Here is a 114,117-nt window from a genome sequence, read left to right as displayed (position 1 = left end):
CGATGCGGGTCTGCGGGGGATACTCGACGAAGATCGAGGAGCGCAGCAGCACGTCGCGGTGGATCTCGGTCTTGCCGGGACAGTCGCCGCCGACCGCGTTGATGTGGATGCCGGCGCCGACCATGTTGTCGGTCAGGATCGTCGCATATTGCTTGTCGGCCGTGACGGTGGTGACGATCTCGGCGCCCTCCACCGCTTCCATCGCGGTCGCGCAGCGGGTGATCCTGAAGCCGTGGCGGGCGAGGTTGCGGGCGCATTTCTCGGTCGCGGCCGGGTCGACGTCGTAGAGCCGCAGGTTCTCGATGCCGAGGATCGCGCGGAAGGCGAAGGCCTGGAATTCGGACTGCGCGCCGTTGCCGATGATCGCCATGGTCGCGGCGTGTTTCGGCGCCAGGTGCCTGGCCGCCACCGCCGACATCGCCGCTGTGCGCAAGGCGGTCAGGATGGTCATCTCCGAGAGCAGCACGGGGTAGCCGGTCGCGACGTCCGAGAGCAGGCCGAAGGCGGTGACCGTCTGCAGGCCGGCCTTCATGTTCTTCGGGTGGCCGTTGACGTATTTGAAGCCGTAGAGCTTGCCGTCGCTGGTCGGCATCAATTCGATCACGCCTTCGAGGCTATGCGAGGCGATGCGCGGCGTCTTGTCGAAGATCTCCCAGCGCCGGAAATCATCCTCGATATAGGCGGCGATGTCGGACAGCATCCGCTCGATGCCGATCGCATGGACCAGCTTCATCATGTGGTCGACGCTGACGAAAGGCACGACGTTGAGCTGCTGAATCATGGGTCCCCGCGCTGTTCTCGTTGAAGGAACGATTGTCCCTGTTTTCGGCGGCAGGCGAAAGAAGCCAAAACGACCAGATCGGCGCCGAGATTGATCGATTTGGCAAAGCCGTCTATCCATTTTGGACGATGGATGATCTCGACCGCAAGCTCATCACCCTGCTGCGCCATGACGGGCGCCGGAGCATTTCGGACCTCGCTGCCGATCTCGGCCTGACGCGGGCGACGGTGCGCGCAAGACTGGAGAAGCTGGAGCAATCCGGCGAGATCATCGGCTTCACCGTGATCCTGCGCTCGGACGCGATCGACCTGCCGGTGCGCGGCATCACCATGATCGAGATCGCCGGCCAGGCGGCGGATACGGTGATCGATGCGCTCTCCGGGTTCACCGAGGTCTCCAGCATCCACACCACCAACGGCAACTGGGACCTCGTGGTCGAGCTCGGCACCTCCGACCTGATCGCCTTCGACCAGGTGCTCCGGCGCATCCGCATGATCCCCGGCGTCACCAACAGCGAGACCAGCCTGCTGCTGGCGACACCGCGCAGCGTCAAGGCGCGGCTCTAGCCCCCACAAGAAGCGCTGCTGCATGGCGGCCATCCGCAAACGCGGCGCGGCGCCCCGTGACAGGCGCGCCTCCGCCCCCTAACGTTGTGTCCCGTCAGATACAGCGTTTGTGGCGGCCGGCGATGCATGATCGCACGAGGCCGCCCGTTCGCGTCGGACACCCACAGTTCCCGCCCGGAGCGTGGATCACCGGTTGCTTTCCGGCCGGCTATTCGCGTCTTGGGCAAGACAGGCAGGAGACCAGACCATGGCGCATGAGCTCGAATTCTACATCGACGGCCAGTGGGTGAAGCCCTCGGGCAACCGCACGCTCGGTGTGATCGATCCGTCGAACGAAGAAGTCTTCGCCACGATCGCGCTCGGCGAACAGGCCGATGTCGACAAGGCTGTCGCTGCCGCCCGCGCCGCCTTCCCCGCCTTCGCCGCGACCTCCAAGGCCGAGCGCCTCGCGCTGATGCGCCGCCTCGCCGAGGCCTACAAGAAGCGCTACGACGCCATTGCCGACATCCTGTCGCGCGAGATGGGCGCGCCTAAGGAGCTGGCGCATCGCGCGCAGGCCGCGATGGGCACCGCCCATCTCGCCAAGATGATCGAGACCCTCGAGAACTTCGAGTTCGAGGAGCTGCGCGGCACCACCCTGATCGCCAAGGAGCCGATCGGCGTCGTCGGCATGATCACGCCGTGGAACTGGCCGCTGAACCAGATCATGTGCAAGGTCGCGCCCGCGCTCGCCGCCGGCTGCACCATGGTGCTGAAGCCCTCCGAGATCGCGCCGCTGAACGCCATCATCTTCGCGGAAGCGATGGACGAGGCCGGCGTGCCGAAGGGCGTGTTCAACCTCGTCAACGGCGACGGCCCGACGGTCGGCGAAGCGATCTCGCGTCATCCTGGCGTCGACATGGTCTCCTTCACCGGCTCGACGCGGGCCGGCATCCTCGTCGCCAAGGCGGCGGCAGACACCGTCAAGCGCGTGCATCAGGAACTCGGCGGCAAGTCGGCCAACATCATCCTCGACGATGCCGATCTGAAGAAGTCGGTGAAGCTCGGCGTCGAGAGCGTGATGCGCAACTCGGGCCAGTCCTGCAACGCGCCGACCCGGATGTTCGTGCCGGAGAAGCTGCATGAGGAGGCCCTCGCCATCGCCAAGCAGGTGGCCGAGCCTCTCAAGGTCGGCGCTCCCTCGGCGGACGGCGTCTTCCTCGGCCCCGTCGTCAGCGAAGTCCAGTACGAGAAGATCCAGCGCCTGATCGAGGCCGGCATCAAGGAAGGCGCGACGCTGGTCACCGGCGGCACGGGCCGTCCGGAGGGCCTAAATCGCGGCTACTATGTCCGCCCGACCGTGTTCGGCGGCGTGACCGACGACATGACCATCGCCCGCGAGGAAATCTTCGGCCCGGTGCTGTCGATCCTGCCCTACAAGAGCGACGACGAGGTCGTCTCGCGCGCCAACGACACGCCCTATGGCCTGGCATCCTATGTCCAGTCCGGCTCGCAGGAGCGCGCCCGCAAGATCGCCGCGCAGATGCGCTCGGGCAATGTCTACATCAACTACCCGGCCTGGGACGCCGGCGCGCCCTTCGGCGGCTACAAGCAGTCCGGCAACGGCCGCGAATATGCCGATTTCGGCCTCGAGGAGTTCCTCGAGATCAAGGGCACGGTCGGCTACGCCGCGGCGTGAGGCATCGCACCACTGCCGTCATGCTCGGGGCTTGACCCGAGCATGACGGAAACCAGCGCCTTCTCGTCATGAGCTTCTCGGGTCGCCGCTATGCGGTGCCCGAGAATGACGGGGAACCGGACTGGTCAATCCTCCTCTGGCGCCGCCGCGATCGGCAGGGCGCTGGAGCGCTTCACCTGCCCCAACGCGAAACTCGACTCGATCGAGGCGACGCCGTCGAGGCGGGTGAGCTTGTCCTTGAGGAAGCGCTCATAGGCCGGCAGGTCGCGCACCACGATGCGCATGAGATAGTCGCGCTGGCCGGTCATCAGGTAGCAATCGACCACCTCGGGCCAGCGCGCCACGGCCTGCGAGAAGCGGTCGAGCTCGTCCTCGCGCTGGCGTTCCAGCTTGATCGAGACGAAGACGCTGATCGGCAGGCCGACCTTGGTCTGGTCGATGATCGCGGCATAGCCGGTGATGACGCCGGCTTCCTCCAGGATGCGGATGCGCCGCGCGCAGGGCGAGGCGGAGAGGCCCACGCGCTCGGCCAGATCCTGCACCGAAAGGCGCGAATTGATCTGCAGTTCTCCAATGATCTTGCGGTCGAGCGCATCGAGGCGCAGGCGTGCCATGCCTTGTCTCCGGTCCCGGCTGAACTCGCTCTATGACAGGAGCGATCGTTCGCCACCACCGGCATCTCTGCGAAAGCGCATGGCAGCGACGGCATGGCACTGGCGCGGAGAGCCGAGCCGCGCTATGCGATACCTACAATCCCGTGAATGTATGGAATTGCATTTGGCGATGGTCGACAGCGACGCGGCGCTCACCTGGACCAGCCGGCTCGATCCGGCGGCAGGCCCGCGCTACCTCCAGATCGTCGCGCAGCTCGAACGGGCCGTCGCGACCGGGATGCTGCGGCCGGGTGACCGCCTGCCGCCGCAGCGCCGATTGGCCGAGCATCTCGCGGTCGACCTCACCACCGTGACGCGCGCTTTCGGCGAAGCGCGCGAACGCGGTCTGATCGATGCGGTAACGGGGCGCGGTTCCTTCATCTCGGCGCGGCAGGAGCAGGAAGGCCCGCCGCTCGATCTCAGCATGACCATCCCGCCGGCGCCGAAGGGCTTGCGCCTGGGTGAGCTGATGCAGCGCGGCATCGCGGAAATCCTCGCGCGCAGCGATGCCGACCAGTTGATGAACTATCATGGCGGCGCGGGTTCGCTGGCGGAGCGCGCAGCGGGCGCGGCCTGGCTCGCGCCTCTGATGGGTGCGGTCCAGCCGCAGCGCATCGCCGTGGTGCCCGGCGCCCAGACAGGGCTCAACGCCCTGCTCTCGCTGCTGGCCCGCCCCGGCGACGCGATTCTGACGGAGCCGCTGACCTATCCCGGCCTCATCGGCGCAGCGCGGCAACGTGGGCTTTCGATGGTTCCTGTTGCCAGCGATGCCGACGGCCCGCTGCCCGACGCGCTCGACGAGGCCGCCAACCGCTCTGGAGCGCGACTGTTCGCGCTGACTCCGACGCTGCAGAACCCGACCTGCATCACCATCCCGGAACAACGCCGGCAGGACCTCGTCACCGTCGCCCGACGACGCGACCTCATCCTGATCGAGGACGACCCCTACAGCCTGCTCGCCGGGGATGCGCCCGTGCCGCTGGCCGTGCTGGCGCCGGAGCGGACCTGGCATGTCGCGACCTTGTCGAAGGTGCTGACGCCCGGCCTGCGCACGGCCTTCGTTGTCATGCCGGAGGGAGCCGACAGCGCTCCGTTCCTCGCGGCCCTGCGCGCAACGGCGCTCATGCCCGCTCCCCTGATGACGGCGCTCGCTGCGCACTGGATCAGGATCGGCACGGCAAAAGACCTGCTGGAGGGCGTGCGGCGCGAGGCGGCCGAACGGCAATCGCTGGCGCGGGGCATACTGCCTGCGACCATGCAGGGACATATCCATGCGCTGCATGTCTGGCAGCCCCTGCCCGCGCATTGGGCGCGCGGCCGCTTGATCGAGCGGGCTCGCGAGGCCGGGCTCGGCGTGATGGCGGCCGATGCGTTCAGTACGGGCGGTGCGGCGCCGGACGCGATCCGGATCGCGCTCGGCGCGATCCCCGAACGGGCGCGATTGGCGGAAGCGCTCGGCCTGCTCGCCGGATTGATCCGCGACGGACGCTAGACGCGCCTGACAGCGTCAGTTCGAAGCGACCGGCTTCTCTTGCGGCGTCGGGCGGGCGAGCCGGCCTTCCTCCGCCTTGTGGAAATATTGCGAGGCGACCAGCCAGCCCTTGAGCGGTTGCAAAGGCGGGATGCAGGTCAGCAGGATCAGCGGCAGCGTCGTGACCAGATGCACCCAGGTCGGCGGGTTGTAGCTCAGCTCCAGCCAGAGCGGGAAGGCCGCGGCGGGAATGCAGACGAACATCATCACGAAGAAGGCCGGGCCGTCGGCGGGATCGGCGAAGGAATAATCCAGGCCGCAATTCTCGCATTTCGGCTTCAGCTTCAGGAAGCCCTCGAACATCTTGCCCTGCCCGCAGCGCGGGCAGCGGCCGCGCAGGCCGGTCTTGAGCGGAGAGAGTGGCGGCCAGTGCTCGCCGGACATGGAATGTCTCCTCAGGACGGCGCCGTTCGTTCGGCGTCGCCCTTCAGATCGCGCTCGATGCAGACAATGTCAAGATTGTATGCATCTGAGCCGGCTGCCTGCGCGGATCGGTCGCGGGTGCCTTGCATGACATCCCACGGATGATGCTCGGAACCGCGCCGTCATCCCGGACAAGCGGCAAGCCGCGCCGATCCGGGATCCATCGTAGAGCGCAGAGCTCGACGATGGATCCCGGGGCAAGCCCGGGATGACGCGGTGGTTCCGCAGACTATGAGCGGGCTCGGAATTCTGTGCCGGGCAGCGCTCAGATATGCAGCGCGTGGCCCAGCGCCTTCATCGCGGCTTCCGGGAAGGCTTCGCCCAGCGTCGGATGAGCGTGGATCGTGCCGGCGATGTCCTGCAGCGTCGCGCCCATCTCGATGGCCAGCCCGAAGGCGGCCGACAGCTCGGAAACGCCCTGCCCCACCGCCTGGATCCCGAGCACCAGTTCGCTGCCGGCCTGCGCGACGACCCGGACGAAGCCGGCCTCGGCATGGCGGGTCATGGCGCGGCCATTGGCTGCGAAGGGGAACTGGCCGATCTTGAGCTCATGGCCCGCGCGCTTGGCCTCTTCCGGCGAGAGGCCGACCGAGACGATCTCGGGATCGGTGAAGCAGATCGCCGCGATGCCGCGCTTGTCCCAGGCGCGGGCTAAGCCGGCGACGATCTCCGCCACCATCTCGCCCTGTGCCATGGCGCGATGCGCCAGCATCGGCTCGCCGGTGACGTCGCCGATGGCGTAGATGCCGCGCATCGCGGTCTCGCAGCGCTCGCCGATGCGGATGAAGCGGCCATCCATGTCGAGCACGAGGTTTTCGAGGCTTAAGCCCTCGGTGACAGGCTTGCGGCCGACCGTGACCAGGATCTTGTCTGCCGGCAGCGCCCGCTCCTTGCCGTCCGCCGTCTCGATGCGCAGGCCGTCACCCTTGGGCGTGGGGCCGAGCGCCTTGGCGCCGAGCAGCACCTCGACGCCGAGCGCGGTCAGGCGCTTGGCGATGGGGCCGGTCAATTCCGCATCGTAGAGCGGCAAGATCTTGTCCTGGGCTTCGACGACCGTGACCTTGGCGCCGAGCTTGGCGAAGGCGGTGCCCAGTTCCAGCCCGATATAGCCGCCGCCGACCACGACGAGGCGCTTCGGCACCTCGGTCAGCGCCAGCGCGCCGGTCGAGGAGATGACATTGCCGCCAAAGGGCAGGAAAGGCAGTTCGACCGGGGCCGAGCCTGTCGCGATGACGATGGTCTCGGCCTGGATCGTCTTCGGGCCGGTCTCGGTCTCGACCACGACCGTCTTGCCGTCGCGGAAATGGGCGCGGCCATGGACGATCTTGACCTTGGCCTTGCGCAGCAGCGCCGCGACGCCGTTGTTGAGGCGCTGGACGACGCCGTCCTTCCAGGCCACGGCCTGCTTGAGGTCGAGCTTCGGCTCGGCCGCGGTCAGGCCAAAGGGCGTCTTGCCGGCGGCGGCTTCCGCCGCCTTCTCGAACTCCTCGGCGACATGGATCATCGCCTTGGAGGGGATGCAGCCGACATTGAGGCAGGAGCCGCCGAGCTTGGTGCTCTCGACGATGACGGTGTCGATGCCGAGCTGGCCGGCGCGGATGGCGCAGACATAGCCGCCTGGGCCGGCGCCGATGACGAGGAGCTTGCAGGTGATTTCGGTCATGCGCGGCGCTCCTCAGATGTCCACGAAGAGCGTGGCCGGGTTCTCCAGCAGCTCCTTCAGCCGCTGCACGAAGACGGCGGCGTCCCAGCCGTCGATGACGCGGTGGTCGAAGCTGGAGGAGAGGTTCATCATCTTGCGCGGCACGAAGGTGGTGCCGTCCCAGACCGGGCGCACGACCATCTTGTTGACGCCGACGATCGCGACTTCCGGATAGTTGATCACCGGGGTGGTCGCGATGCCGCCAAGCGCGCCCAGCGACGTGATGGTGATGGTCGAGCCGGTCAGTTCGTCGCGGGTCGCGGTGCCCTGCCGGCCGCGCTCCGCAAGGCGAGCAAGCTCGATGCCGCAGCCCCAGAGATCGCGCGCCTCGGCATGTTTCACCACAGGTACGATCAGGCCGGTCGGGGTCTGCGTGGCGATGCCGATATTGATCGCGGCATGCTGGCGCACGATGCCGGCATCGTCGTCATAGAGCGCGTTGAGCGCCGGCTGCTCGGCGAGCGCCTTGACCATGGCGCGCATCAGGAAGGGCAAAAGCGTCAGCTTCGGCCGCTCCGGCGTCGGCTTCTTGTTCAGCGTCGCGCGCAGGTCTTCCAGCGGCGAGACGTTGATCTCCTCGACGATGGTGATGTGCGGGATGCGCGATTTCGACAGCGCCATCTTCTCGGCGATGCGACGGCGCAGGCCGACGACCTTGACCTCGGTGACGGCGCTCTGCTCGACGAGCCCGCCGCCACGGACCGGCTCCGGACCGCGCAGCAGGAAGGCGTCGATATCCTGATGGGTGATCCGGCCGGCCGGGCCGGTGCCCTGGACCTGACGCAGATCGACCCCGGCCTCGCGGGCCTTGAGGCGCACGGCCGGCGAGGCCAGCGGCTTCTCGCCCGGTGCGCGGCGCTGGATGGGGGTGGCCTCAGCGCGCATGGGCTTGGGAGCCGGCTGAGGCGGTGCTGTCGGCTTGGCGGCGGAACCACCGCCGTCATTCCGGGACTTCGCGCCAGCGGAGGGCCCGGAACCCAGAACCGATGACGTGTCCGCAACAGGCATCCCGTCACCAGCGCCCTTGCGATCAGGCGCATCGGTTCTGGGTTCCGGGCTCAGGCCTTCGGCCTGCCCCGGAATGACGGACTGGTTCCCTGCGAGATCGTCGCCCGACTGGTCGCTCGCCCCCTCCCCAGCAACCTTCAGCTTCACGATGGCCGAGCCGATCGCGACGGTATCGCCAACCTCGGCGCCGACCCAGGTGACCTCGCCCTCGACCGGCGAGGGAATCTCGACCGTCGCCTTGTCGGTCATCACGGCAGCGAGCAGGTCGTCCTCGCGGACGATGTCGCCAACCTTGACGTGCCACTCGACGAGTTCGGCCTCGGCGATGCCCTCGCCGACATCCGGCAGTTTGATGATGCGCTCGGCCATCAGCGTGCCTCCATGATATCGCGCAGCGCTTGTCCGAGGCGGGCGGGGCCGGGAAAATAGTCCCATTCCTGCGCATGCGGATAGGGCGTGTCCCAACCGGTGACGCGCATCACCGGCGCCTCCAGATGGTAGAAGCAGTGTTCCTGCACCAGCGCCGTAAGCTCGCCGCCGAACCCGGAGGTCAGGGTCGCTTCGTGCAGCACGATGCAGCGGCCCGTCTTCTGGACCGAGGCAACGATCGCCTCGAGATCGAGCGGGACGAGGGTGCGCAGGTCGATGATTTCGGCGTCGATGCCGGTGTCCTCTGCCGCGGCCAGCGCGACATGAACCATGGTGCCATAGGCGAGGATGGTGACGGCCGAGCCCTCGCGCCGCGTCACCGCCTTGCCGAGCGGCACGGTGTAATGGCCCTCCGGCACCTCGGCGAGCTCATGCTTCGACCAGGCCGTGACCGGGCGCTCGTGATGGCCGTCGAAGGGGCCGTTATAGAGCCGCTTCGGTTCCAGGAAGATCACCGGGTCCGGGTCCTCGATCGCGGCGATCAGCAGGCCCTTGGCGTCATAGGGGTTGGAGGGGACGATCGTCTTCAGGCCCGAGACATGGGTGAAGAGCGCTTCCGGGCTCTGGCTATGGGTCTGGCCGCCGAAGATGCCGCCGCCGGTCGGCATGCGGATCACCAGCGGGCAAGTGAAGTCCCCGGCCGAGCGGTAGCGCAGGCGCGCAGCCTCCGAGACGATCTGGTCATAGGCCGGGTACATGTAATCCGCGAACTGGATCTCGATGCAGGGCTTGAGGCCATAGGAGGCCATGCCGATCGCCGTGCCGACGATGCCGGCCTCGCTGATCGGCGCGTCAAAGCAACGCGACACCCCGTATTTCTGCTGCAAACCGTGGGTGCAGCGGAAGACGCCGCCGAAGAAGCCGACATCCTCGCCGAAGACCACGACATCGTCGTCGCGGCCCATGGAGACGTCCATGGCGGAGCGGATCGCCTCGATCATCGTCATGCGTGCCATCGGGTCAGACTCCGATCTGCTGGCGCTGGCGGCGCAGATGCGGCGGCAGCTCGGCATAGACGTCCTCGAAGATGTCGCGCGCCGAGGGCTTGCCGCCGGAATGCAGCGTGCCGAAGCTCTCGGCCTCCTTCTGCGCCGCGATGACGGTGGCGAGGATCTCGGCCTCGGCCTGCTTGTGGCGCTCCTCCGACCAGGCGCCGACCGCGATCAGATGCTGCTTCAAGCGGATCAGCGGGTCGCCGAGCGGCCAATCGTCGGATTCGTGCTTGGGGCGATAGGCGGAAGGGTCGTCCGAGGTGGAATGGGCGCCGGCGCGATAGGTGACGTATTCGACCAGCGTCGGCCCGAGATTGCGGCGGGCGCGCTCGACCGCCCATTGCGCGACGGCATAGACCGCAAGGTAGTCGTTGCCGTCGACGCGGAGCGCCGGGATGCCGAAGCCGAGGCCACGCGCCGCGAAGGTGCCGGAGCCGCCGCGCGCGATGCCCTGGAAGGTCGAGATCGCCCACTGGTTGTTGACGACGTTGAGGACGACGGGGGCCTTGTAGGTCGAGGCGAAGACGAGCGCAGCGTGGAAATCCGATTCCGCCGTCGAGCCATCGCCGATCCAGGCGGCGGCGATACGGGTGTCGTTCTTGATCGCCGAGGCCATCGCCCAGCCGACGGCCTGAACATATTGCGTCGCGAGGTTGCCGGAGATCGAGAAGAAGCCGTGCTCCTTGGAGGAGTACATCACCGGCAATTGCCGGCCCTTCATCGGGTCGCGCTCGTTCGAGTAGATCTGGTTCATCATGTCGACGAGCGGATAATCGTTCGCGATCAGCAGGCCCGCCTGGCGATAGGTCGGGAAGTTCATGTCGCCGGGCTGGAGTGCGATGCGGAAAGCGCAGGACACCGCCTCCTCGCCGGTGTGCTGCATATAGAACGAGGTCTTGCCCTGGCGCTGCGCCATCTGCATGCGCCCGTCGAAGGTGCGCAGCGTCATCATGTGGCGCAGGCCGCGGATCAGGTCCTCCTGCGAGAGATCGGGTACCCAGGGGCCGACCGCCTCGCCCTCGCGATCGAGCACGCGGATGATCGAATAGGCGAGGTCGCGGATGTCCTTGGGGTCGACATCGACCGGCGGGCGCGCGACCGAGCCCGCCTTGGGGATCACGACATGGGAGAAGTCCGGCTTCTCGCCGGGGCGGCTCGCCGGTTTGGGGACATGGAACTGCAGTGGCTGGGTTGCTGCCGGCGCCCGGCCTGACTTGTCGCTGCTCATGAGCGCCTCCATCCCTGACGCCGCCAGCATTCCGCCTTCGCGCGCATCCCGCAAGCGCTTGTGGCGCTCTTCAGAGATGCGGGCCAAGACGCACAGCCGGCCGGCGATCGTTCCCCTTGCAACCAACGCTAGCGGGGACGGTTCGGAGGTTCATTCCGAATTTGCCGGAAATGGCGGAATCAGGCAGAAAAAATTACCGTTACAGTCACTATTTGCAGAATGATCGTCCGATGAACAAAAAAGAGCCAGAATGGTCCTGCTCTCGATCTGATCGATCGCAAGATTCTCGCTGCGTTGCGGGATGACGGGCGACTGACGACGCAGGCCCTGGCAGAAAAGGTCGGGCTATCCCCCTCGCCCTGCTGGACGCGGGTGAAGCGGCTGGAGGAATCCGGCGCGATCGAGAAATATGTAGCCCTGCTCGACCACAAGGCGCTGGGCTACAACAACATCGTCTTCGTCGAGATCACCCTCGACAAGCATGACGACAAGGTGCTCGACCAGTGCGGCGAGGCGCTGAGCCGCGCGCCGGAGGTGGTCGAGGCGCATCTGGTCACCGGCGAATACGACTATCTCGCCAAGGTCGTGGTCAGCGGCACCGACCATTACGAGCGCTTCCTGCGCGGAACGATCTACCGCATTCCGGGGGTCAGGCAGACGCGGACGACGTTCGGGTTGCGGGCGTTGAAGCGGACGCTGTCGGTCGATCCGCTGAAGGTGGTGGGGTAAGCATTCAAACGCCGTCATGCTCGGGCTTGACCCGAGAATGACGGCCTCGACGTCATGCTCGCCCTTGTGGCGAGCATCCACGTCTTGAACGCCGCCCGCAATGAAGGAAGGCGTGGATGGCCGGGACAAGCCCGACCATGACGATGCGATTGAAGACTATGCCCTCAGGCCAGCATCTCCCGCACTAGCGGTACGACCGTCTCGCCGTAGAGCCGGATGCACTCCATCGCCTTCTCGTGCTCCAGCGGACCGGCGCTGTACTTGAGCTGGAAGCGGGCGATGCCCAGCCCCTTCGCGGTTGCCGCGATCTTGCGGGCCACCGTCTCGGGCGAGCCGAGATAGAGCGAGCCGCGCGCGACCTCCTGCTCGAACTCGTCGCGGCCCATCGGCGGCCAGCCGCGCTCGGCGCCGATGCGGTCGCGCATCTGCTTGTAGGCCGGGAAGAACTCCTCCTTGGCCTGCTCGTCGGTCGCGGCGACATAGCCCGGCGAATGCACGCCGACGGGCTTCGCCGGCTTGCCGATCTGGCCATAGGCGCGATGGTACAAGTCCACGAACGGCTTGAAGCGCAGCGGATCGCCGCCGATGATGGCGAGCATCAGCGGCAGATCATAGCGCACCGCGCGCACCACCGATTCCGGGCTGCCGCCGACGCCGATCCAGGTCTTGAGCGGACCGTTCTCGACCGGCGGATAGACGAGCTGATCCTTCAGCGGCGGCCGGATCGAGCCCTGCCAGGTCAATGGCTCCTGCGGCAGCAGGCCGGCGAAGAGATCGAGTTTCTCTTCGAACAGCTTCTCGTAATCGCGCAGGTCGAGCCCGAAGAGCGGGAAGGATTCGGTGAAGGAGCCGCGGCCGAGGATGACCTCGGCGCGCCCGTTCGAGAGCGCATCGACCGTCGAAAAGCGCTGGAAGACGCGGATCGGATCGTCCGAGCTCAGCACGGTGACGGCCGAGCCGAGCTTGATCCGGCTGGTGCGCGTGGCCATGCCGGCCAGCACCGCCTCAGGCGAGGAGACCGCGAAATCGGCCCGGTGATGCTCGCCGACACCGATGAAATCGATGCCGACCTGATCGGCCAGGACGGCTTCGTCGACGAGATTGCGGATCACCTGCGCATGCGGCAGCGGCTTGCCGTCCGCCCCGTTGGTGACGTCGCCGAAGGTGTCGAGTTCCGAATTCCAGGTCCTGTGCCATGATCATCCCGAGGCCGCGACGCGACCCTTTGCCTGCCGGCCATCCCGGCCTCCCGCAGTTAGGGTCCAGATTGCCGCAGCGCAATTCTTGGGGCGTTGCCCGGTCAGCAACAACCTGTTTGCAGGATTGCAACCGCCGCGCTTGCATCGCCCGTGCAAGCTGCCGATGCTCGGGCGCGCGGCGTTCTCGGCCGCCTCCGAGCCGACGCCATGATCATTCGCCAACTGGTCTATCTCGACGCGCTCGCGCGCGAAAAACATTTCCGCCGTGCGGCCGAGGCCTGCCATGTCTCGCAGCCGACACTGTCGGCCGCGATCGTGCAGCTCGAGGAAGAGCTCGGCGTGCTGATCGTCGAGCGCGGCCGGCGCTTCCAGGGCTTCACCAAGGAGGGCGAGGTCGTGCTCGCCCATGCCAGGCGCATCCTGGCCGAGGCCGAGGTGATGAAGGATTCGATCGCCGAACTGCGCGAGGGCGTCTCCGGCCGGATCCGGCTCGGTGCGATCCCGACCGCGCTGCCGATGATCGCCCATATCACCGCGCCCTTCTCGGAGCGCTATCCGGCGGTGTCTCTCACCGTGCTGTCGCTGACCTCGCAGGAAATCCAGCAGGGTATCGACGATTTCGAGCTCGATGTCGGGCTGACCTATCTCGACAACGAGCCGCTCGATCGCGTGATCTCGAAGCCGATCTACCAGGAATCCTATGTGCTGCTGACGCGCGAGGACGGGCCGTTCGGCGCGCGCGACACCATCACCTGGGCCGAGGCGGCCGAGCAGAAGCTCTGCCTGCTGACCGGCGACATGCAGAACCGGCGCATCATCGACGGCATCTTCCGCTCGGTCGGCACCGCGCCGCGCCCGATGATCGAGACAAACTCGATCTTCAACCTCTGCTCGCATGCCGGCATCCAGGGCATCGCCAGCATCGTCTCGCTGCAATTGCTGGAGTTCTTCGGCGTGCCGCTCGGCACGCGGGCGCTGTCGCTGGTCGAGCCGGAGGCGCAGCGCACGATCGGGCTGATCGTGGCGGACCGACAGCCTGTGGCGCCGCTCGCGCGCAATCTCCTGATGATGACGAAGCCGGTCACCGATGCCGGGCTGCCTCGCCGCCCCATCGTTCGATAGCCCTCGCCTATCGTCTTAGAAGCAGCGCAGCATTGTGCAGCGCAAAACGGCCTCTCCGGAGAATTTTTGGAGTTTGGCAAACCCGCCGGATGTGGGAAGCACACCCTCATCGCGTATTTTGATAGCTAAAAACTATCATGCATTCGAAAGAAACGATTTGAAATCATTCCAATTTCGACCACCCTCCCCTTAACGAGCGCCCGGCGAACCGGGCCTATGGAGGAAAGATGGCGGGTTATCCGGCCTGGGATCAGGACAGCGCACGCATGATCGTGGCGGGACTGGCGCATCTCGAAGGCGCCACGCTGCCGATGCTGCACGCCCTTCAGGACGAGTTCGGCTATGTCGACCCGCAGGCCGTGCCTTTGATCGCGGAAGTGCTGAACCTGTCGCGCGCCGAGGTCCATGGCGCGATCTCCTTCTATCACGACTTCAAGACCGCCCCGAAGCCGACGCGCGTCATCAAGCTCTGCCGGGCCGAGGCTTGCCAGGCCTTGGGCTGCGAGAGCGTGGTCGACGAGCTTGCTCGCAACCATGGCATCGCGGTCGACGACCACCATGCCGGCGACGCCATCGTCGAAACGGTGTATTGTCTCGGCAATTGCGCGCTCGGGCCCTCGGCCCTGATCGATGGCGAGTTGATCGGGCGCGTTGACGCCGCCCGCATCGCCGGGCTCTGCCAGCACGGAAAGGCGCATTCATGAGCGCCGCACCGGTCCGCATCTTCGTTCCCATCGACGCCGCCGCCCTGTCGGTCGGCGCGGAAGCCGTCGCGCAGGCCATCGCCAGCGAAGCGACGACGCGCGGGCTTTCCGTCGAGATCGTCCGCAACGGCTCGCGCGGCATGCTCTGGCTGGAGCCGCTGGTCGAGGTCGAGACGCCTGAAGGCCGCATCGCCTACGGGCCGGTCGCGGCCAAGGACGTCGCGTCGCTGTTCGATGCCGGCTTCGTCTCGGGCGGCGCTCACGCCTTGCGCCTCGGCAAGACCGAGGAGCTGAACTGGATGAAGCGCCAGCAGCGCCTCACCTTCGAGCGCGTCGGCGTCATCGACCCGCTCTCGATTGCCGAATACCGCGCCCATGGCGGCTTCAAGGGGCTGGAGAAGGCGCTGGCGCACACCGGCGGCGAGATCGTCGAGGCGGTGAAGGCCTCCGGCCTGCGCGGCCGCGGCGGCGCCGGCTTCCCGACCGGCATCAAATGGAAGACCGTCCACGACGCCAGGGCGGACCAGAAAATACATCGTCTGCAATGCCGACGAGGGCGATAGCGGCACCTTCGCCGACCGGATGCTGTTCGAGGGCGACCCCTATATCGTGATCGAGGGCATGACGATCGCCGCGATCGCGGTCGGCGCGACACGCGGCTATATCTACCTGCGCTCGGAATATCCGCACGCCCATCGCACGCTCCAGCGCGCGATCCTGAAGGCGGAAGCCGCCGGGCTGATCGGCGCCTCGGTGATGGGCTCGCAGCACGCCTTCCATCTCGAAGTCCGGCTCGGGGCCGGCGCCTATATCTGCGGCGAAGAGACCTCGCTGCTGGAAAGCCTCGAAGGCAAGCGCGCCATCGTCCGGGCCAAGCCGCCGCTGCCCGCGCTGCAGGGCCTGTTCGGCAAGCCGACCATCGTCAACAACGTGCTCTCCTTCGCCGCCGTGCCGTGGATCATGGACCATGGCGCACAGGCCTATGCCGATTACGGCATGGGCCGCTCGCGCGGCACGCTGCCGATCCAGCTCGGCGGCAATGTCAGGCGCGGCGGGCTGATCGAGCTCGCTTTCGGCATCAGCTTGCGCGAGATCATCGAGGATATGGGCGGCGGCACGCTGTCGGGCCGGCCGATCCGGGCCGTGCAGGTCGGCGGGCCGCTCGGCGCCTATCTCACGGCCGGTCAGCTCGACGTGCAGATGGATTACGAGGCGCTCGCGGCGATGCGGGCGATGCTCGGCCATGGCGGCATCGTCGTGTTCGACGACAGCGTCGACATGGCCAAACAGGCCCGCTTCGCCTTCGAATTCTGCGCCAAGGAAAGCTGCGGCAAGTGCACGCCCTGCCGCATCGGCGCGACACGCGGCGTCGAGGTGATGGACCGCATCATCGCCGGCACCGAGGTTCCAAAGAACATTGCGGTGCTGCGCGATCTCTCGAAGCTGATGACCGACGCTTCACTCTGCGCCATGGGCGGCCTGACCCCGATGCCGGTGCTGAGCGCGCTCAACCATTTCCCCGAGGATTTCGACCGTCCTCCGCTGCCGCTGGCAGCCGAGTGAGGAGGCCACGATGAGCCTGATCAAGGAAATCGACTACGGCACGCCGATCCGCCTCTCCGAGAAGACGGTGACGCTGACCATCGACGGCCAGAGCGTCACGGTCCCGGCGGGCACCTCGGTGATGGCCGCCGCCATGAGCCTCGGCACCAAGATCCCGAAGCTCTGCGCCACCGACTCGCTCGAACCCTTCGGCTCCTGCCGGCTCTGCCTCGTCGAGATCGAAGGACGGCGCGGCACGCCGGCCTCCTGCACGACGCCGGCTGAAGAGGGCATGGTCGTCCGTACCCAGTCGGAGAATCTGTCGGGCCTGCGCAAGGGGGTGATGGAGCTCTACATCTCCGACCATCCGCTGGACTGCCTGACCTGCTCGGCCAATGGCGATTGCGAATTGCAGGACATGGCCGGCGCCGTGGGCCTGCGCGAGGTGCGCTACGGCTACGAGGGCGAGAACCATGTCTTCGCCAAGACCTCCGACGGCCTCGCCAACGAGAACTGGCTCGCGAAGGACACCTCGAATCCGTACTTCACCTACGACCCGTCGAAATGCATCGTCTGCAATCGCTGCGTGCGGGCTTGCGAGGAGGTGCAGGGCACCTTCGCCCTGACGATCACGGGGCGTGGCTTCGACTCGCGCGTCGCGGCAGGGCCGACCGATTTCCTGGGTTCGGAATGCGTCTCCTGCGGCGCCTGCGTGCAGGCCTGCCCGACGGCGACGCTGATGGAAAACAAGGTCATCGAGCACGGCCAGCCCGAGCATTCGGTCGTGACGACCTGCGCCTATTGCGGCGTCGGCTGCTCCTTCAAGGCCGAGATGCAGGGCGACCGCGTCATCCGCATGGTGCCCTACAAGGACGGCAAGGCGAACGAGGGCCATTCCTGCGTGAAGGGCCGCTTCGCCTGGGGCTATGCCACCCATACCGACCGCATCACCAAGCCGATGATCCGGGCGAAGATCACCGACCCGTGGCGCGAAGTCTCCTGGGAAGAGGCGATCAATTACGCGGCTTCCGAGTTCAAGCGCATCCAGGCGCAATATGGCCGTGAATCGGTCGGCGCCATCACCTCCTCGCGCTGCACCAACGAGGAGGTCTTCCTCGTCCAGAAGCTGGTGCGCGCCGCCTTCCGCAACAACAATGTCGATACCTGCGCCCGCGTCTGCCACTCGCCGACCGGCTATGGCCTCAGGACGACGCTCGGCACCTCGGCCGGCACGCAGGATTTCAAGTCGGTCGCCAAATCCGACGTCATCCTGGTCATCGGCGCCAATCCGACCGACGGACACCCGGTCTTTGCCTCGCGCATGAAGAAGCGCATCCGCCAGGGCGCCAAGCTGATCGTCGCCGATCCCCGCCGGATCGACATGGTGCAGTCGCCGCATGTGAAGGCGGACTACCACCTGCCGCTGCGTCCCGGCACCAATGTCGCGCTGCTCAATGCGCTGAGCCATGTCGTCGTCACCGAGGGGCTGATCGACGAGGCCTATGTGCGCGAGCGCTGCGATCTCGGCGATTTCGAGCATTGGGCCCGCTTCGTCGCCCGAGAGGAGAACTCGCCGGAAGCGAGCGAGACCTATACCGGCGTGCCGGCGGCGGATGTGCGCGCCGCGGCGCGGCTCTATGCCACCGGCGGCAATGGCGCGATCTATTACGGGCTCGGCGTCACCGAGCACAGCCAGGGCTCGACCACGGTGATGGCGATGGCGAACCTCGCCATGGCGACCGGCAATATCGGGCGCGACGGCGTCGGCATCAATCCGCTGCGCGGGCAGAACAATGTCCAGGGCTCCTGCGACATGGGCTCCTTCCCGCACGAATTCTCGGGCTATCGCCACGTCTCCGACGATTCGACGCGACAGGTCTTCGAGATGCTCTGGGGCGTGCCGCTCGATCCCGAGCAGGGCCTGCGTATCAACAACATGCTGGACGAGGCGGTCGAGGGCACCTTCAAGGGCCTCTACGTCCAGGGCGAGGACATCGCCCAGTCGGACCCGAACACCAAGCATGTCACGGCGGGCCTCGCCTCGATGGAATGCGTCGTCATCCAGGACATCTTCCTGAACGAGACGGCGAAATACGCCCATGTCTTCCTGCCCGGCGCCTCCTTCCTGGAGAAGGACGGCACCTTCACCAATGCCGAGCGCCGCATCAACCGCGTGCGGCAGGTGATGGCGCCGCTGGCCGGCAAGGACGAGTGGCAGGTGACGATCGATCTGGCCCGCGCGCTGGGCTACGAGATGGCCTATGGCCATCCCAGCGAGATCATGGACGAGATCGCGCGGCTCACCCCGAGCTTCGCCGGCGTCTCCTATGACAAGCTGGACAAGCTCGGCTCGGTGCAGTGGCCCTGCAACGACAAGGCGCCGACCGGCACGCCCTTGATGCATGTCGACCGCTTCGTGCGCGGCAAGGGCAAGTTCATGATCACCGAATATGTCCCCACCGACGAGCGGACGGGGCCGCGCTTCCCGCTGCTGCTCACGACGGGCCGCATCCTCTCGCAATACAATGTCGGCGCGCAGACCCGGCGCACCGAGAACGGCGCCTGGCATGACGAGGACGTGCTGGAAATCCACCCCTTCGACGCCGAAAGCCGCGGCATCCGCGACGGCGATCTCGTCGCGCTCGCCAGCCGCTCGGGCGACATCGCGCTCAGGGCGGTGATCTCCGAGCGGATGCAGCCGGGCGTGGTCTATACGACCTTCCACCACGCCAAGACCGGCGCCAACGTCATCACCACCGATTATTCGGACTGGGCGACGAACTGCCCGGAATACAAGGTCACCGCCGTCGACGTCCGGCGCACGAACGCTTATTCCGCCTGGCAGGAGAAGAATTTCGAAGAGGACGTGACCTTGCGCCGGATCGCGGAGCGCCTGCCCGATGCCGCGGAATAACCCGCACGCCCAGCCGCCGGCCTCGGCCGCCGTCACGGCTCGGCCGCTGCGCTTCGGCGCGGCGCAGGACGATGCGCGCGAGATCGAGGTTGCGGTCGAGACGCCCATCAACATCGTCTACGGCAACATGCCCTATGCGGTGATGATGGCGAGCCCGTCCGATCTCGAGGATTTCGTCACCGGCTTCAGCCTGACCGAGGGCATCGTGCGCGGCGCGGACGAGATCCGCAGCATCGCGGTCGAGCCGAAGGACGAAGGCGTGATCGTCGCCGTCGAGCTCGCGCCGGGCCGCTTCCGCGAGCATCTGGCGCGGCGGCGCAATCTCTCGGGCCGGACCTCCTGCGGGCTCTGCGGGGTCGAGACCATCGAAGAAATTCCGATGGCCGATGCCGCGACGCGGGCTTCACGCGCCGTATCTGCCGCGGCGATCGAGGCTGCGCTATCTGCGCTCGACAAGCACCAGCCGCTGAACCAACTCACCCGCGCCGTCCATGGCGCCGCCTGGTGCGACGCCTCCGGCGCGATCCTGGCGGTGCGCGAGGATGTCGGCCGCCACAACGCGCTCGACAAGCTGATCGGCGCGCGGCTGCGCGCCGGGGCGGATGCCAGCGAGGGCTTCCTGCTCGTCACCAGCCGCGCCTCCTTCGAGATGGTCGAGAAGGCCGCGATCTTCGGCGCGGGAACGCTGGTCGCGATCTCCGCGCCGACCTCGCTCGCGATCGAGCGTGCGCGTCATCTCGGCCTGACGCTCGCCGCGGTCGCACGGCGCGACGGCTGCATCGTCTTCACCGGTGCGCTCGCACCCGAAACCGAGACGATCGCCCGATGACGGAGGCCGGCCTGACCACCGATCACCACGCCGAAAACGTCGAGAAGCTCCGGCGCATGGCCGGGCAGATCGCCGATTTCTTCAAGGCCTATCCGGAGGCGGAGGCCGCCCGCTCCGTTGCCGACCATATCAACCAGTTCTGGACCGGACGCATGCGTGGGGATTTCCTCGCCGCTTTCGCCAACCGGCCGGAGGACCTCACGCCCCTGCTGCGGCATGCCATGCCGCTGATCAGGCCGGGGCGCGGAGGTTAGCAGCCAGACGCCGGCCCTGCCGGCGACAAGAGATGACAACGAGCTGGGACCCTACCCGGCCCGATCGGCGAAGCCATGGGGAAAGGAACTGGGGAATGAGTGTCGCACAGGATATCGGACAGGTCGGCGGCGGCATCGGCCTGCTCGACCGCGAACGGACCATCGCCAAGGCCGGCTTCAACCGCTGGCTCGTGCCACCGGCCGCGCTCTGCATCCATCTCTGCATCGGCATGGCCTATGGCTTCTCGGTGTTCTGGCTGCCGCTGAGCCAGGCGATCGGCATCACCAAGCCCGTCGCCTGCGCTGCGGATGTCGGCCTGATCGGCTCGCTGTTCACCACCGCCTGCGACTGGAAGGTCGCCGATCTCGGCTGGATGTATACGCTGTTCTTCGTCTTCCTCGGTTCCTCCGCCGCGATCTGGGGCGGCTGGTTGGAGCGCGTCGGCCCGCGCAAGGCGGCCTTCGTCTCGACCCTGTGCTGGTGCGGCGGCCTGCTGATCTCGGCGCTCGGCATCTACTGGCACCAGCTCTGGATGATGTGGCTGGGCTCCGGCGTGATCGGCGGCATCGGCCTCGGCCTCGGCTATATCTCCCCCGTCTCGACCCTGGTGAAATGGTTCCCGGACCGGCGCGGCATGGCGACCGGCATGGCGATCATGGGCTTCGGCGGCGGCGCCATGATCGGCTCGCCGCTGGCGGACATGCTGATGAACTATTTCAAGACCCCGGCCTCGGTCGGCGTCTGGCAGACCTTCGTCGCGATGGCCGCGATCTATTTCGTGTTCATGATGGCCGGCACCTTCGGCTATCGCGTGCCGCCGGCGAACTGGCGCCCCGACGGCTGGACCCCGCCGGCGACGCAGAACGCGATGATCACTTCGGGCCATGTCCATCTTCAGAACGCACACAAGACCAAGCAGTTCTGGCTGATCTGGGCCGTGCTCTGCCTCAACGTCTCTGCCGGCATCGGCGTGCTCGGCATGGCCTCGCCGATGCTGCAGGAGATCTTCGCGGGCAAGCTTATCGGCCAGCCGGAAATCGGCTTCGCCGCGCTCGACGCCGGGCAGAAGACGCAGATCGCCACGATCGCGGCGGCCTTCGTCGGCCTGCTCTCGCTGTTCAACATCGTCGGGCGCTTCTTCTGGGCCTCGCTCTCGGACAAGCTCGGCCGCAAGCTGACCTATGCCACCTTCTTCGGGCTCGGCATCCTGCTCTATGCGCTCTCGCCCTGGGCGGCGCATGCCGGATCGCTGGCGCTCTTCGTCGGCTTCTTCTGCATCATCCTGTCGATGTATGGTGGCGGCTTCGCGACGGTGCCGGCCTATCTCGCCGACATGTTCGGGACGCAGTTCGTCGGCGCCATCCATGGCCGCCTGCTGACGGCGTGGTCGACCGCCGGCATCATCGGCCCGGTCGTCGTAAACTACATCCGCGAGGCGCAGATCAATGCCGGCGTGCCGCGCGCGCAGGTCTATGACCGCACGATGTACATCCTCGCCGGCATGCTGGTGCTCGGCTTCCTCTGCAACCTGCTGGTCCGCCCGGTCGCGGCGAAGTGGTTCATGAAGGATGCCGAGGTCGCGGCATTGCAGAAGCGGTCGGCGAGCGTCGATGCGACGGCCCATTACGGCTCCTACGGCATCGGCAAGGGCGGATTCGACGGCACGGCGCTCCTCGCCTGGGCCGTGGTCGGCCTGCCGATCGCCTGGGGTGTCTGGATCACGCTGTCGAAGTCGCTGGCGCTGTTCCGCTAAGCGGCGCGCAAGAGCACCCACGAGGCCCGCGTCGGAAAGCCGGCGCGGGCCTTTCGCTGTCATGAGGTGCTGTTACGCTCCGCCCGGCCATCGCGCGGACGAACCACAAGCGCACTCGGCCGTTACTGCAGGACTGGCTGCGTTCAGGCGCCGCAAGCAACCCAAGCCAACAGGAGACAGCATCATGGCGATCAACAAGACCGGCGCGGCCCATTGGGAAGGCGGCATCAAGGACGGCAAGGGGACGATCTCGACCGAGACCAAGGCGCTCGACGCCTACCCTTACGGCTTCGCCAGCCGCTTCGAAGGCAAGTCCGGCAGCAACCCCGAGGAGTTGATCGGCGCGGCGCATGCGGCCTGCTTCACCATGGCGCTGTCGCTCATCCTGGGAGAAGCCAATCTCAAGGCCGATGCGCTCGACACCACGGCGCGCGTGACGCTCGACAAGCTCGACGACGGCTACGCCATCACCGCGATCCACCTGACGCTGAAGGGCAAGGTGCCCGGCACCGACCAGGCGACCTTCCAGTCCCTGGCCGACAAGGCCAAGGCCGGCTGCCCGGTCTCGAAGCTGTTCAAGGCGCCGATCACGCTCGAGGCGACATTGGTGGGTTGAGACGGGCGCGCCCTTTGTCATTCCGGGGCGCGCTGCAGGCGCGAACCCGGAATGACAAGCCTAGCGCAAGGAACAGCGGTCAGCGGCACCCGGCCCATCAGGCGAAGTGGCAGGACACCTCGACGCCACCCAGCTGGCGCAGCTCCGGCCGCTCGACGCGGCAGCGATCGGCCGCCTGGGCGCAGCGCGGGTTGAAGGTGCAGCCGGCCGGCGGATTGATCGGGCTCGGCACCTCTCCGGACATCGGCCGGCGCTCCCGGTTCGGCCGCTCGACATCGGGGATCGTGTCGAGCAGCAGGCGCGTATAGGGGTGCTGCGGCCGGGTGAAGACCTGCTCGGCCGGACCTGCCTCGACGAAGCGGCCGAGATACATGATCGCGAGATCGTCCGACATGTGGCGGACGACCGAGAGATTGTGGCTGATGAAGAGATAGGTCAGCCCGAATTCCTTCTGCAGCCTGACCATCAGGTTGAGGATCTGCGCCTGAACGGAGACGTCGAGCGCCGAGGTCGGCTCGTCGCAGACGAGGAAATCGGCCTCGGTCGCGAGCGCGCGCGCAATCGAGATGCGCTGGCGCTGGCCACCGGAAAAGGCATGCGGATAGCGGCTGGCATCGGTGCGCGACAGGCCCACCACTTCGAGCAGGTCTCCGACGCGCTGCTGGATCGCCGTCTCGTCGGCGCGCAGGTTCAGCTCGCGGATCGGCTCGGCGATGATATCGCCGACGCGCCAGCGCGGGTTGAGCGAGGCGTAAGGGTCCTGGAAGATCATCTGCACGCGCGGCGGACCGATGGTGCCGTCGGCACGGCGGATGTCGCGGAAACTGAGCTTGCCCTCGGTCGGCCGCTGGAGGCCGACGACCATGCGCGCCAGCGTCGACTTTCCGCAGCCGGATTCACCGACGATGCTGTAGGTCGTGCCGCGGCGGACGGTGAAGGAGACGCTCTCGACCGCGCGCAGGATGCGGCGCGGCTCTTTCGAAAACAGGCGCGACAGGGCTGGCGCCGAGACGTCGAAGCGGCAGCTGGCCGCCTCGACATCGAGAATGATGTCGCCGCCAGCGGTCCGGGCGGGCGCGAGCGTCGAAGCCTGCTCAAGCATGGACCGCCTCCTTCAGGGGGAAATGGCAGGCCGCGGCATGCCCGGTCGGGGGCAGGCCGGGCTTGTGCTCGCGGCAGAAATCCTCCGCCCGGCCGCAGCGCGGATTGAAGGCGCAGCCCGGCGGGATGGCGTTGAGGCGCGGCATGGCGCCGTCGATCTGGTTGAGATGCTCGTGGCGGACATGGACGCTCGGGATCGAGGCCATCAGGCCGGCCGTATAGGGATGGCTCGGTCGGCGCGTCACTTCCTGGACCGGGCCGATCTCGACGATGCGGCCGGCATACATCACCGCGACCCGGTCGGCCGTCTCGGCGATGACGCCCATATCGTGGGTGACCAGCATGATCGCCGTGCCGTGCTCGCGGCAAAGGCGCTTCAGCAAGGTGGTGATCTGGGCCTGGATCGAGACGTCGAGCGCCGTCGTCGGCTCGTCGGCGATGATCAGCGAAGGCTCGGCGCAGAGCGCGAGCGCGATGACGACACGCTGGCGCATGCCGCCCGAAAACTGGTGCGGGTAGGCGTCGATGCGCGACTCGGCGGCGGGGATGCCGACCTCCTTGAGCAGGTCGAGCGCACGCTTGCGGGCTTCCGCGCGGCTGACCGGCAGATGGGTCAGGATGGTCTCGACGAGCTGGTCGCCGACCTTGAGCAAAGGATGCAGCGAGGTCAGCGGGTCCTGGAAGATCGCGCCGATGCGGCGGCCGCGCAGCTTGCGCATCTGCTCGGCCGGCAGATTGTCGATGCGCTGGCCGGAAAGATGGATCTCGCCGCCGGCGATACGGCCCGGCGGATCGAGCAGGCCGATCACCGCGGTGCCGGTCAGGGACTTGCCCGCCCCGGATTCACCGACCACGCCCAAGATCTCGCCGGGCGCAATGTCGAAGGAGACGCCGTCGAGCGCCGTCAACGGGCCATGGCGGCCGTCGAAGACGATGCGCAGGTCGCGCACGGAGAGGAGAGGCGCGGCGGCGGGCGCGGTCATGCAGAGGCCTCGCTGCGTTCGATCGGGTAGCTCGACGAGAAGATCTCGCTCATCGGCGGGTGGCCGAGCGTGCGCTCGGGATAGCGCGCCATCACGCCTTCGAACTGCTTCTGGGCGCGGGCGTTGTCGGCGGCCTCGTCCTGGCCGGGGATCGCCCGGTTCTCCATGACGAAGCGGCCGTCGATCACCACGGTCGCGAAGTCGCGGCCATGGCCGGTCAGCATCATCGTCTGGATGGGGTCGATGACCTGCCCGCTATGCGGCCGGTCGAACTCGAAGACGGTGATATCGGCGCGCGAACCCGGCTGGAGGCGGCCGAGATCGGGCCGCTGCAAAGCGTTGGCGCCGCCGAGGGTCGCCGCGTCGTAATAATCCTCGGAGCGCACGGCGCCGACATTGCCGGCCATGGTGCGGGAGAGGATCATACCGGTCTGCATGTTCAGCACCATGTCCGGCGGGGCGGTGTCGGTGCCCATGGCGATGTTGAGGCCCATCGCGCGGTAGCTGCCGAAATGGTTGATGCTGTTGCCGTGCCGGCCCGAGACCAGCGGGCAATGCACGATGCTGGCGCCGGAATCGCGGATGATCTCGAGGTCGCGCCCGGGACGGTCGATCAGGCGGCTGCCGGAGACGACGGTGCCATGCGGCAGCAAGCAGCGCTCGTTGAGGAAGCCGAGGCTCTCCAGCCATTCCGGCGGGCTCATGCCGTGCTGGGCGAGGACGAGGTCGTACTCGATCTTCGACTGGCAGCAATGCAGCCGGACGGGGATGTCGAGCTCGCGCGAGGCGGCGGCCGTACGGCGCAGCAGCTCGGCCGTCGAGGTCTCGATGCGGTCCGGCGCGAACATCGCGCGGATCAGGCCGCCTGCCTGCCCCTCATGGCGCCTGGCGAAATCGATGGCCGCATCGAGCTCGGCGAGGCCACGCTCCTCCTCGTAATAGGTGACGACGCGCCCGTCGCTTTCGACGACCTGGTTACCGGTGCGATAGGCCGGGCCGAGATAGGCGCGCATGCCGAGATCGGCGGCGGCCACCGCGGCGTCCTCGAATTCCTGCACCGTCTCGCCCCAGGCGCGATAGAACAGCGAGGCGATCGGCAGCGCCGTGGTGATGCCATTGCGGATCAACTGGGAGAAGGCATAGCGCTTCTGGAAGGCCAGCTCCTCGCGGGTATACATCTCGTAGGGACCGGCATCGAGATAGCTGCGCGGCCAGACGCGGCCCTTCTTCCAGGCCGGCTGGTTGTCATAGCCGAGGATGGTGGTGTCGAGGTCGGAGAGCGCGTCGCAATCGACGAAGCCCGGCCCGATCAGGGCATGGCCGTAGTCGATCCGCCTGCTGACCTCGCCCGAGAAACCGTGGCCGACGAACACGACCTCGCCGTTCTCGAACACGACCTCGCCATTCTCATAGAGGCGATGGCGGCCGTCCTTATGGCCGACAACCCAGCGCGCGGTCATCAGGATGCGGCCTTCGGGACGCTTCTTGGCTTGCAGGCTCACAGGCTGGTCCTCATCAAAATGCCATTCCGGGCCATGGTCTCAGCGCAGCTTCGGGTTCAGCGCGTCGCGCAGCCAGTCGCCGAGCAGATTGACCGAGAGCACGATCAGGCCGAGCTGCAGCGAGGGGAAGACGACGAGCCACCACGAGCCGGAGAACAGGTACTGGTTGCCGATGCGGATCAGCGTTCCCAGCGAGGGCTGGGTGATCGGCATGCCGACTCCGAGGAAGGACAGCGTCGCCTCGGAGAGGATGGCGAGGCCGAGACTGAGCGTCGCCGAAACCAGCACCGGCGTCATCGTGTTGGGCAGGATGTGGCGGCCCATGATCCGGGTCGCCGGCACCTTGATGATGCGGGCGGCGAGCACGTATTCCTTGCGGCGCTCGACCATGGTCAGCGCGCGCACGGTGCGGGCATATTGCACCCAGCTCGTCAGCGCGATCGACAGCACCAGCACCACGGCGGAGAAGGGCTCGCGCAGGGCCGGCGGCAGCATCTCGCGGAAGATCGCCGAGACCAGGATCGCCATCAGCAGCGTCGGGATCGAGAGCACGGTGTCGCCCAGCCGCATCAGCAGGTTGTCGACGCGCCCGCCATAGAAGCCGGCGGTGAGGCCGATCGAGACGCCGATCAGCATCGAGACGACGACGGCGGAGAAACCGATGATCAGCGAGATGCGCGAGCCGTAGAGAATGGCCGAGAGCACGTCGCGGCCCTGCGGGTCCGTGCCGAGCAGGAAGGGCCACTCGCCATTCTCCTGCCAGATCGGCGGGATTTCGGCCTTGTCGATGAAGACCTGCGCGAGGTCGTAGGGGTTCTGCGGCGCGATCAGCGGCGCGAAGAGCGCGGTCAGGACAAGCAGCGCGAGCACCAGCGTCGAGAGCCAGGCGACCGGCGTGTGGCAGAAGCTCCAGCCGATGTCGCTGTCGAGGAAGCGGCGCAGGCGGCCGGGCGTTTTCACGGTGTCAGCGGGCATTTGCACCCCCCGTCAGCGCGTCCTCGCGCAGGCGCGGGTCGACCCAGGCATAGGTCAGGTCGACCAGCGTGTTCAGCGTGACGAAGATGAAGGAGACGACGATCAGATAGGCCGCCATCACCGGGATATCGACGAAGGTCACGGCCTGGACGAAGAGCATGCCCATGCCCGGCCACTGGAACACCGTCTCGGTGACGAGCGCGAAGGCGATGAGATTGCCGATCTGCAGGCCGGTGACAGTGATGACCGGCATCAGGCAGTTGCGCAGCGCGTGTCCGAAATGGACAGCGCGGGACGGCAGGCCGCGCGCCCTCGCGAAGCGGATGAAGTCGGTGCGCATGGTCTCCAGCATCTCGGCGCGCACAAGCCGCATCACCAGCGTGATCTGGAAGAGCGAGAGCGTGATGCCGGGCAGGATCAGCGCCTTGCGGCCAGAGGCGGTGAGCAGGCCGGTGCTCCACCAGCCGATCTGCACGACCTCGCCGCGCCCGAAGGCCGGCAGCCATTGCAGCGTCACCGAGAAGATCAGGATGAAGAGGATGCCGAGCGCGAAGCTCGGCAGGGAAACCCCGAGCACCGAGACGAATTGCAAGGTCTTGGCGATGAAACTGTCTCGTCGGATCGCGGTGTAGACACCGAGCGGGACACCGACGGCGAGCGACAGGAAGGTCGCGACCAGCACCAGCTCGAAGGTCGCCGGGAAGCGCTCCGAGATCAGCGTGAAGACGTCCTGCTGGTTGCGGTAGGAGATACCGAAATCGCCGCGCACCGCATTGCCGACGAAGGTCGCGTATTGCAGCACGAAGCCCTTGTCGAGGCCGAGGCGGACGCGCAGTTCATCGCGCTGCTGCTGGCTCGCCTGCTCGTTCAGCATCAGCTCGACGGGGTCGCCGACGAAGCGGAAGATTAGGAAGGCGAGAAAGGCCACCGCCAGCATGACGCCGGCAGAGTTGAGCAGTCGCTTGAAGAGAAAGGCCGGCATGGTCTTGCGACTCCCTGCACTAGGCGGATGCTTTTGTCATTCCGGGGCGCGCCGGAGGCGCGAACCCGGAACCCACGACCGGGTGAGCGGCGCCTCATGTCGTTTTGCGCGTAGAGCCCAGTCGTGGGTTCCGGGTTCTTCGCTACGCGAAGCCCCGGAATGACAATCCGTCACTTCATCATGGTCAGCCAGAGCCGCGGCTTGTTGTCCGAGGCCTGCACCGTCGAGACGACCGTGTTGCGCATCGCCCAGGCCATCGGCTGCTGGTGCAGCGGAATGAAGAGCTGCTCCTGCTTGGCGATCTTGAGCGCTTCCTTCATCATCTCGATGCGCTTGGGCGTATCGAGCTCGACGCCGGCCTTGTCGATCAGCGCGTCGATGCGCGGATCGCCCCAGTTGCCCCAGTTGAAGACGCCGCCCGTGCCGCTCTTGGAACGCAGCACCTGGACCAGCAGCGAGTAGGCGTCGATCATCGGCTCGTTGGCCCAACCGAAGGAGATGACGTCGAACTCGCCCTTGACGCGCTTCGGCGTCTGCTGGCTGCGCGGGGCCATGCTGAGGTTCGGCTTCAGGCCGGCGCGCGACCACATCGCCGCCACCGCCTGGCAGAACTCCTCCTCGTTGACGAGCGAGTCGCTCTGGCAGTTGATCTGGAACGAGAAGCCGTTGGGATAGCCGGCATCCGCCAGCAGCTTCTTGGCGCCGGGCAGGTCGAAGGGCAGGCGCTCGTCCTGGGACGGCTCATAGCCGGGGATCGCCGGGGCGACGAGCGCACCGGTATTGCGCGACAGGCCGCGCATCGCGCGCTTCTGCACGGCATCGATGTCGATCGCGCGATAGAGCGCCTCGCGGACACGGATGTCCTTGAAGGGGTTCTTGTCCTTGACGTCGCTCTCGATCAGCTTGTCGCCGAGATTGAGCGCGAAGAAGACCGAGCGCAATTCGTTGGTCTGCAGCACCTTGACGTCCGGCGAGGCGGAGAGGCGCGGCAGGTCCTGCAGCGGGGCGACATTGGTGAAGTCGATCTCGCCCGACAGCATGGCCGCGACGCGGGTCGAGGAGGAGGTGATCGGCGTGAATTCGATCACGTCGATATTGTGCTGCGGCTTGTCCCACCAGGCGGCGTTCTTGACGAAGACAGTCTTGGAATCGGCGCGCCGGCTCTCGACCTTGAACGGGCCGGTACCGTTGGCATTGTCGGTGGCATAGCCCTTCACGCCCTTGCCGGAATCGGTCGGGAGCAGCGAATTGTTCGCCTCCATCCACTCCTTGTCGAAGATGAAGATGTTGGTGAGGTCGTTCAGCAGCAGCGGATAAGGGCCGTTGACCTCAAGCTCGATCGTGTAGTCGTCGATCTTCTTCGAGCTCTTGTAGGCTGGCAGGTTGCCCTTGAGCGGCGAGGTCTCGTGGGTGACGCGGGCCAGCGAGGCGATGACGTCATCGGCGGTGAAGGGGTTGCCGTTGTGGAACTTGACGCCCTGGCGCAGCTTGAAGCGCCAGACGGTCGGCGACACCGTCTCCCAGGACTCGGCCAGGGCCGGCTCGATCTTGAGATCGCCGGTATAGCGCACCAGCCCTTCATAGACGTGGTTCAGCACGGACAGCGTGAAAGTCTCGCCGTAGGAATAGGGATCGAGCGAAGCGATCTCGCGCGACGCGCCCCATTTCAGCGTCTTGGCTTCCGCCGCACCGGTGAGCGCAAAGGCGGCGACGGCCGCCAGCAACCAGGCCTTCTTCATCGACTTCTCCCCTTTTGCATCGGCGCGCCCGCGGCTGCACCGAGTCTCGATCGCGTTCTGCCGTCCCGTTATGCACCTGGCGCTTTGCGCGCCATTTTCGTGTGCGATTATCAGGCATACTTGCATACGATGTTATGATCGTATTGTATGCGATTATTGAACACAAGCGGAAACTGGCGCGGAGCCCGCTATCGTGACATTGACACCCCCGGACAAGACCGTTCCTGCACGAGGGAAAGCCACGATGGCCGAGAAGCGAGCCCCGGTTCTGCGCGCCGAATCCGTCTATCGGGCACTGCGCCGGGCGATCATCGAGCAGGCGCTGAAGCCCGGCATGAAGCTGCCGGAGGATTCGATCGGCGAGCAGCTCGGCGTCAGCCGCACCCTGGTGCGCGAAGCCTTCGGGCGCCTCGCCGTCGAGGGCCTCGTCGAGCTCAAGCCCAATCGCGGCGCTTCGGTGGCCTATCCGACGCTGGAAGAGGCCCGCGACGTGTTCGAGGTCCGCCGCGGCCTCGAACGGCTCGTGGCCGAAAGCCTGGCCGGCCGCATCACCGCCGCCCAGATCGCGGAGCTGGAAGCCCATGTCCGCCAGGAGGAGAAGGCGCATGAGCAGGACGGCCCGGAATCGATCCGTCTCTCCGGCGAGTTCCACATCAAGCTCGCGAAGATGACCGGCAACGCGCTGCTGCTGCGCTATGTCCAGGAGGCGTCGTCGCGCTGTTCGCTGATCCTGGCGATCTACGGGCGCCCGCACTCGACCGAATGCGCCGTCTCCGAGCATCGCCAGCTGATCGACGCACTCCGCGCCGGCGATGCCGCCCGCGCCGCCGACCTGATGGACCATCACCTGCGGGCCGTGGTCACCCGCGCGCTGCTGACACCGCGCATCGAGCGTGACATTCGCGACGTGCTCGCGCCCTACGCTCTCAGCGAGGGCCTGAACCCGTCCTGAGGTGACAGAGCCTGGCGACATCCCGGCAGCCCGCCGCATCGCGCACAAGGATATGCATCAGACGCAGGCCAATTAGTCTTTGGTCTATTTGATCTGCGTCAAGAACATTGCGCCCCCTGCGCTCAAGCCATGGCGGGGGCGGGATCGATGCGCCATCCTGACACGAAGCGATCCCATCGGCCAATCAAGACCGAGCGATCAGGGCGGGCGACCCACTATTCCAGGGAGGATGGGGCCATGGACGGAATCATGCGCCGGCAGCGCAGCATTCGGCATCGCCATCCGCGAGGTGACGCATGACGGCCACCACCGATATCGTCGATTTCAAGATCGAGACGCCGGACGGCGCAACGTTGCACGCCTTCAAGGAAGGCCACGGCCAGCCGCTGCTGCTCGTCAGCGGGCTCAGCGGCAGCGCCGCCTTCTGGAGCGAGATCGCCGCGACGCTCTCGCGCTCCTTCCAGGTCATCCGCTTCGACCAGCGCGGCATCGGCGCCAGCACGCGCGGCGAGGCGCCCTGTACCATCGAGTTGCTGGCGCAGGACAGCCTCGCCGTCCTCGACGCGGCCGGCATCTCACGGGCCGTGGTGCTTGGCCACTCCACCGGCGGCTGCATCGCGCAGGCCATCGCCAAGCAGGCGCCCGGCCGGCTCGACGGCCTGATCCTGAGCGCGAGCTGGCTCAAGTCCGGCCGCTACCTGAACGCCGTCTTCGGCGCGCGGCGGGCCATCCTGGCCTGCGACCCCCATGCCTATGCCGCCACCTCCGTGCTGAGCGGCTATCAGCCGCGCTGGATCGAAGCGAACTGGCATGTCTACGACGCCGCGATCGAGGCAGCCCCCGTCAGCGAACATGCCCGGACGGTGACGCGCGAACGCCTCGACGCGCTGCTCGCCTTCGACGGCACCGCCGATATCGACTCGCTGATGATGCCGGTTCTCGTCCTCGGCACCCGCGACGACATGGTCGTGCCCGTCTACCATCAGGAAGAGCTCGCGGCCGCCCTGCCCGGCTGCCGCCGGGCGATCATGGAAACCGGCGGGCATCTCTTCCCGATTTCGCGGCCGGATGCCTTCACCGCGACCGTGGCGGAGTGGATCGGCGAGCTCTGAGCCCGGGCAGGCCAGTCCGGCCCGATGGGCCGAGCAGACAGGACGACGCGCGGCGAAATGGCTCATGCCGCCGCCGCGCGACTCGGGCGTAAACAAGAATGCCTCCAAGTCGAAAGACGTGATCATGCGAGCCATTCTCTCCGGCCTTGTTCTCCTGCTTCCGCTCCTTGCCCAGCCTGCCACGGCGCAGGACATCGCGGCCGGCGAGCGCTCCTTCGCCAAATGCCGGGCCTGCCATCAGGTCGGCGAGGGCGCGCGCAACCTTGTCGGCCCGGAGCTCAACGGATTGTTCGGCCGGCATTCCGGCGCCGTCGAAGGCTACAGCTACTCGGCAGCCAACAAGAATTCCGGCCTGACCTGGGACGAGGCGACCTTCGCCGACTACATCAAAGACCCGAAGGCCAAGATCCCCGGCACCAAGATGATCTTCGTCGGCATCAAGAGCGAGAAGGAGATCAAGGACCTGACCGCCTTCCTCAAGCAGTTCGACAAGGACGGCAAGAAGTCCTGAGGCCGCCTGCGGCATCGGCAAACTTGGTCATTGGCGGCCACCTGTCGTATCTCTCCGCGTCTGATCGACGAAGGAGAGCTTGATGGCCGCCCCCGCGACCCGGACGAAACCCCTTTCCGCCCTGCGGGACTTCCTGCACAGCGAGGCGGCGGGCGGCATCGTCCTGATGGTCGTCGCGGCGCTCGCCCTCGTTGTCGCCAACTCGCCGGCGGCGCCGCTCTATTTCAGCGTGCTGAAGAGCTACGTGCTCGGGCTGTCGGTCCTACACTGGATCAACGACGCGCTGATGGCGGTGTTCTTCCTGCTCGTCGGCCTCGAGATCAAGCGCGAGATGCTGGACGGCCAGCTGTCGAGCTGGAGCCGCCGCGTGCTGCCCGGCTTCGCCGCGCTCGGAGGCATGATCGCGCCCGCTCTGGTCTATGTCGGCTTCAATCTCGGCTCGCCCGAGACCTTGCGCGGCTGGGCGATCCCCGCCGCGACCGACATCGCCTTCGCGCTCGGCGTGCTCTCGCTCCTAGGCTCGCGCGTGCCGGCCTCGCTCAAGGTGTTCCTGACGGCGCTGGCGATCCTCGACGATCTCGGCGCGGTCATCATCATCGCGATCTTCTACACGGCCGATCTCTCCGGCCTGCATCTCGGGCTCGCGGCTGCCACGCTCGCCGCACTCGTCGCGCTGAACCGGCTCGGCGTGGTCAGGCTTCTCCCCTATCTCCTGCTCGGCGCGGCGCTCTGGTACTTCACCCTGAAATCCGGCGTGCATGCGACGCTGGCCGGCGTCGCGCTGGCGCTGACCATTCCGCTCACGCCCTCGCCCGCGAAGCCCGACAGCACCGTCTCGCCGCTGCACCGGCTGGAGCACGGCCTGCACCCCTATGTCGCCTTCCTGATCATCCCGATCTTCGGCTTCGCCAATGCCGGCGTCTCCTTCGCGGGTCTTGGACTGGCGACGCTCAGTCAGGCCGTGCCACTCGGCATCATGCTCGGGCTCTTCCTCGGCAAGCAGATCGGCGTCTTCGGCTTCGGCTGGCTGGCGATCCGCGCCGGGCTTGCCGATCTGCCGGCCCGTGCCTCCTGGGCGCAGTTCTACGGCATCGCCCTGCTCTGCGGCATCGGCTTCACGATGAGCCTGTTCATCGGGCTGCTCGCCTTCCCCGACTCCGCCGCCTTGCAGGACCAGACCAAGATCGGCGTGCTCGCGGGATCGCTGCTAGCGGGCGTCTGCGGCTGGCTGTTGCTGAGGCTCGCCAAGCCCGAAGGCATGCGCGACGCGAAAGACTGATGCGATTCTGCGGAACGCCTCTTCCATTTTTCCGGATCAATGCAATATTTATTCGCTCCGGCGAACATCTGTGATTCGAAACAGAACGAATGTGCGGCCGAGAAAGGACGTTCAGCGTCGATGAAGAAGGCCAAGCGGAAACCGGGAGAGAAGCGGTCGCAGATCGCCGCCATGCCGATCCGCCACGCCGCCGACGGCTCGACCGAGATTCTGCTCGTCACGTCGCGCACCACGCGCCGCTGGATCGTGCCCAAGGGCTGGCCGATGAAGGGGCTGAAGGACCGCGACGCCGCCGCGCGCGAGGCCTATGAGGAGGCCGGCGTCGTCGGCCGCGTCAGCGAGAAGCCGGCCGGGCGCTATACCTACTGGAAGCGGATGAGCGACCATTTCGCGCTCTGCGAGGTCAAGCTCTACCTGCTCCAGGTCGAGCGGCAGCTCGATAGCTGGGCCGAGCAGCACCAGCGCGACCTGCACTGGTTCAAGCTGGCCGACGCCGCCGACATCGTCGACGAGCCCGAGCTCAGCACCGCGATCCGCAAGCTCGACACGCGGGTCGCCGTCGCGGCCTGAGCGGGCGGCCACTTCCCGACAAGCGTCTTCGCCGCCCGCGCCATCGCGCGGGCGTTTGCATGTCGAGGGGCGAGCGGAGCGCCGCGAGGCGCGGGTGATCCAAGCCGCTTCCGTTGAGCCAGGATGCGGCGCGGATGGATTGAGCCACCATCCGCACGCCCCGTGGCGCTCCGCTTGCCGGCGATTTTAAAGCCACGGGCCGCGCTTATACGGTGCGGGGTCCTTCGGTACCGGCGCCTTGCGGATCAGCTCGGCTCTTCGCCTCGTCATCCGTTCGTCGCCGAGGCCTGGACGCCCCGAACCTTCCAGCGAGCTCCTCGCACAGGCGCCGTAGTACGCCCAGGGCGGTGCCCCGCAGCCTCCCGAGTCCGGGGTGCAAACCCGGCCGCAGGCGCCGCCCTCACCCCGCCATACGACATGCCTCCGGACGGCCGCCCCTCAGGGTGAGGTGGGCCGAGGATAGGGGCGGGTTGCACGGGCGGGGATAAATTTTCGGGATGCCGTGCCTTCTGTCATTCCGGGGCTCACGCAGCGAGAACCCGGAACCCACGATCAAGCACTACGCCGTCCCCATGGCCGACCTCTCACCCGGTCGTGGGTTCCGGGTTCGGCCTGCGGCCGCCGCGGAATGACAAAGGGCGCCGGCCGGCTCAGTCGATGATCTCCGCGCCCTCCGCCGCGAGCCGTGCGACATTCTCCTTCATCCGGCGCAGCACCTCGGGCGGATGGCCCTCCCAAGCCGTCACCTCGCCGACGACCCGCAGCGGCTGTTGCGAGCGGTAGGAGCGCGTCGGATTGCCGGGGAATTTCTTGTCGGTCAGGTTGGGATCGTCGACGATCGCGCCGGTCGGCTCGACGATGTAGATGCGCTGCCGCCCCTCGCCGCGGGCGAGTTCGGCGCCCCAGATCGCGGCATCGAGCGTGCCCGAGCAATAGACCCACGAGAGCGGCTTGCCCTCCCGGAAGTTGGATTCATGGCCGACAGCGATCAGGTCTCCGGGTTTCAGATCGGCGCGGGTGCCATGGTAGAGGCGCTCGGGCTGGGTGGTGTCGGTGGTCGGCATCGGCTTGCTCCCTTGCGGTGAATCGGGGGCAGCCTTCATGGACCAGGGACCCCGGCTTGCCGCAAGCCCCGGCTCGGGTTAGACAATGATCATGGCAGGGAACGGTACCCTGCATTCCCCCGACAATCCCGACATCCGCTCAGCCCTCACCGCGAGGATCCATTCGCTTGGGAATGGCATCTCGAAGGATGGGCGGGCTTCCGCGCTCGCTGGAGCATCCTTCGAGACGCTGCTTCGCAGCTCCTCAGGATGAGGGCTCACGGTGTCAGACCGCCCAGAACGCCCGCGCGCCCGGCGGCAGCTTGTGCAGCGCGCGCTCGAAGGCTTGCGCCTCGACATGCCGGCGCAGGGCGCGGGCGACATCGGCGATGCCGGTTTCGGGCAGGAGCGTATGGTCGTGGCGATGGCCGATCGCCTCCGGCGTCAATGCTGCGCGGTCGGCGAAGGGCTTTGTCGGCTGCGCTGTGTCCCAGCCCTGCAGAAACATGGCGCCGAGCAGCGGCGGCAGGGCGTTCGCGAAGGCCACGCCTTCCGCCGGCGTCAATCGCGCCCGGAAGGTGACGAGCACGGCCAGCACCGCCGCATAGCTCTGATGCGTGGTGCCGAGCCCAAGCTCATCGCGCGCATCGAGCAGGAAGCGCTCGAAATCGCGCGAGGCGTGGACGAAGGTGGAGGGGACGGTCATGCCTTATAAGGCGCAAATGGGCGTTTCAGCGCCTCCTCAAGCTTAGCCGTCATATCATCCAGTTCTCGCTCGCGACGATCACTGGAAAGCGGATCATTTTCTTTCGGTTCCGCTTTCTCGTTAGGAATATAGTGCGCCGGTGGCCAGCGCGCCTCAGCGGTCCAATAGCCGACGTTCTTCAAGTGCACGATCTTTGCGGCATCACGCATACGCCAGAGCATTGTGCTCAGGACCGTCTCCGGCTCCGCTCCTTCGATTATCAAGCCCCTTTCCCTAAGCATGTTCAACAGAACAGGGCGGAGAACGGGCGCTCCCGTTACAGCTATGATTTCCCGTGTGACGCGGGCAACATCTTCCTTGCTGGAGTTCTTGGTCGAACGCCCAGCCCCAACAGGCTTCGGCAGAACACGAGGCTCAACCCCTTTTCGAGGTCCCTGCGAACCTGTGCCAGTCGGCCACAAACTGATCTATGCGCGCAATTTCGCGCTTCCACTCCTCAACCTGAGCCAAGGCAGCATTCACCTTGGCAGCGAGGTCGTCCCGAGCTTTCTCGGCATTCTGAACAGCCGCATCCGTCATTCTTTGTTCCCCGCTTGTTCAATTCTGTTCATAGCAGAAAAAAAACCATCACGGAATGGCATTTCACGGCTTGAATGAATTCCGACAGCACGGTATGGAATGAGAGTTACCGGCTCGTGAAACGAGTCCGGCCCGAACATGGTCTCGAACACCATGCCGGGCCGGGTTTCGCGGGTTCCATCGAAACGATTAGGAGTCCTGATGGAAGGGCGTGGTCCGCCCGTATTCGCGTCGCGTTTATATAGGACTATGGCTCGCGGTGCAAGGCTCCGGAAAGGAGGAGTCCTGCATGGTGTTTGTTCGGTCGTATATCCGTATTCGCTTTGGCCGCATGGAGAATGTCTGCAGCCATTTTCGGACCTTCCCCCGCTAAAATAGGGGAATAGCCGCACTGCTTAGCCGCCGGGGAGAAATCTCCGGCGGTTTCTTTATCCATTCAACCTCGCCATTCTACACACATTTCGGATATCGTGCAGCGACATTAGGCTCGGCTGCAGACAGGGGTCTGCAGCACCGCTGACACGCCATTCTTGCGAGAGTCGGGGCGACAAGGAAGGGAAGAGGATCCGAATGGATCGATTCCTGTTCTCAATTTGTTCTCACTGAATGAAACTTTCCTAGGAATCTCGGCATAACGGCGCGATCAGTGTGAAGGTGGACGGATTTATCTCCGCCGCCGTCTCTCCGCCGCCCCCTTCGGCCGCGATTCCGGCACCGGTCCCATCTCGTCCAGGGTCGGCTTCCGCACCCGCGAGGTGCCCGTGAGCAGCGGGTTCGGCTTCTCGCCGGCTTTCGGCTTGCCCTCGCCGCCGCCGAGATTATGCGGACCCATATCCGCATCCGTGGGTTTCCGGGCGCGGGTCGGCGGCAGGTTGGCGCTGGAGCCGTAGCTGCGCTCGCCCTTGTACTTGCCGGCGGAGGCCTCGACATCGCCCTGGCGGGCGAGCGGATCGTCCGAGATCGCCAGCTCCGTCGCCTGCAGGCGCTTGATCTCGTCGCGCAGGCGGGCCGCCGTCTCGAATTCGAGATCGGCCGCGGCCTCGCGCATGCGCTTCTCGAGATCGGCGATCGCGGCCTTGAGGTTGTGGCCCGAGGCCGGCGCCACCAGCCCCTTGTCGACCGTGACATGGTCGCGCTCGTAGACCGAGCCGAGGATGTCGCCGATGGCGCGCTTGATCGTCTGCGGCGTGATGCCGTGCTCGGCATTGTAGGCGAGCTGCTTCTCGCGGCGGCGGTTGGTCTCGGCCAGCGCCCGCTCCATCGAGCCGGTGACGTGGTCGGCATAGAGGATGACCTTGCCGTCGACGTTTCGGGCGGCGCGGCCGATCGTCTGGATCAGCGAGGTCTCGGAGCGCAGGAAGCCCTCCTTGTCCGCGTCGAGAATGGCGACGAAGCCGCATTCGGGGATGTCGAGGCCCTCGCGCAGCAGGTTGATGCCGACCAGCACGTCGAAGGTGCCGAGACGGAGATCGCGCAGGATCTCGATGCGCTCGATGGTGTCGATGTCCGAGTGCATGTAGCGCACGCGCACGCCGTTCTCGTGCAGGTATTCGGTCAGGTCCTCAGCCATGCGCTTGGTCAGCACGGTGACGAGGGTGCGATAGCCCTTCTCGGTGACCTCCTTGACCTCGTCCAGCAGGTCCGCGACCTGGTGCTTGGCGGGCCGGATCTCGACCGGCGGGTCGATCAAACCTGTCGGGCGGATGACCTGCTCGGTGAAGACGCCGCCGGTCTGCTCCATCTCCCAGCCGCCGGGCGTGGCCGAGACATGCACCGACTGGGGCCGCATCGCGTCCCATTCCTCGAAGCGCAGCGGCCGGTTGTCCATGCAGGAAGGCAGGCGGAAGCCGTATTCGGCCAGCGTCGCCTTGCGGCGGAAGTCGCCCCGGTACATGCCGCCGATCTGCGGCACGCTGACATGGCTCTCGTCGGTGAAGACCAGGGCGTTATCGGGCAGGTACTCGAACAAAGTCGGCGGCGGCTCGCCCGGCTTGCGGCCGGTGAGATAGCGCGAATAGTTCTCGATGCCGTTGCAGGAGCCGGTGGCCTCGATCATCTCGATGTCGAAGGTGCAGCGCTGGTCGAGCCGCTGTGCCTCCAGGAAGCGGCCCATGCGGTTGAGTTCGTCGAGGCGGGCTTTCAGCTCCTCCTTGATCGACTTCACCGCCTGGTTCAGCGTCGGGCGCGGCGTGGTGTAGTGCGAATTGCCGTAGACCTTGATGAATTCGAGCTCGCCGGTCTTCTGGCCGGTCAGCGGGTCGAACTCGCTGATGCTCTCGACCTCGTCGCCGAACAGGCCGATGCGCCAGGCCCGGTCCTCATAGTGCGCCGGATAGAGCTCGATCACGTCCCCTCTCACGCGAAACGTGCCGCGGGCGAAGTCATGCTGGGTGCGCTTGTACTGGAGCGCGACGAGATCGGCGATGAGCTGGCGCTGCTCGATGCGCTCACCGAGCTTCACCGAGAAGGTCATCGCCGTATAGGTCTCGACCGAGCCGATACCGTAGATGCAGGAGACCGAGGCGACGATGATCACGTCGTCGCGCTCGAGCAGGGAGCGCGTCGCCGAATGGCGCATGCGGTCGATCTGCTCGTTGATCGAGGATTCCTTCTCGATATAGGTGTCCGAGCGCGGGACGTAGGCCTCCGGCTGGTAATAGTCGTAATAGGAGACGAAGTACTCGACCGCGTTGTCGGGGAAGAAGCTCTTGAACTCGCCATAGAGCTGCGCGGCCAGCGTCTTGTTCGGCGCGAGGATCAGCGCCGGGCGCTGCGTCTCCTCGATCACCTTGGCCATGGTGAAGGTCTTGCCCGAGCCGGTGACGCCGAGCAGCACCTGGTCGCGCTCCTGCCGGCGGATGCCGTCGACGAGATCGGCGATCGCGGTCGGCTGGTCGCCCGAGGGGGAGAACTCCGACTTCATCGTGAAGGCGATGCCGCCTTCCGATTTCTCGGGGCGCTCCGGCCGGTGCGGCGTCCAGGGCTTGCCGGGCTGGATGAAGGGGCTGCCGGTCTCCAGCAGGTGCTGAAGCGAGCTGGCCGTCGCGGCGGCCGCGCCTTCGGCGCCGATGAAGGCGGAATCGGCCTTCTTCGTCAGCTTGCGCTTGGGCCTCTCCTCGCCGCCCGGTCGTTCCGTGGCATAGCTCGGCTTCGCCTCGTAGCCGGCCTGCGGCCTGTCGCTGAAGCCGGACGCGCCGCCCGGCACCGCCGTGCCGCGGTTGATCGCGGGGTTCAAGAGATCGGCGAGATAGCCTTCGAGCGGCTTCAGCTCGGGCTTTGTCGCCTTGGAATTCGGCGTGCGGGCCGAAGAGGGCTTCTTCGCCGCCTTGGGCCTGGTCGCGGTGGTGTCGGAGCTTTTCGGCATGGCCGCAATATGGGGCGGAACGCGCTGCGATGCGAGAGGGCGCGGCGCTCTCCGGGCATGATTGGTGACAGGAGTTGACAGGGGGACTCAATGCAATCTTAGATTGCATTTATCTGATTATAACAACCTATGGAGATGGACCATGTCGGGGGGCGGGTCCGAGGCCGAGGCGGCGGCGGTCGAGGCCTTCATCGCCCGCTGGCGCATTTCGGAAGGGGCGGAACGGGCCGCCTATGCGCAGTTCCTCAGCGAGTTCTGCCGGCTGATCGGCGTCGAGCCGCCGCAGCCGCCGACCAGCGATTCCGATGCCGTGACCTATCGCTTCGAGTATCCCGTGCGCTTTGCCGATGGGCAGGGCGGCTCCAGCACCGGGCGCATCGATCTCTACCGCAAGGGCGCCTTCGTCCTCGAAGCCAAGCAGAGCCGCCTGAAGGGACAGGCCAAGGAGGTCCTGCCGGCGCAGGGCGCCCTGTCCTTCGCGGAGCCGGCCGGACCGCGGGGCCGGCGCGGGGCCGATCGCGCCTGGGACGTGCTGATGCTCAATGCGAGGCGCCAGGCGGAGGACTATGCCAAGGCGCTGCCGGCGAGCCATGGCTGGCCGCCCTTCCTGATCGTCTGCGATGTAGGGCATTGCTTCGAGTTCTACGCCGACTTCACCGGGCAGGGTAAGAACTACGTCCAGTTCCCGGACCGGCAGAGCTACCGCGTCTATCTCGACGATCTGCGCGATGCGACCCTGCGCCGACGCCTCGCGACGATCTGGAGCGAGCCGCTCTCGCTCGATCCCGCCCGCCATGCCGCCCGCGTGACCCGCGCCATCGCCGAGCGGCTCGCCGCCGTCTCCCGGGTGCTGGAGCGCGAGCACGACCCCGAGGAGGTGGCCCTCTTCCTGATGCGCTGCCTTTTCACGATGTTCGCCGAGGATGTCGGGCTGATCCGCAAGAATGCCTTCAAGGCCCTGCTGCGCGAATGCCGCGACGCGCCGGATTCCTTCCTGCCGCTGGTTTCCGAGCTGTGGCAGGCGATGGACAAGGGGGCCTATTCCACCTCCGTTCGCGAGCGGATGAAGCGCTTCAACGGCAAGCTCTACGAGGATGCGCAGGTCTTTCCGCTCGGGCGCGAGGAGATCGGCGAGTTGCTGGCGGCGGCAGAACATGACTGGAAGGAGGTCGAGCCCGCGATCTTCGGAACCCTGCTGGAACAGGCGCTCGATCCGCAGGAGCGCGCCCGTCTCGGCGCCCACTACACGCCGCGCGCCTATGTCGAGCGGCTGGTGGTCGAGACCGTGATCGGGCCGCTGCGCGAGGACTGGCGCGCGGTTCTCGGCGCCGCGCAGCAGGCCCGCGATGGCGGGGACGCGCGCAAGGCGCTGGCATTGGTCGAGGGTTTTCGCGAAGCCCTCTGCACCACGCGGATTCTCGATCCGGCGTGTGGGACGGGCAATTTTCTTCACGTCTCGCAAGAGCTGATGAAAAAGCTGGAGGGCGAGGTGTTGGATGCCGCCGGCGAGCTCGGCCGCAACGAAGAGCTCTCCGGCTTCGCCGCCCATCAGGTGGGGCCGCACCAGTTCCTGGGCATGGAGACCAATCGCAGGGCGGTGGCCATCGCCGATCTCGTCCTCTGGATCGGCCATCTGCAATGGCATTTCCGAACCCGCCCACACGCGCCGCGCGAGCCGATCCTCGAAAAGCTCGATCATATCTACAAGCAGGATGCGGTGCTGAGCTGGGACGGCTGGCCGATCCCGGATTGGCGCGATGGCCACGAGTCCCTGCCGAACCCGCACCGGCCGGATTGGCCCGAAGCCGAGTTCATCGTCGGCAACCCGCCCTTCATCGGCGGCAAGGATCTGCGGGCCCGCTTGGGAAACGTCTATGCCGAAGCGCTCCGGGCGGTGCATCCGCAGATGAACGAGAGCGCCGATCTGGTGATGTACTGGTGGGACCACGCAGCCGAATTGCTGACCCAACCGGGCACACAACTGCGCCGCTTCGGCTTCGTCACCACGAACTCGATTACCCAGCTCTTCCAGCGCCGGACGATCGAACGGCATCTCACAGGCAAGCGGCCGCTTTCGATCATCATGGCGATTCCCGACCATCCCTGGACGAAGGCCGGGCGGGACACCGCCGCCGTCCGGATCGCGATGACGGTCGCGCAGGCCGGCCATCACGACGGCAAGCTCTGCACGGTCCTGTCCGAAACCGGGCTCGACAGCGACCAGCCGCAGATTGAGCTCGGCGCCAGAGAAGGGCGGATCAATTCCGACCTGACCATCGGCACCGACATGACGCAGACGGCGCCCTTGCGGAGCAATGACGGGCTGTGTTCCCCAGGTGTGAAGCTGCATGGAGCAGGCTTCATCCTCAAACCAAACGAAGCTGAAGCTCTTGGTCTATCTCGCCGCCCCGATCTGAACCAGCATATCCGGCACTACCGAAACGGCCGCGACCTGACCTCAAGACCTCGCGGTGTTCTCGTCATCGATTTCGACGGCCTCAGCAGCGAAGAGGTCAGGTCGCGCTTTCCCGAGGTTTATCAGCACCTGCTTCTCCGCGTAAAACCGGAGCGCGACAAAAACAATGAAACCTACCGGCGGGAGAACTGGTGGCTCTTTGGGCGCCGGAATACCGAGATGCGTGGCTTTACGGCTGGATTGCAGCGTTACCTCGCCACAGCAGAGACGGCCAAGCACCGCGTCTTCCAATTCCTCGACGCATCCATTTTGCCCGACAACATGCTGGTTGCAGTAGGCATATCGGACGCCTTCCATCTCGGCGTGTTGTCGTCTCGCGTCCATGCCACCTGGTGTCTGGCACAGGGCGCAACCCTCGAAGATAGGCCCCGCTACTCCAAGTCCCGCTGCTTCGACCCCTTCCCCTTCCCCGATGCGACCGAGCAGCAGAAAGAGGCCATCCGCCGCCCCGCGGAGGCGCTCGATGCCCTGCGCAAGCAGGTTCTCGCTGATCATCCCGACCTGACCCTGACAAAGCTCTACAATGTGCGCGAGGCTCTCCTCGCCGGCTACGCGCTGAAGGCCGCCGAAGAGGATATCCGCGACCGTGGCCTCGTCATGATCCTCGACGAACATCACGAGGCGATCGATGCCGCCGTGGCCGGCGCCTATGGCTGGCCGGCGGACCTGGCCGAGGAGGAGATTTTGGCCAGGCTCGTCGCCCTCAATCGGCAGCGCGCCCACGAGGAAGCACAAGGCATGGTGCGCTGGCTCCGGCCGGACTATCAGCGCCCGCGCTTCGGCGCGCCCGGCCGCATGGGCGAGCAGATCGAGGCGGCCTTGCCGGTACCCGTCACGGGAGCAGCAAGCAAGCCGGCTTTCCCGACCGATGCCGTGGGACGCGTCGCGGCCGTGCTCGCGACGCTGGCGGGGATGCCGGCGCCGATCGATGCAGCGGCCATCGCGGGACAGTTTCGCCAAGGCCTCAGGGTGGAGCGGGCGATCCGCGACATCCTGATCTCGCTGGCGCGCGTCGGCGAAATTTCCACGCTCGACGGTGGGCGGCATTTCGCGCGGCGCCTGACCGGCACAGGATGAGCCGTTTCAGATAGAGCCTCGGCCGATCTGGATTATTGCAGACGCTCCAGCTCGGAATGAGATTTGAGTGCGTATCCGCCCTTGGCTTGCGTCACGAGATAGGCGGGTTTTTCCTCGGACGCATTGCGGCGGACGCGGGTTCCCTTGATCGTGCGGCTGACTGGCTTGGTAAAGACCTGCTCGACGCGGCCGTGAGCGCGATGCGCGCCCCAGCGCCATGTCACATCTGTTCCGGGCTTCAGCGGCTCTACCATTCGGCCCTTCGTTCAATGCTCCGGCGGGCTAACGCGGCAGAGCGAGATCGGTTCACGCTCGCTCGGCGAGCCAGGCATCGATGCCGGCGGCGGCGGCCACGCCCGTTGCGAAACTGGCTTGCAGCAGGTAGCCGCCGGTCGGCGCCTCCCAGTCCAGCATCTCGCCCGCCGCGAAGACGCCGGGCAGGCGCTTCAGCATGAATCCGCCATCGCACTCATCCGCCGCGATGCCGCCGGCGGTGGAGATGGCGCGGGCGATCGGCATGGGCGCATCAAGCCGCAGCGACGCTGCCTTGATCAGGGTCGCGAGCGCGCTCGGCTCGTCGGGGAGCGCGGCGCCGGCGGCGTCCCGCAGCAGGGCGATCGCGACCGGAGCAAGGCCTGCCGCTTTGCGCAGATGGTTGCTCAGCGTCTCGCCCTTGCGACGCTTTGCGAGGCGGGCAGCCAATTCCAGGACCGCGAGATCGGGACGCAGGTCGATCTGGAGCGTGGCGCTGCCATCACGCGCGATCGCCTCCCGGATCGGCGCCGACAGCGCATAGATCGCGCCGCCTTCGATACCGTCGGCATCGATCATTGCCTCGCCAGCCGCCATTTCGCCCGCGCACCGGATGACGATGCGCTTCAAGGGCTGGCCGGCAAAGCGCTCCTTCATCTGCGGCGACCAGGCGACCGTGAAGCCACCATTCGCCGGCCGCAGCGGCGAGATCGCGACGCCACGCGCCGCCAGCAACGGCGCCCAGCCGCCATCCGAGCCAAGGCGCGGCCAACTCGCGCCGCCAAGCGCCAGCAGGGCCGCATCCGGGCGAACAAGTTCGGATTCACCGCTCGCGAGGCGAAATGTCAGTGCACCGTCGGCATCCCAGCCGGTCCAGAGCCGGCCCGAGGCCAGCCACACGCCCAGCCCATCGAGCCGGCCGAGCCAGGCGCGCAGCAGCGGCGAGGCCTTCATCGCGCGGGGAAGACGCGGCCGCTGGAGCCGATGAAGGTATCGGCGCCGAGCCCGTCGGCCCAATCGCGCAGGACCTGCGGCGGGAAGGCACGCAGGGCCGGTTCGAGCCAACCGCTCGCCTCTCGATAGCGCGCGAGAAAGCTGTCGAAAGGCTCGGAATGCGTCAGATTCAGGCCGCCGCGTCCAGCGAGCAGGAACTTGCGGGCCGGCGAGGCCATGCGCTCGTAGAGCGTAACGCTATGCCCGGCGCCAGCCAGCCGCTCGGCGGCGATCAGGCCGGCGGGGCCTGCGCCGATGATGGCGATATTGCGTATCGGCTTTTCCACCGCAGCCCTGTTCCCATCTGGGCGCGTCATCCCGGGCGCAGCGCAGCGAAGACCCGGGATCCATGCCTGAACCTTTAACGGAAGCGCTCCGGCATGGATCCCGGATCGGCGCCGCTGACGCGGCCGGCCCGGGGTGACGGCGTGTTTCCGTTCGAAGGCTTACCGCTTTAGACTGGCGCCCTCACCTCGAAAAGCCCCGCAGCGGACATCGTTTCATGCCGACCATCGCCGCCTATATCGGCGCCGCGCTCTTCGAGATCGCCGGCTGCTTTGCTTTCTGGGGCTGGCTCAGGCTCGGCAAGCCGATCTGGTGGCTGCTGCCGGGGCTCGTCTCGCTCGGGCTGTTCGCCTGGCTCCTGACGCTGGTCGAGAGCGCCGCGGCCGGGCGCGCCTTCGCCGCCTATGGCGGGGTCTATATTGCCGCCTCGCTCGGCTGGCTCTGGGCTGTCGAGGGCATCCGGCCCGATCGCTGGGACCTGACCGGCGGCGCCATCTGCCTTGTGGGCGCCGCGATCATCCTGGCGGCGCCGCGCTGAAGGCCGGGATCACCCGCCCGAATGGGCGGCGGGGATGAGCACGGACGGCGTCTCGCGCTGCGCGGCGGCGGCCTTCGTCTCGCGCAGGCGGCTCTCGCGCAACTCGTTGGCGGTCTCCAGGATCGGGTAAGCGATCGAGACGATGTGGCCGTGGATGCGCTTCAAGTCGCGGATGATGTCGAGATGGATCGCGCTGGTCTCGATCGATTCCGGCCGGCCCGAGCGCAGGCGCTGGAAATGGCTGTCGGTGGCGCGCCGCTCGGCATCGCGCATCGCCGCCTTGTCGGCGAAGAGCTGGCGGGCGAGCACGAGATCGCGCGTCGCGAAGACGTTGAGCGCCAGTGCCAGCGCGGAGGCGACGCGGTGGTGGAAATCGCGGATTTCGGCCAGCCCCTCCGGCGAGAAGGAGAAGCGCTTGCGGATCTTCTTCTCGGCGAGCTCGCGCAGGTTCTTGTCGATGATGTCGCCGATATGCTCGAGATTGGTGATCAGGGTGATGATCTCGAACAGGCGCCGGCTCTCCTCCTCGGAGAGCTCGTTGCGGGAGACCTTGACCAGATAGAGCTTGATCGACTCGTGGATCGTGTCGACGCCGTCATCGGCCTGGGCGATGGCACGCGAGAGCTTGAGCTCGTCCTTCTCCAGCAGGGTCATGGTGTCGCGCAGCATGCCCTCGACGCGGTCGCCGAGGCGCAGCGCCTCGCGCATCGCGCCGGCGAGCGCCTCGGTCGGGCTGTCGAGCGCGTTCGGATCGAGATAGCGCGGCGTCACGGCTTCCGCCTTGTCTTCCTTGCCGGGCATGAAGCGCTCGACCAGCGCCGAAATCGGCCCGACGAAGGGCAGGAAGACCAGCGCGCCGACGACGTTTAGCACGACGTGGAATTCGATGGCGAGCCGGGCCTGCGACGAGGAGAAGCCGATAAGCCAGGTCGAGAGCGGGCCGACAAAGGGCAGCACGGCTAGCGCCAGGATCAGGCGCGTCAGCAGGTTGCCGACGGCGGCGCGGCGCTGGGCGGCTGGCGCGCCGAGCTGGTCGAGCACCGGGATCACGGCATTGCCGAGATTAGCGCCGATGACCAGGGTCAGCGCCGTCGCGGGCGGAAAAAGGCCCGACGCCGCAAAGGTCGCGACGAGCAGGATGATCGCAATGCTGGAATGCACGAGCCAGGTCGCGGCGATGGCGGCGAGGATGCCGAGCAGCGGCTCCGAGCCCATCGCGGCCAGCACGACGCGGAAGGTCGGCGACTGCGCCAGCGGGGCTGCCGCCATGTTGAGTTCGATCAGCGAGAGCAGGATCAGGCCGATGCCGACCAGCACGCGGCCGATATTGCGGGGGCGCTCCATCGCCTCGCTGGAGAGATACATGGCGACGCCGATGGCGACGCAGAGCCCCCAGAGCCAGCCGAGATCCATCGAGATGACGAAGGCCGCAAGCGACGTGCCGAGATTGGCGCCGAGCAGGACGGCGAGCGCCATAGCCGGCACGATCAGGGCCTGACCGGCGAAGGAGGAGACCAGCAGCGTCGTCGCCGTCGAGCTTTGCAGCACCATGGTCACGGCGACGCCACTGCCGAAAGCGGCGAAGCGATTGCGCGTGAAACTCTGCAGAGCCTGCCTGAGCTGGGAGCCGAAGGCGCGCATCGCGCCGGTTCGCACCAGCCTGACCGCCCAGATCAGCAGCGCGACGCCGCCGACAAGATGGATCAGGATGGTGGTAGCGCTCTCGCCGGTGGCCATTTTCGTGCGGTCTTTCCCCGATTCAGGGCTTCATCTTCGGCCAAATCTATCAATTTTTGATTAGCCAACTCAACAGAAATACGCGGTGAAAGTGCTGATAATTGGGCAGCGCCCTCAAGCCTTGCGGAGCGGTGGATAAATGTCGGATTCCGGGGCGCTCAAGCCGGCGGAATCAGCGTCACGCCCTTGTTCGCGAAGGAAACCGAGACCGCAGTACCCGGCTCCAGCATCTCGCGCCCGCCATATTGGACGACGAAGAGTTCGCCGACCTCGGTCTCGACCATGATGTCCAGGTGGTTGCCGAGATAGGCGCATTTTCGGATCGTGCCGGGCAGCGAGCCGCCCTGGCCGGGATCGCCGAGCAGCAGCGCCTCCGGCCGGATCGCGACCTTGGCCGGGCCGGCACCGAGACTGCGCGCCGGCAGGCTGACCGTGGCGGAACCGATCGCGACCTCCGCGCGGCCGTCCGCGACCGCCTTCACTGTGACGTCGACCAGATTGGCATCGCCGATGAAATCGGCCACGAAGGCGTTCGAGGGCTGCTCGTAGAGGTCGCGCGGCGCGCCTTCCTGCGCGATCCGGGCGTTCGACATCACGATGATGCGGTCGGAGACGGCCAGCGCCTCCTCCTGATCATGGGTGACATAGGCCACGGTCAGGTTGAGGTCCTGCTGCAACTCGCGGATTTCCTCGCGGACGCGGCGGCGCAGCTTGGCGTCGAGATTGGAGAGCGGCTCATCGAAGAGCAGCACCTGCGGCTCCAGCACGAGCGCGCGCGCGACCGCGACACGCTGCTGCTGGCCGCCCGAGAGTTCGGAGGGATAGCGGTTCTCGAAGCCCTTGAGGCCGACCAGCGCCAGCTTCTCCAGCGCCATCTGCTTCGACTGCTCCTTGCCGAGGCCCTTCACGGTCGGGCCATAGGCGGCATTGTCGAGCACGCTCATATGCGGAAAGAGCGCGTAGGACTGGAACACCATGGAGACGTCGCGGTCGGCGGCCGAGAGCTTGGTGACGTCCTTGCCGCCGATCAGGATCTGGCCGTCGCTGGCGATCTCGAGGCCGGCGATCATGCGCAAGGTCGTGGTCTTGCCGCAACCGGAGGGGCCGAGCAGGGTCACCAGCTTGCCGGCCTCGATGGTGAAGTTGATGTTGTCGACCGCGGTCACCGCGCCGTAGCGCATGGAGACGTTGCGGAATTCGACGGATGCGGGCCCGGCCTTCGTCAACTTGCTGCTCCCTGACTGATGGGGTTGGACACCGAGCTGGAGAGCGCGACGACCTTGCGGCGGCCAAGCTTGCGCTCGCCGACGAGGAACTGGATGAGCGCGATGCCGAGCGCCATGAAGACGATCAGGACCGAGGAATAGGCGATGGCGAGGCCGAATTCGCCGGCCTCGACGCGCCCGACGATATAGGCGGTGGAGAGGTTGTACTCGGCCGAGACCAGGAAGATCACGGCGCTGACCGCCGTCATCGAGCGCACGAAGGAATAAACCAGCGCCGAGACCAGCGCCGGCTTCAGCAGCGGCAGCACGACGCGCCAGAGCGTTGTGAAGCTGCGGGCGCGCAGCGTCGTCGAGGCCTCGTCCAGGCTCTTGTCGATCTGCGACAGGCCGGCGATGCCGGAGCGCACGCCGACCGGCATGTTGCGGAAGACGAAGGCGATGATGAGGATCAGCCCGGTACCGGTGATCTCGATCGGCGGCACGTTGAAGGCGAGGATATAGGCGACGCCGAGCACCGTGCCGGGAATGGCGAAGGAGAGCATCGTCGCGAATTCCAGCCCGGCCCGGCCGCTGAAGCGCTGGCGCGTCAGCAGATAAGCGGTGAGCAGGCCGATCACCGCCGTCAGCGGAGCCGAGATCGCCGCGACCTTCACTGTGGTGAAGAAGGACGGCCAGGCCGAGCCCTGGAAATAGATGCCGTTGCTGAAGTCGATGGCGAAGCCGGTGAGATAGTGCTGGAGCGTCGGCGTGAAATCGCGCCCCATGTTGCGGACGAAGCCGCCGACCAGGATGACGATGTAGATCACCACGGTCAGCGCGACCCAGGGCACGATCACGGCGGCTGAAAGCCAGGTGATGCGGCGCGGCAGCGGCGTCGGCAGGCCGGCATCGCCCTTGCCGGTGACGGTCGTGTAGGACTTGTCGCCGAGCCAGCGCTGCTGCACCCAGAAGGCGCCGAGCGTGAAGGCGAGCAGCACGATGGCGAGCACCGCCGCCTGCCCCTGATTGTAGGATGCGCCGACCACTGCGAAGAAGATCTTGGTCGAGAGCACCTCGAAATTGCCGCCGAGCACCAGCGGATTGCCGAAATCGGCCATGCTTTCGACGAAGCCGAGCAGGAAGGCGTTGGCGATGCCGGGCCGGAGCAGCGGCCAGGTCACGGTGCGGAAGGTCTGCCAGCGCTTGGCGCCCAGCGTCTGCGAGGCTTCCTCAAGGCTCGGCGAAATGCCCTGCACGACGCCGATCAGCACGAGGAAAGCGATCGGCGCGAAGGCCAGCACCTGCGCCAGCAGCACGCCCGGCAGGCCGTAAAGCCAGCGCGAGCGCGGGATGTCGAACCATTCGTAGAGCAGGGTCGAGACCGCGCCGGCGCGGCCGAAGAGCAGGATCAGCGCGAGGCCGATGACGAAGGGCGGGGTGATGATCGGCAGCACGGTCAGGGCGCGCATCACGCGCTTGCCGGGCATGCCCGTGCGCAGGATCAGCAGCGCGCAGGCGAGGCCGAGCAGGGTGGTGATGACGCCGCAGAGCACGGCGAGGACCAGCGTGTTCCAGGCGACGCCGCAATTGACGTTGGCGCTGAGGCAACCCAGCCCCCAGATCGAGGAATCGAGGAAGCGCGCCATGAAGGCAGCCGGCGCGAAGGCGCCATTCTGGTCGACCAGCGCGCTCTTCAGGATGATCGCGACCGGGAAGAAGATGAAGATGCCGATCAGCAGGACGACGAGGCCGATCGTCGATGTGGTGAAGAGGTCGCCACGGCAGACGCCGCGATAGGCGAGGCCATGGCAGAGCAGGAAGAGGAGCGACAGCAGCGTCAGGAAGGCACCGCCGCCGATGCCGCGCTGGGCAGCCCCGGCGCCGCCGAGCAGAGCGGCGAGCCAGGAAATGCCCTGGTCCTTCAGGACGATCGAGAAGGCCTGGGCGAAGAACAGGACCATGCCGAGAAGGCCGGCCCAGAGCAGCACGGCCGCCGTACGCTGGCGATCGGCACTGCCCCAGAACAGCGTCGCCGCCGCAAGTGCGACGCCGACCGGCAGGAGCCAGGGCGTCTGGCCGGACAGCGAGAGCGCCAGAGCGCTACCGGCCTTGCCGAACGGATAGTCGGCGAGCCAGGCCCAGTTCGTCAGGCTCATGCCCTCGACGAGATACCAGGGCATCAGCGCATAGCCGAGCCAGCCGATCAGCAGCACGAGTCTCGTCGCTGGCGCCATGGTTGCCCTGCCCTCACATTTCCTGTTGGCCCGAACCGGTTGCTCCGGCTTTCACGGCCCAGCCCTTGTCTTGCACCCGAACCTCCAGCGTCATCCCGGACGCAGCGAAGCGGAGATCCGGGATCCATGCCGGAGCGCATCCGGCGGAGGTTAGGCATGGATCCCGGGTCAAGCCCGGGATGACGGCGTGTTTCCGAGGTTGTCCGAAAACACGCCGCGTTCGCGCAGCCTTACTTCGGCAGCGCCTTGACTTCCTTGTCCCACTTGGCGAGCAAGCGGTTGCGCTCGGCCGAGGAGCCGTATTTCACGAAGTCGTAGTTGATCAGCTTCATCTGATCCATCTTCGGCGACTGCGCCGGCACCGGCGAGGCCTTGTTCGACGGCACCTGATAGGACTTCGCGGGGGCGGCGAGCGCCTGCGCGGCCGGGGTCAGGGCCCAGTCGTAGAACTTCTTGGCGTTGTCGAGATTGCGCGCGCCCTTGACGATCGACATCGAGCCGATCTCGTAGCCTGTGCCCTCGCAGGGCGCGACCGGCTTGATCGGATCGCCCTGCACGGCGAAGACCACTGCGTCATGGATGAAGACGATGCCGACAGCGGTTTCGCCGAGGCTCGCGGCCTTGGCGGGCGCGGCGCCCGACTTGGTGTATTGGCTGATGTTCTTGTGCAGGGCCTTGAGATACTCGAAGCCCTTGTCCTCGCCCATCAGCTGGATCACCGTCGCCAGCAGGTTATAGGCCGTGCCGGAGGAGTTGGGATCGGCGACCTGGACGTCGTCCTTCAGCCTGGCATTGAGCAGGTCGGCCCAGCATTTCGGCTCGGGAATGCCCTTCGCCTTGATCTGGTCGGTGTTGAAGCCGAAGCCGAGCGCGCCGGCATAGATGCCGACCGAGCGCTGCTTGGCCGCCTTCCACTGGTCGAGCGCCCAGGGATGCAGCTCCTTGTTCTTCGGCGATTCATACTCCTGGGTCAGTCCCTCTTCCGCCGCCTGCAGATGCGGGTCGCCGGTGCCGCCCCACCAGACATCGCCGCGCGGATTGGAGGATTCGGCCTTGAGCTGGGCATAGATCTCGCCCGCCGACTTGCGGGTCATCGCGACCTTGATGCCGGTCTCCTTCTCGAAGGCGCCCGACATGGCGCGGCACCATTCCTCCTGGACGCCGCAATACATGACGAGCGCCCCTTGAGCGCGGGCCGGGGTCGCGGCGAAGGCCGCGGTGGCAAGCGCGGCGAAGAGCCCCGCCTTGAGCCAGGATTTCGACTGCATGTGAACCTCCCTCATCGGATCTTTTGTTGTTTTGTCGCTTGCGACGAAGCTGTGATGACTTCGCCGAAAGATCAATTGAATATCACGCTGGCTAAGCGATTCCGGTGATCCCCTTCAGCACCGGCGCCAGTTCCGGCGTGCAGCACAGGATCGGGTTGCCCTTCGCGATCCCTTCGCCGGCGAAGAAATCGTTGATTGAGGCCCCAGCCTCGCCGGCGATGACGATTCCGGCAGCGACGTCCCAGGCATTGATATGGAGCTCGGCATAGGCATCGCTCGCGCCATTGGCGACATGGCAGAGGCCGAGCGTGCCCGAGCCGCCGCGCTTCATCGCGGCGCCCGCCGTATAGCCTCGCTCGATCACCTTGAGATAGCTCGCCGCCGGCATGCGGGTCGACCAGCCCAGCTCGACCGAGGCGCGGGCGATGTCGGCCGCACCGGACACCTTGATCGGGTCGCCGTTCAGCGTCGCGCCGGCGCCACGACGCGCAGCATAGACCTCGCTAAGGGCCGGAGCAGCCACGACGCCGATCTCCGGCTTGCGGTTCGCGAGGAAGCCGATCGAGATGCACCAGTTGCGGTCGCCATGGGCGAAATTCGCGGTGCCGTCGATCGGATCGAGGATCCAGACGGCGTCGGAGGCCTCGCCGCCGCCCTCCTCGCCGATGACGGTGTCGTTCGGGAAAAGCTCCGCGAGGCGTTGACGCAGGAAATCCTCGACCTTGCCGTCAGCGACGGTCAGCCAGTCCTGCGCGCCCTTCATGGTGATGCCGAGCGACTCGCGCCTGTTGAAATAGCCGAGCGCCAGATGGCTCGCCTCGGTCGCGAGACCGAGGGCCGCGTAATAGCGCAGGTCGCGCTCCGCCGGGGTCATCAGTTCGCTCCCAGATCGACGCGGACGGGCTTGCCGGTCTGCGCGGATTGCGTCGCGGCATCGGCCAGAATCTGCGCCTTCAGGCCGTCGAGCCCGGTCGGCGAGGCGGCGGCTCTGCCGTTGCAGGCCGCGATGAAGGCGTCGAGCTCGGCGCGATAGGCCGCCGCATAACGCTCCAGGAAGAAGTTCTGCACGGGATCGGCGCGGAAGCCCTGCCCCGTGGCGATCTCGACCGTCGTCTCATGGATATTGCCGGCGCGCAGCATGCCCTTGGAGCCGTGGACCTCGATGCGCTGGTCATAGCCATAGGTGGCGCGGCGCGAATTCGAGATCTGGGCGATCCGGCCCGAGGCCGTCTTCATGACCACGGCGGCGGTGTCGACGTCGCCGGCCTCGCCGATCGCCTTGTCGACCAGCGCGGAGCCGAGGGCGAAGACCTCGACCGGCTCCTCGGCCAGGAGGAAGCGCGCCATGTCGAAATCATGGATCATCATGTCGCGGAACAGCCCGCCCGAGCGCTTCACATACTCGACCGGCGGCGGCGACGGATCGCGCGAGATCACCGTGACGATCTCGATCGCGCCGGCCTCGCCGGCACGCAGTCGCTTCTCCAGCGCGGCGAAATTCGGGTCGAAGCGGCGGTTGAAGCCGATCATCAGCGGCTTGCCGGACTTCTCGACGGTGGCGAGGCAGCGGCGGATGCGGGCCGCGTCGAGATCGACCGGCTTCTCGCAGAACACGGCCTTGCCGGCGGAAACCGCCTGCTCGATCAGATCGGCATGAGTGTCGGTCGGGGTGCAGATCAGCACGGCGTCGATCGCGGCATCCGCGAGGATAGCCTCAGTGCTCGTGGCCTTCGCGCCGGTAGCGGCGGCGAGCGAGGCAGCGGCCTCCGGCATCGCGTCGGTAACGGCGACAAGCTCGGCATCGCCGCGCGCGGCGACGTTCAGTCCATGGATGCGCCCGATCCGGCCGGCGCCCAGCAATCCGATCTTCATGGCCTTCGTCATTCCCGTGGTCGCGTTCTCGTCAGGCAGTCTTGCGGCGCTGGCGCCGCGGTGGACATCCGGGGCTAGTCATGAGCGCCCAGAATGGTCTGGTCGAAATCGATGTTCGAACCGGTCATCAGGCCGGATTCCGCCGAAGCGAGATAAGCGACCGCCTTGGCGACCTCGCGCGGATCGATCAGGCGCCCGAAGGGCTGCGAGGCGTTGGCCTCATCCAGCCAGCCGTCCCTTGCGTCATGGCGCAGCTTCATGATCGCATCCTCGCCCGGCGTCGCCATCCAGCCGATATTGAGGCCGTTGACGCGGATGCGGTGCTTCAAGAGCCCATAGGCCGCATTCTTCGTCAGCGCGGCCAAGGCCGCCTTCGAGACGCTGTAGGCGGAGAGGAAGGGCTGTCCGCCATGGGCCGACATCGACTGGATATTGACGATGGCGCCGGGAATATCCTGCCGGCGCATCAGATCGGCAGCATCCTGGATCAGGAAGAACGGCGCCCGCAGGTTCACCGCCATGATGCGCTCGTAAAGCGCGGGCGAGGTGTCGAAGATCGTGCCGCGATCGGTGTCGCCAGCGGCGTTGACGAGGATGTCGAGATGGCCGAAGGCCTGCTCGGCCGCCGGAACGACCTGCCGGACGGCCTCGAGATCGGCGAGGTCGACCTGATGGAAGCGGGCATCGCAGCCCGCCGCCCGCAGGCTTTCCGCCACGGCCTCGCCACGCGTCGCATTGCGCCCGGTCAGCAGGAGCCCCCGCGCACCGCGTCCGGCGAATTCGCGGGCGATCGCTTCGCCCAGTCCCTGGCTGCCGCCGGTGACGACGGCGACCTTGCCGTGGAGATCACGGCTGAACGAACCGGCTTGCGACAAAGACCCGCCTCCCGAAGCGAATGGCAGGAATTTTTTAGTCCTCCCGCTTGTTGGAACAAACATTCCATTTTTGGCACGGACGAGTCAAGACGATGCGGCGCGGCACCAGCGAAGACCGATGGGGTACCACGCGACCGCGCGCCTATCGTGAGATCGGACGGATGGCCGGGGCATGACGCCGCTGCATGTGCGGCCTTGAGGCGCGCCGTTCTCAACGGAAAGAAAACTGTCGTCTTCGCAGCGCTGGCGGCATAAAGTTGCCACAATGCGACCCGGACCGGCACATTCATGCAAATGAGGCTATCTTCGGGAGCGACGCATCGCGGCAGACGCGCATCTGCCCTGCGCTGCACAGTTGACGCTTTCGTTGGCACATGCCTTGCTGGGCCCATCAACGAGAACACGGCGCGAAGGCGCCGGGGATGACTTTTGTTTTGATAGGTGGAGGCAATTCGATGAACGAGCAGGAAATCCGCGGCATGGTCGCGGATGTGAAGGAAGGCACGCTGTCGCGTCGCTCCTTCATGCAGAAAATGGCGGCGGTCGGTATCGCCGCGCCGATCGCATCCCAGATCCTGATCTGGAACGACGTGGCGATGGCGAATGCCACGCTGCAATACAAGCCGACCAAGGCTGGTGGCGGCGGGCCGCTGAAGATGCTGCTCTGGCAGGCCCCGACGCTGCTGAACCCGCATTTCGCCTCGGGCACCAAGGACCAGATCGCCTCCCGCATCTTCTACGAGCCGCTCGCCGGCTGGGACAAGGAAGGCAACCTGATCCCCTGTCTCGCCGCAGAGATCCCGACAAGGGCCAATGGCGGCCTCTCGGCCGACGGCCTCAGCGTCACCTGGAAGATCAAGCAGAACGTGAAATGGCATGACGGCAAGCCGCTGACCGCGGACGACGTCGTCTTCACGTACGAGTATGCCAAGGACCCGGCGACCGCCGCTTACACCACGGGCTCTTACAAGGACATCAAGGTCGAGAAGGTCGACACCCACACCGTCAAGGTGATCTTCCAGCAGGCCACGCCGTTCTGGGCCGATCCCTTCGTCGGCACCGTCGGCCAGATCATCCCGAAGCACCGCTTCGGCGACTATGTCGGCGCCAAGTCGCGCGAGGCCCCGGACAACCTGAAGCCCATCGGCACCGGCCCCTACAAGTTCGTCGACTTCAAGCCGGGTGACGTTCTCACCGGCGAGCGCTTCGCCGATTACCACATCAAGAACCAGCCGCATTTCGACACGATCGAGGTCAAGGGCGGCGGTGACGCGGTCTCGGCGGCCCGCGCCGTGCTCCAGACCGGCGAATACGACTATGCCTGGAACCTGCAGGTCGAGGACGAAGTCCTCAAGCGCATGGAGACCGGCGGCCGCGGCAAGATCAGCGCGGTTCCCTCGGGCGATATCGAGTTCATCATCCTGAACACGACCGATCCGTGGACCGAGGTGGACGGCGAGCGTTCGAGCGTCAAGACCAAGCACCCGACCCTGTCGGACCCCAAGGTGCGCGAAGCGTTCAACCTGCTGATCGACCGCGATTCGATCCAGAAGTTCATCTATGGCCGCGGTGGTACCGCGACCGCGAGCTTCGTCAACGAGCCCAAGCAGTTCAAGTCGACCAAGCTCAAGTACGAGTTCAACATCGACAAGGCCAACAAGATCCTCGACGAGGCCGGCTGGAAGAAGGGTTCCGACGGCATCCGCGAGAAGGACGGCAAGAAGCTCAAATACGTCTATCAGACCTCGATCAACGCTCCGCGCCAGAAGACCCAGGCCATCATCAAGCAGGCCGCCCAGCGCGCGGGCATCGACCTCGAGCTGAAGTCGGTGACGGCCTCGGTGTTCTTCTCGTCGGACGTCGCCAACCCCGACACCTACACCAAGCTCTACGTCGATATCGAGATGTACACCACGACGCAGCCGCAGCCCGATCCGGAGCGCTTCCTCAACCAGTTCGTCTCCTGGGAGATCGCGACCAAGGAGAACAAGTGGCTGGGCCGCAACGTCTCGCGCTACTCGGACCCGGCTGCCGACGAAGCCTACAAGGCTGCCCAGAAGGAGCTCGACCCGGCCAAGCGCGCCGCGTACCTGATCAAGGTCAACGAAATCTTCTGCGAGGCCAACGTCATCCTGCCGCTGCTGTCCCGTACCCGCGTCGCGGCGTCGCTGAACAACCTGTCGCATGATCACAGCGGCTGGGACGTCGACAGCTGGAACATCGCGGCCTGGTATCGTAGCTAAGCGCCCGATTCCCTTCACGGCGGCTTCGGTTGCCGTGAAGGGTGACACACGCGCCGGCCCGCCCCTGCGGCTGCACCAGCCATAGGGGCGGGCCGACCGTCATCAACATCAGTCCGCGGCCCCGCCGTGCGTACAGAGACTTTTTCATGGCGACATATCTCATCAGGCGGCTCTTGATCGCCATTCCAAGTTTGCTCGGCATCAGCGTGATCCTGTTCACGATCCTGGCGCTGGCACCGGGCGATCCGTTCTCGGAAATGGCGACGAATCCGAACGTTCCGCCTGAAGTGCGCGAGGCTCTGCGCGCCAGCTTCGGCCTCAACGATCCGATCATGGTGCGTTATCTGCGCTGGCTGTCGAACATGGCGCAGGGCGACTGGGGCTTCTCCTTCGCCAGCCGCATCAATGTCGACGACCTGATCCTGCAGCGTCTGCCGACCACGCTGTTCGTCGTGGGATCATCCCAGATCCTGGCGCTGTGTGTCGCGCTGCCTGTCGGCATCTACGCCGCGACGCGGCCCTATTCGGTCTTCGACCAGATCGCCAACACCCTGGCCTTCGTCGGCTTCTCCCTGCCGACCTTCTTCACCGGCCTGCTCTTCATCCTGATCTTCTCGGTCACGCTGGACTGGTTCCCCTTCGTCTACCGCTCCGACATCGCGGCCACCGGCTGGCGCTGGTACTGGGAGATGTTCCGCCAGGCGATCATGCCGATCACCGTGCTCGGGCTGTTCCAGGCTGCCTCCTACACGCGCTATGTCCGCTCGGCCGTGCTCGACGTCATCCGGCTCGATTACGTCACGACGGCACGCGCCAAGGGCCTGAGCGAGCGCAGGGTTACGATACGGCACATCACGCGCAACGCGCTGATCCCGGTCGTCACGCTGGTCGCCCTGCAGATGCCCGCCGTGTTCGGCGGCGCGCTTGTGACCGAGCAGATCTTTCGCGTTCCGGGCATCGGATCGCTGCTGATCGATGCGATCCTCGCCAACGACACGCCGGTCATCATGTCCGTGACGTTCGTGTTCTCCTGCCTGGTCGTCTTCTTCAACCTCATCGCGGATATTCTTTATGGCTGGCTCGACCCTCGCATCTCCTTCAGCTAATCCGGCTGCGGGCGCTGCCGTGAGCCAGGCCCCGGTTTCGCCCGGGCGCGAGACCTGGCGTCGCTTCCGGCGCCACCGCCTCGCCATGGCGAGCGCCGTGGTGCTCGCCATGCTCGTGCTCGGCGTCATCGTCGGCCCCTGGCTGTGGCCGGTCGCGATCAACGACATCGACTTCTCGGCGCAGCTCCAGGGCCCGTCCTGGTCGCATCCGCTCGGGACCGACGATCTCGGCCAGGATATCCTGGCGCGCATGATGTATGGCGGGCGGATCTCGCTCGCCGTCGGCCTTGCGGCGATGGTGGTGGCGACGATCGTCGGCGTCCTGATCGGCGCTCTCGCCGGCATGTCGCGCAAATATGCCGACCCGATCCTGATGTGGGTGACGGACCTGTTCCTGTCGCTGCCGCAGCTGCCGCTGCTGCTGCTGATCATCTACCTGTTCCGCGAGCAGCTGAAGGCCTTGTTCGGGGTCGAGGGCGGCGTCTTCGTGCTGATCGTCATCGTCATCGGCGGCCTGCGCTGGATGCCGGTGGCTCGCCTGGTGCGCGCCCAGTTCCTCTCGCTGCGCGAGAAGGAATTCGTCGAGGCCGCCCGTGCCCAGGGCGCGAGCAAGATGCGCCAGATGTTCCGGCACATCCTGCCGAACGCAGTCGGCCCGGTCATCGTCGCCTCGACGATCGAGGTGTCCTCGGCGATCATCGCCGAATCGACGCTCTCCTTCCTCGGCCTCGGCTTCCCGCCGGACATCCCGACCTGGGGTCGCCTGCTGTTCGACGCCAAGGACCAGCTCGACACCGCGCCGCACTGGGCCCTGTTCCCAGGCGCCGCGATCTTCCTTACCGTGCTCTCGATCAACTTCATCGGCGACGGCCTGCGCGATGCGCTCGACCCGCGTCGCGTCATCTGATCCCAGGGAAGGGCTAGACATGACCTCACCGATCCTGACCGTCTCGAACCTCACCACCTCCTTCCGCGTGGAAGGCCAGTGGAAATCGGTCGTCCGCAACCTCTCCTTCGACATCATGCCGAAGGAGACCCTCGCGGTCGTCGGCGAATCCGGCTCCGGCAAGAGCGTGACCGCGCTGTCGATCATGCGCCTGACCCCGCCGCAATCGAGCAAGATCGAGGGCTCGATCAAGCTCAACGGCAAGGAACTGCTGACGCTGCCGGATTCCGACATGCGCCACATCCGCGGCAACGAGATCGCGATGATCTTCCAGGAGCCGATGACCTCGCTGAACCCGGTGCTGACCATCGGCTTCCAGATCGCGGAAGCCCTGATCCTGCATCGCGGCCTGTCGCGCTCAGCGGCCGAGGCCGAGACGATCCGCCTGCTCGAGAAGGTGCGCATCCCCGCCGCCAAGTCGCGCTTCCATGAATATCCGCACCGCTTCTCGGGCGGCATGCGCCAGCGCGTGATGATCGCGATGGCGCTGGCCTGCAAGCCCAAGCTCCTGATCGCCGACGAGCCGACCACCGCGCTCGACGTGACCATCCAGGCGCAGACCCTGGAGCTGATCAAGACGCTGCAGGACGAGGAGGGCATGTCCGTCCTCTTCATCACCCATGACATGGGCGTCGTCGCCGAGATCGCCGACCGCACGGTCGTGATGTACAATGGCGACGAGGTCGAGACCGGTGCGACCGAGGACATCTTCGCCAGCCCGAAGAAGCCCTATACCAAGGCGCTGATCTCGGCCGTGCCGCGGCTCGGCTCGATGATCGGCAGGGGGCGCCCGATGCGCTTCCCGGTCGTCGACCGCACCACCGGCGAATCCGACGTTCCGACCGAGACGCCGGACACCGTCAAGGCGGCCGAGCGTCCGGTCCTCGAAGTCTCCGGCCTGACCACGCGCTTCGAGATCCGCTCGGGCCTGCTCTCCTCGGTCAAGGGCCGGGTGCACGCGGTCGAGAACGTCTCCTTCAGCCTGATGGCCGGCGAGACGCTGGCGCTGGTCGGCGAATCCGGTTGCGGCAAGTCGACGACCGGCCGCTCGGTGATGCGCCTGATCGAGCCGCTCGCGGGCTCGGTACTGCTCGACGGCGTCGATGTGCTGAAGCTCAACCAGCATGACCTGCGCGAGCAGCGCAAGCGCATGCAGATGATCTTCCAGGACCCCTTCGCCTCGCTCAACCCGCGCATGAATGTCGGCACGGCCGTCGCCGAGCCGCTGCTGATCAACAACCTCGCCACCCGCTCGGAAGCGCGCGACAAGGTCGCCGACCTCTTGAAGCGCGTCGGCCTGCTGCCGGAGATGGCCAACCGCTTCCCGCACGAGTTCTCGGGCGGCCAGCGCCAGCGCATCTGCATCGCACGGGCGCTGGCCGTCGAGCCGCGCCTGATCGTGGCGGACGAGGCGGTCTCGGCGCTCGACGTCTCCGTGAAGGCGCAGGTGGTCAACCTGATGCTCGACCTGCAGGCCCGCATGGGTCTGGGCTATCTCTTCATCTCGCATGACATGGCGGTGGTGGAGCGCGTCAGCCATCGCGTCGCGGTGATGTATCTCGGCGAGATCGTCGAGATCGGCCCGCGCGAGTCGATCTTCCAGAACCCGCAGCACCCCTACACCAAGCGCCTGCTCGCGGCGGTGCCGATCGCCGATCCGGCCCGGCGCCTGCAGAAGCGCCCGGTCTCGAACGACGAGATCAAGAGCCCGGTCCGCCCGGCCGACTACGTGCCGCCGGTGCGCCAGTACCGCGAGGTCTCGCCGGGCCATGCCGTGATGATCTGGGGCGAGGAATGGGAGAAGAAGGACCCGGCCGCGATCGCCGCCTGAGCCTTCCCAAGCCCGAAACGTTCAGCCCGCGGCGCAAGCCGCGGGTTTTTTTGTCGGACCGTGCCGCATGCCCGATTGAGGCGGGAGCGGGGTCGTGCTTCGCCGCGAGCCGTGACGTTCATGGCCAGTTTCGGCTGGGTCAGCCCGCATCTCAAAGGGGCCGAAGCGACCGGGCCGCCACCTCTCTGACCGCCCTGGTCATGGCGTCGAGCAACTGCGTGTTCAGCCGCGTGCGCTGCCAGTTCAGGGGCACCGCGACCCGATGGAGGGGCTGCAATTCGACCAGGCGTCCCTGCGCGAACAGCGGCGCGGCCATGCTGACCGGCGCCATCGACCAGCCCAGGCCGGCCAGCGTCAGCTCAAGCATCCCATGCGTCGAGGGAGCCCAATGCGTCGGCGGCAAGATGGTCTCCCCGCAGGCTTCCCGCATCCAGCGAAACTGCAGTTCGTCCCGCCGGTCGAACCGCAGCATGGGAGCAGGCCGCAGATTTTCGATGGCGACCCCATTCGCGAAATGCGCGGCATGGAAGGCGGGGCTTGCGACGGCAGCATAGTCCAGGGCGCCCAACGGATGGATCTTGCAGCCGGCCACTGGCGCTGGATCGGCACTGACCGCAGCCATGACCTCGCCGGTCCGCAGCCGTTCGGCCGTGTGCGCTTCATCGTCCAGCACCAGATCGAGCAGCGCGCCGCTTGCTGCCGTGAACTGCGCGGCGGCAAGCGGGAACCATGTGGCGAGGCTGTCGGAATTGACCGCGACCCGCAATGTCGGCTTTTCATCCCGCTGCCCTGCCAAGCCCTCCAGCTCGCCCGACATGTCGGCCTCCAGCAGCCTGACGCGCTCGAGATGGGCGCAAAGCTTGGCGCCGGTCGGAGTCGCAAGGCACGGCGTTCCCCGCGTCAGCAACCCGACCCCAAGACGCTCCTCAAGCCCTTTCACGCGTTGGGAAACCGCCGACGGCGTGACCCCGAGGACCGCCGCCGCCTTGTCGAAACTGCCTTCGCGCAGAACCGCCGCGACGGAAGCGAGCGCCAGATAATCCAGCATTAGCCACCCTAATTCCATCTTAGATATTTTAGTTAGACTACTCTCCCGCGCTGCCGCATCAAGCGGCCATGGACACAGCTTTCCTCCCGGCCCTCTTCAAGGGCTTCATGCTTTCGGCGGGCCTGATCATGGCGATCGGCGCGCAAAACATGTTCGTGCTCCGGCAGGGGCTCAAGCGCGAGCATGTCTGGCCCATCGTGATGTTCTGCGCAGCAGCCGATGCCATGCTGATCGTCGCAGGCGTCAACGGGTTGGGCGCGTTGCTTTCGGCAGTCCCCGGCCTGTCGACGGCGCTGAGCCTTGGCGGGGCCGCCTTCCTGATCTGGTATGGCTACGGCGCCCTGCGCCGCTCCATGACTTCATCGAGTCTCGTCGTCGATCGCCAGGCCGGCATCTCTCTGACGGCCGCTCTCGCCAGCACGGCCGCCTTCACGTTCCTCAACCCGCATGTCTATATCGATACGGTCATGCTGATGGGCACGATCGGAGCCAGCATACCCGCGGACGGGCGGCCGTGGTTCGTGTTGGGGGCGGCCTCAGCTAGTTTCGCCTGGTTCGCGTCGCTAGGTTTCGGCGCCCGTTTCCTGGCCCCGCTTTTCGCGCGGCCGATAACCTGGCGGATGCTCGATCTGCTCATCGCTGTGATGATGGCTGCCTTGGCTTTCAGCCTTCTTCAGGGCGCATTCGTAGATTGATGCGGCTCTGGGCTTGGAGGGCAGCTATGGGTCGGTTGCAGACTTCCCGCCTTCGGACATAATTGGCAGATGATCGACAGAGAAGCTCGATTTCGTGCGGCCGATCTGGTCGAGCAATTTTGGAATGGATCGATCACGAATGATGACCTCGAACGCTCTTGGCCAAATAGCCGCGACGAGGCTATCCGCGCCGTCGAAGACCTCGTCTGGACGCTCTATTCCGATCTCAAGGCACACACCATCCGAGATACTGAAACCTCCAATCCTCGGCTCATGGTGATCATCCCGAACTGCATCGCGTTTTTGCGGACTGGCGAGGAGTATAGGTGGCCTCACTCAGGGATTCTCAAGGGCGTTTAGCGGTATCCGACTTGGGCCGTGATCTTATCGTTCGGTCTTCTGGTTTTTTGGAACCGTAGGGCCGAGGCCAGAGAGGAGCGCTACTGGTCAGAGATGCGGGCTCACGGCGACGTTGACGCTTGGCCGTTCTCTTCCAAGCTGAAGGCTGATCCGAATGTCGGCTAAGGGTCGAAAGTCGCCGCTATTCGCCCTGCTCGAACTCCCGCATCGTGAGCGTTTGAGGTAGGTGATCCGGCCTCAAATCAGGGTGAGCGCGATAAATCGATTCGAGAACCCCCATATCGAGTTCTCTGGATGCCTGTCCAAGCGCTTTAGCGTAGACCTGAAAATGTTCAGGATCGATCCGGTCTTTCAGCTCAGTGGCGGCTGCAAAGAGATACCTGAGAGCGAGATTGACCCGTTTGTCGAACTCGACGGCAGCGTCTCTATCGATCTCTGTCACACAGGTTCCCTCCTGCCATCCAGTACCACGATAGCGGATGGAGCGAGTTCCGCTATGCGTCGTCAGCAGGCATCGCACTGCCCTCCATCGGCGGTGCTGAGAAATTTATCGTGGAGGCACCCAGCAAGACAGATAACCGTTCGACCAAACCGAACAGAGCGATCGGAACAATGCGATAGACAGCATAATCCTTCTCCGACTAGGTCAGCGGAGAAGAAGGTTCTCCTATGACCATGCGCTCCTCCGCTCCTTTGCCGGCACCGTCCAGCTCCCTGTTCCGGAGTGCGGGCCGCATCCTGCCTGGTTTGGCTCTCTGCGCCGCGATCAGCGCGCTGGCCTTCGCCCTGGAGCATCTCGAAGCCCTCGCCACGGGCCGCGCCTGGCTCGAAGCCCTGGTGCTGGCGATCCTGCTCGGCACAGCCATTCGCTCGGTCTGGACGCCGTCCGAGCTCTGGCGCCCGGGCATCGCCTTCTCCGCCAAGATGGTGCTGGAAATCGCCATCGTGCTGCTCGGCGCATCCCTGAACGTCGCGATGATCATGGCCGCCGGTCCAGCCCTGCTCGTCGGCATCGCGGCGGTGGTGGCGATTGCGCTCGCCGGCAGCTTCCTGCTCGGCCGGGCGCTCGGCTTGCCGAAGCGCATGGCGGTACTGGTCGCGTGCGGCAATTCGATCTGCGGCAACTCGGCTATCGCCGCCGTCGCTCCGGTGATCGGCGCCGACGGCAAGGACGTCGCCGCCTCGATCGCCTTCACCGCGGTGCTGGGCGTCCTGGTCGTGCTCGGGCTGCCCCTGCTCGTCCCGCTGCTGAACATGAGCGAGACGCAATATGGTGTGCTCGCGGGGCTGACGGTCTATGCCGTGCCGCAGGTCCTTGCCGCGACCGCGCCTGTCGCTGCGGCAAGCGTCCAGATCGGGACGCTCGTCAAACTCGTCCGCGTCCTCATGCTGGGGCCGGTCGTGCTCGCGCTTTCCCTCCTGGGACATCGGCTGCGGGAAGACACGGACGTGGGCGGCGCCAGGCCAGCTGCGCGACGCCTGGCCGTCAACAAGCTGGTGCCCTGGTTCATCATCGCCTTCCTGGGCATGGCGGCGCTGCGCAGCCACGGCCTCATCCCGGAGGTTGCGCTCTTCCCCATCGCCAAGACCGCGACCCTGCTCACCATCATCTCGATGGCGGCGCTGGGCCTTGGGGTCGATATCCGCGTCGTTGCCCGTGCGGGCGGACGGGTCACGGCCGCAGTCACTCTGTCCCTGATCGCCTTGACAGCCGTCAGCCTCGGGCTGATCCGCCTGCTCGGCATCGCCTGAGCGCGAGCAGCGTTCTGCCGCGCGCTCAGTCCGGGATCCGCTCCCAGTCCTTGAGCCAGGGCGCGGCCGAGGCGTCGCTTGGCGCACGCCAGTCGCCGCGCGGCGAGAGCGAGCCGCCGGAGGAGACTTTCGGGCCGTTCGGCACGGCGGAGCGCTTGAACTGGCTGGTCTCGAAGAAGCGGCGGATGAAGACGCCGAGCCAACGCTTGATCACCGGCAGGTCATAGGCGACGCGCTTGGCCGCCTCCATGTTCGGCGGCCAGTCCCCGGCAGCGGCATCGCGCCAGGCATGCTCGGAGAGGAAGGCGATCTTGCTCGGCCTGAACCCGTAGCGCGTCGTGTAGAACAGGTTGAAATCCTGGAGCGCGTAGGGGCCGACGAAATCCTCGGTCTTCTGGGCCGGCTTGTCGCCGTCGCCCGGCACCAGCTCCGGCGAGATCTCGGTCGCGAGGATATCGAGCATGACATCGGAAGCCTCGGCGCCGAAGCGGCCGGACTGGGCGACCCAGCGGATGAGGTGCTGGATCAGCGTCTTCGGCACCGAGCCGTTGACGTTGTAATGCGACATGTGATCGCCGACGCCATAGGTGCACCAGCCGAGCGCCAGCTCCGAGAGGTCGCCGGTGCCCATCACCAGTCCATTGTGCCGGTTGGCTAGACGGAAGAGCACGGAGGTGCGGGCGCCGGCCTGCACATTTTCAAACGTAATGTCGTAGACGGGCTCGCCCTGGGCGAAGGGGTGGCCGATATCGACGAGCATCTGCCGGCAAGCCGGCGTCATGTCGATTTCCTCGGCACTGACGCCAAGCGCCCGCATCAGGCGCCAGGCATTGTCCTTGGTGTCCTTGCTCGTCGCGAAGGCCGGCAGCGTATAGGCAAGGATGTTTTCGCGGGGCAGGCCTAGCGCGTCGAAGGTATGGGCGGCGACGATCAGCGCCTGCGTCGAATCGAGCCCGCCGGAGACGCCGATCACGACCTTGTCGAGCCGCGTGCTCTCCAGCCGCTTGCGCAGGCCGTGCGACTGGATGTTGTAGGCCTCGAAGCAGAGTTCGTTCAGCCTCGCATCATCATTGGGCACGAAGGGGAAGCGCTCGACCTCGCGGGCGAGACCGAGATCGCTCTCGCGGTCGGGCTCCAGTGCGAAGGCGATGCGGCGGAAGCCGAGCCGGTCACGGTTGAGGTCGGCGCTGTCGCCGAAGGTGTTCTGGCGGATGCGATCCATTGCCAGGCGTTCGAGGTCGATATCGGCGAGGATGAGCTGCGGCTCGGGGGCGAAGCGCTCGGCCTCGGCGAGCAGCGCGCCGTTCTCGTAGATCATCGCCTGCCCGTCCCAGGCGAGGTCGGTGGTCGATTCACCGGTACCGGCGGCGGAATAGGCATAGGCCGCGATGCAGCGGCCGGAATGCGCCTTGCAGAGCGCATGGCGCCAGTCGGACTTGCCGATGGTGACGTTCGAGGCAGAGAGGTTGAGCAGCAGCGTCGCCCCGGCGAGCGCCGCGTAGGACGAGGGCGGGACCGGCGTCCAGACATCCTCGCAGATCTCCATATGGACGATGAGATCGGGGATATCGCTCGCCGCCAGCAGGATGTCGGTGCCGAACGGCACCTCCTGCCCGCAGAGATCGATATAGAGGGCGCCTGCCCGCTCGCCCGAGGCGAACTGGCGACGCTCGTAGAATTCGCGATAGTTCGGGAGGTAGGTCTTCGGGACAGCGGCCAGAATGCGCCCGCGATGGATCGCGACGGCGCAGTTGAACAGCCGGCCCTCGACACGCAGGGGAGCGCCGACCACGGCGACGCAACGCAGGCTGCGGCTTTCGTCGACGAGCCGCGTCAGCGCCGCGTTCACCGCATCGAGCAACGCGTTCTGCTGCAGCAGGTCATCAATAGCGTAGGCGCTGATGCCGAGCTCTGGGAACAGGCAGAGCGAGGCGCCGCCCTCGTCCGCACGCCGGAGCATGGCACTGGTCTCGGCCACGTTGAAGGCGGGATCGGCCACCTTCAATCGTGGCGCAGCGCAGGCGATGCGGACGAAACCGTGTGCGTGGATGTTGCGGAAACTCATGCAGACCTCTCGCAGCAACCCTGCTCCGCGATCTCCGGCCGAGCAAGGCATGCATCATCATATGCGGCCCGTCACCCGGCAGCCATGCCGCGCCGCGCAAGCCTGCATATATGAACTGCGTTGGACCTTCAGCAGGGAACCGTTCAGAATCGTACGCGTATCTTCCGTGCTGAAGGAGACATACTCATGCGATCTTTCCTGCGGAACATGGCCCTGGCCGCATTCGCGCTCTGGGCTTCACAGGCGAATGCCCTGCCCATCACCGCGATGCAGGCCGATTCCGACATCACCCAGGTCCAACTGCAGTGCACGGCCGCGAGCTGCATCGATCCGCGGACCGGCGTCTATACGCAATCGACCTGCGACCGTTATGGTTGCCGGCCGATCAGTGGCCCCGTCGGCCGCATCGGCGGCCCCGCCTATGGAGCGCCGCCGTCGCGCTATCGGGACGGCGGCGGCTATGGAGGCGGGGGCTATGGCGGCGGCGGTGGTTTCGACTGCAATGCCAACCGCTGCATCGACGGCAACGGGCGCGTCTGGGAGAGCACCTGCAACCGTCGCGGATGCCGGCCCCTCCGCCCTGCCCGTGGCTCGCGCTGGTAGATCGCGGCCTGACCCAGTCGGTCAACCGCGCCATCCACTCCCCTGCAGACATTTGCCAGATTGCGGGCTGACCCGGGCGCCGCAATCTGGCCTTTCATGATTGCTGCGCCTGCACTCTCGACGCGCTCGCCACGTTCACAAGGTTGACATCCTTCTAAGGCAGCGGCAAAGCGACCCGCTAACTTCGCTTTCCGCGCTCAGCGCGCGCCTTCCCACGCAGAAAGCCGGTCATGTCCTCATCGCCGACAGCGTCGTCTGTTTCCGACAGACCCGCGAATCTGACTGATCAGCTTGCGCGCATCGCCACGAAAAACTACCGGATCGGCATCATCGGCCTCGGCTATGTCGGCATTCCGCTGGCGCTGACCGCCTGCAAGGCCGGTTTCCCGGTCGTCGGCTTCGATATCGACGCCAAACGCGTCGCGCAGATCAACCGCGGCGAGAGCTTCATCAAGCACATCCCGACCGAGGCCATCGCCGCCGCGATCAAGGAAGAGCGCTTTCGCGCCACCATCGATTTCGACGAATTGCGCGAGGTCGACGCCATTATCATCGCGGTACCGACGCCGCTGACCAAGCACCGCGAGCCCGACCTGAGCTATGTCGAGGCAACGGCCCGGGCGATCGCGCCGCGCCTGCGCAAGGGCCATCTCGTCGTGCTGGAATCGACCACCTGGCCCGGCACGACCGATGAGGTCATGCGCCCGATCTTCGAGGCGACCGGCCTGAAGAGCGGCGTCGACTTCTATCTCGCCTTCTCGCCGGAGCGCGAGGACCCCGGCAATCCGGATTTCGGCACCTCGACCATCCCGAAGGTCGTCGGCGGCGATGGCGCAGACGCGCTGGAGCTGGCGAACGCGGTCTACAGCGCGCTCGTGGTCAAGACCGTGCCGGTCTCCTCCTCGGCGACGGCCGAAGCGGTCAAGCTGACCGAGAACATCTTCCGCGCCGTCAACATCGCGCTCGTGAACGAGCTCAAGGTGATCTACGGCAAGATGGGTATCGACGTCTGGGAGGTGATCGACGCCGCCAAGACCAAGCCCTTCGGCTTCATGCCGTTCTATCCCGGCCCCGGCCTCGGCGGGCACTGCATCCCGATCGACCCGTTCTACCTGACCTGGAAGGCGCGCGAGTTCGACGTCACCACCCGCTTCATCGAGCTTGCCGGACAGATCAACACCGCGATGCCGCATTGGGTGATCGACCGCGTCGCCGAGGCGCTCGACCGCCAGCAGGGCCGAGGCCTGAGTAAGGCCAAAATCCTGGTGATGGGCATCGCCTACAAGAAGAACATCGACGACATGCGGGAGAGCCCCTCTCTGCGCCTGATCGAACTGCTGGAAGAGCGCGGCGCCAAGGCCGACTACCATGACCCGCATGTGCCCGTGATCCCGCCGACCCGCGAGCATGCCAATCTGACCGGCCGCGCCTCGGTTGCGCTTTCGTCCGAGACCATCAAGGGCTATGACGCCGTGCTGATCGCGACGGACCATGATGCGGTCGACTACAAAGCGCTCGTCGCTGCGGCCCGTCTCGTCGTCGATACGCGCAATGCCTGCGCCAAAGCCGGCCTGACCGGCGACACTATCGTCAAGGCCTGAGCCGAGACGCCCCGGGAAACGCCAGAGAACACATCATGACGTCATTCGCGCTGATCGGTGCTGCCGGCTATATCGCGCCGCGCCATATGAAGGCCATCAAGGCTGTCGGCGGCGATCTCAAGGTCGCATTCGATCCGAACGACTCCGTCGGGATCATCGACAGCCATTTCCCGCAGGCGCATTTCTTCACCGAGTTCGAGCGCTTCGACCGCCATGTCGACAAGCTGCGCCGCCGCGACGAGCGCATCGACTATGTCGCGATCTGCTCGCCGAACTACCTGCACGACGCCCATATCCGCTTCGGCCTGCGCGCCGGCAGCGACGTGATCTGCGAGAAGCCGCTCGTCCTCAACCCCTGGAACATCGACGGGTTGATCGAGATCGAGCGCGACTCCGGCCGCAAGGTCAACACGATACTGCAACTGCGCCTGCATCCGGCGATCCAGGCGCTCAAGGAGCGCATCGCCACCTCCAACGAGCGTCATTCGGTCGACCTGACCTACATCACCTCGCGCGGGCGCTGGTATCACGCCTCGTGGAAGGGCGACGATTCCAAGTCCGGCGGCGTCGCCACCAATATCGGCGTCCATTTCTTCGACATGCTCGCCTATGTCTTCGGCCCGCTGCAGTCGCAGACCGCGAACCTGCGCGAGGGCGAGCGGGCCGGCGGCCTGCTCTCCTACGAGAAGGCCGATGTGCGCTGGTTCCTCTCGGTCGATGCCGACGACCTGCCCGACAGCGTCAAGGGCCAGAAGACGACCTATCGCTCGATCACCATGGACGGCGAGGAGGTCGAGTTCTCCGAGGGCTTCACCGACCTGCACACCCGCAGCTACGAGGAGATCCTCGCCGGCAAGGGCTACGGGCTGGAAGATGTCCGCTTCTCGATCGAGGTCGTCTCGCAGTTCCGCAACGCTCCTGTGGTGACCGCCGGCGAGACGCATCCTTTCGTCGCCAAGTATCTCAAGGGCTGAACCGTGGCCGGCGCGTCGCAGATGCGGGAAGATCCGCGCTTTCCCGGCGCGCTCGTCCATGAGAGCGCCTATGTCGACGAGGGCGCGACGCTCGGCGCCGGCACCAGGATCTGGCATTTCGTGCATGTGCTGGGCCAGACCACGATCGGCAAGGATTGCGTGCTCGGCCAGAATGTGATGGCCGGGCCGCGCGTCACGATCGGCGACGGCTGCAAGATCCAGAACAATGTCGCGCTCTATGACGGCGTCGAGCTGGAAGCGGACGTGTTCTGCGGCCCGTCCTGCGTCTTCACCAACGTCAACAATCCCCGCGCCTTCATGAACCGCAAGGCCGAGTTCCGCCGTACGCTGGTCAAGCAGGGCGCGAGCATCGGCGCCAATGCGACCATCGTCTGCGGACACACGCTCGGCGCGTATTGCTTCATTGCTGCCGGTGCGGTGGTGACCAGGGACGTGCCGGACTATGCTCTGATGGCCGGGGTTCCGGCACGCCGGATCGGCTGGATGAGCAAGGCCGGCGAGCGGCTCGGGCCTGATCTGACCTGCCCGCTGACTGGAACGCGCTATCGGGAGACCAGCCCGGAGCAGCTTGAGGAGATGGCCTGATGAGCGAGCGTCCCGCGATCGAGTTCATCGACCTCAAGGCCCAGCGCCAGCATATCGGCAAGGCCATGGACGAGGCGATCCTCAAGGTCGTCCATGACGGCAACTACATTCTCGGCCAGCAGGTCCAGGAGTTCGAGGCCGGGCTCGCCGCCTTCTGCGGCGCGAAGCACGCGATCGGCGTCGCCAACGGCACGGACGCGCTGATCCTGGTGCTCGAAGCGCTCGGCATCGGCCCCGGCGATGCCGTGATCTGCCCGAGCTTCACCTTCGCCGCGACGGCCGAGGTCGTCGCCTGGATGGGCGCGACGCCGGTCTTCGCCGAGATCGACGAAGCGACCTACAATATCGACCCGAAGAGCCTCGGCGCTGCGCTCGAAACCGCGAAGCAGCACAAGCTCAACCCGCGCGCCCTGATCAGCGTCGATCTCTTCGGTCAAGCCTGCGACTACGAGCCGATCGAAGCCTTCTGCAAGCAGAACGGCCTCGTCCTGATCTCGGATTCGGCGCAGGGCTATGGCGCGCGCTACAAGGGCCGCGTCGCCGGCGCGATCGGCGATTTCGCGACCACGAGCTTTTTCCCGGCCAAGCCGCTGGGTTGCTATGGCGATGGCGGCGCTATTCTCACCGATAATGACGAGCATGCCGCGCTGCTGATGTCGCTGCGCTTCCATGGCAAGGGCTCGTACAAATACGACAATGTTCGCGTCGGCGTGAACTCGCGGCTCGACACCATCCAGGCGGCAGTGCTGATCGAGAAGCTCAAGGTCTATGCCGAGGAGATCGAGAAGCGGCAGGTCGTGGCGCAGCGCTATACCGCCGCGCTCAAGGACGTCGTGGTGACGCCCCATGTCATGGCGGATTGCGTCTCGACCTGGGCCCAGTACACGATCCGCGTCGCCGCCGATCGCCGTGACGCCTTCCAGGCGGCGCTGAAGGCCAAGGGCGTGCCGACCACGGTCTACTATCCGAAGCCGCTGCACCAGCAGACCGCCTACAAGCACTATCCCGTCGCCGGAAACGGCCTGCCGATCTCCGAGCGCGTCGCGCAGGAGGTCGTCGCCCTGCCGATGCATCCCTATCTCGACGAAGAGACGCAGGACTACATCATCGCGCAGGTCCTGGAGGCTCTGGCCGCGCCGGCGGCCGCGGTGGCATGAGCCGGCAGAAGCGTCTTGCTTATCTGGCGCTGGAAAACCCGAGGCCCGGCCAGGCTGCGCATACGCATGTCCACGCCATCATCGGCGAGCTGAGAGCGCTCGGCTGGGACGTCACCCTCTTCACCGCCGCGAAGAGCGGAGCCTCCGGCCGCGCCTCTTTCCCGGTGCGCCTGCTGTCGCAACTCGCCGCACAGGCCTCCTTGCTGATGAAGGCCGCGCATTACCGCGTCGTCTTCGTGAGAGGACACTGCATGGCGGCCCCGGCGGCGCTCATCCTGCGGCTTCTCGGCAAGATCGTCGTCCACGAGATCAACGGCACCACGCGCGATATCGTCGTCACCTATCCGGCGCTGCGGCGGCTCTATCCGGTTTTCGCCTGGCTCGATCGCATTCAGCACAAGAAGGCGGATCACCTCTTCGCGGTGACGGAAGCGCTCGCCCTATGGGCGAGCGCTCAGGCCGGGCATGGCCGGGTTTCGGTCGTGACGAATGCGGCCGATACCGCGCTTTTCAATCCACAGGGTCCGAAAGCTTCCTTCGATCGTCCCTATGTCGTCTTCGTCGGCGGGCTGGTGCGCTGGCACGGCATTCAGACGATGCTCGCTGCGATCGATCATCCGTCATGGCCCGACGGCGTCCGCCTTGTCATCGCCGGCGACGGCGTCGAAGCTCCCGCCGTGAAGGCCGCCCGGTCGGACCGCCTGACCTATCTCGGCCGGCAGGAGCAAGACGCTCTTCCGGCGCTTTACCGGGGGGCTCTGGCCAGCCTCGTGACGATCGAGAATCCCGAGGGGCGTTCCGATTATGGCGTCATGCCGCTCAAGCTGTTCGAGTCGATGGCCTGCGGCGTCGCCGTCATAGCAAGCGACCTGAAGGGACAGGCGGAGCTGGTGCGCTCCACCAATTGCGGGCTGGTCATTCCCCCGCAAGACCCGGCAGCGCTGGCGGAAGCGGTCGCGCGCCTGGCCGCTGATCCATCCGCAGCCGCCGCGATGGGCGAACGCGGCGCGAGCGAAGCGCTCGCTCACCATTCATGGACGGCGCGAGCAACCGCGATCGACACCGTTCTCGCGCAGATCGAGGGCGCGCGATGAAAACCGAGCCCCCCCGCCGCTCGGTCGGCATCCTGACCCACACGGCCATTGCCGACGACCCGCGGGTTCGCCGGCAGATCGAGGCTTTCACCAAGGCCGGCTGGCGTGTCGTCGCCTTTGGCGCGAAGGGAGGGCGTGCCGCGCCGCCGGCAGGCGAATTACTGGAAGCACATCTGCCGTCCCACGACCGTTCATTCAGAAGTCGGCTGCGGCGACTTGTTCGCCTCGGCCGCCTGCAGGTGCAACCATGGGCGCCGGAGACCGTCTTCTGGAGCCTTCCGGAAAACTACCGGGCCATCCTCGAACTGGCCGAACCCCACCACCCCGATCTCTGGCTGGCGAACGACTGGACCATGCTGCCTCTCGTGACGCGGCTGGCCGAGAGGGACCGCACTCCCTTCATCTACGACACGCATGAATTCGCCTCGGACGAGTTTCCGGAGAACTGGAAGTGGCGGACATTCATGCGCCCGCTGGTCCGCAAGATCGAGGCCGCCGGGATTGCCCGGGCCGCGGAGATCACCTGCGTTTCCGACGGCATCGCGGACAGGCTGGCGGCCGTCTACGGACTGGTGCGCCGCCCGGTCGTGGTCCGCAACGTGCCCCGCTACGAGGAGATGGCTTTCCGGCCGTGCGGCGACCGGATCAAGGTGCTCTACCACGGCCTGGTGATGCCGAACCGCGGGCTGGAGGCCCTGATCGGCTCCGTCGCGCTCTGGCGCAGCGCGTTCGAGCTGACGATCCGCGGGCCTGGCAGCGACGCCTATATCGCCGAGCTTCGCCGCCTTGCCCAGGCCGGCGGCGTGGCGCAGCGGGTCCATTTCGATCCGCCCGTGCCGTTCACCGACCTGGTTCGAGCCGCCTCAACGCACGACGTCGGCATCTTCGTGCTCTCGCCGCACTCCCACCAGAACCGCTACGTCCTGCCCAACAAGCTGTTCGAATACACGATGGCGGGGCTTTGCGTCTGCGTCTCGGATCTTCCGGAAATGGCCGCCGTGATCGCACGCTACGGCCAGGGCCGCCTGATCGCTGGCCTGTCGGCGATCGATATCGCCGCGGTCATCAACGGACTGGACCGATCCACCGTGGAGGAGCACAAGCGCCGCGCGCTCGCCGCCGCGCGAGAATTGAGCTGGGAGCACGAAGAGCGGCGCATGATGGAGATCGCGGACGCGCTGACGGCCTAGCCGGCTTCGCTTGAAGAGCGCCGACGCAGCGTATAGAAGCTGCCGACTGCGCGGCGCCTTCGTCGCTGCGGCGGCGAAAAGCAAGCGGAACAGGACGATGTGCGGAATCTGGGCCTCGCTTGGCCTGTCTCCCGACAAGCGGGCGATCGACATCGTGGCACATCGAGGCCCTGACGGCGACGGATGGGAAGAGATCGCGACGCAGGCTGGCCCGCTCGCGCTCGGGCATCGCCGCCTTGCCATCATCGCCCCTGACGCCAGCGGCCTCCAGCCGATGAACTACGATGACCGATACGTCATCGTCTTCAACGGCGAGATCTACAACTACCGCGAATTGCGCGACGAACTGACCGCGCTGGGGCGGAGCATCCGGACGAAGACCGATACGGAAGTCCTGCTCGCGGCCTATGCCCAATGGGGAGAGGCCTGCCTCTCCCGCTTCAACGGCATGTTCGCCTTCGTGCTCTTCGACAAGCAGGCGCAACGGCTGTTCATCGCGCGCGACCGCTTCGGCGTGAAGCCCCTGTATTACTGGGCTTCCCCCAAGGGCGTCGCCTTCGCCTCCGAGATCAAGCAATTCACCGCGGTCGAAGGTTTCCAGGCCCGACGCGACGAACGCGGCGCCTGGGACTTCCTCGTCTCCGGCGTGTTCGACCATCGCCGGGAGACGATGTTCTCCGGCGTCCAGCAACTGCGCGGCGGGGAGTATCTCTCGATCGACCTCGCCACCTGGCGGCCTGGCAACGTTCCCGCCGCCCGCCGCTGGTACGAACTGCCGAGGCCGGACTCGCTCGCGCTGACGATGGAGGAGGCTTCGGCCCGTTTCCTCGACCTCATGCGCGACTCCGTGCGCCTGCGCCTCAGGGCTGACGTTCCGGTCGGGACCTGCCTGTCGGGCGGTCTCGATTCATCGACGATCGTCTGCCTGATGAGCGAGCTCATCGCGGACGATCCAAATGCGCGGCAGCACAGCTTCACCTGCGCCTTCGATACGCCCGGCCTCGACGAATGGACCTATGCCAAGGCGGTCAACGAGCAGTGCGGCACGACCAGCCATGTCGTCTCGCCGAGCGCCGAAGACCTGTGGTCGGCGGTCGATGACATGATCTGGCACCAGGACGAACCCTTCGGCTCGACCTCGATCTTCGCCCAATGGTCCGTATTCGCCGAGGCGCACAAGGCCGGCGTGACAGTGATGCTCGACGGCCAGGGGGCCGACGAGCAGCTCGCGGGCTATCACCCGATGTTCGGCGCCGCCCTCGCGGGCCATCTGAAGAAGCTGCGCCTTCAGCGCTTCGTGAACGAGATCAAGGCCATCCGCCGCCGGCACGGCACCTCGATGGAACGGCTGACCGGGCTTGTACTCGCCAGCCTGCTGCCGCGCGGGTGGTTCACGCCGATCCTGAGGCTGACAGGCCGCTCGCCCGCGCCGGCCTGGCTCAATACCGGCTTCGCCGCAGCGAACGAGGGCGATCTTCTGGGCTCGCTGCGCGTGCCCAGGACTGCCGACGCCTCACCGCTCGGCGCGCTCTGCGCCCATCAATTGACCACGACGAGCGTCCCGATGCTCTTGCATTTCGAGGATCGCAATTCGATGGCCCATGCGATCGAGGCGCGCGTGCCGTTCCTCGACTACCGGCTGGCGGAGCTGACCATCGGTCTCGGCGAGGCGCACAAGCTCGTCGACGGCGAGACCAAGGCGATCCTGCGTCGCGCGATGGAGCCGATCCTGCCCGCGAAGGTCACCAATCGGCAGGACAAGCTCGGCTTCCCGACCCCCGAAGAGGTCTGGTTCAAGGGCCCCTTGCGCGAGCGCATCCTCGCTGCGGCCGACGAGACGGTCGAGGCCTATCCGTCGATCTTCGATGCGGACCAGGTCCGGCGCTACGCACGCGACATGCTCGACGGCCGGGTGCCGTTCTCCTTCGCTCTCTGGCGCATCATCTGTTTCGGGCGCTGGGGCCGGCGCTTCGGCGTTGCGGCTTGAAGGCGCAGATTCATGAATCTCGCCCGTAAGATCGGAGATTTCCTGCTGGCGCCGTGGCAGCTGGTCTTCCAGCACCGGTCGATCCTGACCACGACGTCGCTGATCGAGCTGCGCATGATGTATGCGGGATCGGTGCTCGGGCTCGCATGGGTGATCCTGGCGCCGCTTTTGCTGCTCGCCATCTACACGCTGACCTACGCCTATATCTTCCAGGTCCGCGTCCCCGGACTGACCACGGCTGATTACATCGCCCATGTCTCCGCGGGGCTGATCGCCTTTCTCTCCTTCGCGGGCGCGCTGGCCGGTGGCTCGGTCTCCGTGATCCGCAACAAGCAGATGCTAACCAGCACCGTCTTCCCGCCGGAACTTCTCCCGGTCAGGGCGGTGATCGTCACGCTTCCGCCCCTTCTGGTCGGAGGGCTGGTGATCGCTCTGGGCGCGATTCTCTACGGCTCGGCCGGCACCAGCGTCCTCGCTCTCCCGGTCGTCATGCTGCTCCAGTTCATGTTCACCTGCGGCATCGTCTGGGTGCTGGCGCTGGTGACCCTCGTGCTGAGGGACATCCAGCATCTCATCCAGTATCTCGTGATCATCCTGCTCATCGTGACGCCGATCGGCTACGTGCTGGAAATGGTCCCGCCGCGGCTGGCGCTGCTCACCTATCTCAATCCGCTGGCCTATTTCGTCCTGTCCTATCAGGAGATCCTCGTGCGCGGCGCCCTTCCGACGGGGAAGCTCGCGACGGCCATGGTCCTCTCGTCGATCCTGTCGTTCTCAGGCGGTTTCTGGCTGTTCCAGCGCGCCAAGCTGGCGTTCTACGACTATGCCTGACGCAAGCCCTGCCTTGCGCTTCTCGAATGTCGGCAAGACGTTCCCGCTCTACGAGACGCCGGGGCAGCGGGCGCTGGACGCATTCGGCTTCTATCGGCTGCTGCCGCGTGCGCTGCGGCCGCGGTTCCCCTCCTTCGACGCTCTCGCCGATATCAGCTTCTCGGTCAGCAAGGGGGAGCGTGTCGGCATCATCGGCCGCAACGGCGCCGGCAAGACGAGCCTCCTGAAACTCGTCACAGACAATTTCAAGCCGAGCCGCGGCACGATCGAGCGGAACGGAACCGTCCACAGCCTCATGCAGACCGGGATCGGCTTCTCGAACGAGATGACGGGGCGGGAGAACATCCACGCCGCGCTCGCCTATAACCGGCTGCCGGAGAGCGAGATGCTCCGCGTCGTCGACGAGATCATCGATTTCTGCGAGCTGGGAGACCATCTCGACCAGCCGCTCAAGACCTATTCGCTGGGCATGGGCTCGCGGCTGCAATTCGCCGTGGCCACGGCGGTCGACCCCGATATCCTGATCATCGACGAGATCCTCGGGGCGGGCGACGTCTATTTCACGCATAAATCCGCCGCCCGGATGAAGGGCTTCGTCGAGCGCGGTGCCACGATGCTGATCGTGTCGCATTCGATGCAGCAGATCCTCGAATTCTGCGATCGCGTGATCTGGCTGGATCGTGGGCGCCTCGTCATGGACGGGCCGGCGCTCGAAGTGATCGACGCCTACGAGGTCTATCTGGAGCGGCTGTCGCGGCTGGGCATCAGCAGCGAGGATCCGCAGTCGCGCTTTGAACCTCCGGCGACGTCCGACGAGATGAAGACACGGCTCGGCGACGGCCGCGACGTCTACCGCTGGCCGGGCAAGAAGGGGGTCAAGATCGACAGCCTGAGCCTGGAGAACGCGCTGGGGCCGACGGACAAGTTCCGGCCCGGCGAGTCGCTGAAGGTCGGGCTCTCGATCGTAGCGGAAGAAGGCGGAGACTATATCTGCCGCTATGTGATCACGCTCTGGACCGCGGCCGGACGGCGGGTGGGCAGGATCGAGAACGACATCGACCGCTTCGCGCTGGCGGCAGGCGAGCGTCGCAGCATCCGCTTCGAAACACCGGCGCAGGTCCTGACTCGCGGCCGCTATTTCGTGTCGTTTTCGGTCTACGATGTCGACAAGCACGGCTCGGCCGCAGGCCAGGAGGCCCGCTACGACGTGCTGGCGCATGCGCTCGATTTCGAGGTGGTGCCCCCGGGCGGCGATGACGATTTTCTGATACGGCATCCCTGCAGGTCTCTCTCGTTCGACCCGCACGACATTAAGGTTCAAGAAGCACCATGATCCCGGTTTTCGTCCGCCGCTATTTTTCAGCAGACCAGCGCCGCTGGCCTCTGGCGCTCAAGCTCGCGTCGCGCCTGAACGATTTCGGCGTCAAGATGGTCGCCCTGAGCCGCGAGCTCATGAACGCGATCTATGCGGATGATCGTGGACTGAACGACCGTGATCCCGTCGTGCGCCTGCGCGACCTCAACGCCGCGATCAACGACACGCTCCGCCGGCAAGCGCAGGAGTACAAGAGCTATACCTATTTCAACGGCTATCCCTATCAAGGCCTCGGGCTTCTGAACGTGTTCGGAGACCGGCTCGCCGATCCGCGCTTCGACGAATACGAGCTGAGGAAGTTCATCAGCGAGAAGGACAACATCCTCGACATCGGCTGCTCCTGCGGTTTCATCGCGCTGATGGCGGCCTATCGGACCGGGTGCCGAGCCCACGGCATCGACATCAACCCCTACATGATCGAGATCGGCCGGCTCTGTGCGGACCATCTGAACGTTGGCAGCCTCGTTTCCCTGGAGGCCGTCCGCATCCAGGAATACACCGCCAAGGAACCGTTCACCGTCGTCCTGTCCTTCGCGACGCACTGGACCGACGACGAGAATTACCGGGTGTCGATCCGCGATCACATGCAGCGGATGCATTCCTATCTCGCGCCGGGCGGTCTCCTCCTGTTCGAAACCCATGCGGCCGACCCCGGCCAGGCCGAATTCTACGCGGCGATGGAAACCGTGCGCGACCTGTTCTCGTGGGACGGCGTCTTCAAGAAGACGGAATCCGGCCTGCGCGAGTTCTACGTGATGAGAAAGATCTGACAGGCACGGATCGTGGAACGCCGCCTCCTGCAAGCGATGCGCCGCTTCTTCGGAAGGCCGGGCCATGGCGTCGATGTCGATTTCTACGCATCGAGCTGGATCGACGAGATCTGGATCCGCAGCACGATCGCGGCCTGCCTCGCCCGCGGGCTCAAGCTGCGGCTGGTCCTGTCGGGCGGGCCGGGCGCGGCGCCGCAAGCACTCAGGGAGCGCTATGCCGCGCTTGAGGTGCCGCTGATCGAGACCGCAGCCATCGAAGAGCTGCACAAGCTCCGGATGCGGCTGGTCGTCACTGCGTCGAGCGGCATTCCGAAGTCGTTCTTCGGGCCCTCGCTGCGGCGGTTCGTTCACATGCCGCATTCGCTGGTCAGCCTGCACATGATCTATCCGGTCGATGCATTCGACGGCTACGACGTGCTGTTCGCGGCCGGGCCGCATCATGCCCGCGAGTGGGAGCTGATCCGTGCGCGCCACCGCCTGTCCCCGGGGCTGTCCGTGGATGTCGGGTACGGAAAGATGGATCCACTCGCCGATGTGCTCAGGGAGGCGGGAATCCCGCAGCCGCAACGGCATGTGCTGCTGGCGCCCTCCTGGGGCGAGGCCAATCTTCTGCGCAGCATGGGTCCGCAGCTCGTGACCGGGCTCCTGGCGGAAGGCCTGCAGGTCACGCTGCGACCGCACCCGAGCTTCTTCCTCAAGCAGGAGCCGGAGCTGACCGCAACGCTGGAAGCCGCGGCCGGCAACCCCCGCTTCGTGTTGGAAACCTCGACCGATATCGTTCAAACCGCGATGCTGACCGCGGATGTCCTCGTGACCGATTATTCCGGCATCGCCTTCGAATACGCCGCATTGCGGCACCGACCGACGGTCTTCGTCGACCTGCCTAAGAAGGTGCTGAACCCGGATTGGCAGGAGATTACGTCCGAACCGGTCGAGATCGCGCTGCGCGCGCGGCTCGGGGCCATCGCGGCCTGCAATCCCGGCGATACGCTGCAAGCGATTCTCGCGGCGATCGAGGCGCCTCGCCCTCCGGAGGCCATTGCGGCAGCCGTGCCCGATTTCCTTTATGAACAAGCTCATGTCGGCGATCGCGCCGCGGCCAGCCTGATCGCCTTGATGAAGGACCTCCGATGACCTCACCGCGTGCCGTCATCCTCGCCGCCGGCTTCGGCTCGCGGCTGAGGCCCCTCACCGACACCGCCCCGAAATGCCTCACGCCCCTGGCCGGCGAGAGCCTGCTGTCGCGCCAGTTGCGGACGCTCGCGGCGGAAGGCGTTGACGATATCTCGATCGTCGCGGGCCATCTCGCGGACCGGATCGCGTTTCCGGGGCTCAAGAAAGTCCTGAATCCGGATTACGAGCGCACCAACATGGTGTCGTCGCTCTTTTGTGCCCGGCATCTCCTCGACGGGTCGCGCGACCTCCTGATCTGCTACGGCGACATCGTCTATCAGCGCACGGTCCTGGCCGCGCTGCTTGCCGTCGATGCCCCCGTCGCCGTGGCTGTCGATCGCGGCTGGCGCGAGCTTTGGGGCTTGCGCATGGACGACCCACTCTCGGATGCCGAAACGCTGAAGATCGGCCCCGCGGGTCAACTCGTCGAGCTCGGCCGCAAGCCTCGGAGCTACGACGACATTGAAGGCCAGTATATCGGCCTGATAAAGATCAAGGCCGATGCCCAGCGCGGTATCGTCGATCTCTACGACAAGCTCGACCCCGTCGGCCCGCATGACGGCCGGGACAAGGCGAACATGTTCATGACGTCCTTCGTGCAAGCGATGATCGATGCCGGCATCGTGGTGCGTCCGGGCTTCTTCAACCGTGGCTGGCTGGAAATCGACAGCCTGGCCGATTACGAGGCCTATAACGGCCTCGCGCAAAGCGGCGAATTGCTGGCCTTCTATGACGATCGCCGCTGAAAGGCCTGCGGCCACAGCCGACACCCTGAAGACGCTGCGGGAGATGCTCGCAGCGGTTCGGGCATCGCTCGTGTCGCCCGAATTGCCCGCGACCGAGGTGATCGTCCTCGATCCCGCCCTGCTGACGGCCGACGATGCGGCCGCCGCCGTGCTGGAACAATTGTCGCGGAAGGTCGAGGTTGGCCGCAGGCTTCGGGCTGCCTATATCGATGGCTTCGGCAAGCCCGTTGACGACAGGCCGGTGCGGGTGGACGTGTCGACCTATCTCGCCTGCCTGTTCATGTTCGTCGGCCTCGCACGCGGCGACTGGAAGTTTCTGAACACCGCCATGAAAATGCAGGACGGCATTCTCGTCGACAAGCCCATCACCCTTCCCGCCGCCTTCGAGAGCGCGCTGCGCGTCTCCCTCGGCGAAGCCGCATGATGCAGACCGTCGATCTCGGAATCGTCGCGGACCGCTTCTGTTCGACGTCGCGCACCTACCTGACCTATCTCAGGGCGGCCGGCTACCGCGTTCGACTCGTGCTGCTGACCGATTTCGTCGGCCCGACCTTGCCGAGGCCAGGCCTGCGCGGACAGTTGGACCGGCTCGTCGCGCCATTCCTGAAGCAGCGGCGCAGGTTGCCGGAACGGCATTTCGACGACGGTTTCCGGGCACTCTGCGAGGCCATGCAGGCCGTGGTTCCGCACCCTGTCGACTATTTCGGCGCCTTCGACTGGTCGGAACATGCCGAACAGGTCCTGCCCTTCGTCGCCGAGGACTATGACGACCGGGATCTGCACGAGCGGCTGATGAAGGCCGGCATCCCCGTCTGGCTCTACACCAATGGCGGCAGGGTTCCGCCCGCACTGCTCGACCGGCCGGACTTCAGGATGATCCATATCCACCCCGGCGTGGTGCCGCATGTGCGTGGCTCGGACGGGCTGTTCTGGTCATTGCTGACGCGTGGGCAGCCGGGGATGAGCTGCTTCTACATGAATCCCGGGATCGATACCGGCTCGATCATCCGCACCCGGGAGTTCGACCGGCCCGTTATGCCGTTCCTGAAGGAAGCGATCGAGCAGCGCCCGGACGTCGTCTATTCGGCCCTGCTCTACGCCTATGACCCGCATCTGCGCGCCCAGCTTCTCGCCGATGTCGTCGATGCCTGCGGAGGCCGGGACCTCGCCTCGCTGCCGAACACGCCGCAGGATCCAGAGAGCGGACGGAATTTCTACTGGATGCATGCCCGCCTGCAGCGCAAGGCGATGCGCCTTCTCAGCGATGGGGCACCATGAAGCCGCGCGTCATCATTCTCGGCGCCGGCCGGCCCTTTCACGGCGAGAGCCATAGCTCCCTCAGGGCGGTGAGCCGGCGCGGCACCGTGCTCGACTGGCTGCTCTCGACCCTGGCGCCGCTCGGCGACGACGTTCATTTCGTCGGCGGATACGCCGTGACAGGCATCATGGAGCGGTTCCCGCAGCTGCACTATGCCGTCAATCCGGATTGGGAACGTTCGGGCAGCATCCGCTCGCTCGCCGAAGCCGGGCTGGGCGCGGGCCAGGATGTCTATATCAGCTACGCCGACATCCTGTTCCGGCCGGATCTCGTCGAGGCATTGAGCCGCGCCGCTTCGCCGGAGCGGATCGGGCTCGCCGTGGATTCGTCACGCAGGACGGCGCGCCGTACCAGCCGCGAGGTCGTCCTGTTCGGCCCGGACGGCCAGCCATCCGCATTCGGGCGTGCGGCCGAGATCGACAGGGCGGAGTACGACGTCGTCGGCTTCGTCAGGATACCGGCTTCGCGCATCGAGGCCGCTGCCAATGCGCTGGCGAGCACGCTGGCGAAGAACCCCAGGGCGCATCTCGCCGCCTGGCTGGAGACGCTGCGCGAACGCGGCGAGAGCTTCAGCTTCCATGATGCGTCCGGTCACTGGACCGATCTGGACGACGAGACCGTCCTCGCCCGCTTCATCTTCGGCACGAAGGCCGAGACGCTGGCGCGGCTGGCGAAGGTCGTGACCAAGGCCCGTATCGCGCCGCAGGCGACGTTTTCGGTCGCGGATTGGCGCCGAAACCGGGGCGCGATCGCGGAACGCGTCCTGGCCGAATTGCCGCCCGGCAGCCTCGCCGTCCGTTCCAGTGCCCGCAACGAGGACGGCTTCAACGAAAGCAATGCGGGCAAGTTCCAGTCGGAGCTGAATGTCGGCTTCGATGAAACCAGCCTCGCCGCGGCCGTCGCGCGCGTGATCGGCTCTTATGACGACGGCGACGATCATCAGGTCCTCGTCCAGCCGATGATCCGCAATGTCGCGCGCAGCGGCGTCGCCTTCACGCGGACGCTCGGCGTGGGAGCACCCTATCGGGTCATCAATTCATCCGAGGGCAGCCGCACCGATATCGTGACCAGCGGCATGCGCGGGGAAAGCAGCGTCATCTACCTGCACCGGGGCTCGCCCGAGCTGCCGCCTGATGCCCACCCCTCCCTCACCGGCCTTGTCGAGGCCCTCGACGAAGTCGAGCGCCTGACCGAACTGGACACGCTCGATGTCGAGTTCGCCATCGACGCCGACGACGTCTGCCATATCCTCCAGGTGCGTCCGCTCGTCATGGAGCAGGAGCGGACCGGCGACACGGACGCGCTCATCGCCCGCGAGATCGCCTACGCGCAGCAGGCCTTCGACGAAAGCCAGGCACCGATGCCCGGTGTCGTCGGCGATGCCACGGTCTTCGGGATCATGCCCGACTGGAACCCGGCCGAGCTGATCGGGATCACGCCGGCGCCCCTGGCCGAAAGCCTGTACCGCCATCTCATCACCGACGAGACCTGGGCGGTCCAGCGGGCCGAGTTCGGCTATCGCGACCTGCGGCACCAGCCGCTCATCCGGCTTTTCGCGGGTCACCCTTACGTCGATGTCCGCGCAAGCCTGAACAGCTTCATCCCCGCCGCCCTTCCCGAGACCGTCGCCCGCCGGATCGTCGAGGCGGGCATCGCACGGCTGCGCCGGGAACCGCATCTGCACGACAAGCTGGAATTCGGCATCACCCTGACCTGCTTCGACTTCGCGTTCGATTCCTGGCGGGAGCGGCTGCTGGATGCCGGCCTCGGACAGGACGAGATCGACGACTACCGGGCGGCCTTGATCGCGATCACCCGCCACGCATTCGTACGCTCCGAAAGCGCCTGGACCGGGCTCGCCGCCTATGCCGCGATGCAGGAGCATCTCCTGGCGGCAGACGGCGCCCTGTTCAGCCGGCTCCGGGCCAGCCTGCATGTCTGCCGCCGGACGGGGACGCTGCTCTTCGCCCATCTCGCGCGCTGCGGCTTCGTCGCGATGTCGCTCCTCAAGACGGCGGTGGAGACGGGCCTGATCTCGGCCACCCGGATAAGCGATTTCCTCGGCTCCATCCGCACGGTGGGCCACCGCCTTCCGGAGGATGCCTGGCAGGTCCGCAAGGGCACGCTCGCCTGGGATGCGTTCGTCGCCCGCTACGGGCATCTCCGCCCAGGCACCTACGACATCGGTGCCCCATCCTATGGCGAGGCGCCGGAGGAATATCTGCGTCCGATCGTCGACAACGCGCAGGAGCCCTCGCATTCGTCCTTCGCCTGGTCGGCGGAAGAAGCCCGCAACTGGCAGAAGGCCATGCAGGCGGCATCGCTCCCACAGGAGATCGGCGAGATCGACCGCTTTCTGCGGCGTTCCATCGAAGGACGGGAGGAAGCCAAGTTCATCTTCTCCCGCAGCGTCTGCGCCGCCTTGAACGATATCGCCTCCTGGGCGGAGGCTTCCGGCATCGCGCGCTCCGATGCGGCCTACCTCAGCATCAGCGACATCCTCGACATCGGCTCCGGATCGATCGGGCCGGATATCGAGCGCCTGCAGCGACGGATCATCACCGCCAGGGACAGGGTGCGGCTGGTGCAATCGATGCGGCTGCCACCGCTGCTGACGGAGGCGCGCGACTTCCAGTCCTTCATCATGCCCGAGGTCGAGCCGAATTTCGTCACGATGGGCAAGGTGACGGCGCGTGTGGTTCCCGTCGCCAGCCTGGTGAAGGACGACGCGCTCAACGGTGCTATCGCGCTTATCGAGAACGCCGATCCCGGCTACGATTGGCTGTTCGGGCGCAAGCTCGCGGGCTTCGTCACCACCTATGGCGGAGCGAACTCGCACATGGCCATCCGCGCCGCCGAATTCGGGCTGCCCGCCGCGATCGGCGTCGGCGAGGTCAAGATGGAGGCGCTGTCGAAAGCCGAGGTCGTCGAGCTCGACTGCGCGGCGCGGCGCATCATGGTTCTGAGGTAATCGATGCTGGTCGCGCTCAGTCAACGGACCTGCGAGGAGCAGCGCTACAAGGAGCGCCGGGACTGCCTCGACCAGGAATGGGGGCGGCTGCTAGGCCGTCTCGGCTGCCAGATGATCGCATTGCCCAATTCCGCGACGGATCCCCTTGCCTTGCTCGACCGGCTTCAGCCCGATGCGCTGATCCTGACTGGCGGCAGCGACCCGCTACCGGAAAGCGCGCCTGATGCTGAACGCAACAGGCTCGAAGGGACAATGCTGTCCTGGGCAGAGCGGCACGGGCGTTCCGTCGTCGGCATCTGCAGAGGCATGCAGGCGATCAACCAGCGCCTGGGCGGGCGGGTGCGGCCCGTGAATGGGCACGTCGCAGCCAGCCACAAGGTCTCGACCGCCAGCGGAGCGTCGCTCCTTGTCAACAGCTTCCACGATTTCGGCATCGGCCGTGCGGATCTCGCGTCCGAACTTGAACCGTTGCTATGGGGGAGCGACGATACTGTCGAGGCGGCGTCACACAGCGCTCGCCCGATAACATGCCTGATGTGGCATCCCGAGAGGACGATTGCCGAACCGGAACGCCAGCAGGCGATCCTCAAGGCCATCCTGTCAGGGCAGCCGTTGAAGGCCGCACTCGCATGACGGACCTCTCCCTGCTTCCCGAGCAAGCGGCTCTGTCGTTCTCCGGCGTCGCGAAGCTCTACAGAATGTACGCTTCACCGCTGCAGGTCGCGGTCGACCAGCTCGGCCTGCGCCGCCTGTCCTTTCGGAAGCGGCCTGAGATTCCGGTCTTCTCCGCGCTCAGAGGCTTGAATCTCTCTATCCGCCGCGGCGAGCGGGTCGGCATCGTCGGGCGCAACGGCTCCGGCAAGACGACGATGCTCAAGCTGGCAACGGGTGCCGTCGCGCCAAGTGAAGGCGTGATCGAGAGGAACGGGACCGTCCAGGCGCTCATGAGCGTGGCGGGCGGGTTCCATCCCGACTTGACCGGCTTCCAGAACATCGAAGCTGCCCTGTCCCAGAGCGGGCTGACCAGGCAGCGCCTGAAGGCAGCCATCGACGACGTCGTGGCCTTCACGGAGCTGGGCCTGCATATCAACCAGCCCTTCGGCGTCTACTCGCTGGGCATGCAGGCACGGACCCAGTTCGCGGTGGCGACGGCCATCCAGCCCGACATCCTCGTGATCGATGAGGTATTGGGTGCCGGCGACGGCTACTTCGCCGTCAAATCCGCACATCGCATGCGGGCGCTGGTCGACAGCGGCTGCACGATCCTGCTCGTTTCCCACGACGCCACCCAGATCCTGCAATATTGCGAGCGCGTCATCTGGCTGCGCGAGGGGCGCGTCCATCGAGACGGCCCTGCTGAGGCGGTGCTTGCGGCCTACCAGGCCGAAATGGAGGACATCGCTGCAGCCCATGGCGGCGCGACCGCCAGGATCGAGGAAGCGACCGATCCTTTCGAGCTCCCGGCCAGTCTCGACACCGAATTCGTGGCCGAGGCCATTCGTGCGGCGGAACGAGTGGACGGCCCCGCCGTCCCGGTCAGGCGGGCAACCGGGCGGACGGTCATGTCCTATCCGGGCAAGCCGGGGCTGCGCATCGCCGAGATCGAGATGCGCGCGTCTCCGGCACGGAGGACCGGCCTCGTCGTCGGCGACGAACTGGAATTGACGGTGCGCCTGTCCAGCGCCACGGGTGGCAGCTTCGCGATCACGCCGCAATTGCGGATATACTCGCTGTCCGGTGAGCGCTTTGCGTCTGCCGCAGGAGAGCTCATCAAGCTCGACGATCTTCCGGCCGGCTCCGAGTTTACCTTCCGCATGGTGCTCGATCGCTTGTTGCTCGGCGCGCAGCACTATCTGCTTTCGCTATCGATCGACGATGCGACGGCACCCACGAGCACGGCGCACTACGATCTGTGGTCGCGCTTCGGCTGCCTGAACTACGCTCCGAGCAATGATTCCGATCCGCCTCTCGTGCATATGAACGGAATGTGGCATTACCCGGATCGGCCGCCGGAAGACGCCCGCCTCGCGGCGCGCCAGTGAACGATGGGATCCGCCCGTGATCTGCCCTTCCTGCCAGTCGGACGATCTGCTTTCACTGAACACCTACAAGCGGAGCTGGTTCCTGTGCCATGCCTGCGGCGACGCCTTTCCGCAGCAGAAAGATCGGTATTCCCTGACGTTCCTGTCCGACCCCCATCTGAAGAAGATGAAGGAGGACGAGGCGTCGATGTATGATTACTTCATCCACCAGGACCATATCGACTACTCGATCGGCACAGCCGGCGACTTCCTGCGCCAACATGCCGAACCGAACCGGATCGCCTTCTATGGCAAGCGCGTGCTCGACATCAGCGGCGGCAACGGACATTTCCTGATGGAGATCGCCAAGCTCGGCGCCGAAGTCACCCTGACGGAAATCAATCAGCCGACCATCGACTATGCGAAGGCCACGCATGGCATCGATGTGCATCTCTTCAATTTCAACAGCCACAGCATCCAGGCTGAAGTCCCCAAGATATTCGATATCGTGATGGCGCGCGCCGCGGTCATGTTCTGCCAGGATCTTGCGAAATTCGCGCAGGACACCCGCGAGATCCTCGCCGACGACGGCTTGGTGATCGTCAATCACAGCGTCATTCCGACGCTCGGCGTGATGCTGCGGGTCCAGCTCGACGAGTTCAGCTATTTCCGTCTGCGCCAGCCGGAAAGCGTGATCCGCACCTTCGCGAAGGCCGGCTACGTCCTGCAGAGCCGTGCCGACGAGACGGATCCGAGCCTGTATGTCTATGACCACGATCTGAATCGCTACTGGACCCTGGCACGGTATCTGCACGAGCAGCCGGCGATGCGGCGTTTGGTGTCGGCAGAGCGTAGCGGCAAAGCGTGCTATGCTTTCCGCGCCCGAGACAGACGGAGATCGACGATGATCTTCCGGAAACTTCCTAACGCGTGAGAAGCGAATGTGCGGCTTGGTCGCGGTCCTGACTCCGGGACCGCTGGATATATCCACCCTCGTCCGGATGCGGGACCGCCTCGTCCATCGCGGTCCCGACGGCGCCGGGCATTGGATGGAGCGTGTCGGCGACGGCACCGTCGGGCTGGGCCATCGCCGGCTGTCGATCATCGATCTGTCGAATGCTGCGACGCAGCCCATGCTGGCAGCCGACGGCCGGATCGCGATCGTCTTCAACGGCGAGATCTTCAACTACCTCGAACTGCGCGAGGAGCTGCGGGCTGCCGGAGCGACGTTCCGGACCGAGTCCGACACCGAAGTGCTGGTCCAGGCCTATCTGGTCTGGGGCGAGGATTGCCTGCGGCGCCTCAACGGCCAGTTCGCCTTCGTGATCTGGGACGGCAGGCGCAACGAAGCCTTCGTCGCGCGCGACCGCTACGGCGAGAAGCCGCTCTATTATGCCGCGATCACCGGCGGCGGCCTGGCTATCGGCTCGGAGATGAAGGCGCTGTTCGCGCATCCGGGCGTGGCGGTCGAGCTCGACCGCGACCGCCTCAACATCTTCACCGGCGGGCGGGCGGATTATGCGAGCGCCGACACCCTGTTTCGCGGCGTCAACCAGCTCGAGGCGGCGCATGCGATGGTCGTCTCCGCGGATGGCCGGATTCGCCGCTCCTGGCGATACTGGCTTCCCGATTTCGGCGATGTCCGCCCGATCAGCCCAGCGGATGCCGCCGCGGAGTTCCGGGAGCGCCTGACGCACGGCGTCAGACTTCGCCTGCGCTCCGATGTCCAGGTCGGCGCCTGCCTGTCGGGTGGCCTCGACTCGTCGTCGCTCGTGGGTCTCATGGCCGGACAAGGGGTCGCCCGAAAGGACCAGCTACTTCACACGATCTCGGCGCGGTTCGGCGACGACCCAACGCTGAGCGAAGGAGCACATATCGATAGCGTGCTGCGCCATTGCGGCGCCACGGGCCTCGGGATCGAGCCGGATCCGCTGCGGCTGATGGAAGAATCCCGTGCACTGCACTGGCACCAGGAGATACCGTTCCTGTCGGCTTCCGCCTATCTCGAATGGTGCGTGCATCGCGCCGCACGCGAAAGCGGGCTGACGGTCATGATCGACGGTCAGGGCGCGGACGAGCTGCTCGGCGGGTATCAGTTCTATTTCGGCGTCAAGCAGATCGACTGGCTGAACACCGGCAGGTGGTTCGAGCTGACAAAGCAAACCTACCTGCACCGCCAGCATCTGGTTCGCGAGGCCCGGAAATACGCCGATGTGGGCCGCCGGTTCAACGTCGATGCGGCTGGATCGATCCTCGACATGCTCAAGCGCGGCTTCATCGACAAGGCCCGCATGGCGCGCGGAAAGCCGTCCCGGCTGGAGCCGCAGCTCGAACGCCGCGTCGGGACGCCCGATCCGGCGGGCGGCCGCTTCTTCCGGGCCTATCTCGCCGACGGCATGCTCCACGACATGCTGCCGAACCAGCTCGTCATGTCGGACCGCAATGCGATGGCATTCGGCATCGAGGCCCGCTTCCCGTTCCTCGACCACGAGCTCGTCGACTGGTGCAGCCATCTTCCTGACGAGGTCCTCATCCGGAACGGCTGGCAGAAATGGCCGCTGCGCCAGGCGATGGATGGCATCATCCCTCGAGATGTGCAGTGGCGCGGCGACAAGGTCGGCTTTGCCGCTCCCCAGGACCGATGGCTGCGCGGCGCGCTGAAGGATTGGGCCCACGAGCTCTTGTTCGCTGGTCCCATCGTGGAACAGGCGACCTACGATCGCGGCGCGATCGAGACCGCATGGCAGCAGCATCAGGCCGGAGCCGACGCCTCGTGGTACCTGTGGCGGTGGATCAGCGCGAGCGAGTGGCTGCGTCTCGGCCGCGACGGAGCTTGGCGCGACGGCCTAGACAACGACAATGCGCCCGCCGGCGATCCCATGCAGGCTGCCTGCGCATGATTACGATCATCGACTACAAGATGGGCAATCTCGGCTCGATCCTGAACATGTTCAGGCGCCTGGGCATCGCAGCCACCTTGACCGACAAGCACGAGGACATCGCAAAAGCCGACAAGCTGCTGCTGCCGGGCGTCGGCAACTTTTCCCGCTGCGCCGGCAATGTCACCCAGATGGGGCTGCGTTCCCTGATCCGCGACAAGGTCCTGAAGGATGCCACGCCGCTGCTGGGCATCTGCATGGGCATGCAGTTGCTCGGCAACGACAGTGAGGAGGGCCCTGGCGAGGGCCTCGGGTTGATCGCGGCCAGCAGCATCAAGTTCCGCCTGCAGCCCGGTGAAGCCGGCCAGAAGCCGCCGACGGTCCCTCATATGGGGTGGAACCATGTCGCGGCGGCCAAGGAGCACCCGGTTCTGGCGGGGCTGGAAATGCCGCGCTTCTATTTCGTGCATTCCTACTGGGTCGATTGCGCCTCGCGCCAGGATGTTCTGCTGGAATCCTCGTATGGTGGCTGCCGCTTCAATGCCGGCATCGCCAACGGCACGGTCGTCGGTGTTCAGTTCCACCCCGAAAAAAGCCATCGGTACGGCATGCAGCTCCTGTCCAATTTTGCAGCATGGCGGCCCTGATGTCGGACCCGACCGGGCTTCCACCCCTTCAGCTCCCGCCGATGCGCCCGCGCGTCATCCCGGTCCTGCTGATCAAGGACGGGCTTCTGTACAAGCCGCAGGGTTTCCGGGCGCCGCGCTATGTCGGCGATCCGCGCGTGGCCGTGAAGATCTTCAACGACAAGGGGGCCGACGAGCTCGTCCTGCTCGACATGAGCGCGACGCTCCAGCGCCGCGAACCGGATTATACCCTGATCGAGGAGATCGTCAGCGAGAGCTTCATGCCGATCGGCTATGGCGGCGGTATCCGCTCGGTCGAGCACGCCGCCCGGCTTGCCTCGCTCGGCGTCGAGAAGGCGATCGTCAATACCGCAGCCGTCGAGAACCCCGCTCTGATCGAGGAGATCTCCGGCCTCCTCGGTGCCTCCAGCACGGTGGTCTGCATCGACACGAAGCGCAGTCTGCTCGGAAGCTACAAGGCCTTCACACAGAACGGCACGCGCGCGACCGGTCTGGACCCGCTGGCGATCGCCCGGGAATGCGTGCGCCGCGGCGCCGGCGAGATCATCATCCAGGACATGAAGCGCGAAGGCTCGCTCGCAGGCTACAATCTCCCGCTGATCAAGGCGCTCGCGGATGCGGTCGACGTGCCCGTGGTCGCGCTCGGCGGGGCGGGCAAGCCTGACGATTTCAGGGCGGCCGTCGAGGCCGGCGCAGCCGCGGCGGCTGCAGGCAGCATGTTCGTTTTCCAGGGCACACACCGGGCGGTGCTGATTACCTACCCGACGCAAAACGTGCTGGACGCCGTATTCAAGCTCGGTTGACGGCGCTCTCGTAAAGACTCACCAGCCGCGAGCGCTCGACATCCCAGTTAAGCTCCTGAGCAGCCGCGAGGCTGCGACGCTTCAACGCCTCGACCCTGGCGGCGTCGAGACCGTTCACCGCAGCTGCGATCGCCTCCGGCGTCAGATTCTCGGTCAGCACCGCGAAGCCGTGACGCTCGACCAGGGCTCTCATGTCCGGCAGGTCCGACACGATCAGCGCCAATCCCGCCTGCACATATTCGAAGAACTTGTTCGGCAGCGCATAGAGATTGTGCTTCGAGCTGGGTGGCAGCGTGACGATCCCGATATCGGATTCCGTGGCCCGTGCGACGAGCTCTACCATGGGCACGGGCGGGTCCAGCCGCACCCGGTCTCGGATCTTCAGCCGGTCGATCGTCTGCTCGATGAGGTCGAGATAGCTGCGTTCACCAGGGCCGCGCAGCACGAACTCAAATTCCGGCCGCCAGAGCGGGACGCTTTCCAGGCACTCCTCGATGCCGCGATTTGGCGCCAGGATGCCGTGAAACAGGATGGAGCAGCGGCTGCCGACCGCGCGAAACGGCACATCATGCCGGTCGGGCACGTTCCTGATCTCCTGCAGGGGCTCAGGCAGCCCGTAGATGCGCGCGATGTCTGCGCCGATTCCAGCAGAGACTGCCGTCCGGACCCTGGCGCGTGCCAGCCCGGCACCCTCGACGGCGCGGACCAGCGGCACCCGGGTCAGCTTCCAGGCCAATCTATGGCCATATTCTTCGAGTGCATATTCGTGGGTATCGTATCCGACGATACCGCCATGCCGCTCCGCCAGCGCCATCGCGACCGGCAACATGTGCCAATCGTTGGCCAGATAGACCGCCGCCTTAACGTCACGAGCCGCGGAATAGAGTGGAGCGATATGCGGACGCCGCAGATAGTAGTCCGTGGCCCCGTTCGGTGCCACGCGAAACGACGCGAGCCTGGCATATTCCGGAAGCCGCGTGACACGCAAAGCCAAGCGCCAGAGCGGTCGCGCGATGCTGCGCAGGGCGCCGGGCAGACGCTCGGACATCGCCCGGGCATGGGTCTGCCGTGCAGACGCGGCGTTACCCTGGCCCCGCGCTCCGCCGGCTGCCGTACCGGGCGTCAATATGGGCCAGGTAGGGGCCGGGGATGCGCCTCCGTCCAATCCAACGGCTGTCACCTGCCAGCCCGCATCCGCGAAAGCGTCCCCCTGGCGCCTCACGCGCGGATCATCCGCAATCGCGGAAAGAGACAGGATGCAGATGGAACGCTCGGTCATAATCGGAATAAAGCTCGGAGACCCGGAATTTTGACATGGCCGATTTTCTCCGCCATGTCACGCGCACAGCGCGCTCAGATGTATGGACAATTCCCGTGACGAAAACGTCGACCTATGTTCGCGAAACAGCGATCAACGCTCTCGACCGATTTTTCGCGAACCATGTGAACCGCTCGATCGGCGAGAATTACCAGCCACCACGCCAGCGGCCGGGCGAGCAATCTTCGACGCGCTATCAGATCTGCTCGCGCTGCATCATGGATACGTCGGATCCCGAGATCTCGTTCGACGGGAACGGCGTCTGTAACCACTGCATCTCGTATGATGCCACGATCAAGCAATACGTGAAGCGCGGGCCGGACGGCTGGGCCGAGCTGGAGGCGATCGCGCAGCGCATCCGTGACGAAGGCCGCGGCAAGAAATACGACTGCATCATCGGTCTCAGCGGTGGCGTCGATTCGACCTATGTCGCCTATGTCGTGGTGAAGAAGCTTGGGCTTCGTCCGCTCGCGATCCATCTGGACAATGGCTGGAACACGGAGATCGCCGTCAGCAACATCGAGAACGTCGTCACGAAGCTCGGCATCGATCTCTACACCGAGGTGCTGAACTGGGAGGAATTCCGCGGCCTGCAGGCCGCCTTCGTCCGCTCGGGCGTTCCCGATTGCGAAATTCCCACCGATCACGCGATCACGGCCGTGCTGTACCGGATAGCGATGGAGCAAGGTGTCCGCTTCATCATGGGCGGCTCGAACTACGCCACGGAGCAGATGGTTCCGCGCACCTGGTCCGACGGGCATTCGGATTGGCGCTACATCCGCACCATCGGGGAAAAATTCGGAGCCGGCCCGCTTCGCACCTATCCGCACTACACCTTCTTCGACTACGCCGTGCTCTGGCCGGCAATCAAGCACATGGAGATGGTCTATGTGTTGAATTACTTCGAGTACAATAAATTCGAAGCTCTCGAACTGATGAAATCCGAGCTCGGCTGGGTTTCGTATGGCGACAAGCACCACGAGTCGATCTATACGCGCTTTTATCAGACGCAGTACCTGTTCACGAAATTCGGTGCCGACAAGCGCCGGCCGCACCTATCTTGCCTCATCAACGACCATCGCATGACGCGCGACGAAGCGCTCGCCGCGATCCAGAAGCCACCTATCGCTGAGGAACAGGCCAAGATCGACCGGCAATTCGTGCTGAAGAAGCTCGGCATCTCGGATACGGAATACGAAGAGCTCTTGCAGAAGCCGCCCGTTTCACTGTGGGATTTCGACACCGATACGAAGTATCGGCCGCGGTACTACTATCCGGCTCTCCGCCTGGCGAAGGCCGTGCAGAGCCCAGTCGCGAGCTTCAAGGGATGGTTCGTCCCGCGCGCACGCGGTGCTGTGCGGCTGCTGCGTCGCAAACTCGGTGGGGCATGACGGAGCAAGTCTCTCCCGAGCCTGCCGACGCGCCTCTTGCCGCATCGCAAAACGCTCGCCCCCGCCGGGTCTGCATCATCTCTTTGACATCCGTAGTCCAGGAACCGCGGGTTCTGCGTCAGATTAGGGCCTTCCTGGACAAGGGCTGGCTGGTGACCGTGGTCGGGTACAGCGGCGGCAAGCCGCCCCCCGATGCCTGGGACTTCGTCGAGGCCGATCTCAACTTCCTGCCGGATAGCTCCGGCCGCGTAAGGCCGCCGGAAACCCGCAGGATCCGGCATATGATCCTCTCGGATCCCCTGGCCGCCGCTCGCCGCATCTCGGACATTCTCCTCGTCCATGCGAAGAAGGCCGTGCCGAAGCTGCGCGCGAGGTTGCCACTCGCCTCCACCAGAAATCGCCCATGGTCATGGCGCGAGGCACGGAAGCATTTCTATCGGGACAAGGCGACGCGGAACCTGAAAAGGCACCTGCTGGCGAAGATTCCGCCATGCGACCTCGTCATCGCGCATGACTACTTCACCTATATCCTGGCGGACGACGTCGCAAAGCGCCGCGGCGCGAGGCTTGGGCTCGATTGTCACGAGTATGCGCTCCAGCAATATGACTATGATAATAGCCCTGACCGTAATGCACGGAATGAGTGGCTGACGGTCACCCGGCCCTATATCGATGCGTTGCAACGCCACTATTTCAAGACCGCAGATGTCGTCAGCACAGTCTGCGATGGGATCGCGGACCTGCTGGCCGCAGATTACGAGCTCGCGCAGCGCCCGATCGTCGTCAGATCGACGCCCTTCTTCGAGCATATGCCGTTCAGGCCTTGCGGCGAGACGATCGAGATCGTCTATCACGGGCTGATCACCCCGACCCGCAATCTCGATGTCGCCGTGCGCGCTTTGGTTCTGTGTCGCGAAGAATTCCGGCTGACGATGCGCGGACCTGCCGACCCGAACTACGATCGGGACTTGCTGGACCTTGCGAAGCAGCTCGGCGTGGCGCACCGGTTCACGATCGCGCCTCCCGTCCCGTTCGCGGAACTCATCGCATCGGCCAATCAGGCTGATATCGGCTATTTCGCCTTCGACGTCTTTTCCAATCAGCGAAAATACACGCTCCCGAACAAATTCTTCGAATATATCATGTCGGGCCTGGCACTGGTTGTTATGGATGTCCCGGAGCTTTCAAAAGTCATCCGGGAGCATAAGAACGGCCAGCTCGTCGCAACGTTCGATGCTGAATCGGTCGCCAATGCGATCAACAGCCTGACGCGCAGTGACATCGAGGAGATGAAGCGGAACTCCCTGAGGGCTGCCGAGAGCCTTTGCTGGGAGGCCGAGCAGAAGGTTTTCGTCGAGGGCTACGGGATATCCTGAGTTCGCGGAATCCCGGCAGCCATGCGGCCGCTAGGCGAATCCGGGACATCATCACCGCCAACGTGCTGTGCGTTTTCGCCTGCTGCCACGCCAGCCGGCCTATGCCAGATTGCTCCGTCACTGCCGGAGCAACCGGCAGGCCTGCAACGGAACGCTGGAAACGCTATGCCTGATCCCGCCTCCACCGACCGCCGCCTGATCGGCTCCTTCGACTATGTCGTCATCGGAGCGGGCTCGGCTGGCTGCGTCGTCGCCAACCGGCTGGCGGCCAATCCGAAGAACAAGGTCCTGGTGCTCGAAGCCGGCGGCATGGATGACTGGGTCTGGTTCCACATCCCGGTCGGCTATCTCTTCGCCATCGGCAATCCGCGCGCAGACTGGCTGTTCCAGACAGAGCCGCAGGCCGGGCTCGGCGGGCGGGCCCTCGCCTATCCGCGCGGCAAGGTCGTCGGCGGCTCCTCGGCGATCAATGCCATGGTCTATATGCGCGGCCAGGCTGCCGACTATGACGGCTGGCGCCAGCGCGGCCTCACCGGCTGGGGCTGGGACGACGTGCTGCCCTATTTCCTCCGGCACGAGGACCACATGGCGCCGCCGCCGGGTGGGCTGCACAAGGCGGGCGGAGAATGGCGCGTCGAGCACCCGCGCGTGCGCTGGGCGATCCTCGACGCGATCCGGGATGCCGCGGAAGCCGCCGGCATCGCCAAGATCCCGGATTTCAACACCGGCGACAACGAGGGCTCCTCGTATTTCCAGGTGAACCAGCGTCGCGGCCGGCGTTTGAGCGCCTATCGCGCCTTCCTGAAGCCGATGCTGGAACGGCACGACCGCGACAATCTCCGGCTGGAAACCGGCGTCCATGTCGAACGCATCCTGTTCGAGAACGGCCGGGCGAGCGCCGTCGAGTTCACGCATGGCCTGGGCACGGCGAGCGAGGAGCGGCTGAAGGTCGAGATCAAGGGTGAAGTCGTGCTCTCGGCCGGCGCGGTCGCCTCGCCGCTCCTGCTCGAACGCTCCGGCATCGGCAGCGGGGCGCGGCTGCAGGGCTTCGGCATCGAGACGCTGGTCGATGCGCCCGGCGTCGGCGAGAACCTGCAGGACCATCTCCAGATCCGGCCGGTCTACAAGGTCCATGGCGTCAAGACGCTCAACAGCGACTATGCCAAGCTCTGGCGTCGCCCCCTGATGGCACTGGAATGGGCCGCCTTGCGCACGGGGCCGCTGACCATGGCGCCCTCGCAGGTCGGCGCCTTCGCCAAGTCCTCGCCGCAATACGCCACGGCCAATCTGCAATACCATTTCCAGCCGCTCTCGCTCGACAGCTGGGGCTCGGGCCTGCATCCGTTCGACGCCTTTACGGCCAGCGTCTGCAATCTCAGGCCGACGAGCCGCGGCAGCGTGCATCTGCGCTCGGCCGATCCGCGCGACAATCCGGTCATCTCACCGAACTATTTCGATACCGAGGAGGACCGGCAGGTTGCGGTCGATGCGATGAAGCTGACGCGCCGCATCGTGGCCCAGGCGCCGCTCGCCCGCTTCCGACCGGAGGAGCATATGCCGGGCGAGGCCGCCCAGTCCGACGAAGCGCTGCTGGAGGCCGCCGCCCAGCTCGGCACTACGATCTTCCATCCGGTCGGCACCGCCCGGATGGGCAGCGACGACGATTCCGGCGCGGTTCTCGACGAGCGGCTCAGGGTGCGCGGGGTCGACGGCCTGCGCGTCATCGACGCTTCGGTGATGCCGACGATCACCTCCGGCAACACCGCCAATCCGACAATGATGATCGCCGAGAAGGGCGTGGCGATGCTGAAGGAAGATGCGCGCCGCTAACGGTTGTCAGGCCGGGCTTGGAATTGCCGCAAATCGCAACCTATGAATCCAGCTGCGATGCCCGATAACCTTCCGCCCTCGCCTGCACCCGAATGCGGCCCGCTGACGCGCGGACTGCTCGCGATTCTGCGCGCCGTCATCACCGTCTTCGTCATCCTCGACGAGTTCCTGCGGCCGCTCTACCGGCCTCTACTGCGCCGGCTCGCGGAGCTGCGCATCATGCGCCGGCTGGAGGAGAGCGTCGCCGCGCTGCCGCCGCCGCTCGTGCTGCTGGCGCTGGCGATCCCCTTCGCCATTGCCGAGCCCCTGAAGCTGTTCGGCCTGCTGCTCTTCGCGCGCGGGCAGTTCTGGGCCGGGCTGATCGTCACCGCCTTCGCGCATCTGATGAGCTTCGTCTTCGTCGAGCGTATCTACCATGCCGGCCGCGACAAGCTGCTCAGCTATCGCTGGTTCGCCTGGATCATGGGCCAGATCGTACGCGTGCGCGACAACGTGCTCGGCTGGGTCCGGGCCACCCCCGCCTATGGCCTGGCGATGCGGACGCGCGATGCCGTGCGCCAGTGGTGGCAGACCATGCGAGCCTGAGGCTCAGGCCGAACGGCCGCGGGCCAGCAGCATGAGCGCGCCGGCCGCGAGCGCCGAGACCGCGATCAGCAGCAGCGTCGAGAGCATGACGCCGCCGCGCTCCAGCGCGACGGCGAAGACGAGCGGCGCCGCCGCCTTGATGACGAGGCCGGGCGCCGAGAGCTTGCCCATGGTCGCGCCGAAGCCGACCGGGCCGAAGAGCTGGAGCGGCACCGTGCCGCGCACGATCGAGCTCAAGCCCATGCTGATGCCGAAGGCGAGGGCGAAAAGCCCGGCGACCACAGGGAGCGAGCCGCCGATCAGCAGCAGGACGAGGCCGAGCGGCATCAGCCAGGCCGAGGCCCAGGCAGTCGTGACCGGCGAGATGGCGCGCCCGAACAGCATCTCGGTCAGGCGCCCGGCGACCTGAGACGGCCCGAGCATCGCGCCGATGCCGACGGCAATGGCAGCACTGAGGCCAAACCCCTGCAGCAGCGCCAGCAGATGCACGGCCATGGCCGAGACGACGAAGCCCTGCAACGAGAAGGCCAGTGCCAGCAACAGGAAGGCGCGGCGGCGGGCATCGCCCGTGAGATAGGCCGTCTCCGGCTCCTGTGCGACGGCGGGAGCCGCAGCGCCGGCCTCGGCGACGACCGACCGCCTCACCCGGCCGGGCAGGAAGACAAGATGCAGGGGCAGGCAGACCAGTATCTGCGAAAGGCCGTAAAGCCTGTAGACGCCGCGCCAGTCGAGAACCGCGAGCAGGCTCGAGGTCAGCGGCCAGAACAGGGTCGAGGCGAAGCCGCCGATCAGGGTGAGCTGGCTGATGGCGCGGCGCGCCCGGCTGCCGCGGGCCTGTGTCAGCGCGGCGAAGGCGGCGTCGTAGAACACCGCGGTGGTCACCGCCTGGAGGGCGGCCATCGCGAGCGTATAGCTGACGATGCCGCGCGCCTCGGCCAGCGCGAAGAGCGAGAGCCCTGCCAGTCCGGAGCCGGTCGTCATCACCAGCCGGGTGCCGTAGCGATCGATCAGGCGGCCTGTGACGGGAGCAACCGCGCCACCCAGCAGAAGGCCTACCGCGAAACCGCCGAAGGTCCATTCCGGCGCCCAGCCGAAATCGGCGGTGATACGCGGCGCCAGCACCGTGAAGGCATAGAACAGAGCGCCATAGCCGAAGACCTGCGTGACGCCGAGCGCAGGGATCAGCGACGGCCCGCCAGGCCGGGCGAATCGCGGCGAAGCCATACCACCCTGCTCCGGATCAGACGATCTGGTTGCGCAGACCGGCTTCGCCGCGTGCCAGCCGATCCAGATTGTCGAGGAGGATGTCGACGACATTGCCTTCATAGGCGCGGGTCTCGCCGGCGCTATGCGGGGTGACGATGACCTGCGGCATGCGCCAGAACGGCGAGATCGGCGGCAATGGCTCCTCATGGAAGCAATCGAGCCCGGCGCCGGCGATGCTGCTGTTGCCGAGCGCATCGAGCAAGGCCATCTCGTCGACGACGCGGCCACGCGCGACATTGATCAGGAAGGCCGAAGGCCTCATCGCACCGAGGATGCGGGCATCGATCAACCCCTCCGTCTCGGGCGTCAGCGGGCAGGTCAGGGCGACGAAATCGGCGCCGGCCACTACCTCGGCCAGCTTGTCCGGATGAACGACAGCCTCGACATGGGGCTGCGGCTCAGCGCTGCGGCGCACGCCGATGACGCGCATGTCGAAGGCCGCCGCCAGCTTCGCCAGCCTCAGGCCGATGCGGCCGAGCCCGACGATTACCAGCGTCTTGCCGCCGAGCTCGTCCTCGCGCAGGGCGCGGTCGCCGATCATCGGGCGCCAGGACTGCTTCGTCTGGTTGTCCCGGGCGAAATGGATCTGGCGGGTCAGCGCCAGGATCAGCGACATCGCATGTTCCGCGACGGCTCGCTCATTGCCGCCCTGGGCGCTGGCGAGCCGGACACCGGCCGCGCCGATCGCCGCCTTGTCGAACTGGTCGGTGCCGGCGCTGATCGACTGGATGAAGCGCAGCTTCGGCAGGCGCGGCAGCAGGTCGTTGCGCCAGAGGCCGGAAACGACGAGCACATCGGCTTCCGGGGCGCGCTCGCGCAGTTCGTCGAGGCTGCGGACTTCAAAGCTCTTCGCCGCGCGGCCACGCGTCAGGAACTCGTCCCGGAGCTGATAGGCGGCATGGGCGAAGCCGATCGTCAAGTCGCCTTCCGGCGGCAGGAATGCCATGCGTCGTCTCTCCCCGATTCCTTGTGCGGTCGACGTTAGCCGGCCCGCCGGTTCCTGTCCCCGCACTGGCCGCATGCAAGCTTCACGCTGATGACGATGCTTCCAAGGCATCGAGGGTGAGCGCGGCGCGCAGGCGCGACCAATCCGCCTCGTCGCCGGGCAGCCCGAAGCGCAGTCGATCCGGCGCGTTCTGGAAGCGTCGGACATAGATGCCGTGCCGGCCGAGACGGGCGAAGAGCGCCGCCGCAGCGGGCGTTTCGAGCAGGCGGAACAGGGCCGTTCCGCCAACGATGCGGCCATGTGGTGCCAGCAGGGCATCGAGGCGTGCGGCGTCACGGGCGCGCTCCTTGCCGGTCTCTGCGAGCCAATCGGCATCGGTCAGCGCTTGTGCGCCGACATGGAGCGCGGGGCCGGCCACCGACCACGGACCCAGCGCCGCCTTGAGCCGCGCCATCAGGTCGGGCGCGCCGATGGCGAAGCCGAGCCGCAGGCCTGCGAGCCCATAGGTCTTGCCGAAGGACCGCAGCACGATCGCACTGGGCGGGAGCTCCGGGATGATACTGGCTTCGGGCGTGAAATCGGCGAAGGCCTCGTCGATGACAAGCAGGCCGCCGCGGGCCCTACAATCAGCGGCCAGTTCGGCGAGTTCAGCCCGCGACAGCACGCGCCCGTCGGGGTTGTTGGGATTGACCACGACGATGGTCGCAGCCGCCTCGGCAGGCAGGACGGTTTCGGTGACGACGTAGCCCGCCTTGCGCCAGGCATGGCCGTGCTCGGCATAGGTGGGGCCCAGAATCGCGACCGGTCCTGCCGGCGCGAGGCGCGGCAGCAACTCGATCAGGATCTGCGTGCCGGGCGCGGCGACGATGTCTGCCTGAGCCGGCACGCGATAGGCCACGCGGGCGGCGGCGATCAGTACCGCCTCGTCATCGGCGCCGGGCAGGCGCGTCCAGAGGCTTAACGGCAGCGCCGGAAGCGGATAGGGGATCGGATTGATCCCGGTGGAGAGATCGACCCATTGCTCAGGCGCCTTCGGAAAGAGCGCGCGGGCCGTGGCGAGATCGCCGCCATGCCAGATACCGTCCTCAGCCACGACCCTGTCCGCGCCCCGCATGAACCTCTCCGCCAGCCTGCCGCTGCTCGTGCTCGCGCTGACCGTCGAGGCAGCGTTCGGCTATCCCCAGCGCTTCTATGCCGCAATCGGCCACCCCGTCACCTGGATCGGGACGCTGATCGGCTGGCTGGACCGGACGCTCAATCGGGAAACCGCTTCCTTCGCCCTGCGCAAGGCGATGGGCGTGCTGTCACTGGTGCTGCTGCTCGCTGCCGTCATCGCCGTGTCGGCGCTGGTCCAGCGCCTGTGCCTTTCCTTCGGGCTTCTCGGCCTCATCCCTCTCGCACTGATCGCCTCGACGCTGATCGCCCAGCGCAGCCTCTACGAGCATGTCGCGGATGTCGCCGAGGGGCTGGAGCGCGATGGGCTGGAAGGCGGGCGGCGCGCCGTCTCGATGATCGTCGGCCGCAATCCGCAGACGCTGGACGAAGCCGGCGTGTCGCGTGCAGCCATCGAGAGCCTCGCCGAGAATTTCTCTGACGGCATCACCGCGCCGGCCTTTTGGCTGGGTGTCGGCGGTTTGCCGGGCATTGCCGCCTACAAGGTGATCAACACGGCCGATTCGATGATCGGCCATCGTACGCCGCGCCATCTTGCCTTCGGCTGGGCCGCCGCACGGCTCGACGATCTCGTCAACCTGCCGGCCTCGCGACTGACAGCGCTGCTGCTGGTCGCCTCGGCAGCACTCGACCGATCGGCTGATGCGGGCAGCGCTTGGCGCGCAGTGCAGCGCGATGCCGGCAAACACGGCTCGCCCAATGCCGGCTGGCCGGAAGCGGCGATGGCCGGAGCGCTCGGGCTGCGCCTCGCCGGCCCGCGCGTCTATGGCGAGACCCGCGTCGAGGATCACTGGATGGGCGATGGCCGGGCGGAGGCGAATGCGGCCGATATCCGCCGGGCGCTCACGCTCTACAAGCGCTCTTGTGGCTTGCTCTGGGGTCTGGCGGCGCTGCTGGCTGCGGCCGCGCTGCTCTAACGTTCAGTTCGGCACCGGCACGGCTCGCCGGGCGATCGCCTGCAGATCGGCGCCCTGCGGCAGGGAGCCGAAATGGCCGGACCAGCCCCCGGCCAATCGCGAGGCGACATAGGCGTCCGCGACCGCATGCGGAGCGTGGCGGATCAAGAGCGAGGCCGACAGGCCCAGCGCCATGCGCTCGACGAAGCGGCGGGCGAGATGCTCGTGGCGGAGCACATCGACCAGATCGGTCTCCAGTTCCGCAAGGAAGGCGTCGTAGCGCGGATCGCTCCCACGGGCGGCGCGCAATTCGTCGAGCAAAGCCGGCACGCAATCGGGGTAGCGGCGGATCGAGCGGAGCACGTCGAGGCAGACGACATTGCCGGTGCCCTCCCAGATGCCGTTGAGCGGCGCCTCGCGATAGAGCCGCGCCATCAGATGGTCTTCGATGAAGCCGTTGCCGCCATGGCATTCGAGCGCCTCGACCACGACCGGCGTGGCGCGCTTGCAGTTCCAGTACTTCGCGATCGGCGCGCCGATGCGGCCGATGAGCTTCTCCGCCTCGCTTTCGGCCTCACGGTCGAGCGCATGGACGAAACGGAAGGCGAGCCAGGCGGACGCTTCGGCTTCAAGAGCGAGGTCGGCGACCACGTTCGTCATGATCGGCTGGTCAATCAGCGCCTTCTGGAAGGCGCGGCGATGGGCGGTGTGATGCGCCGCCTGCGCCACCGCATGACGCATCAATCCGGCCGAGCCCACGGCGAAATCCAGCCGCGTGTAGTGGTTCATCTCCAGACCGGCGCGGATGCCGTGGCCGGGCGCGCCGATCAGATGGGCGATCACGCCGCGGAACTCGACCTCGGAGGAGGCGTTCGACTTGTTGCCGCATTTGTCCTTGAGCCGCTGGATCTGCAGGCGGTTGCGCGACCCGTCCGGCAGCCAGCCCGGCACGACGAAGCAGGAAACGCCCTCTTCCGTGCGCGCCAGCGTCAGGAACACGTCGGAATGCGGGACGGAGAAGAACCATTTATGCCCGGTGAGGGAATACGTTCCATCGGCATTGCGGGTCGCCACGGTCTGGGTCTGGCGCAGGTCGGAGCCGCCCTGCTTCTCGGTCATCGCCATGCCGACCGTGCCGCCGCGCTTCTGCGCCGCCGGCAGCGGGCGCCCGTCATAGTCGCTGGACGTGATCAGCCGGCCGAACTCGGCCCAGCGCGCGGGATCGCGCTGCAGGACGGGAATGGCCGAATAGGTCATGCCGAGCGGGCAGCAGATGCCGTTCTCGCCCTGATTCCAGAGATAGGAGACCGCCGCGCGGGCCACCTGCGCGCCTTGGCGCGGCTTCGTCCAGCATAGCGAATGGAACTCGTCGCGCATCGCGAGCCCCATCAATTCGTGCCAGGCCGGATGGAACTCGACCTGGTCGACGCGCCGGCCCCAGCGATCATGCGTGCGCAATTCCGGCAGGCTGCGATTGGCCTGCCGCGCCAGGTCCTGCACCGCTTGCGACCCGACATGCCCACCAACCACGCTCGCCTGCTCGCGGAACCAGCCGGCGCCGAACGTATCGAGGATGCGACCGAGGGCCGGATCGGCGGCGAAGGCGTCGTAATCCGCCAGCGCCGGCGCCTGGTTCAGCACCTCATGGGTGTCGTAGCCGTAAGCATCGAGGGTGGTCATGCGGCCTGTCCTTCACGGGAAATCAGTGCGGCGAGGGAGAGATCGGCCAGCGCCGCGGCGATCTCGCGGCCGCGCTCCGGCGTGATCGGACGGTCCGGCGAGAGCGGGCCGATCAGCGCCTCCATGAAGCCGCCGACGATCATCGCCGCGGCGGCATCGGGATCGACCGAGCGGAAGGCGCCCTGCCCTTCGCCTTCCACGACGAGCGCGCGAAAAATGCCGGCAATCTCGCGGCGATAGTCGAGCCGCGTCGCGTCGACAGCCGGATCGGCAGGCTCGGCGATCATCGACCAGGCAAGCCGCCGGTTGGCGAAGGCGCGCCGGGCGAAGGCTTCGACGGCAGCGGTCAGTCGTTCGGCCACGGGAGCGTCGCTCGCGGCGATCTCGCGCAATACGGCGAGTTCGCGCGACGACACGGCAGCGACGATCTCGGCCATCAATTCGGCTTTCGAGGCGAAATAGGAATAGACGCTGCCGGTCGAGACGCCGCTGGCCGCGGCAACCGCGGCGATCGAGGTCTCATGGAAGCCGACCTCCGCGACGATGCCGCGCGCGGCAGCGAGGATCGCCTCGCGCTTGCCGGCCTTGCGCGGCTGTTTCGGCTGAAGGCCGGTCATGGGCGATCTCGAAATTGAATTTGAATTCGGATTCAATTTGAAGAGATGTCTTGCCGCCGTCAAGAGACGGCGGTTGGGGCCCGCAGCGACGCGGAGCAACCGGAGGCTCAGATCGCCTACAACATGCCTTTGCGCTTCCTGATGTCGCGCCGCGGACCAGCGCAGCCCTCAGGAAGGCGGCGCCTCGCCGGTTCGGGCCGCCCCGCCGCGGCCGGCCCGACGCTCGACCGAGTGATCGATGACGAGCAGGACGAGCGCGAGGAGCGTGGCCGACAGCACGATCGCATGATCGCCGAGGCCGGCGGCGCAGCCGAGCGCGGCCGTGACCCATATGGCGGCCGCCGTGGTCAATCCCGTCGGCGTCGCATGGCCGCGGCGCAGAACAATGACGCCCGCGCCCAGGAAGCCGATCCCGGTCAACACGCCCTGGACGACGCGGCTGGCGGCGTCAGATTCGTTCGGTTCGCTGAAGATCGTCGCCGCGGCGGCCGTGCCAAGCCCGACCAGACCGAAGGTGCGGATCCCGGCCGCACGCTGCTTGTTGGTCCGTTCCCAGCCGACGACGATGCCGGCCGCCATCCCGGCCAGCAGCCTGAGCAGCAGATCCAGCTCTCCCCACAGAAAACCACTCATGGCCCACCCCCGAAAACGATGATCGAGGGCATGAACGCGCGAGGGCCGTTCGCGTTCGTTCTGCGGCAAAGGACCGGCAGCCGGCGAGGCAGCCTGCTAGAACTCGATCCCCAGCTGCGCCTTCACGCCGGCCGCAAAGTGATGCTTCACCAGCGTCATCTCGGTGACGAGATCGGCCGCCTCGATCAGCTCCGGCTTGGCATTGCGGCCCGTGACCACGACGTGCAGGTCAGGCCTGCGGGCAGACAGTGTCGCGACGACCTCCGCGAGCGGCAGGTAATCGTAGCGCAGGGCGATGTTGAGCTCGTCCAGCACCAGCAATCTGATCTCCGGATCGGCCATCAGCTCCCTGGCCTTGGCGAAGGCGCGCTCGGCGGCGGCGATGTCGCGGGCCTTGTCCTGCGTCTCCCAGGTGAAGCCCTCGCCCATGCTGTGCCAGCTCACCTGATCGCCAAAGGCTTCGAGCGCCCGACGCTCGCCGGTCGACCAGGCGCCCTTGATGAACTGCACCACGCCGATGCGCCAGCCATGGCCGAGCGCGCGCAGGATCAGCCCGAAAGCCGCGGTCGACTTGCCCTTGCCGGGGCCGGTATTGACGATGAGAAGGCCCTTCTCGACCGTCTTGGAGGCGACCTCGGCGTCCTGCACCGCCTTGCGCTTCTCCATCTTCGCCTTGTGGCGGGCGGCGTCATCGGTATCGGTCATCACTTCGCTCGTGTCACTTCACCTGCATCGGCAATCCGGCGACCATGAAGACCACGCGGCCGGCGCGCGCGGCAAGCGCCTGATGCAATCGTCCAGCCTCGTCGCGGAAGCGGCGGGCGAGCGCATTATCCGGCACGATGCCGAGGCCGACCTCGTTGCCGACCAGCACGAGCGGGCCAAAAACCCGCTCACAGGTAGAGATGAGAGCCGTCGTGGCAGCGACGGTGTCGCGCTCGGCCAGGATGAGGTTGGTCAGCCAAAGCGTCAGGCAATCGACGAGAACCGGCCGACCGGCGGGCATCGCAGCGATCGCCTCGGGAAGGTCGAGCGGAGCATCGACCGTATCCCAGCCGGACGGCCTGCGCGCGCGGTGCGTGGCGATCCGCTCCCGCATCTCGTCGTCATAGGCCTGAGCGGTGGCGATATAGGCCCAGGGCGCGGGCAGCGTTTCGATCAGCCCTTCGGCATAGCGGCTCTTGCCCGAGCGCGCGCCGCCCAGGACGAGGGTGAGATGACGCATTTCCCGAGGCATACCATTCGCCATGTTCCCGAGCCCCATCGCGCGAAACGCCGCTACGCGGCTCTCCGAGATCAAGGTTCGCAAGGAGTGGAGCGTCTGCATTGCACAGCAGCACGACGAAGGCTAATGATCGTCGCTGACGGTGCCTCCGCGAGGAGGTGAAAAGGGAACGCGGTGCGGGCTTGCTTTGCCCAATGCCGCGGCTGCCCCCGCAACTGTAAGCGGATGTCCTTCGCCATCGGCCACTGGAGCGCTCGCTCCGGGAAGGCGGCAAAGGGCGCGAAGTCCGCGAGCCAGGAGACCTGCCGTCGACCCGCAGAGATCCAACCGGCTGCCGGCGGGGCGGCCACGGAGAACGCATATGAACACCGTTTCGGTTTCCACCCCCAAACTCAGCGTTTCGGAACGCGTCAAGGCGGTTACCGCCGCGCTCGTGATCGGCATCGCGCTGATCTACACGACCGGCTTCGCGGCCTCGACCGACGTCCACAACGCCGCGCACGATACCCGCCACGGCCTCGCCTTTCCCTGCCACTGAGGGAAAGCACCCATGGTCACGCGTGTTCTCACGGTCAGCATTCTGGCCGGGCTTCTGGCTGGCTTGATCGTCGCCGCCCTGCAGAATGTCACCACCACCCCGCTGATCCTCAAGGCCGAGACCTATGAGGCGGCGCTCGCGCTGAAAGCGCCGACGCTCGCCGCCTTCGACGGCGAGGCGAAACTCATCCTGGCGCATGGCCCGGCCGGCGATGCGCCCGGCCACGACCATGCCGAATGGAAGCCGCAGGATGGCCTCCAGCGGACGCTCTTCACCAGCGCCGTGACGATCGCGACCGCGATCGGCTTCGCAGGCTTGCTGCTCGCCGGCATGATCGCGGCCGGTGACAGGATCGACCAGCGCAGCGCGCTCGTCTGGGGTGCCTGCGGCTTTCTCGCGCTCGGGCTCGCGCCGGCGATGGGACTGGCTCCCGAACTGCCGGGCGCTGCCTCCGCTGCATTGGAGCAGCGCCAGCTCTGGTGGCTCTGGACCGCCATCGCCACCGCGATCGGACTGTTCCTGTTCCTGCGCTTCGAGCAGCCCTGGCTCAAGCTTGTGGCCATCGTCCTGATCCTGCTGCCGCATGTCGTCGGCGCCCCGCACCCGGCCGCGCCGGAGAGCAAGGTTCCGGCCGAGGTCGCCGCGCATTTCGCGTCGCTCTCGCTCGGCATCCAGGCCGCGCTCTGGCTCGCCACTGCCTTCATGGTCGGCGTGCTCTGGCCCTGGGCGAGCCGCCGGGCCGCTGAAGCCTGAGGCAAGCCATGTCCGAGGGCGACCTCACCATCCATGTCTGCACGGCCTGCCGCCGCGCCCGCGCCGATCTCCCGGAGGGTTACGACCAACCGGGACTGGCGCTGGCCGAGCGCCTCGCCGCGCAGCTCGCAGCCAAGGGCAGCACGATCCCCGTGCTGCCCGTCGAATGCCTCGCCGTCTGCAAGCGGCCCTGCACCATCGCGCTAAGCGCCGATGGCAAATGGACCTATCTGATCGGCGATCTCGACACCGACACCCATCTCGACGAGATCGTCGGCGCGGCGGAGGCCTATGCCGCCAGCGCCAACGGCATCGTTCCCTGGAAAGAGCGGCCCCAGTCCTTCCGCAAGGGCGTGGTCGCGCGCGTGCCGCCTTTGCCGGCGCGCCAGCAAGGATGACATCATGAACGCTCCGCAGAATACGAACCTGGGCAAGGTCCCTTGCACGATCATCACCGGCTTCCTCGGCGCCGGGAAGACGACGCTGGTGCGCCATCTCCTCGAGAACGCGCAGGGCAAGAAGCTCGCCGTGCTCGTCAACGAGTTCGGCGATCTCGGCTTCGACGGCGAATTCCTGAAGGGCTGCGGCATCGCCGGCTGCAGCGACGAGGACGTGGTCGAGCTGCCGAACGGCTGCATCTGCTGCACCGTCGCCGATGATTTCGTGCCGGCGCTGGAAAAGCTGCTCAACCGGCCGAACCCGCCCGAGCACATCCTGATCGAGACCTCCGGCCTCGCCCTGCCGAAGCCGCTGGTCCAGGCCTTCAACTGGCCGGCGATCCGCTCGCGGGTCACCGTCGACGGCGTCATCGCGGTGGTCGACGGCCCGGCGGTGGCCGAGGGCCAGTTCGCCGATGATCCCGAGGCGCTTGCCGCGCAGAAGGCTGCCGACGCCTCGGTCGATCACGACAACCCGCTGGAAGAGGTGTTTGAGGACCAGATCCTCTGCGCCGACCTGATCCTGCTCAACAAGAGCGATCTCGTCGACGAGGCCGGCCGCGCCCGCGTCAAGGCCGAGATCGCCGAGCATCTGCCCAAGGCGATCAAGATCGTCGAGACCTCCCATGGCAAGGTCGAGCCGGCGCTGATCGTCGGCCTCGGTGCCGCTGCCGAGAGCGATCTCGCCGCCCGCCCCTCGCATCACGGCGAGGGCGAGCATGACCACGACCATGACGATTTCGACTCGGTCGCCGTCCCGCTCCCGGCCGGCTTGTCACCCGAGGAGCTCACGGCGCGCGTCGCCAGGGCGGCCGAGGCCGAGGGCGTGCTGCGGCTGAAGGGCTTCACCGCCGTGCCGGGCAAGCCGATGCGGCTCGTCGTGCAGGGCGTGGGCCGGCGCGTCGGCCATCACTTCGACCGGGCCTGGGGCGCGAGCGAAGCGCGCGACGGGCGCCTCACCGTGATCGGCCTCAAGGGCTTCGATCTCAAGGCCGTGGAAGCGGCTCTCGCGGGGGCGTAACATCGGCCGATGCACCTTCTCCCAACCAGCGAGATCAGGCTCGACGACGGCGAAGACGCAGTCGATCTCGCCCTGCCGCCGGGAGATGTGCTCGTCCTGTCCTTCACCGACAGCGACCTTTCGGCGCTGGCGGCGGCGGCCCGTACGCATGCGGAACCTTTGTCGTCATGGTCGGGCGCGTCCCGACCATCCACGTCTCCTTTCGGCGAGGACGATGCTCAAGGCGTGGATGCTCGCCACAAGGGCGAGCATGACGGACGAAGCCTATCCGTCCGCCTCGCGCCGCTCCGACGCTTGAAGCACCCGCTCTCGGTCGATTTCCTGATCGAGAAGACGGCGGCGCAATGCCGCTTCGTGCTGCTGCGCTGCCTCGGCGGGCTCGACTATTGGCGCTATGGCATTGAGCAGTTCGGCATCGCCTGTCGCGAGCGGGGCATTCCGCTCGCGATCCTGCCCGGCGACGAGCGCGACGATCCCCGGCTCGGCGAGCATGCCACGGTGCCGGCTGAATTCGCGGACGAGCTGCTGGCCTATTTTCAGGCCGGTGGCGGCGCCGAGAACATGCGGCGATTGCTGGGGCGGATAAGGCTTTATCTGACAGAGATTCAACCCTCATCCGACCCGGCTTCGCCGGGCCACCTTCTCCCCCAAGGGGAGAAGAACGAAGCGGGTCGCTTTGCTCCCCTCCCACTCCCATCATTCTTCGCGCTCGGCCCCAGCGACACTCCCCTGCCCTGGCGCGAGGCGCTCGCCGCACTGCCCCCCGACAAGCCGCTCGTCCCGATCCTGCTTTATCGCTCCGGCGTCGCGGCTGGCGACACCGCCATGGGCGAAGCCATCGCGACCACGCTCGCATCGCGCGGCCTCGCCGCGCTCCCGCTCGCGTTGACCAGCCTCAAGGACCCCGCCGTTACGGCCGAGCTCGCCGCGCTGATCGCGACACGCAAGCCGGCGCTGATCGTCACCACCACCGCCTTCTCCGCCCGCGAAGGCGGTGATTTCGTGCTCGACGGCGCCGATTGCCCGATCCTGCAAGCCGTGCCGGTCGGCAGCCCACGCGAGGCCTGGGAAGCCTCGCCGCGCGGCCTCTCCGCCGCCGATCTCGCGATGCAGGTCGCCCTGCCGGAATTCGATGGACGGATCGGCGCCGTTCCCGTGGCTTTTAAGGCGGACGAGACCGATCCGGCTACCGGCCTTTCCCTACGTCGACTGGTGCCCAACCCCGAGGGGATCAATGCGCTCGCCGACCTGACGGAGGGCTGGATCACGCTCGCGCGGAAGCCCGTGGCCGAGCGAAAACTGGCGCTGGTGATGTCGGATTATCCCGCCCGTGGCGGTCGCGCCGGCTTCGCCGTCGGGCTCGATACGCCGGCGAGCGTGACGGCGATCCGCGCATTGCTGGCGGAGGCGGGGTATGAGGTCCGCGCCTCCACCGACACCTTCTCGCCGGTCATCCCGGGCGACCAAAGGGAGACCCGGGATCCATGCCTGAACCTTTCCGAGCGGCGTTCCGGCATGGATCCCGGATCGGCGCCGCTGACGCGGCTTGTCCGGGATGACGATGAGGGAATGACAGAGGGGGCCTTGCTGATGGCTTCTCTCACCGCAGGACCGACAAGCCTCAGCATTCCGCTTTCAGCCTACCGGGATTGGCTCGGCACGATCCCTGCTTCCGCCCGCGAGGCCCTGCTCGTCGCCCATGGCGCACCCGCAGCCGACCCGGCCTGCCGCGAGGGCGCTTTCCACTTCCGCGCAGTGCGCTACGGCCATCTCACCATCGCCCTGCAGCCGTCGCGCGATGCAACGCCGGACCGCAAGGCCCGCTATCACGACCCCGACGCACCGCCTGGCCATGGCTATCTCGCCTTCTACCTCGCGCTGCGTGAGACGGAGGCCATCGACGCGCTGATCCATCTCGGCACGCACGGCACGACCGAATGGCTCCCCGGCAAGGCAGTCGCGCTCTCGAGCGGCTGCTGGCCGCGCCTCGCTGTCGGCGGGCTGCCGGTGATCTACCCCTATGTCGTCGACGATCCCGGCGAGGCGGCGCCCGCCAAGCGGCGGCTCTCCGCCGTCACGCTCGGCCATCTGCCGCCGCCTTTGGCCGAAACGGAAGCCGCGGGCGAAACCGCCCTGCTGCGCGATCTCGTCGAAGAATTCTCGCAGGCGCAGGTGCTCGACCCGCGCCGCGCCGACATCGTCGCCGCTGAAATCCGTGCCCGCGCCGAGGCAAGCGGGCTTGCCGCCTCCTGCGGCGTGGCAGCCGACACCGAGATGAACGAGGCGCTGACGCGGCTCGACGCGCATCTCTGCGACATCGCCGAACTGCCATTCCGCGACGGGTTGCACATCTTCGGCCAGTCCGAGATCGACCCTGTCTCCGCCCGCAACGAGCGCGAGAACCTGCTGCGCGCACTCGACGGCCGCTTCGTGCCGCCCGGCCCCGCCGGCTCGCCGCATCGCGGCCGACCGGATGTGCTACCGACCGGGCGCAATCTGTCGACGCTCGACCCGCGCGCGATCCCGACACGCGCCGCCACCCGGCTCGGCAAGCTCGCGGCGCAGGCCGTGGTCTCGCGCCATCTGCAGGATCACGGCGATTATCCCCGCCGGATCGTGATGGATCTCTGGGCTTCGCCGACGCTGCGCTCCGGCGGCGAGGATATCGCCCATACCCTGGCGCTGATGGGCGTCGAGCCGCTCTGGGACAGCGCCTGGACCCGCGTCACCGGCTTCAGCATCGTGCCGCAGCCGAAGCTGGCGTTTCCACGCCTCGATGTGACCGTGCGCATCTCCGGCACCTTCCGCGACACGTTTCCGGGGCAGATCGCGCTGATCGACCAGGCGGCACGGGCCGTCGCTGCGCTGGACGAGCCGGACGGCTGGAACGAGCCCGCCGCGGCCCGCCGTCGCGGCGAGCATGGCGCCCGCATCTTCGGCGCCGCACCCGGCCGCTACGGCGCGGCCATGGCCGACCGCGCGCTCGACGGCGACTGGACGCACCGCGAAGAACTCGGCGCTGCCTATCTCGCGGCCTCCGACCATGCCTATGGCGGCCCGGAAGGCGTGGCCACGGCCGATGCCGGCTTCGCCGGGCGCATCAAGGCTTCCAACGCGTTCATCCATGTCAGCGACACCGCCGGGCGCGACATCCTCGAAGCCAGCAGCGCCGCGGATGTCATCGGCGGGCTCGCGGCGGCGGCAAAGGCGCTCGGCGCCGATCCGGCGCTCTACAGCCTCGACAGTTCGAACCCGGAAGCGCCGAAAGCCCGCACGTTGGCCGAGGATATCGCCCGCATCGTCCATGGCCGCCTGACGCATCCACGCTGGATCGCCGGCCAGCTCGCCCATGGCTGGCGCGGTGCGGCGGAACTGGCCGAAGCGGTCGATACGCTCTTCGTCTTCGCGGCGAGCACGGATGCCGTCGCGGACGGGCTCTTCGATGCGGTGTTCCAGGCCTATTGCGCCGATCCGCAGGTCTGGGCGGCACTGGAAGCTGCCAATGCGCCCGCTGCCGCTTCGATCCGCTCACGATTGGCGGAGGCTGCGCGACGCGGGCTCTGGACCAGCCGCCGCAATTCCGTGGGGGCCTTCCTGGCGCGGGAGGCAGCGGAATGAGCGCCCTTCCCAAGGACGCATTGCGGCGCGGCTGGTGCCCGAGCGCGCTGCGGCCGATGGAGACCGGCGACGGCTGGCTCGTGCGCCTGCATCCGCCTGGCGCCAGTCTGACGCCCACGCAATTGCGGCGGATCGCAGCACTGGCGGTCGAGCATGGCAACGGGCTGATCGAGATTTCCGCCCGCGCCAATCTGCAGATCCGTGGCGTGACGGCCGAGAGCCATCCGAACCTGGTCGAACGGCTTCTGACGGAGCGTCTCGTCGACGAGCATGATGGCGACGGCCCGCAACGCGTAACGCTGGTCTCGCCGTTGGCGGGCCTCGACCGGGGCGTCATGCTCGGGCTCGACCCGAGCATCTCGGGACGAGAAGGCGCCGCTTTCGGCAAGAGCTTCTCAGGTCGGCGCCCTGCGCCCCCCGAGAATGACGGCACGGGTGGCCTCGTCGATGCCATTGACCTTGCGGATGACATCGAACGAAGAGCCCGCGCCATCGCCGGCCTGCCGGCCAAGCTTGGCGTCGTCGTGGATCACGGCGGCCCGCAGGCACTGGATGAATTCCCCTGCGACATCCGACTCGTCGGCATCACGCCCGGGCATGTGGCCTTGTGCCTCGGCGATCGCCTCTGGCGTGGCCCGGTTGCCGAGGCGGAAGCGGCTGCGGCGGTCGAAACCGCGCTGCGCCGCTTCGCGACGTTGCGCAAAGCCGCGCCTGAGCGCATCCGCCGCCTGCGCGACCTTTCGCTCGAAGCCCTGGCGAGCTTGAGCGCGTTGCCCGAAGCCAGCGCTCCGACACCACGCATACCGCCCCGGCGTGCCGGGCGCTTCGCCCTCGACGACGACCGTTTCGTCGCGCTTGTCGGCCTGCCTTTGGGGCGCTGCGATGCTGCGGTGCTCGACAGGCTCGGCGCCGGGACCGCGGCGAGCGCGGCCGATATCCGGCTTTCGCCCTGGAGAGGCCTCGCCTTCCGCGATCTCGACCGCGCCGAAGCCGAGAGCCTGCTGGCGCTCGCCGACGATCTCGGCCTGATCACGCGCGACGACGATCCGCGCCTCTCCGTGCAGGCCTGTGCCGGCAGCCCCGCCTGCACCCGCGCCGAAGCGCCGGCCATGGTGGATGCAGCCGTGCTCGCCGAAGCTGCCGCCGACCTGCTGGCGG

Annotated in this window: 95 protein-coding genes, 3 pseudogenes and 1 riboswitch (2 of these 99 running past the window's edge); of the genes and pseudogenes, 59 read left to right on the top strand and 39 right to left on the bottom strand. The window is 66.4% G+C overall.

Annotation, left to right across the window (positions count from 1 at the left end; translation table 11 throughout):
- Window positions 1–781, bottom strand: the 5' portion of a protein-coding gene (locus ACFJGT_RS01595; RefSeq protein WP_377845179.1) for an ornithine cyclodeaminase. It extends 278 nt beyond the left edge of the window; only the first 781 of its 1,059 coding nucleotides appear in the window; it begins with the start codon at window positions 779–781; the stop codon falls past the left edge of the window.
- Between the two features lie 128 nt (window positions 782–909).
- Here ACFJGT_RS01595 and ACFJGT_RS01590 point away from each other — a divergent pair, with 128 nt between their 5' ends.
- On the top strand, window positions 910–1,347 hold the full coding sequence (locus ACFJGT_RS01590; protein ID WP_047577514.1) for an Lrp/AsnC family transcriptional regulator: 438 nt from the start codon (window positions 910–912) through the stop codon (window positions 1,345–1,347).
- 247 nt (window positions 1,348–1,594) lie between these two features.
- Entirely contained in the window at window positions 1,595–3,025 is a 1,431-nt protein-coding gene (locus ACFJGT_RS01585) for an aldehyde dehydrogenase family protein (protein ID WP_377845176.1), read from the top strand.
- A 125-nt stretch (window positions 3,026–3,150) separates the two neighbouring features.
- Here ACFJGT_RS01585 and ACFJGT_RS01580 read toward each other — a convergent pair whose 3' ends face one another.
- Window positions 3,151–3,639: an Lrp/AsnC family transcriptional regulator gene (locus ACFJGT_RS01580; RefSeq protein ID WP_199087117.1), complete on the bottom strand. Its 489-nt coding sequence runs from the start codon at window positions 3,637–3,639 to the stop codon at window positions 3,151–3,153.
- 169 nt (window positions 3,640–3,808) lie between these two features.
- Here ACFJGT_RS01580 and ACFJGT_RS01575 point away from each other — a divergent pair, with 169 nt between their 5' ends.
- Window positions 3,809–5,170 carry a PLP-dependent aminotransferase family protein gene (locus ACFJGT_RS01575; protein WP_377845173.1) on the top strand — a complete coding sequence of 454 codons (1,362 nt, stop codon included), beginning with the start codon at window positions 3,809–3,811 and terminating at the stop codon, window positions 5,168–5,170.
- Window positions 5,171–5,185: 15 nt separating this feature from the next.
- Here the strand turns inward: ACFJGT_RS01575 and ACFJGT_RS01570 are convergent, their stop codons facing one another.
- From ACFJGT_RS01570 to ACFJGT_RS01550, 5 genes are all read right to left on the bottom strand, one after another.
- A complete protein-coding gene (locus ACFJGT_RS01570; protein ID WP_377845170.1) occupies window positions 5,186–5,593 on the bottom strand; it encodes a DUF983 domain-containing protein in 408 nt (135 codons plus the stop codon).
- Between the two features lie 304 nt (window positions 5,594–5,897).
- Window positions 5,898–7,295, bottom strand: coding sequence for a dihydrolipoyl dehydrogenase (gene lpdA, locus ACFJGT_RS01565; protein ID WP_377845168.1), 1,398 nt, complete (start codon window positions 7,293–7,295; stop codon window positions 5,898–5,900).
- Between the two features lie 12 nt (window positions 7,296–7,307).
- The gene (locus tag ACFJGT_RS01560; protein ID WP_377845166.1) at window positions 7,308–8,711 is read right to left on the bottom strand and encodes a dihydrolipoamide acetyltransferase family protein; all 1,404 of its coding nucleotides are present in this window, start codon (window positions 8,709–8,711) and stop codon (window positions 7,308–7,310) included.
- The gene (locus ACFJGT_RS01555) at window positions 8,711–9,727 is read right to left on the bottom strand and encodes an alpha-ketoacid dehydrogenase subunit beta (RefSeq protein ID WP_377845164.1); all 1,017 of its coding nucleotides are present in this window, start codon (window positions 9,725–9,727) and stop codon (window positions 8,711–8,713) included. The genes ACFJGT_RS01560 and ACFJGT_RS01555 overlap by 1 nt, the downstream gene beginning before the upstream one ends.
- Before the next feature lie 4 nt (window positions 9,728–9,731).
- A complete protein-coding gene (locus tag ACFJGT_RS01550) occupies window positions 9,732–10,991 on the bottom strand; it encodes a 3-methyl-2-oxobutanoate dehydrogenase (2-methylpropanoyl-transferring) subunit alpha (RefSeq protein WP_377845161.1) in 1,260 nt (419 codons plus the stop codon).
- Between the two features lie 267 nt (window positions 10,992–11,258).
- On the opposite strand from ACFJGT_RS01550, the gene ACFJGT_RS01545 reads away from it, so the two are divergent.
- Window positions 11,259–11,720, top strand: a complete 462-nt coding sequence (locus ACFJGT_RS01545) for an Lrp/AsnC family transcriptional regulator (protein ID WP_377848893.1) — start codon at window positions 11,259–11,261, stop codon at window positions 11,718–11,720.
- 164 nt (window positions 11,721–11,884) lie between these two features.
- On the opposite strand, the pseudogene ACFJGT_RS01540 reads toward ACFJGT_RS01545, so the two are convergent.
- Window positions 11,885–12,917, bottom strand: a pseudogene (locus ACFJGT_RS01540) (LLM class flavin-dependent oxidoreductase).
- A gap of 209 nt (window positions 12,918–13,126) precedes the next feature.
- Between ACFJGT_RS01540 and ACFJGT_RS01535 the strand changes: the two are divergent.
- The 8 genes and pseudogenes from ACFJGT_RS01535 to ACFJGT_RS01500 all read left to right on the top strand — a co-directional run bounded on the left by ACFJGT_RS01535 (window position 13,127) and on the right by ACFJGT_RS01500 (window position 22,654).
- Window positions 13,127–14,041 carry a LysR substrate-binding domain-containing protein gene (locus ACFJGT_RS01535; RefSeq protein ID WP_377845159.1) on the top strand — a complete coding sequence of 305 codons (915 nt, stop codon included), beginning with the start codon at window positions 13,127–13,129 and terminating at the stop codon, window positions 14,039–14,041.
- Window positions 14,042–14,268: 227 nt separating this feature from the next.
- Window positions 14,269–14,745 (top strand): NAD(P)H-dependent oxidoreductase subunit E, encoded by a 477-nt coding sequence (locus ACFJGT_RS01530; protein WP_377845157.1) that lies wholly within the window; start codon window positions 14,269–14,271, stop codon window positions 14,743–14,745.
- Window positions 14,742–16,308 (top strand): annotated as a pseudogene (locus ACFJGT_RS01525) (formate dehydrogenase beta subunit). The gene ACFJGT_RS01530 and the pseudogene ACFJGT_RS01525 overlap by 4 nt, the downstream one beginning before the upstream one ends.
- Window positions 16,309–16,318: 10 nt before the next feature.
- Complete coding sequence (gene fdhF / locus ACFJGT_RS01520; protein ID WP_377845154.1) at window positions 16,319–19,201, top strand: formate dehydrogenase subunit alpha; 2,883 nt, start codon at window positions 16,319–16,321, stop codon at window positions 19,199–19,201.
- Window positions 19,188–20,030, top strand: coding sequence for a formate dehydrogenase accessory sulfurtransferase FdhD (gene fdhD / locus ACFJGT_RS01515; RefSeq protein WP_377845152.1), 843 nt, complete (start codon window positions 19,188–19,190; stop codon window positions 20,028–20,030). Before fdhF ends, fdhD begins: the two co-directional genes overlap by 14 nt.
- On the top strand, window positions 20,027–20,284 hold the full coding sequence (locus ACFJGT_RS01510) for a formate dehydrogenase subunit delta (RefSeq protein WP_377845150.1): 258 nt from the start codon (window positions 20,027–20,029) through the stop codon (window positions 20,282–20,284). Before fdhD ends, ACFJGT_RS01510 begins: the two co-directional genes overlap by 4 nt.
- 95 nt (window positions 20,285–20,379) lie before the next feature.
- Window positions 20,380–22,038 (top strand): OFA family MFS transporter, encoded by a 1,659-nt coding sequence (locus ACFJGT_RS01505; RefSeq protein ID WP_377845147.1) that lies wholly within the window; start codon window positions 20,380–20,382, stop codon window positions 22,036–22,038.
- Between the two features lie 184 nt (window positions 22,039–22,222).
- Window positions 22,223–22,654, top strand: a complete 432-nt coding sequence (locus tag ACFJGT_RS01500) for an OsmC family protein (RefSeq protein WP_377845145.1) — start codon at window positions 22,223–22,225, stop codon at window positions 22,652–22,654.
- A 97-nt stretch (window positions 22,655–22,751) separates the two neighbouring features.
- Here ACFJGT_RS01500 and ACFJGT_RS01495 read toward each other — a convergent pair whose 3' ends face one another.
- The 6 genes from ACFJGT_RS01495 to ACFJGT_RS01470 form a co-directional block, all read right to left on the bottom strand.
- Entirely contained in the window at window positions 22,752–23,756 is a 1,005-nt protein-coding gene (locus ACFJGT_RS01495) for an ABC transporter ATP-binding protein (RefSeq protein WP_377845142.1), read from the bottom strand.
- A complete protein-coding gene (locus ACFJGT_RS01490; RefSeq protein ID WP_377845140.1) occupies window positions 23,749–24,738 on the bottom strand; it encodes an ABC transporter ATP-binding protein in 990 nt (329 codons plus the stop codon). Before ACFJGT_RS01490 ends, ACFJGT_RS01495 begins: the two co-directional genes overlap by 8 nt.
- Window positions 24,735–26,198: an amidohydrolase family protein gene (locus tag ACFJGT_RS01485; RefSeq protein WP_377848892.1), complete on the bottom strand. Its 1,464-nt coding sequence runs from the start codon at window positions 26,196–26,198 to the stop codon at window positions 24,735–24,737. The genes ACFJGT_RS01490 and ACFJGT_RS01485 overlap by 4 nt, the downstream gene beginning before the upstream one ends.
- 81 nt (window positions 26,199–26,279) lie before the next feature.
- The gene (locus ACFJGT_RS01480; RefSeq protein WP_377845138.1) at window positions 26,280–27,215 is read right to left on the bottom strand and encodes an ABC transporter permease; all 936 of its coding nucleotides are present in this window, start codon (window positions 27,213–27,215) and stop codon (window positions 26,280–26,282) included.
- The gene (locus tag ACFJGT_RS01475) at window positions 27,205–28,197 is read right to left on the bottom strand and encodes an ABC transporter permease (protein WP_377845135.1); all 993 of its coding nucleotides are present in this window, start codon (window positions 28,195–28,197) and stop codon (window positions 27,205–27,207) included. The genes ACFJGT_RS01480 and ACFJGT_RS01475 overlap by 11 nt, the downstream gene beginning before the upstream one ends.
- Before the next feature lie 170 nt (window positions 28,198–28,367).
- On the bottom strand, window positions 28,368–29,936 hold the full coding sequence (locus ACFJGT_RS01470) for an ABC transporter substrate-binding protein (RefSeq protein ID WP_377845132.1): 1,569 nt from the start codon (window positions 29,934–29,936) through the stop codon (window positions 28,368–28,370).
- 244 nt (window positions 29,937–30,180) lie between these two features.
- On the opposite strand from ACFJGT_RS01470, the gene ACFJGT_RS01465 reads away from it, so the two are divergent.
- From ACFJGT_RS01465 to ACFJGT_RS01445, 5 genes are all read left to right on the top strand, one after another.
- Window positions 30,181–30,888 carry a GntR family transcriptional regulator gene (locus ACFJGT_RS01465; protein WP_377845130.1) on the top strand — a complete coding sequence of 236 codons (708 nt, stop codon included), beginning with the start codon at window positions 30,181–30,183 and terminating at the stop codon, window positions 30,886–30,888.
- Between the two features lie 296 nt (window positions 30,889–31,184).
- A complete protein-coding gene (locus ACFJGT_RS01460) occupies window positions 31,185–32,000 on the top strand; it encodes an alpha/beta fold hydrolase (protein WP_377845127.1) in 816 nt (271 codons plus the stop codon).
- 124 nt (window positions 32,001–32,124) lie between these two features.
- Window positions 32,125–32,511 (top strand): c-type cytochrome, encoded by a 387-nt coding sequence (locus tag ACFJGT_RS01455; protein WP_377848891.1) that lies wholly within the window; start codon window positions 32,125–32,127, stop codon window positions 32,509–32,511.
- Window positions 32,512–32,593: 82 nt separating this feature from the next.
- Window positions 32,594–33,790 carry a Na+/H+ antiporter NhaA gene (gene nhaA / locus ACFJGT_RS01450; RefSeq protein WP_377845125.1) on the top strand — a complete coding sequence of 399 codons (1,197 nt, stop codon included), beginning with the start codon at window positions 32,594–32,596 and terminating at the stop codon, window positions 33,788–33,790.
- 120 nt (window positions 33,791–33,910) lie between these two features.
- A complete protein-coding gene (locus ACFJGT_RS01445; protein WP_248311527.1) occupies window positions 33,911–34,360 on the top strand; it encodes an NUDIX hydrolase in 450 nt (149 codons plus the stop codon).
- A gap of 650 nt (window positions 34,361–35,010) precedes the next feature.
- Here ACFJGT_RS01445 and arr read toward each other — a convergent pair.
- From arr to uvrB, 4 genes are all read right to left on the bottom strand, one after another.
- The gene (gene arr, locus ACFJGT_RS01440) at window positions 35,011–35,424 is read right to left on the bottom strand and encodes an NAD(+)--rifampin ADP-ribosyltransferase (RefSeq protein WP_377845122.1); all 414 of its coding nucleotides are present in this window, start codon (window positions 35,422–35,424) and stop codon (window positions 35,011–35,013) included.
- Window positions 35,425–35,689: 265 nt separating this feature from the next.
- Entirely contained in the window at window positions 35,690–36,109 is a 420-nt protein-coding gene (locus tag ACFJGT_RS01435; protein ID WP_377845120.1) for a DUF2267 domain-containing protein, read from the bottom strand.
- Window positions 36,106–36,330, bottom strand: a complete 225-nt coding sequence (locus ACFJGT_RS01430) for a hypothetical protein (protein WP_377845118.1) — start codon at window positions 36,328–36,330, stop codon at window positions 36,106–36,108. The genes ACFJGT_RS01435 and ACFJGT_RS01430 overlap by 4 nt, the downstream gene beginning before the upstream one ends.
- 1,022 nt (window positions 36,331–37,352) lie before the next feature.
- Complete coding sequence (gene uvrB, locus ACFJGT_RS01425; RefSeq protein ID WP_377845116.1) at window positions 37,353–40,052, bottom strand: excinuclease ABC subunit UvrB; 2,700 nt, start codon at window positions 40,050–40,052, stop codon at window positions 37,353–37,355.
- Between the two features lie 64 nt (window positions 40,053–40,116).
- Here uvrB and ACFJGT_RS01420 point away from each other — a divergent pair, with 64 nt between their 5' ends.
- On the top strand, window positions 40,117–43,605 hold the full coding sequence (locus ACFJGT_RS01420; RefSeq protein WP_377845114.1) for a class I SAM-dependent DNA methyltransferase: 3,489 nt from the start codon (window positions 40,117–40,119) through the stop codon (window positions 43,603–43,605).
- A gap of 32 nt (window positions 43,606–43,637) precedes the next feature.
- On the opposite strand, the gene ACFJGT_RS01415 is transcribed toward ACFJGT_RS01420, so the two are convergent.
- Both ACFJGT_RS01415 and ACFJGT_RS01410 read right to left on the bottom strand, forming a co-directional pair.
- A complete protein-coding gene (locus ACFJGT_RS01415; protein ID WP_377845112.1) occupies window positions 43,638–43,859 on the bottom strand; it encodes a DUF2945 domain-containing protein in 222 nt (73 codons plus the stop codon).
- A gap of 52 nt (window positions 43,860–43,911) precedes the next feature.
- A pseudogene (locus ACFJGT_RS01410) lies at window positions 43,912–45,167 on the bottom strand (TIGR03862 family flavoprotein).
- A 185-nt stretch (window positions 45,168–45,352) separates the two neighbouring features.
- On the opposite strand from ACFJGT_RS01410, the gene ACFJGT_RS01405 reads away from it, so the two are divergent.
- A complete protein-coding gene (locus ACFJGT_RS01405; protein ID WP_257734905.1) occupies window positions 45,353–45,673 on the top strand; it encodes a YnfA family protein in 321 nt (106 codons plus the stop codon).
- Window positions 45,674–45,682: 9 nt separating this feature from the next.
- Here the strand turns inward: ACFJGT_RS01405 and ACFJGT_RS01400 are convergent, their stop codons facing one another.
- From ACFJGT_RS01400 to ACFJGT_RS01370, 7 genes are all read right to left on the bottom strand, one after another.
- Window positions 45,683–47,410, bottom strand: a complete 1,728-nt coding sequence (locus ACFJGT_RS01400; RefSeq protein WP_377845109.1) for a Na/Pi cotransporter family protein — start codon at window positions 47,408–47,410, stop codon at window positions 45,683–45,685.
- Between the two features lie 158 nt (window positions 47,411–47,568).
- On the bottom strand, window positions 47,569–48,636 hold the full coding sequence (locus tag ACFJGT_RS01395; protein ID WP_377845107.1) for an ABC transporter ATP-binding protein: 1,068 nt from the start codon (window positions 48,634–48,636) through the stop codon (window positions 47,569–47,571).
- Window positions 48,633–50,849 carry an ABC transporter permease gene (locus tag ACFJGT_RS01390; RefSeq protein ID WP_377845105.1) on the bottom strand — a complete coding sequence of 739 codons (2,217 nt, stop codon included), beginning with the start codon at window positions 50,847–50,849 and terminating at the stop codon, window positions 48,633–48,635. The genes ACFJGT_RS01395 and ACFJGT_RS01390 overlap by 4 nt, the downstream gene beginning before the upstream one ends.
- Window positions 50,850–51,079: 230 nt before the next feature.
- On the bottom strand, window positions 51,080–52,117 hold the full coding sequence (locus ACFJGT_RS01385) for an ABC transporter substrate-binding protein (protein WP_377845102.1): 1,038 nt from the start codon (window positions 52,115–52,117) through the stop codon (window positions 51,080–51,082).
- Between the two features lie 91 nt (window positions 52,118–52,208).
- Window positions 52,209–52,991: an inositol monophosphatase family protein gene (locus ACFJGT_RS01380; RefSeq protein WP_377845100.1), complete on the bottom strand. Its 783-nt coding sequence runs from the start codon at window positions 52,989–52,991 to the stop codon at window positions 52,209–52,211.
- Window positions 52,991–54,001 (bottom strand): inositol 2-dehydrogenase, encoded by a 1,011-nt coding sequence (gene iolG / locus ACFJGT_RS01375; RefSeq protein WP_377845098.1) that lies wholly within the window; start codon window positions 53,999–54,001, stop codon window positions 52,991–52,993. Before iolG ends, ACFJGT_RS01380 begins: the two co-directional genes overlap by 1 nt.
- Before the next feature lie 62 nt (window positions 54,002–54,063).
- Window positions 54,064–54,864, bottom strand: coding sequence for an SDR family oxidoreductase (locus ACFJGT_RS01370; protein WP_377845096.1), 801 nt, complete (start codon window positions 54,862–54,864; stop codon window positions 54,064–54,066).
- Window positions 54,865–55,319: 455 nt separating this feature from the next.
- Between ACFJGT_RS01370 and ACFJGT_RS01365 the strand changes: the two genes are divergently transcribed.
- From ACFJGT_RS01365 to ACFJGT_RS01350, 4 genes are all read left to right on the top strand, one after another.
- Window positions 55,320–57,107 (top strand): peptide ABC transporter substrate-binding protein, encoded by a 1,788-nt coding sequence (locus ACFJGT_RS01365; protein WP_377845093.1) that lies wholly within the window; start codon window positions 55,320–55,322, stop codon window positions 57,105–57,107.
- 146 nt (window positions 57,108–57,253) lie between these two features.
- Window positions 57,254–58,213, top strand: coding sequence for an ABC transporter permease (locus ACFJGT_RS01360; RefSeq protein ID WP_377845091.1), 960 nt, complete (start codon window positions 57,254–57,256; stop codon window positions 58,211–58,213).
- Window positions 58,179–59,120, top strand: a complete 942-nt coding sequence (locus tag ACFJGT_RS01355; protein ID WP_377845087.1) for an ABC transporter permease — start codon at window positions 58,179–58,181, stop codon at window positions 59,118–59,120. Before ACFJGT_RS01360 ends, ACFJGT_RS01355 begins: the two co-directional genes overlap by 35 nt.
- A gap of 19 nt (window positions 59,121–59,139) precedes the next feature.
- Window positions 59,140–60,990: a dipeptide ABC transporter ATP-binding protein gene (locus ACFJGT_RS01350; RefSeq protein WP_377845085.1), complete on the top strand. Its 1,851-nt coding sequence runs from the start codon at window positions 59,140–59,142 to the stop codon at window positions 60,988–60,990.
- Between the two features lie 151 nt (window positions 60,991–61,141).
- Here the strand turns inward: ACFJGT_RS01350 and ACFJGT_RS01345 are convergent, their stop codons facing one another.
- Window positions 61,142–62,038: a LysR family transcriptional regulator ArgP gene (locus ACFJGT_RS01345; RefSeq protein WP_377845083.1), complete on the bottom strand. Its 897-nt coding sequence runs from the start codon at window positions 62,036–62,038 to the stop codon at window positions 61,142–61,144.
- A gap of 107 nt (window positions 62,039–62,145) precedes the next feature.
- Between ACFJGT_RS01345 and ACFJGT_RS01340 the strand changes: the two genes are divergently transcribed.
- The gene (locus ACFJGT_RS01340) at window positions 62,146–62,733 is read left to right on the top strand and encodes a LysE/ArgO family amino acid transporter (RefSeq protein WP_377845081.1); all 588 of its coding nucleotides are present in this window, start codon (window positions 62,146–62,148) and stop codon (window positions 62,731–62,733) included.
- Window positions 62,734–62,802: 69 nt separating this feature from the next.
- Window positions 62,803–63,093 (top strand): hypothetical protein, encoded by a 291-nt coding sequence (locus tag ACFJGT_RS01335; RefSeq protein ID WP_377845079.1) that lies wholly within the window; start codon window positions 62,803–62,805, stop codon window positions 63,091–63,093.
- 181 nt (window positions 63,094–63,274) lie between these two features.
- Here the strand turns inward: ACFJGT_RS01335 and ACFJGT_RS01330 are convergent, their stop codons facing one another.
- On the bottom strand, window positions 63,275–63,535 hold the full coding sequence (locus tag ACFJGT_RS01330) for a hypothetical protein (protein WP_377845077.1): 261 nt from the start codon (window positions 63,533–63,535) through the stop codon (window positions 63,275–63,277).
- 233 nt (window positions 63,536–63,768) lie between these two features.
- Between ACFJGT_RS01330 and ACFJGT_RS01325 the strand changes: the two genes are divergently transcribed.
- Window positions 63,769–64,845 carry a YeiH family protein gene (locus ACFJGT_RS01325; RefSeq protein ID WP_377848890.1) on the top strand — a complete coding sequence of 359 codons (1,077 nt, stop codon included), beginning with the start codon at window positions 63,769–63,771 and terminating at the stop codon, window positions 64,843–64,845.
- Window positions 64,846–64,870: 25 nt separating this feature from the next.
- On the opposite strand, the gene ACFJGT_RS01320 is transcribed toward ACFJGT_RS01325, so the two are convergent.
- On the bottom strand, window positions 64,871–66,910 hold the full coding sequence (locus ACFJGT_RS01320; protein ID WP_377845075.1) for an NAD(+) synthase: 2,040 nt from the start codon (window positions 66,908–66,910) through the stop codon (window positions 64,871–64,873).
- A 186-nt stretch (window positions 66,911–67,096) separates the two neighbouring features.
- Here ACFJGT_RS01320 and ACFJGT_RS01315 point away from each other — a divergent pair, with 186 nt between their 5' ends.
- The 22 genes from ACFJGT_RS01315 (at window position 67,097) to ACFJGT_RS01210 (ending at window position 91,656) form a co-directional block, all read left to right on the top strand.
- The gene (locus tag ACFJGT_RS01315) at window positions 67,097–67,513 is read left to right on the top strand and encodes a hypothetical protein (RefSeq protein ID WP_377845073.1); all 417 of its coding nucleotides are present in this window, start codon (window positions 67,097–67,099) and stop codon (window positions 67,511–67,513) included.
- A 230-nt stretch (window positions 67,514–67,743) separates the two neighbouring features.
- A complete protein-coding gene (locus ACFJGT_RS01310) occupies window positions 67,744–69,114 on the top strand; it encodes a nucleotide sugar dehydrogenase (protein ID WP_377845071.1) in 1,371 nt (456 codons plus the stop codon).
- A gap of 35 nt (window positions 69,115–69,149) precedes the next feature.
- Complete coding sequence (locus tag ACFJGT_RS01305) at window positions 69,150–70,088, top strand: Gfo/Idh/MocA family oxidoreductase (RefSeq protein ID WP_377845068.1); 939 nt, start codon at window positions 69,150–69,152, stop codon at window positions 70,086–70,088.
- A 21-nt stretch (window positions 70,089–70,109) separates the two neighbouring features.
- Window positions 70,110–70,694 (top strand): acyltransferase, encoded by a 585-nt coding sequence (locus ACFJGT_RS01300; protein ID WP_377845065.1) that lies wholly within the window; start codon window positions 70,110–70,112, stop codon window positions 70,692–70,694.
- The gene (locus ACFJGT_RS01295; RefSeq protein ID WP_377845063.1) at window positions 70,694–71,851 is read left to right on the top strand and encodes a DegT/DnrJ/EryC1/StrS family aminotransferase; all 1,158 of its coding nucleotides are present in this window, start codon (window positions 70,694–70,696) and stop codon (window positions 71,849–71,851) included. The genes ACFJGT_RS01300 and ACFJGT_RS01295 overlap by 1 nt, the downstream gene beginning before the upstream one ends.
- Entirely contained in the window at window positions 71,848–72,945 is a 1,098-nt protein-coding gene (locus ACFJGT_RS01290) for a glycosyltransferase family 4 protein (protein WP_377845061.1), read from the top strand. The genes ACFJGT_RS01295 and ACFJGT_RS01290 overlap by 4 nt, the downstream gene beginning before the upstream one ends.
- Entirely contained in the window at window positions 72,942–74,135 is a 1,194-nt protein-coding gene (locus tag ACFJGT_RS01285; protein ID WP_377845059.1) for a glycosyltransferase, read from the top strand. Before ACFJGT_RS01290 ends, ACFJGT_RS01285 begins: the two co-directional genes overlap by 4 nt.
- 97 nt (window positions 74,136–74,232) lie before the next feature.
- Window positions 74,233–76,122: an asparagine synthase (glutamine-hydrolyzing) gene (gene asnB, locus ACFJGT_RS01280; protein ID WP_377845056.1), complete on the top strand. Its 1,890-nt coding sequence runs from the start codon at window positions 74,233–74,235 to the stop codon at window positions 76,120–76,122.
- 12 nt (window positions 76,123–76,134) lie between these two features.
- Window positions 76,135–76,953 carry an ABC transporter permease gene (locus ACFJGT_RS01275; RefSeq protein ID WP_377845054.1) on the top strand — a complete coding sequence of 273 codons (819 nt, stop codon included), beginning with the start codon at window positions 76,135–76,137 and terminating at the stop codon, window positions 76,951–76,953.
- Window positions 76,946–78,286 carry an ABC transporter ATP-binding protein gene (locus tag ACFJGT_RS01270; RefSeq protein ID WP_377845052.1) on the top strand — a complete coding sequence of 447 codons (1,341 nt, stop codon included), beginning with the start codon at window positions 76,946–76,948 and terminating at the stop codon, window positions 78,284–78,286. The genes ACFJGT_RS01275 and ACFJGT_RS01270 overlap by 8 nt, the downstream gene beginning before the upstream one ends.
- The gene (locus tag ACFJGT_RS01265; protein WP_377845049.1) at window positions 78,283–79,098 is read left to right on the top strand and encodes a class I SAM-dependent methyltransferase; all 816 of its coding nucleotides are present in this window, start codon (window positions 78,283–78,285) and stop codon (window positions 79,096–79,098) included. Before ACFJGT_RS01270 ends, ACFJGT_RS01265 begins: the two co-directional genes overlap by 4 nt.
- 12 nt (window positions 79,099–79,110) lie before the next feature.
- Complete coding sequence (locus ACFJGT_RS01260; RefSeq protein WP_377845046.1) at window positions 79,111–80,232, top strand: CDP-glycerol glycerophosphotransferase family protein; 1,122 nt, start codon at window positions 79,111–79,113, stop codon at window positions 80,230–80,232.
- Window positions 80,229–81,017 carry an NTP transferase domain-containing protein gene (locus ACFJGT_RS01255; protein WP_377845044.1) on the top strand — a complete coding sequence of 263 codons (789 nt, stop codon included), beginning with the start codon at window positions 80,229–80,231 and terminating at the stop codon, window positions 81,015–81,017. Before ACFJGT_RS01260 ends, ACFJGT_RS01255 begins: the two co-directional genes overlap by 4 nt.
- Window positions 81,001–81,441: a hypothetical protein gene (locus tag ACFJGT_RS01250; protein ID WP_377845042.1), complete on the top strand. Its 441-nt coding sequence runs from the start codon at window positions 81,001–81,003 to the stop codon at window positions 81,439–81,441. The genes ACFJGT_RS01255 and ACFJGT_RS01250 overlap by 17 nt, the downstream gene beginning before the upstream one ends.
- A complete protein-coding gene (locus ACFJGT_RS01245; RefSeq protein WP_377845040.1) occupies window positions 81,438–82,295 on the top strand; it encodes a hypothetical protein in 858 nt (285 codons plus the stop codon). Before ACFJGT_RS01250 ends, ACFJGT_RS01245 begins: the two co-directional genes overlap by 4 nt.
- A complete protein-coding gene (locus ACFJGT_RS01240; protein ID WP_377845038.1) occupies window positions 82,292–85,306 on the top strand; it encodes a PEP-utilizing enzyme in 3,015 nt (1,004 codons plus the stop codon). The genes ACFJGT_RS01245 and ACFJGT_RS01240 overlap by 4 nt, the downstream gene beginning before the upstream one ends.
- 3 nt (window positions 85,307–85,309) lie before the next feature.
- Window positions 85,310–85,939, top strand: a complete 630-nt coding sequence (locus ACFJGT_RS01235) for a gamma-glutamyl-gamma-aminobutyrate hydrolase family protein (RefSeq protein WP_377845035.1) — start codon at window positions 85,310–85,312, stop codon at window positions 85,937–85,939.
- Window positions 85,936–87,348: an ABC transporter ATP-binding protein gene (locus ACFJGT_RS01230; RefSeq protein ID WP_377845032.1), complete on the top strand. Its 1,413-nt coding sequence runs from the start codon at window positions 85,936–85,938 to the stop codon at window positions 87,346–87,348. Before ACFJGT_RS01235 ends, ACFJGT_RS01230 begins: the two co-directional genes overlap by 4 nt.
- Before the next feature lie 16 nt (window positions 87,349–87,364).
- Complete coding sequence (locus tag ACFJGT_RS01225) at window positions 87,365–88,261, top strand: class I SAM-dependent methyltransferase (protein WP_377845030.1); 897 nt, start codon at window positions 87,365–87,367, stop codon at window positions 88,259–88,261.
- Window positions 88,262–88,277: 16 nt separating this feature from the next.
- Window positions 88,278–90,227 (top strand): asparagine synthase (glutamine-hydrolyzing), encoded by a 1,950-nt coding sequence (gene asnB / locus ACFJGT_RS01220; RefSeq protein ID WP_377845028.1) that lies wholly within the window; start codon window positions 88,278–88,280, stop codon window positions 90,225–90,227.
- Window positions 90,224–90,853 (top strand): imidazole glycerol phosphate synthase subunit HisH, encoded by a 630-nt coding sequence (gene hisH / locus ACFJGT_RS01215; protein WP_377845025.1) that lies wholly within the window; start codon window positions 90,224–90,226, stop codon window positions 90,851–90,853. The genes asnB (ACFJGT_RS01220) and hisH overlap by 4 nt, the downstream gene beginning before the upstream one ends.
- Window positions 90,853–91,656: a HisA/HisF-related TIM barrel protein gene (locus ACFJGT_RS01210; RefSeq protein ID WP_377845023.1), complete on the top strand. Its 804-nt coding sequence runs from the start codon at window positions 90,853–90,855 to the stop codon at window positions 91,654–91,656. The genes hisH and ACFJGT_RS01210 overlap by 1 nt, the downstream gene beginning before the upstream one ends.
- On the opposite strand, the gene ACFJGT_RS01205 is transcribed toward ACFJGT_RS01210, so the two are convergent.
- Entirely contained in the window at window positions 91,643–92,704 is a 1,062-nt protein-coding gene (locus ACFJGT_RS01205; protein ID WP_377845020.1) for a glycosyltransferase, read from the bottom strand. The genes ACFJGT_RS01210 and ACFJGT_RS01205 overlap by 14 nt on opposite strands.
- A gap of 326 nt (window positions 92,705–93,030) precedes the next feature.
- On the opposite strand from ACFJGT_RS01205, the gene ACFJGT_RS01200 reads away from it, so the two are divergent.
- The 4 genes from ACFJGT_RS01200 (at window position 93,031) to ACFJGT_RS01185 (ending at window position 98,156) form a co-directional block, all read left to right on the top strand.
- Window positions 93,031–94,365, top strand: coding sequence for an N-acetyl sugar amidotransferase (locus ACFJGT_RS01200; RefSeq protein WP_377845018.1), 1,335 nt, complete (start codon window positions 93,031–93,033; stop codon window positions 94,363–94,365).
- Window positions 94,362–95,741: a glycosyltransferase gene (locus ACFJGT_RS01195; protein WP_377845016.1), complete on the top strand. Its 1,380-nt coding sequence runs from the start codon at window positions 94,362–94,364 to the stop codon at window positions 95,739–95,741. Before ACFJGT_RS01200 ends, ACFJGT_RS01195 begins: the two co-directional genes overlap by 4 nt.
- 165 nt (window positions 95,742–95,906) lie before the next feature.
- Window positions 95,907–97,571, top strand: coding sequence for a GMC family oxidoreductase (locus ACFJGT_RS01190; protein WP_377845013.1), 1,665 nt, complete (start codon window positions 95,907–95,909; stop codon window positions 97,569–97,571).
- Between the two features lie 57 nt (window positions 97,572–97,628).
- Entirely contained in the window at window positions 97,629–98,156 is a 528-nt protein-coding gene (locus tag ACFJGT_RS01185) for a hypothetical protein (RefSeq protein ID WP_377845011.1), read from the top strand.
- Between the two features lie 3 nt (window positions 98,157–98,159).
- On the opposite strand, the gene ACFJGT_RS01180 is transcribed toward ACFJGT_RS01185, so the two are convergent.
- From ACFJGT_RS01180 to cobD, 3 genes are all read right to left on the bottom strand, one after another.
- On the bottom strand, window positions 98,160–99,380 hold the full coding sequence (locus tag ACFJGT_RS01180; RefSeq protein WP_377845009.1) for an MFS transporter: 1,221 nt from the start codon (window positions 99,378–99,380) through the stop codon (window positions 98,160–98,162).
- Between the two features lie 16 nt (window positions 99,381–99,396).
- Window positions 99,397–100,368, bottom strand: coding sequence for a D-2-hydroxyacid dehydrogenase (locus ACFJGT_RS01175; RefSeq protein ID WP_377845007.1), 972 nt, complete (start codon window positions 100,366–100,368; stop codon window positions 99,397–99,399).
- A gap of 82 nt (window positions 100,369–100,450) precedes the next feature.
- Window positions 100,451–101,482: a threonine-phosphate decarboxylase CobD gene (gene cobD, locus ACFJGT_RS01170; RefSeq protein ID WP_377845005.1), complete on the bottom strand. Its 1,032-nt coding sequence runs from the start codon at window positions 101,480–101,482 to the stop codon at window positions 100,451–100,453.
- Here cobD and cbiB point away from each other — a divergent pair.
- Window positions 101,481–102,458 carry an adenosylcobinamide-phosphate synthase CbiB gene (gene cbiB / locus ACFJGT_RS01165; RefSeq protein ID WP_377845003.1) on the top strand — a complete coding sequence of 326 codons (978 nt, stop codon included), beginning with the start codon at window positions 101,481–101,483 and terminating at the stop codon, window positions 102,456–102,458. The genes cobD and cbiB overlap by 2 nt on opposite strands.
- A gap of 3 nt (window positions 102,459–102,461) precedes the next feature.
- On the opposite strand, the gene ACFJGT_RS01160 is transcribed toward cbiB, so the two are convergent.
- The 5 genes from ACFJGT_RS01160 to cobU all read right to left on the bottom strand — a co-directional run bounded on the left by ACFJGT_RS01160 (window position 102,462) and on the right by cobU (window position 106,592).
- Window positions 102,462–104,117: an acyl-CoA dehydrogenase family protein gene (locus ACFJGT_RS01160; protein ID WP_377845000.1), complete on the bottom strand. Its 1,656-nt coding sequence runs from the start codon at window positions 104,115–104,117 to the stop codon at window positions 102,462–102,464.
- Entirely contained in the window at window positions 104,114–104,734 is a 621-nt protein-coding gene (locus tag ACFJGT_RS01155; protein WP_377844997.1) for a TetR/AcrR family transcriptional regulator, read from the bottom strand. The genes ACFJGT_RS01160 and ACFJGT_RS01155 overlap by 4 nt, the downstream gene beginning before the upstream one ends.
- 168 nt (window positions 104,735–104,902) lie before the next feature.
- Complete coding sequence (locus ACFJGT_RS01150) at window positions 104,903–105,436, bottom strand: MgtC/SapB family protein (protein WP_377844995.1); 534 nt, start codon at window positions 105,434–105,436, stop codon at window positions 104,903–104,905.
- Window positions 105,437–105,463: 27 nt separating this feature from the next.
- Complete coding sequence (gene cobO / locus ACFJGT_RS01145) at window positions 105,464–106,072, bottom strand: cob(I)yrinic acid a,c-diamide adenosyltransferase (RefSeq protein ID WP_377844993.1); 609 nt, start codon at window positions 106,070–106,072, stop codon at window positions 105,464–105,466.
- Between the two features lie 13 nt (window positions 106,073–106,085).
- Window positions 106,086–106,592: a bifunctional adenosylcobinamide kinase/adenosylcobinamide-phosphate guanylyltransferase gene (gene cobU / locus ACFJGT_RS01140; protein ID WP_377844991.1), complete on the bottom strand. Its 507-nt coding sequence runs from the start codon at window positions 106,590–106,592 to the stop codon at window positions 106,086–106,088.
- A gap of 123 nt (window positions 106,593–106,715) precedes the next feature.
- A riboswitch (cobalamin riboswitch) is annotated at window positions 106,716–106,917 on the top strand.
- 36 nt (window positions 106,918–106,953) lie between these two features.
- On the opposite strand from cobU, the gene ACFJGT_RS01135 reads away from it, so the two are divergent.
- The 6 genes in view from ACFJGT_RS01135 to ACFJGT_RS01110 are tightly spaced (at most 12 nt apart) and all read left to right on the top strand, a layout consistent with a single transcriptional unit that may run on beyond the window.
- Window positions 106,954–107,130 (top strand): CbtB domain-containing protein, encoded by a 177-nt coding sequence (locus tag ACFJGT_RS01135; protein ID WP_377844989.1) that lies wholly within the window; start codon window positions 106,954–106,956, stop codon window positions 107,128–107,130.
- A 12-nt stretch (window positions 107,131–107,142) separates the two neighbouring features.
- Window positions 107,143–107,883 carry a CbtA family protein gene (locus ACFJGT_RS01130; protein WP_377844987.1) on the top strand — a complete coding sequence of 247 codons (741 nt, stop codon included), beginning with the start codon at window positions 107,143–107,145 and terminating at the stop codon, window positions 107,881–107,883.
- An 8-nt stretch (window positions 107,884–107,891) separates the two neighbouring features.
- Window positions 107,892–108,281, top strand: a complete 390-nt coding sequence (locus tag ACFJGT_RS01125) for a DUF1636 domain-containing protein (RefSeq protein WP_336814002.1) — start codon at window positions 107,892–107,894, stop codon at window positions 108,279–108,281.
- A 4-nt stretch (window positions 108,282–108,285) separates the two neighbouring features.
- Window positions 108,286–109,341, top strand: coding sequence for a cobalamin biosynthesis protein CobW (gene cobW, locus ACFJGT_RS01120; protein ID WP_377844984.1), 1,056 nt, complete (start codon window positions 108,286–108,288; stop codon window positions 109,339–109,341).
- A gap of 9 nt (window positions 109,342–109,350) precedes the next feature.
- Window positions 109,351–112,959 (top strand): cobaltochelatase subunit CobN, encoded by a 3,609-nt coding sequence (gene cobN, locus ACFJGT_RS01115; protein WP_377844981.1) that lies wholly within the window; start codon window positions 109,351–109,353, stop codon window positions 112,957–112,959.
- Window positions 112,956–114,117: the 5' portion of a precorrin-3B synthase gene (locus ACFJGT_RS01110; protein WP_377844978.1), read on the top strand. The gene runs 230 nt beyond the window's last position; the window shows 1,162 of its 1,392 coding nt (coding positions 1–1,162); the start codon lies at window positions 112,956–112,958; the stop codon falls past the right edge of the window. Before cobN ends, ACFJGT_RS01110 begins: the two co-directional genes overlap by 4 nt.

Origin of the sequence: Allobosea sp. UC22_33 (assembly GCF_042700715.1) — a bacterium.
GTDB lineage: Bacteria > Pseudomonadota > Alphaproteobacteria > Rhizobiales > Beijerinckiaceae > Allobosea.
The sequence above is the reverse complement of the archived record's forward strand: the minus strand, read 5'-3'. Positions and strand labels throughout refer to the sequence as shown.

What these genes read in the sequence shown, in the direction of transcription:
- ACFJGT_RS01590 (WP_047577514.1), top strand. Translation starts at nt 910, where the DNA reads ATGGATGATCTCGACCGCAAGCTCATCACCCTGCTGCGCCATGACGGG.
- ACFJGT_RS01585 (WP_377845176.1), top strand. Translation starts at nt 1,595, where the DNA reads ATGGCGCATGAGCTCGAATTCTACATCGACGGCCAGTGGGTGAAGCCC.
- ACFJGT_RS01580 (WP_199087117.1), bottom strand. Translation starts at nt 3,639, where the DNA reads ATGGCACGCCTGCGCCTCGATGCGCTCGACCGCAAGATCATTGGAGAA.
- ACFJGT_RS01575 (WP_377845173.1), top strand. Translation starts at nt 3,809, where the DNA reads ATGGTCGACAGCGACGCGGCGCTCACCTGGACCAGCCGGCTCGATCCG.
- ACFJGT_RS01570 (WP_377845170.1), bottom strand. Translation starts at nt 5,593, where the DNA reads ATGTCCGGCGAGCACTGGCCGCCACTCTCTCCGCTCAAGACCGGCCTG.
- lpdA (WP_377845168.1), bottom strand. Translation starts at nt 7,295, where the DNA reads ATGACCGAAATCACCTGCAAGCTCCTCGTCATCGGCGCCGGCCCAGGC.
- ACFJGT_RS01560 (WP_377845166.1), bottom strand. Translation starts at nt 8,711, where the DNA reads ATGGCCGAGCGCATCATCAAACTGCCGGATGTCGGCGAGGGCATCGCC.
- ACFJGT_RS01555 (WP_377845164.1), bottom strand. Translation starts at nt 9,727, where the DNA reads ATGGCACGCATGACGATGATCGAGGCGATCCGCTCCGCCATGGACGTC.
- ACFJGT_RS01550 (WP_377845161.1), bottom strand. Translation starts at nt 10,991, where the DNA reads ATGAGCAGCGACAAGTCAGGCCGGGCGCCGGCAGCAACCCAGCCACTG.
- ACFJGT_RS01535 (WP_377845159.1), top strand. Translation starts at nt 13,127, where the DNA reads ATGATCATTCGCCAACTGGTCTATCTCGACGCGCTCGCGCGCGAAAAA.
- ACFJGT_RS01530 (WP_377845157.1), top strand. Translation starts at nt 14,269, where the DNA reads ATGGCGGGTTATCCGGCCTGGGATCAGGACAGCGCACGCATGATCGTG.
- fdhF (WP_377845154.1), top strand. Translation starts at nt 16,319, where the DNA reads ATGAGCCTGATCAAGGAAATCGACTACGGCACGCCGATCCGCCTCTCC.
- fdhD (WP_377845152.1), top strand. Translation starts at nt 19,188, where the DNA reads ATGCCGCGGAATAACCCGCACGCCCAGCCGCCGGCCTCGGCCGCCGTC.
- ACFJGT_RS01510 (WP_377845150.1), top strand. Translation starts at nt 20,027, where the DNA reads ATGACGGAGGCCGGCCTGACCACCGATCACCACGCCGAAAACGTCGAG.
- ACFJGT_RS01505 (WP_377845147.1), top strand. Translation starts at nt 20,380, where the DNA reads ATGAGTGTCGCACAGGATATCGGACAGGTCGGCGGCGGCATCGGCCTG.
- ACFJGT_RS01500 (WP_377845145.1), top strand. Translation starts at nt 22,223, where the DNA reads ATGGCGATCAACAAGACCGGCGCGGCCCATTGGGAAGGCGGCATCAAG.
- ACFJGT_RS01495 (WP_377845142.1), bottom strand. Translation starts at nt 23,756, where the DNA reads ATGCTTGAGCAGGCTTCGACGCTCGCGCCCGCCCGGACCGCTGGCGGC.
- ACFJGT_RS01490 (WP_377845140.1), bottom strand. Translation starts at nt 24,738, where the DNA reads ATGACCGCGCCCGCCGCCGCGCCTCTCCTCTCCGTGCGCGACCTGCGC.
- ACFJGT_RS01485 (WP_377848892.1), bottom strand. Translation starts at nt 26,198, where the DNA reads ATGACCGCGCGCTGGGTTGTCGGCCATAAGGACGGCCGCCATCGCCTC.
- ACFJGT_RS01480 (WP_377845138.1), bottom strand. Translation starts at nt 27,215, where the DNA reads ATGCCCGCTGACACCGTGAAAACGCCCGGCCGCCTGCGCCGCTTCCTC.
- ACFJGT_RS01475 (WP_377845135.1), bottom strand. Translation starts at nt 28,197, where the DNA reads ATGCCGGCCTTTCTCTTCAAGCGACTGCTCAACTCTGCCGGCGTCATG.
- ACFJGT_RS01470 (WP_377845132.1), bottom strand. Translation starts at nt 29,936, where the DNA reads ATGAAGAAGGCCTGGTTGCTGGCGGCCGTCGCCGCCTTTGCGCTCACC.
- ACFJGT_RS01465 (WP_377845130.1), top strand. Translation starts at nt 30,181, where the DNA reads ATGGCCGAGAAGCGAGCCCCGGTTCTGCGCGCCGAATCCGTCTATCGG.
- ACFJGT_RS01460 (WP_377845127.1), top strand. Translation starts at nt 31,185, where the DNA reads ATGACGGCCACCACCGATATCGTCGATTTCAAGATCGAGACGCCGGAC.
- ACFJGT_RS01455 (WP_377848891.1), top strand. Translation starts at nt 32,125, where the DNA reads ATGCGAGCCATTCTCTCCGGCCTTGTTCTCCTGCTTCCGCTCCTTGCC.
- nhaA (WP_377845125.1), top strand. Translation starts at nt 32,594, where the DNA reads ATGGCCGCCCCCGCGACCCGGACGAAACCCCTTTCCGCCCTGCGGGAC.
- ACFJGT_RS01445 (WP_248311527.1), top strand. Translation starts at nt 33,911, where the DNA reads ATGAAGAAGGCCAAGCGGAAACCGGGAGAGAAGCGGTCGCAGATCGCC.
- arr (WP_377845122.1), bottom strand. Translation starts at nt 35,424, where the DNA reads ATGCCGACCACCGACACCACCCAGCCCGAGCGCCTCTACCATGGCACC.
- ACFJGT_RS01435 (WP_377845120.1), bottom strand. Translation starts at nt 36,109, where the DNA reads ATGACCGTCCCCTCCACCTTCGTCCACGCCTCGCGCGATTTCGAGCGC.
- ACFJGT_RS01430 (WP_377845118.1), bottom strand. Translation starts at nt 36,330, where the DNA reads ATGCTCTGGCGTATGCGTGATGCCGCAAAGATCGTGCACTTGAAGAAC.
- uvrB (WP_377845116.1), bottom strand. Translation starts at nt 40,052, where the DNA reads ATGCCGAAAAGCTCCGACACCACCGCGACCAGGCCCAAGGCGGCGAAG.
- ACFJGT_RS01415 (WP_377845112.1), bottom strand. Translation starts at nt 43,859, where the DNA reads ATGGTAGAGCCGCTGAAGCCCGGAACAGATGTGACATGGCGCTGGGGC.
- ACFJGT_RS01405 (WP_257734905.1), top strand. Translation starts at nt 45,353, where the DNA reads ATGCCGACCATCGCCGCCTATATCGGCGCCGCGCTCTTCGAGATCGCC.
- ACFJGT_RS01400 (WP_377845109.1), bottom strand. Translation starts at nt 47,410, where the DNA reads ATGGCCACCGGCGAGAGCGCTACCACCATCCTGATCCATCTTGTCGGC.
- ACFJGT_RS01390 (WP_377845105.1), bottom strand. Translation starts at nt 50,849, where the DNA reads ATGGCGCCAGCGACGAGACTCGTGCTGCTGATCGGCTGGCTCGGCTAT.
- ACFJGT_RS01385 (WP_377845102.1), bottom strand. Translation starts at nt 52,117, where the DNA reads ATGCAGTCGAAATCCTGGCTCAAGGCGGGGCTCTTCGCCGCGCTTGCC.
- ACFJGT_RS01380 (WP_377845100.1), bottom strand. Translation starts at nt 52,991, where the DNA reads ATGACCCCGGCGGAGCGCGACCTGCGCTATTACGCGGCCCTCGGTCTC.
- iolG (WP_377845098.1), bottom strand. Translation starts at nt 54,001, where the DNA reads ATGACGAAGGCCATGAAGATCGGATTGCTGGGCGCCGGCCGGATCGGG.
- ACFJGT_RS01365 (WP_377845093.1), top strand. Translation starts at nt 55,320, where the DNA reads ATGAACGAGCAGGAAATCCGCGGCATGGTCGCGGATGTGAAGGAAGGC.
- ACFJGT_RS01360 (WP_377845091.1), top strand. Translation starts at nt 57,254, where the DNA reads ATGGCGACATATCTCATCAGGCGGCTCTTGATCGCCATTCCAAGTTTG.
- ACFJGT_RS01355 (WP_377845087.1), top strand. Translation starts at nt 58,179, where the DNA reads ATGGCTGGCTCGACCCTCGCATCTCCTTCAGCTAATCCGGCTGCGGGC.
- ACFJGT_RS01350 (WP_377845085.1), top strand. Translation starts at nt 59,140, where the DNA reads ATGACCTCACCGATCCTGACCGTCTCGAACCTCACCACCTCCTTCCGC.
- ACFJGT_RS01345 (WP_377845083.1), bottom strand. Translation starts at nt 62,038, where the DNA reads ATGCTGGATTATCTGGCGCTCGCTTCCGTCGCGGCGGTTCTGCGCGAA.
- ACFJGT_RS01340 (WP_377845081.1), top strand. Translation starts at nt 62,146, where the DNA reads ATGCTTTCGGCGGGCCTGATCATGGCGATCGGCGCGCAAAACATGTTC.
- ACFJGT_RS01335 (WP_377845079.1), top strand. Translation starts at nt 62,803, where the DNA reads ATGATCGACAGAGAAGCTCGATTTCGTGCGGCCGATCTGGTCGAGCAA.
- ACFJGT_RS01325 (WP_377848890.1), top strand. Translation starts at nt 63,769, where the DNA reads ATGCGCTCCTCCGCTCCTTTGCCGGCACCGTCCAGCTCCCTGTTCCGG.
- ACFJGT_RS01320 (WP_377845075.1), bottom strand. Translation starts at nt 66,910, where the DNA reads ATGAGTTTCCGCAACATCCACGCACACGGTTTCGTCCGCATCGCCTGC.
- ACFJGT_RS01315 (WP_377845073.1), top strand. Translation starts at nt 67,097, where the DNA reads ATGCGATCTTTCCTGCGGAACATGGCCCTGGCCGCATTCGCGCTCTGG.
- ACFJGT_RS01310 (WP_377845071.1), top strand. Translation starts at nt 67,744, where the DNA reads ATGTCCTCATCGCCGACAGCGTCGTCTGTTTCCGACAGACCCGCGAAT.
- ACFJGT_RS01305 (WP_377845068.1), top strand. Translation starts at nt 69,150, where the DNA reads ATGACGTCATTCGCGCTGATCGGTGCTGCCGGCTATATCGCGCCGCGC.
- ACFJGT_RS01300 (WP_377845065.1), top strand. Translation starts at nt 70,110, where the DNA reads ATGCGGGAAGATCCGCGCTTTCCCGGCGCGCTCGTCCATGAGAGCGCC.
- ACFJGT_RS01295 (WP_377845063.1), top strand. Translation starts at nt 70,694, where the DNA reads ATGAGCGAGCGTCCCGCGATCGAGTTCATCGACCTCAAGGCCCAGCGC.
- ACFJGT_RS01290 (WP_377845061.1), top strand. Translation starts at nt 71,848, where the DNA reads ATGAGCCGGCAGAAGCGTCTTGCTTATCTGGCGCTGGAAAACCCGAGG.
- ACFJGT_RS01285 (WP_377845059.1), top strand. Translation starts at nt 72,942, where the DNA reads ATGAAAACCGAGCCCCCCCGCCGCTCGGTCGGCATCCTGACCCACACG.
- asnB (WP_377845056.1), top strand. Translation starts at nt 74,233, where the DNA reads ATGTGCGGAATCTGGGCCTCGCTTGGCCTGTCTCCCGACAAGCGGGCG.
- ACFJGT_RS01275 (WP_377845054.1), top strand. Translation starts at nt 76,135, where the DNA reads ATGAATCTCGCCCGTAAGATCGGAGATTTCCTGCTGGCGCCGTGGCAG.
- ACFJGT_RS01270 (WP_377845052.1), top strand. Translation starts at nt 76,946, where the DNA reads ATGCCTGACGCAAGCCCTGCCTTGCGCTTCTCGAATGTCGGCAAGACG.
- ACFJGT_RS01265 (WP_377845049.1), top strand. Translation starts at nt 78,283, where the DNA reads ATGATCCCGGTTTTCGTCCGCCGCTATTTTTCAGCAGACCAGCGCCGC.
- ACFJGT_RS01255 (WP_377845044.1), top strand. Translation starts at nt 80,229, where the DNA reads ATGACCTCACCGCGTGCCGTCATCCTCGCCGCCGGCTTCGGCTCGCGG.
- ACFJGT_RS01250 (WP_377845042.1), top strand. Translation starts at nt 81,001, where the DNA reads ATGACGATCGCCGCTGAAAGGCCTGCGGCCACAGCCGACACCCTGAAG.
- ACFJGT_RS01245 (WP_377845040.1), top strand. Translation starts at nt 81,438, where the DNA reads ATGATGCAGACCGTCGATCTCGGAATCGTCGCGGACCGCTTCTGTTCG.
- ACFJGT_RS01240 (WP_377845038.1), top strand. Translation starts at nt 82,292, where the DNA reads ATGAAGCCGCGCGTCATCATTCTCGGCGCCGGCCGGCCCTTTCACGGC.
- ACFJGT_RS01235 (WP_377845035.1), top strand. Translation starts at nt 85,310, where the DNA reads ATGCTGGTCGCGCTCAGTCAACGGACCTGCGAGGAGCAGCGCTACAAG.
- ACFJGT_RS01230 (WP_377845032.1), top strand. Translation starts at nt 85,936, where the DNA reads ATGACGGACCTCTCCCTGCTTCCCGAGCAAGCGGCTCTGTCGTTCTCC.
- hisH (WP_377845025.1), top strand. Translation starts at nt 90,224, where the DNA reads ATGATTACGATCATCGACTACAAGATGGGCAATCTCGGCTCGATCCTG.
- ACFJGT_RS01210 (WP_377845023.1), top strand. Translation starts at nt 90,853, where the DNA reads ATGTCGGACCCGACCGGGCTTCCACCCCTTCAGCTCCCGCCGATGCGC.
- ACFJGT_RS01205 (WP_377845020.1), bottom strand. Translation starts at nt 92,704, where the DNA reads ATGTCCGAGCGTCTGCCCGGCGCCCTGCGCAGCATCGCGCGACCGCTC.
- ACFJGT_RS01195 (WP_377845016.1), top strand. Translation starts at nt 94,362, where the DNA reads ATGACGGAGCAAGTCTCTCCCGAGCCTGCCGACGCGCCTCTTGCCGCA.
- ACFJGT_RS01190 (WP_377845013.1), top strand. Translation starts at nt 95,907, where the DNA reads ATGCCTGATCCCGCCTCCACCGACCGCCGCCTGATCGGCTCCTTCGAC.
- ACFJGT_RS01185 (WP_377845011.1), top strand. Translation starts at nt 97,629, where the DNA reads ATGCCCGATAACCTTCCGCCCTCGCCTGCACCCGAATGCGGCCCGCTG.
- ACFJGT_RS01180 (WP_377845009.1), bottom strand. Translation starts at nt 99,380, where the DNA reads ATGGCTTCGCCGCGATTCGCCCGGCCTGGCGGGCCGTCGCTGATCCCT.
- ACFJGT_RS01175 (WP_377845007.1), bottom strand. Translation starts at nt 100,368, where the DNA reads ATGGCATTCCTGCCGCCGGAAGGCGACTTGACGATCGGCTTCGCCCAT.
- cbiB (WP_377845003.1), top strand. Translation starts at nt 101,481, where the DNA reads ATGAACCTCTCCGCCAGCCTGCCGCTGCTCGTGCTCGCGCTGACCGTC.
- cobD (WP_377845005.1), bottom strand. Translation starts at nt 101,482, where the DNA reads ATGCGGGGCGCGGACAGGGTCGTGGCTGAGGACGGTATCTGGCATGGC.
- ACFJGT_RS01160 (WP_377845000.1), bottom strand. Translation starts at nt 104,117, where the DNA reads ATGACCACCCTCGATGCTTACGGCTACGACACCCATGAGGTGCTGAAC.
- ACFJGT_RS01155 (WP_377844997.1), bottom strand. Translation starts at nt 104,734, where the DNA reads ATGACCGGCCTTCAGCCGAAACAGCCGCGCAAGGCCGGCAAGCGCGAG.
- cobO (WP_377844993.1), bottom strand. Translation starts at nt 106,072, where the DNA reads ATGACCGATACCGATGACGCCGCCCGCCACAAGGCGAAGATGGAGAAG.
- cobU (WP_377844991.1), bottom strand. Translation starts at nt 106,592, where the DNA reads ATGCGTCATCTCACCCTCGTCCTGGGCGGCGCGCGCTCGGGCAAGAGC.
- ACFJGT_RS01135 (WP_377844989.1), top strand. Translation starts at nt 106,954, where the DNA reads ATGAACACCGTTTCGGTTTCCACCCCCAAACTCAGCGTTTCGGAACGC.
- ACFJGT_RS01130 (WP_377844987.1), top strand. Translation starts at nt 107,143, where the DNA reads ATGGTCACGCGTGTTCTCACGGTCAGCATTCTGGCCGGGCTTCTGGCT.
- ACFJGT_RS01125 (WP_336814002.1), top strand. Translation starts at nt 107,892, where the DNA reads ATGTCCGAGGGCGACCTCACCATCCATGTCTGCACGGCCTGCCGCCGC.
- cobW (WP_377844984.1), top strand. Translation starts at nt 108,286, where the DNA reads ATGAACGCTCCGCAGAATACGAACCTGGGCAAGGTCCCTTGCACGATC.
- cobN (WP_377844981.1), top strand. Translation starts at nt 109,351, where the DNA reads ATGCACCTTCTCCCAACCAGCGAGATCAGGCTCGACGACGGCGAAGAC.